We start from the raw sequence: 113,719 nt of genomic DNA, 5'->3' as shown, positions 1-113,719 counted from the left end.
CTAGCTAAGATGAACGTAAAACAAAGACAGCCCTCCAAATTGCTACATCTCGTAGGTTAAAATGGATAGTGATTAACCCAAACCATTTCAGAGCTACATAGCAAAGGAGAGCTGATACTATGCAGTCTACCACAAAATTCGTCGGTTTAGATGTATCCAAAGAAAAAATTTCGGTTGCGATTGCAGATGTGAGCGGGGAAGCTCCACGCTATTACGGAACCATTCCCCACACACCGGCAGCGTTACGCAAGCTTATCAAAGAGCTGGGAGCGGCCGAAACGCTATCGTTTTGCTACGAGGCAGGACCCACAGGTTACGAAACCTATCGCTGGATCACCTCCATGGGGGCCCACTGTGTCGTCATTGCTCCATCGCTCATTCCCAAACGCCCCGGCGACCAAGTGAAAACAGATCGACGGGATGCCGAGCAACTCGCGCGTTTGTATCGTGCAGGAGAGCTCGCTCCCGTTTACGTCCCCGAACGGGAAGATGAGGCTCTACGGGAATTGGTTCGCGCCCGTGAAGCTGCCAAGGAAGATGCCCACCGGGCTCGTCAGCGGGTCTTGAAGTTCTTGCTCCGTCACCAGATAGAGCCACCGGCCACAATCAAGCGTCGCTGGACGAAGAAGTATCGCGTCTGGCTGGGGCAACTGGTATTCCCGTACGAGCCCATGCAGGTGGCCTTCGATGAGATGCTTCATGCTTTGAATGAGATCGAGCAGCGCATGGGTCGCCTAGAAAAAGCACTGGTAGAGCAAGCGGCGACCGGCTCCAAGGCTTCGCTAATTCAAGTTCTTCAGTCCTTACGCGGGATTGGATTGCTCACAGCCATCACCCTTGCGGCTGAAATCGGAACCTTTGCGCGTTTTCGCTCCCCAGCCCAACTGATGGCGTACTTGGGACTGGTCCCTCGTGAGTATTCCACGGGCCTAAGTACTCGTCGAGGCAGCATGACCAAAGCCGGAAACGGCCGCTTGCGCCGGACTTTAGTGGAGTCCGCTTGGAGTTACCGTCATCGTCCTGCCGTGAAGGGCGATCTCGCCAAACGACTAGATGGCATGCCGGCCGACGTACAACTGTTGTCCTGGAAGGCCCAAGAAAGACTGCATTCCAAATACCGCCATCTTGTGTTTGGAAAGAACAAACACAAGAATGTGGCCGTCGGTGCGGTGGCCAGGGAACTGATTGGGTTTGTATGGGCTGTTGCCCGAACCGTGGAACAGCCCGCCGCATCCTAACAGCTTTTCGATGATGAAGGACGCAGGGGACCTTGCCCCCTGCACCCCCACACTCGCCGTGTGGCGTTCCTCATCTTCGATGAGGAATTGCAAAAGTGTTGATTTGTAACTACCCGCTTGTCAAGGAAGACGCTTGACAAGCTCACGCCTGAGCACGAGGCCCGGGAGCAAACGAAGGTTTGGGAGAGAAATTGCGTTGTCCGTTTGCACTAAGTTTCGGAAGGGACTGAACGTGCGTTTCTAGCTTGCAAAAGCTCTCCTTGACGAAGGCATAACATGTGGTAACCAACCCACGGATAGCAGCGTGCCGACCGTCGCTCGCATTTTTGCTCTCGCGCCACGTGCTCAGGCAAGGTTTAAACTGAGGGCTTGACAAAAACGTTCATAGCAACGGACTCCAGTGCCGTTATTCCAACGTTTACAAGAAGGTTGGCAAAGTAACGGACCTGAGCGACCTTATTTCATCGCATAGTGCCTGAAATCACCAGTTGGGTGCCAAATAACGGCCGTAGTGTCCGTTACATCGGGAAATATGCGGGAAATGGGCAAATAGCGTCGCTGAGGTCCGTTAGCGCTGGCATGCTTCGGGTAGGTCGGGACAAGTTTTAACGAACATTTTTGGAGGGTGGTGCATACACTTAGGAACACACGAATGACCAAGAATCGATCATGAAATGAATTCCGGCATCGTCAACGAGCGGGGTTATCTACGGTCGACGGTAACCATCATCAGCACCAGCCAACATCTGCAACACCAACTCTACATCGGCGCTAGCCAACGTCTGTACCAGTTTAACAGCAGCACCAGCCGAGTTTCGTTCCTGGAGTTACGAAGGCGACCACTAAATGGACACCACCCCGCAGTGTGACGACAACCCTATCGCGACAATTACCGGCAGCGGCGGTTGCGCCGGGATCAAGGGAGGAAGATACGATGACATACGAATTGGCGAAAGCGCAACTGCTGCGCCGTGGAGTGAAGCTGGAGGATATCGCTCAAATTGTGTATTCGCTGCAAACGGCGTATCATGCGGATCTGACGCTGGACCAATGCTTGGAAAGCGTTAAAGCCGTGCTGCAGAAGAGAGAGGTTCAATACACCCTGTTTACGGGAATTGCACTCGACGAACTGGCTGAACAGAAGCGGCTTCCCGAACCGCTGCAGGAGATCCTGGAGGCCGACGAACCGCTGTATGGGGTGGATGAAACGATGGCGCTGGGCATCACGAGTGTGTTTGGAATGATTGGCCTGACGAGCTTCGGCTATTTGGACAAGGTCAAACCGGAGATCATTGGGAAGCTGAACAATCGCGGCGAACGCATTCATGTGTTTCTTGACGATTTAGTCGCCGGACTTGCCGCAGCGGCATCTGCGCGGATCGCCCATAAACATGAACAGGCCACGATCTACCCGTCGAGCTCCTCTTGAAACGAACTAGAGCCGCTTGTCATTGGACGAGATTCCTTCTCAACCAATGCCCTAGTCCCAGTTCCGCTGATAACATCTTTCAGAGAAAGCCTGCTGTCCCTTTGAACCTAGCGCCGGGCTCTGCGGCAAAATCCGTTGCCATGACCCGCTTTCTGCGCGGGTTTCCTTTTGTTGCGGGATTTTTGAAAATTATGTTATCATTACTCTATTATACGGGCTCAAAGATTAGGTTAGGGGGCTTTGAAAAGGGCATGTGGACTGTTATGTATATTGCGCCTACCGCGAAAGTCGCGGATATGATCAAGACGAAACTCACCGAAGAAGGCTTCCTTGTCCAAACACGTCCTGTTAATTTATCCAAACAGCAATACGAGATTTTAGTTCCTTCCGGGGAACTAGAAGAAGTGCAAGAAGTGTTGAATTCGATTTTGCATCCTTAGCAAAGGGATTCGAGATTCCTAGTGCAGATGAGGCCTAGTAGTGCGGGTTCATATAGGGTCATCTGGGTTTTTATAGACTTTGTGGAACTGCTACGATAAATAAACGGCTGAAGAGGTGTAGTTGTGTTCAAAGATTTGTTTCAGAAGAAGAGGAAGTACGCGACCATTCCCTCAGGACGAACCGGCAATGAAGAGGGCACGCCGCAGGCAGATCGCCCTAAACGCGAAATTCCGGAAGGCCTGATGAATAAATGCGGCCGTTGCGGTGCGATTCAGTACAGCAAAGAACTGGAGAAGAATTTGATGGTGTGCCCTTCCTGCGGACACCATATGCGGCTGAACGCTCTGGATCGGATTCGCTATACCTTTGATGAAGGCAGCTTCACGGAGTACGATGCTGACCTGATCTCGGTCGATCCGCTGAAGTTCCCGGGGTATGCCAGCAAGCTGGAGCAGCAGGCTTTGAAATCGGGACTACGCGAAGCGGTCGTGACCGGCGAGGGGACCATCCATGGCTATCCTGCTGTGGCAGCCGTGATGAGCTTTGACTTCTTCACCGGGAGTATGGGATCGGTTGTAGGGGAGAAAATTACGCGTGCCATCGAGAAGGCCATCGAAAAACGTCTGCCGATGATCATTTTCTCCACATCGGGCGGAGCGCGGATGCAAGAGAGTATCCTCAGTTTGATGCAGATGGCTAAGACGAGCGCCGCGTTGGCCCGACTAAGCGAACATGGTGGTTTATATATCTCAGTCATTACAGACCCGACGACGGGTGGTGTATCGGCTAGTTTTGCCATGCTTGGCGACATTATTGTGGCCGAGCCCGGGGCCGTATTTGGTTTTGCCGGAAGAATTGTCATCGAGCAGACGATTCGCCAGAAGCTTCCGGACGATTTCCAGACGGCGGAATTTAACCTGCAGCATGGTCAGGTCGATCTTGTCGTGAACCGCAAGGATATGAAATCGACGCTGGCGAAATTGCTAGAATTGCACGGCGTGAAGGGAGGAGTATAAATGGCTGGTGAATTGCCTTTTGAGACGCCTCTTGTGAAGTTGCGTGAGAAGATTTCCGAACTGGAGCAATTTGGCAAAGAGAAGGGAATCGATTTTACCGAAGAAATCGCGCGCTTGGAAGAGCGTTACCGGCAGCTGGAGGAAGAGATCTACAGCAACATTTCTCCCTCCCAAAAGATGCATCTGGCCCGCCATCATCAGCGCCCGACATCGCTGGATATGATCGGCTTGATCTTTGAAGATTTTATTGAACTTCACGGGGACCGGTTGTTTGGGGATGATTTGGCTGTTGTTGGCGGTCTCGCGAAGCTGGGCGGCGTGCCGGTCACGGTGATCGGGCAGCAGCGGGGTAAGGATACGAAGGATAATATCGCCCGCTTCTTCGGCAGCGCGCATCCTGAGGGCTTCCGCAAGGCGCTGCGGTTGATGCAGCAGGCGGACAAGTTCCGTCGGCCGATCATTACGTTTATCGATACGAAGGGGGCCTATCCGGGAATTACGGCGGAGGAGCGCGGACAATCGGAAGCGATCGCACGGAATCTGCGTGAGATGTCGATGCTGCGGGTACCGGTCATCTGCGTGGTACTCGGAGAAGGCGGAAGCGGAGGTGCGCTTGCCCTTGGTGTAGGCAACCGCGTGTTGATGCTGGAAAATGCCATTTACTCCGTCATTTCGCCAAACGGGGCGGCCTCGATCCTTTGGAAGGATGCCTCCAAGGCCGATCAGGCGGCGGAAGCGATGAAGATCACCGCTCAAGATCTGCTTGAGATGGGCGTTATTGAAGAGATTGTTCCCGAACCGCGCGGCGGCGCACACCGGGATTATGATTCGACAGCTGCCTCGATCAAAGAGGCGTTGTTGCGTCATCTGGAAGAATTGTCCGACCTGAACTCGGATGAGCTGGTGGAGGACCGTTATCGGAAATTCCGCAAAATCGGCGAGTTTCAGGTAGCAGGCAAGGCAGGAGAGCCGAAGGCGCAAGGAACTGTGGCACCGGAAACGGTGGCTGAAGTCGCGGGCCTCCCTGAGGATGAGACGTCTTCCGAAGCGTCAAGCGAACCGGAAGCAGCTTCGCAGGTCCAAACTGCCAAGCCAAGTTAAAGTTTCACAGCGATAACCTTACGGGGGAACCTATGGGACCTCCGGTAAGGTTATTTTCGCTGTTCTCGGGAAATACTGGAGGTTTAGACGCCGAAAAACCCTATTGCTTAGCCAAGTCGCTAGGCGCATAATCATGGATAGTTCGTTACAATATGATAAACTTCCTATACAAATCGACAAAACTGTAGTAAATTTAGTTGTTGGAAAAGATTATATAGAGAGAACTATTTTAAACGGAGGAAACCCAAATGCGCAAAACAAAAATCGTATGTACTATCGGTCCTTCTAGTGAATCGTTAGAAAACATCAAGAAGCTGATCATGGCCGGAATGAACGTCGCTCGCTTGAACTTCTCCCACGGTGATTTCGAAGAGCATGGGAACCGGATCAAGAACATTCGTCAAGCGAGTGCGGAGCTGGGGAAATCGATCGCCATACTGTTGGACACCAAAGGTCCTGAAATCCGTACCGGTAAATTGAAAGAAGAGCCTATCGAGCTGGTACAGGATGAATTCATCACCTTGACGACCGAAGAAATTCTCGGCGACAAGAACCGAATCTCCATCACGTACAAAGATCTTCCTGGAGATGTGGAAGTCGGTTCGACGATTCTGATCGACGACGGTTTGATTGGTTTGACAGTCGTTGACATTCAAGGAACGGAAATCAAGTGCCGCATCGTCAATGGCGGAACGATCAAGAGCAAAAAAGGCGTTAACGTACCCGGCGTAAACATTTCCTTGCCAGGCATCACCGAGAAAGACGCTAACGACATTAAGTTCGGGATCGAGCAAGGCATCGATTTTATTGCTGCTTCCTTCGTTCGTAAAGCGAGCGACGTGCTTGAAATTCGTCAACTGCTGGAACAACACAACGCAACTCATATTCAAATCATCTCTAAAATCGAAAACCAACAAGGTGTTGACAACCTTGATGAAATCCTCGAAGTATCTGACGGCCTGATGGTTGCCCGCGGTGACCTCGGCGTAGAAATTCCTGCAGAAGATGTACCGCTTGTGCAAAAACGGATGATCGAGAAATGTAACCGTGTGGGCAAACCGGTTATCACGGCTACACAAATGCTCGACTCCATGCAACGCAACCCAAGACCTACGCGTGCAGAAGCCAGCGACGTAGCTAACGCAATTTTTGACGGTACGGACGCGATTATGCTCTCCGGCGAAACGGCTGCCGGGAAATATCCGGTGGAATCGGTACTGACGATGTCTCGCATCGCAGAGAAAGCCGAATCCGCTTTGGAATATCGTGAAATCTTCGTTAAACAAAGCAATGCCCAACAAACAACCGTTACCGAAGCGATCAGCCAAGCGGTTGCCAACTCGGCGCTGGAGTTGAATGCGAAAGCGATCATTACTTCGACGGAAACCGGTTATACAGCACGGATGGTCTCCAAATATCGTCCGAAGGCACCAATCATCGCTGTGACGACGGAAGATCAAACGCTGCGCCGCCTGGCTCTGAACTGGGGCGTAACGCCGGTGAAAGGTGATATCGCCAGCACGACGGACGAAATGTTCGACAAAGCGATGAAGGGCGGCCTGGATTCCGGACTGGTCAAAGAAGGCGACCTCGTTGTCATTACGGCTGGGGTACCGCTCGGACGTTCCGGATCCACGAATCTGGTGAAAATCGGGCAAATCCGCAAGTAGCTTAAGGTTCATATACATCGACTTCAAGTCACAAAGAAAGCAATGGGGCCCGCTGAGGGACCATTGCTTTTTTTGCCGCTGAACGGGAACGGAGCCTGCGGCAGCATCACGGAAATCAGGAAGGAGCGGAGAAGGGTGTACGTATGCGAATTGACCATTGAGCCGAAATATTCGGAGTTTGACATGATGGGGATCATTTACCATGCGCGTTATATCGAGTGGTTCGAGCAGGGAAGGCTGCAGCTGAGCCGGAATCTCGGCTTTGATTATTTCGACATGGAGCAGGCGGGGTATATCTCGCCCGTTCACGAAATGAACGTGGAATATAAACGCGGGATCCGGTACGGGGATACGGTCCTGCTTAAGACCCGGGTCATCGAGAACAACGGGGTCAAAACGGCCTACGGATATGAGGTGTATAACGGGGAAGGCACGTTGTGCGTCGAGGGTTCTTCTTCGCATTATGTCGTTCGCCGCGAGGATTTCAGACCGGTGCAGTTCAAGAAGGTGTTTCCGGAATGGTATGCGGCGTTGGAGGAAGCCCGAAAACCGTAAAATTTTGATTATGTGACGCGGAGGCGGTAAAATACAAGTACAGGAATGTGATAAAGGAGTCCTGATATGCGTAAATGGATAGCCGCTCTCATCGTGTTGATTCCGATTGTTGAGTTTTGGGGGTATATGTACGTCGGCGAGAAGCTGGGCGTTGGGAAGACGATATTTTTGACGCTGGCGACTTCGGTCATCGGCGGGTTGATGATGCAATTTGAAGGACGTAAGGTGCTCGCGGATGCCCAAGCTCAGATGAGCGGCGGCCAACTTCCGGGACGAATGGTCCTAGATGGCTTATGCGTATTTGCCGGCGGGATTCTGCTGCTGATCCCTGGCTTCATTACCGATATCATTGGGTTTACGATGGTGTTTCCGCTGACGCGTATTCTCTATCGGATCCCGCTGATGAAATGGGTCAGCAAGAAGATCAAGGACGGAACGATTACGTATTTCCGCCGTTAACTCTGGTGGCAGGCAGCCCCTAAACAAGTCAAGAAAGGCATCTCGTCTCGGAGGGACGGGATGCCTTTTTTTTTCAAGCGTGAAGCTAATTCTATCTCAATCGACCATGCAAAATATAGTTCCGCAAATCCCGGACAACACCTGCACGGACGGCAGCACCCAGGATGACCAGCGTCACCGGACCGATGATCAGTCCCAATGCGCCAAACAGCTTGAGCCCAACAAACATGGCGATCAGCGTGGGCAGGGGATCAAGTCCTACGCTGCTGGCCAGGACCTTTGGTTCAATGAGCTGACGGGCCAGCAGGATGACGCCGTACAAGACGGCCAGTCCAATCCCCAGCGTGTCGTGACCGGTGGCAAAGGCGTAGATGAGCCAAGGAATCATCACTGTACCGACACCGAGATAGGGCAACAGGTCGACAAGGCCGATCAGCAGGGCGTAGGTGAAGGCGGAATCAACGCCGAGAATAAGCAAGCCGATGAGAACGATCAGTGCGGTGATCGAAATCATGATAAATTGCGCGCGCAGATAACCCGATAACGCCCGCTGAAGGTCGCGCCAGATGGCGCCTACGGTTTTGCGGAACGGCGCAGGGACCGAGGCGGCCAGAAATCGCATATCCCGCTCCCAATGATTGCTGATAAAAAAAGTAGCCAGCAGGATCACTCCAAGAATCACCCCTAAATTCGGGAGAGAAGAGAGCAGGTTGACGATCGTTTCCAGCACGTGATTAATGAGATGGGAGACAAACGATCCGAACTTTTCGGCGGTATTGTCGATGTTTTTGTGGATCGTATTTTCATAGCCAGGGTTATCCGCAATAAACCGGTTGATTTCAGTAATGATCGACTGAATGCCTTCGCTTTGCGTCCATGAGATCAGCAGATTTCTCCACTCCGCGATTCGATGATCAAAGGATTCGGCGAAATGGATGAGCTCCTTGACCAGCCGTGTTAAGGCCGCGGACACAATGATTCCTGCACTGCCTACATAAATGAACAATGAGAGGGTCACAGCCAGCCATTTTGGCACTTGCAAGTGTCTTTGGAGCCACAGGACCAACGGATTCATCGCGTAGGCGATCAGCCAGGCGATCAAAAATGGATAAACGAGCGGGAGCAGCCAGTAGACCGCCAGGACAGAGACGATGAGGACAACGCATATCCAGCTGCCGCGCAGCACGCGCTTGACAATCACGTGATCCAAGTGGCATCTCCCCTTTTTCCCAAAAAACCTGTCCTAGTTCAACTCTATGATTTGTCCACCCCGGATATTCCGCTATGCACATTTTTTGGAATATGTGATATAATTCATTGCACAACTGCAATCGTTTACAAAATTTCTTTATTGTTGTGATAAAATCATTTAATGTACCCGGTGGTGTCGAAGCGGTTCCCATGTTTTCGGAAATCCAGTATGATGAAGAAGTAAGCGGTGGAGCTCTATTAATGCATTTATAAGCCCGTTATTGGTTAACTTCGAAAATTTAAAACTTTCAATTTTGAGAGTGTTTCATGGGCTTGTTTGCTCACAAAATGTTAACAAAGGAGAGATGAATCATGACAGCTACGAAAGGCCTGGAAGGCATTGTTGCGGCAACCTCTTCGATCAGCTCCATACATGATGGCGTTCTCGCTTATCGTGGTATCAATATCGACGAATTGGCGGAACGTGCGAGTTTTGAAGAAACAGCTTATTTGTTGTGGTACGGTAAATTGCCTAATCAAGCCGAATTGGACCGCCTGCGGCAGCAATTCAGCGATTATGCCGAAGTTCCTGAAGCGGTGCTAGAACAGATGAAGCTGTATCCGCAGACTGCTAACACGATGGCAGTGCTTCGTACTGCCGTATCGGCTCTTGCTTTGTATGATGAGAACGCCAATGACAACTCCCGCGAAAGCAACCAATTAAAGGCGATTAAGCTGCAAACTCAAATTCCAACTCTGATTGCCGCGTTTGCCCGGATTCGGGAAGGCAAGGAGCCTGTGGCTCCGCTCAAGAACGTATCGATCGCGCACAACTTCCTGTATATGCTGACGGGCGAAGAACCGGATCCGATTGCCGTTCGCGCCTTAGATCAAGCGTTGGTGCTGCATGCCGACCACGAGTTGAATGCTTCGACGTTCTCTGCACGGGTCACGATCGCAACGCTGTCTGATATTTACTCCGGAGTAACCTCCGCGATTGGCACCTTGAAGGGACCGTTGCACGGCGGTGCCAATGAAGCGGTAATGATTATGCTGGCCGAGATCGGGACGCTCGATCAAGCGGAGCCGTATATTCTGAAGAAGCTGGCCAATAAGGAGAAAATTATGGGCTTTGGCCACCGGGTATACAAAAACGGCGATCCGCGGGCAAAACACCTGCAAAATATGTCCCGCCAGTTGAGTATTCTGAAGGGCGATAGCACATTGTACGATATTTCTGTCAAAGTGGAACAGTTGGTTACTTCGCAAAAAGGGCTGAAGCCAAACGTTGACTTCTACTCTGCTTCCGTCTATACGATGTTGGGCATTCCGCGTGACCTGTTTACGCCGATTTTTGCCATCAGCCGCTTGTCCGGTTGGACAGCTCATATTCTGGAGCAGTTGGAAGATAACCGTCTGATCCGTCCTCGTGCGGAATATACCGGTGCGACCAATCAGAAATACATTCCTATCGAACTAAGATAAACCGCAATACGGGAGCTCCAAGGAACATTGTGGTAAAATGGAGACCGTGAGATGCAGCAAACAGACTTGAAGGAGGAAAACGTAAAAAATGTTGAAACTCGAAAAGTTTGATCTTCCTACTGAAGGCGAGAAAATTACAATTCAGAATGGGAAGCTCCAAGTGCCGAACAACCCGATCATTCCGTTTATTGAGGGCGACGGGACTGGCCGTGATATTTGGAAAGCTTCGAAACGTGTACTCGACGCCGCCGTGGAGAAAGCCTACGGCGGTGAGAAGAAAATCGCTTGGTATGAAGTGTTCGCCGGCGAGAAGGCCTTCAATACATACGGGGAGTGGCTGCCAGCAGATACGCTGACGGCGATCCGTGAGTATATCGTGGCCATTAAAGGACCGTTGACAACGCCGATCGGCGGCGGTATCCGCTCGCTGAACGTAGCGCTCCGTCAGGAGCTGGACCTGTACGTCTGCCTCCGTCCGGTCCGTTACTTCCAAGGCGTGCCGTCTCCGGTGAAGCATCCTGAGCTCGTGGACATGGTGATTTTCCGGGAGAACACCGAGGATATCTATGCCGGCATCGAGTATAAAGAAGGCTCCGAGGAAGTGAAGAAAGTACTGGCCTTCCTGCAAAACGAAATGGGCGTGAAGAAGATCCGCTTCCCGGAAACGTCCGGTATCGGGATCAAGCCGGTTTCGGAAGAAGGTTCGAAGCGTCTCGTCCGTGCAGCGGTTGAATATGCAATCAAGCACGGCCGTAAGAGCGTGACTCTGGTGCATAAAGGCAACATCATGAAGTTTACGGAAGGCGCGTTTAAGAATTGGGGTTATGAAGTAGCGGAAGCTGAATTCGGCGATAAAGTGTTTACTTGGGCTGAATACGACCGGATTAAGGAGCAGTCCGGTGTGGATGCAGCGAACCAAGCACAGAAGGCGGCAGAAGCCGAAGGCAAGATTATCGTGAAAGATGCCATTGCCGATATTGCGCTTCAACAAGTATTAACGCGGCCGACGGATTTTGACGTCATCGCTACGCTCAATCTGAACGGCGACTACTTGTCCGATGCCTTGGCTGCACAAGTTGGCGGTATCGGTATCGCGCCAGGCGCTAACATTAACTATGTCACCGGCCACGCGATCTTCGAAGCCACCCACGGTACAGCTCCGAAATATGCCGATCTCGACGTGGTAAACCCGGGCTCCGTCATTCTGTCCGGCGTCATGATGTTGGAGCATCTGGGCTGGCAAGAAGCTGCGGATTTGATCTATAAAGGCTTGGAAATTTCGATTAACAACAAAACGGTGACCTACGACTTTGCCCGCTTGATGGACGGAGCAACGGAAGTGAAATGCTCCGAGTTTGCTGATCATGTCATCAAAAACATGTAATCGTTCATTTTAAGCTACAGCAGGACAATCTCCGTTGAAGTAAGCCCTCCCTAGCGTTTGGCAGGGAGGGCTTTTTTACCTTGTAATTCAGCAATTTCTTTGGTTACCATTCTTTGTTTCCATCCATAAAGAAAATAGATTATAATAAATGTAATTGACACGAAAGGACGGTTACGTTCATGTACCAAGTTATGTTATTCCTACATATTGTCGGCGCATTGGCGCTTGGCTTCTATCTGGTTCTGCCGTTTGTACTCGGCCGGATCGGCAAATTATCGCTGGCAGCCCAGGAGGGTACGGTATCAGCAGTGATCTCTTTGAACCGATACGCTCAAATCGGGCTGATCATCCAATTGTTGACGGGCGGTTATTTGATTGGACAAGGCGATTATTCCGTCGCATGGATGATCGTGATCGTGATCTTGTATTTAGCGATCGGTGCATTTAGCGGAATTATGGGCAAGCCGCTGCGTTTAGCGCTGGATGGCATTCGCAAGAATCAAACGGTGACGGCAGAGGAAGGGAAGCTTCGTACATTAAGCGCTCTGCTCTCTGTGACGGTGTTGCTCATTTCGTTCTTTATGGTGTTCAGCACCATCATTTAATGGATCAAAAAAAGACCTGCCGGTATATTTACCGTCAGGTCTTTTTGTTGAACGCTGTTTAAACAGCGTTGGCGCTAAGTTCAGGAAGGACTTTGATTCGCCTTTTTCAACTCGTCCAAATGGGTGAACATTAATTTTAAAATATCGAGCGCCAGTTGCTTCTCTTTCGTAGAACGGTTCATGACGATCTGTTGGATCTGATCCAAGAAATGATCGTCACTAATCTCAATCGAATCGTGGAGCAAATAATCAACGGTAACACCCAATTGATTCGCCAATTTCACCAGCGTTTCCAGGGATAGACTACGTTCTCCCCGTTCGATTTGCCCTATGTATGCGTCCGAAACTTCAATGCGTTCGGCGAGTTTTTCCTGGGTCAAGTGCATTTTATGCCGTTCTTGACGCAGCCTTTTCCCCAATGCCTCGTAATCCATATTACCCCTCCTGTATTTACCTTAAGTTAGAACCTGTTGGAAAGATAATAAACTACAGGTTTTGTTTGTATTTACTGAAAGTACGAATTGGGTTATTATGGAATTACAGGATTTACTAAATTATATCCTATTATTTATTCTTACTAAATATAAGGAGATCATGTATGTCTTCCTCATCAACATCAGTATCAATTATTATCGCAGTCAAGAATAATGGAATCGATTTGTACACGACGATGGAATCTTTGAAAGTGTCGCAGACGACCTTGCCGTATGAAGTGATCATCGTTGATGAAGGTTCGATTGACGGGTGCTGTGATTTCTTGATGAACTATCGGTTTGATCAGCCGTTTCAACGGATCAAGGGGGAGCCCGGAACATCGGCGCGTAATCTCGGTGCAGCGCATGCTAGGGGGGATTATCTGATCTTCAGCGGCTCTCATTTATATTATGATGACGGATGGATGGAGCGGCTGTTGGAGCCGCTTATGCAGGGACAAGCCGATGCCGTATCCCCGGCTTTTGAGAAGAGTGAACGTTCCACCGTCCCGGCCAGCAAGGAGGTCGGAGGGATGATTGGCTTGTTGCGCCGCTACCCGATCCAGCGTGCAGATCAGAACCTGGACATCCCGTGGTTGTCTTGGGAATGCTTTGCCGTCGGGCGTGGTACGTTTCGCGAGATGGAGGGGCTGGTGGACGGCTTTTTCGGCAAGGATGTGGAGACGGCGGAATTTTCCTTGAGGCTCTGGTTGCAGGGGAGAACCTGCCAGATTGTCCCGGATGTGACGTTAATGCAAGTCTTCCGTCAGAATTTCCCCTATGACAATAGCCGGGAAATGTGGGGTGTGGATCTACTGACCCTTGCGAACTTACATTTTGGGGATGAACTGACTTCGGTTTGTAGGGAACAGGTGAATCAGGCGTTTGGCGAAGAGTTGTTGGAAGCAGCACAGCTCAGCCCACTGGCATTAGCTCGGAAGGAGAAATTTGCTTCCCTGCGGAAGCACGATGCAGCATGGTTGTTTGAACGATTCGGGGTCCATTGGAAATCATAGACGGATAAGCTGGGGATGTCAGGCTATCCTAAGAGGTGAGTGAGTGGACAGGTACGTTCGTACCGAGGTTCACCAATTACCGTAAAGGAGGATGCAGCAATGGCAGGTAATGGACAAGCGAAGCAAACCTTGCCGCCTCAGCATCAAAACCATCAGCCAGGTATCGAATCCGAGATGCACCCGCGTCCAGAATATGAAGGGAACTACAAGGCAGCAGGCAAGCTAAAGGGCAAAGTGGCGTTGATCACCGGAGGTGACAGCGGTATTGGCCGGGCGGTGGCGGTAGCTTACGCTAAAGAGGGTGCCGATGTGGCCATCGTTTACTTAAATGAACACGAGGATGCGAACGTGACTCGACAGGAAGTCGAACAAGAAGGACGCAAATGCCTGTTGATCGCCGGTGATATCGGCGACGAAGCATTTGCCGAGAAGGCGGTACAACAGACGGTACAGGAGCTCGGAAACTTGGACATCCTGGTGAACAATGCGGCTGAGCAGCATCCGCAGCCAGACATTACAGCCATTTCGGCGGCACAACTGGAGAAGACATTCCGGACGAACATCTTTTCCATGTTTTATTTGACGAAGGCAGCGATGCCGCATTTACGCAAGGGCAGCTCAATTATTAATACGGCATCGGTAACGGCTTATAAAGGCAACCCGCAGCTGATTGACTACTCCGCCACGAAAGGGGCAATTGTCAGCTTCACGCGGGCGTTATCGATGAACGTTGTTGGAAGCAAAGGCATCCGGGTGAATGCTGTTGCCCCGGGACCGATCTGGACGCCCCTCATCCCGTCTACCTTCGATGCGAAGCAAGTATCCGAATTTGGTGGAACAACGCCAATGCAACGGCCTGGTCAACCGGAGGAGTTGGCTCCGGCTTACGTCTTCTTGGCTTCGGATGATTCTTCGTATATGAGCGGCCAGGTGCTGCATATCAACGGCGGTGAGATTGTCAACGGCTAGCCTTCAGGCTAAGATTCTGAGATTGGATCAATTCATGTAATCGAACCCTCAGGAAATTCGGCACAGGACCGAACAGCTTGAGGGTTCTATCCGTTTTTTTCGCAGAATCAGCCCTTTATAGAAATTGTTCAGTGATAAATCTCACTGAATTCGGAGCTGATTTTGGACAGAAATCGTCAACCGAATCGAGTTCTTATGTTATTATGAATCTAAAGAATGCGATATGTTAACGACATCATGGGATGAATCATATTTTGCGCCAAAGGTACTAACAAGATGGCAGGGAGAGGGGATTCTTGGATCATGCACCAGTTTGAAGAAAGCGTATACGAATTGATTGTGGAAGCTTCAACGAAATTGCCGGGCGACGTTCGTCGTGCAGTGAATCGGGGCCGTGCCTTAGAAAACCGGGCGACACGGGCCGGGTTGGCCATGTCAACCATTGCGCAGAACATTCGGATGGCAGAGGAGCAAGTTTCACCGATCTGCCAAGATACCGGGATGCTCACGTTTATGATTCACACGCCGGTAGGGGCGAATCAAATTGAAATGAAGAAGGCGATTCACGCTGCGGTGAAGCGTGCCACGGAAGAAGGTAAGCTGCGTTCCAATTCGGTGGATTCACTCACCGGAGCGAACAGTGGAGACAATTTGGGTCCGGGGACGCCGGTCATTCATTTCGAGCAATGGGAACAGGATTCGATTGACATCCGGCTGATTTTAAAAGGCGGCGGGTGCGAAAATAAAAATATCCAGTACAGCCTTCCAACCGAGTTAGAGGGACTGGGCCGAGCCGGACGTGACCTTGACGGTATTCGTAAATGCATCCTGCATGCCGTGTACCAAGCGCAGGGGCAAGGATGCAGCGCAGGATTCCTTGGCGTGGGCATCGGCGGCGATCGGACGACAGGATACGAGCTCGCTAAACAGCAATTGTTCCGCCCGCTGGATGACGTGAATCCTAATCCGGATTTGGACCGACTTGAAAAATATATTATGGAAACCGCCAACCAGTTGGGGATTGGAACGATGGGCTTTGGCGGAGAGGTTACCCTGCTGGGCTGCAAAGTCGGGGCGATAAATCGGCTTCCGGCAAGTTTCTTTGTCTCCGTTGCTTATAACTGCTGGGCGTTCCGCCGTCAGGGCGTGGAGATTGATCCAGCAACCGGCGCAATTCGGGAATGGCTTTATGAACGTGGCAGCGAGGTGCCGGTTGAGGACGAATTTGAGTCGGTTGCAACTGAAGCCGCTGCGGAAGGGACACCTGCGCCAGCCAGCCGAGAAGTAGTGCTGCAAACCCCGGTAACGGAAGAGCAAATCCGCAGCCTGCGGGTGGGAGATGTAGTCATCATCAATGGGGAAATGCACACTGGTCGGGATGCGCTGCACAAATACTTAATGGATCATGACGCTCCGCTGGATTTGAACGGTGCGGTCATTTATCACTGTGGACCAGTTATGCTAAAAGACGAGGAAGGATGGCACGTGAAGGCGGCTGGACCAACGACCAGTATTCGCGAAGAACCGTATCAAGGGGATATCATGAAGAAGTTTGGCATTCGCGCCGTAATCGGTAAGGGCGGCATGGGGCCGAAGACGCTGGCTGCCTTGAAAGAGCATGGCGGCGTGTATTTGAACGCGATTGGCGGGGCAGCACAGTACTATGCGGAATGTATCAAGAAGGTCAACGGCGTTGATTTCTTGGAATTTGGTGTTCCGGAAGCGATGTGGCACCTGGAGGTCGAAGGTTTTGCAGCGATCGTGACGATGGATTCGCACGGGGACAGCTTGCATGAAGGCGTGGAAAAGGATTCGTTGGCGAAGCTCGCCGCATTTAAGGATCCGGTGTTTAAATAACCATGAAAACCTTTCGCTCGCGCCTAACCCTCATCCTGATGATTTTGCTGGGCATTTCCATGTTGGCCGCCGGACTAACGATGGCCCAGATGTTTAAGAATATGCACATTCGTGCGCTAGAAGAAAATATGGCCCGGGAAATTAATTTGCTGGAAGCTACTGTGGATTTCGTTCCCGCCCAAGGGAATCCCGAGGCTGAGGCTTACTACGAACGTCAAGCGAAGAAATTCGAAGAGCTGACCGGTTCCCGGGTCACGTTCATCACCCTGGACGGGAACGTTATTGGTGATTCGGAATCCGACCCGGAGCATATGGATAACCATGCCCATCGTCAGGAGATTGAATCTGCAGCAGGCGGGAACGTCGGGAGTGCAATTCGGTACAGCGATACGATTGGCCAAAATATGCTGTATGTCGCTCAACGCGTGACCGCCGGCGGATTTGACGGTTATATTCGGCTTTCGATGAGTTTGGCTGAGGTGGAGGAAGGGCTTGCCCAAGCTTGGATGTGGCTTTTTGGCGCGTTGCTTGTTTTATTCCTCATCGCGGGGCTGGTGAGCTATCGAGTGGCTTCGGGATTAACAAGGCCGCTGGTGCAAATTACTCGCGTAGCTCACCGGATTTCCCGTTTTGATTACGACGCTAGAGTGAAATTGGCTCGGAAGGACGAAATCGGTCAGCTGGGCATGGCGATTAACGGAATGGCGGACAGCCTTCAGCAGCAGCTTAAGCTGATCCGAGATAACGAGGATTTGATGCAAAGCGTCCTCGCCAATATGACCGGAGGTATTCTTATGGTCGATGCCACTGAGCATGTCGCCTTGATTAACCGGAAAGCAGAACGCATCCTCCATACGAAGGGCGAGATGGTATTGGGCAAACCGTATCAGGAGCTTAAGCGAAATTACGAATTCGTGAAATTTATGGAGGAAGGCATCGCCCGGAAGGAAGCGGTACAGGAAGAACGTAATGTCTATGATCCCGAAGAGAAAATTTTGCATTTCGACGGGGTGCCGATGTTTGAGGATAATGGCAACTATCGCGGCATGTTGTTCCTGGTGCAGGATGTTACCGAAATTCGTAAGCTGGAACGGATGCGCAGCGAATTCGTAGCCAACGTGTCCCACGAATTGAAGACACCTATTGCCGCGGTCAAGGGCTTTGCCGAGACGCTGCTTGCCGGCGGGGTGAAGGACGAGGAAACCACCCGTTCTTTTCTGCAGATCATCTATGACGAAGGCGACCGGCTGAACCGGCTGATTGGCGACCTGCTGGAACTGTCCAAAATCGAATCGAAGCGAGTACCGCTGGAGTACGCGCCTGTGCAGTTGAGCGAGCTGTTTGACAGCTTGTATGAGGTGCTTCTCCCGGCTGCGGAGAAGAAGTCGATCTCGATGTCGCATGACGTGCCCGAGCATTTGTTTATCGAAGCGGACGAAGACCGGCTGCGGCAAATCTTCATGAATTTGCTGTCCAATGCGATCAGCTATTCCCTGGAAGGCGGGAAAGTGCGAGTATCCGCTAGCATCATAGGCGAAGGCGGGGACGAGGAGAAGGTGCGTATTCTCGTCAGCGATACGGGGATTGGCATTCCGAAGAAGGATTTGCCGCGAATCTTTGAACGGTTCTACCGGGTGGACAAAGCTAGATCTCGCAGCTCCGGCGGGACAGGACTTGGTTTGTCCATCGTCAAGCACCTTGTCGATCTGCACCGCGGCAGCATCCGCGTGGAGAGCAAGGTAGGCGAAGGGACAACGTTTATTCTGGAGCTGCCTCTGATGCATTCTTTGGATGATTAAGAACGATCCGGGGACCATAAAATAAAGGAACTGACCCCATAGTGTGAGACAAATTAAAAACACCTTCAAGAGAATGCAACCATGTCGTATGATATGGGAGACAACCTTGGAGGTGTTTTTTCGTTGGCAACCCGAGTAAGCTACCCAAAAGAGATTAAGATGAAGGCTATTGAAATGAGAATGGCTGGTATCCCAGTGAAAGAAGTTATGGAGCAATTGAACATACGACATGATTCTCAAGTGAGAACATGGATGCGATGGTATCGTAACGGAGAAATACATCGGTTTGAGCAGCCTGTAGGTAAACAATATAGCTACGGCAAAGGACCGGAATATACGTCAGAATTAGAGAAAGTAAAGGCAGAGAATAGGTTTTTGAAACAGCAGCTAGATCTCCTAAAAAAGTACAACGAGATGGAAAGGGGGTATCCTCAAAGATTGTAGTGGAATGGATCAAATCGATCCAAGGAGAAGTTAGCGTGGCACAAGCCTGTGCCTGGGCGGGACTCTCTCGTGCTACCTACTATCGCTGGAAGGATAAGTATGGAAGCAGGGATGCCGATCCTGTGGTAGAGAAAATCCGCGAACTCTGTTTGCAGCATAAATTTCGTTATGGATACCGTAAAATCACCGCTCTACTTCGGAAAGAACAAGCGATTAACCATAAACGAGTGCAACGGATTATGCAGCGTGAAGAGCTGCAATGCCGTGTCAAAGTCAAGAAACGCAAACCTACAGGGCAGCCAGCCTATATAGCAGAACACTTGCTAAAACGCCAATTTGAGGCCGATCAACCTATGCAAAAACTCGTTACGGATATTACGTATTTACCGTTTGGAGGAAGAATGTTGTATCTATCAAGTATCCTAGACTTGTTTAACGGAGAAGTTGTGGCATACAGTATAGCTGACAAGCAGGACACTGCGTTCGTACTGGACACACTCCGTCAGCTGCCCAATCTACCAGGTACGATACTTCACAGCGATCAGGGGAGTGTCTACACTTCCCAGGCGTATCAGGAAGCTGTAAAGGAAAAGGGCATTACCATGAGCATGTCCCGCAAGGGAACGCCCGCTGATAATGCCCCCATCGAATCGTTTCATTCCACGCTAAAGTCTGAAACGTTCTATCTCGAAGGTTTAACGAGTACAACGACAGCAATCGTTGAACAGGTCGTTCGAGACTACATTACTTACTATAACTCAATTCGCATTCAAACAAAACTAAACAACCAGTCACCGATTGATTATCGACAACTGGCTGCTTAACTTGCAAGGTGTTTTTGATCCCTGTCTCACAAACGGGGGTCAGTTCCTAAAATGTAAACCGTTTTTTGTTGAACTTTACACTACGTTAACATTGCCGTGATATGCTGGGCTTGTCATTAAAGTGATATTGGTTCAGACATGAACTTGTACCGCTAACAAATGGAGGGTACTATGACTCAACGTCTATTGGTTATCGAAGATGAACCGACGTTATCCCGGCTTTTGTCTTACAACCTGACGAACGAAGGCTATGAAGTTATCGTAGAGGATCACGGGCAAACCGGTTACGAAACCGCACTTCGGCAGGATTTTGATCTGATCTTGCTTGATTTGATGTTGCCGGGCATGAACGGTTTCGAGATCATGACGAAGCTTCGCAGCGAGGGCGTGAAGACGCCAGTGATTATTCTGACCGCCAAAAATGCGGAGGAAGAGGTCGTCCAAGGCTTGAAATCCGGTGCTGACGATTATATCACGAAGCCCTTTGGCGTTGCGGAGCTGCTGGCTCGCGTTGCTGCTGTTCTCCGCCGTTCCACCGGCCAGGAAGAACGCGAGCAGCCAGCCAAGCAGGATACTTCCCATATCGTGCTGGGCCCCTTGGCGATCTACCCCGAGAAATACGAGGTGACGCTGAACGGGGAACCTATCACGCTGAGACCTAAGGAATTTGAGGTGCTGTTGTACTTGGCCCGCAAGCCCGGTGTGGTCATGACTCGAGACGATCTGATGAACGCCGTGTGGGGATTTGATTATATTGGAGGACAGCGGACGGTGGATGTGCACGTCAGCTCACTGCGCAAGAAGCTGGAGCTGGATCCGCAGTCTGTGCATATCGATTCCATTCGCGGTGTCGGCTATAAGCTGGTTGTCAATAAGAAGCAAGCGTCCATCATGTAACTTTGAGGGTGGACGTTCTTTTTTTTTTACATAGACCTAACATCCTAGGTGCAAAGACTTAATATTCTCCCTCTATGATTAGATTGAACGCAGTGTTTACATATGGGGGAGTGAAGCAGGTTGGTTAAACAGGCCATAGCAGTGCTGGAAAGCTCGACAGATAAAGAGACAAAGAGCGGGACAGCAAGCGGCGAAGCAGGCGAGATTCACCGTGCGGCATCGGTGAGGTATGAGGAACGCTCGAATGGAGGGCAGGCAGGAGCAGGCAGTAAAGTGATCACAACGGTGGAAGCCCGTTCTTTCTGTCGCAAAGTACCGGTTATTGGCCCGGAGGTTCCCTGTCGTCAGGTGATGGGGCAGTTTCAACGTCAGCCTGAGCTTCCGTGTATCGTGGTTTGTGATGATGATCACATACCTCTGGGGCTGTTGATGAGGGATCGGTTTTTTCGCCATATGGCGGGTCGGTTTGCTGCTGATCTCTTTTATGAAGTCGCAATATTTCAGTTTGCCGAGCAGCAACCTTTGATTTGCGAAGGTGATACGCCTGCTGGTGAACTGCTGGATCTGGCGTTGGGAAGGGAGGGAACCTCCTTCTACGATGGTCTGATCTTAACCGATCAAGGGAAATATTACGGAATCCTGACGATTCAGGATCTGATGCAGATGTCCCGGGAGCTGCAGCGGGAGGCGGATGAAGCGAGGCAGGCGGCGGTGCGTGACAGCCGGGACCGGATCGTAGAGATCGAATACTCGATGGGAGATGTGGCGGAATCGGCAAAACGAAGCTGGCAGGAATTAGAACAGATGAACGCATTATCGTTGGAGGGGCGGCAAGAGCTTGAAGCTGTCAAGGCGTCGTTTACCCGGGTGCTTGAGATGGCTCGTTTCCAAGAGAAGCAAATGGCCAAGCTGCTGGAGCAGATGCAGCAGATCTCATCAGTGGCGGATCATATCCGCCGCCTTGCGGACCAAAGCGGCATGCTTGCGATGAACGCCTCCATTGAAGCGGCACATGCCGGCGAGCACGGCCGCGGTTTTGCAGTCGTCGCCTCCGAGGTTCGTAAGCTAGCCTTGCAGACCAAGCGCTTCTCAGAGGAAATTAGCGAGACATTGGGGGCTGTAAATCACTTCATTCAGCAAACGGCTGCCACCGCCACTTCAACTGTGGAGGAGATGGCGGAGAGTCATGAGCGGGTTGTGAACGCGGACGGGACGTTCCAATCGCTGGTGGAGTCGGCTCGGGTGGCAGAGCAGCGCAGCCAGGAGATGTTTCGCTCATCCGAAATGGCGGCCGAGCGAACGCGAATTGTGCTCATGGAGCTGCAGCATTTAACATCACTTTCGTAAATTTTTACACTCCGTTTACAATGTAGCCCATGTCATTTTACATAAGTGCGATAGAATTCAATTGATTGACACAAGATAAATCGAGAATATGTGTACAGGAACTAAATCGATCAAGAACTAGCACGGGCTCGCGATTGGCGGGCACCGTGCTTCAAGTTTGCTGGCATTCCCCGGTCTGTAACCGCTTCTTCGAGACGTGGACCGGTGACATAGACGTATTTTTGGTGAAGGAGAGCTGCAATGAAACCGATCATCCGGATTCAAAAACTAAACCTATACTATGACCGATTCCATGCGTTAAAGGACGTTTCCCTGGATATTCCGGAAAAAGCCATCACCGCATTCATCGGCCCCTCCGGCTGCGGAAAATCGACGCTTCTCCGCACATTGAACCGGATGAATGATATGATTCCGGGCACGCGGATTGAAGGGGTTGTCCGAATTTCCGATACGGACATCTACAGTGATGATGTCGAGGTAGAGGCTTTACGCAAACAGGTAGGGATGGTGTTTCAGCAGCCCAATCCTTTTCCGAAATCGATTTATGACAATGTAGCTTACGGTCCAAGGTTACACGGCATCAAGAATAAAGCGGAGCTGGATGAAATCGTGGAACGCAGCCTTCGCCAGGCTGTACTGTGGGACGAGGTGAAGGATTTTCTGAAACGGTCGGCACTGAGTTTGTCTGGCGGGCAACAGCAGCGGCTTTGCATCGCTCGGGCGATCGCCGTGCAGCCGGATATTTTGCTTATGGATGAAGCCACTTCAGCGCTGGACCCGATCTCTACCCTCAAAATTGAGGAGCTGGTGCAGCAATTAAAAGATAACTATACGATTGTGATGGTCACTCATAACATGCACCAGGCGGCTCGCATCTCGGGGAAGACGGTCTTCTTCCTGAACGGAGAAATTGTGGAAGCGGATGATACGCAGAAGCTCTTCTCCACGCCGCAGGATCTACGCACTGAAGATTACATTTCCGGTCGTTTCGGATAACAAGGAGGCTGCAGCAAGATGATTCAAAGAAAGGAATTTGATCAGAATCTGGAGGATTTACGGCAGCTGCTGAGAAAGATGGGCGAGCATGTAGAAGCGGCGCTGACGGAGGCAATCCATGCCCTGCAGGCGCTGGACTCGGCCAAAGCGAAAACGATCATTGAACGCGATGTCGAGCTGAACAAAATGGAGGAGCAAGTGATGGACATCGGCTCGCGCCTGATCGTGACGCAGCAACCGGTGGCCAAGGACCTGCGGCGGATTATTGTAGCGTTTAAAATTTCCAGCGATTTGGAGCGGATGGGCGACTTGGCCATCGATGTCGCGAAGGTCACCCTGCGGCTGGAAGGCCAGAAATTAATCAAGCCGCTCATCGATATCCCGAAGATGTCCGAGCTGGTTGTTCTAATGGTACGAGAATCGCTGCAATCGTATTTGGATGAGAATACCGATCTGGCTTATAAGATGGCCAAGGATGATGACGAAGTGGATCACCTGTACAGCCAGATGATTCAAGAGTTGTACGGATATATGATCAATCACCCGGAATCCCTCCAGCAGGCGATGCTGCTGACGTTGGTAGGCCGATACATCGAGCGAATCGCCGACCATGCAACCAATATCGGGGAAAGTGCCGTTTACCTGGTGACCGGGCATCGTCCGGACCTGAATCAATAACTTTCAAGAGGAGTTTTACGTGCGTCCAACCGGTCGCAGCTTGCGAAATTACGCAGGCTGCGGCCGGTTTTTCTTTTCCAAGACCGGCTTTGGTGTTATCGAGATGGCCCCTGTGTTATCATAGGATAAGGTAGAATAATGTGGACGAGGTGTCGTATGGAAAAATTGATTCTTATAGATGGGAACAGCATCATTTACCGGGCATTTTTTGCGATGCCGCCGCTTACGAACTCCAACGGATTGCATACGAATGCCGTTTACGGTTTCACCAATATGCTGTTGCGTCTGATCCAGGAGGAACGCCCTACCCATATGTTGGTTGCCTTTGATGCGGGCAAGGTGACGTTCCGACATGAAGGGTATCAGGAGTATAAGGGTGGACGCGAGAAAACGCCGCCGGAGCTGTCCGAGCAATTTCCGCTGATGCGCGAGCTGCTGGAGAGCTTTGGCATCGCCTGGTTTGAACTGTCCGGTTACGAAGCGGACGACATTATCGGCACCTTGAGCAAACGAGCGGAAGAGGCTGGTCACGAAGTGCTGGTTGTGACCGGGGATAAGGATATGCTGCAAGTCGTCAGCGATCGGGTGAAAGTGGCGTTAACGCGCAAAGGTGTCAGTGAAGTTGAGCCTTACGGCCCGCAGCAAATCGAAGAGAAATATGGACTGAAGCCGCTGCAAATCATCGATTTGAAGGGGCTGATGGGAGATACGTCCGATAATATTCCGGGAGTACCGGGAATCGGCGAGAAGACGGCTTTGAAATTGCTGCATCAATACGGTTCCGTTGAGGAAGTGCTGGCCCATACCGACGAATTGAAGGGCAAGATGAAGGAAAATCTGGTGAATCACGCCGACGATGCCCGCATGAGCAAGCAGCTGGCAACCATTTTCCGCGAGGTTCCGATTGAACGCTCCTGGGAGGAAATGAAGTTTGACGGCATTCCGGAGGAATCCGCGGTGCCGATGCTGCGCAAGCTGGAGTTTAAGTCGCTGCTGGAGCGGATGAACTTTGCCGGCGGCGAGCATGCAAGCGGTGAAGGAGCTCGCGCGGAGCAGGTGGACATCCAGGTGACCACGGTGGACTTGGACAACCTTCAGGAGCTTACGGCCGATTTGCCAAACATCGAGGGAATCATCGTGGAGTCCCACGGGGAGAACCCGCATCAGGCCGAAATGATGGGGATGGTGCTGTCTACGGCCAGCCGTCATTATTACTTGCCTTTTGACGTGTTGCAAGCGGAGGAGGCGGCAGATGTACGTGCTTGGCTGGCGGACGATCAGGTGCCCAAGCGCGGGTATGATCTGCACCGGGCTGACTTGGTGCTGTTCTGGCATGGTGTAGCGTTTGCTGGAGCTGAGCACGACGTTCAGCTGGCGGCTTATTTGCTTGATCCGACGGAGAGTGATCAGACGATCAGCGGGCTGGCTGTGAAATACCAGCTGCCGCAGGTACCTGGAGACGACGAGGTGTATGGCAAAGGCGCGAAGTTCAAAGTGCCGGAGCAGGCAGTGTTAAGTCGTCATCTGGCCCGCAAGGCGGATGCATTGCTGCGGATCCTGCCTTTGCAACGTGAGGACTTGGCGAAATACGAGATGGAGAAATTATTTTATGAACTGGAAATGCCGCTGTCTCGGATTTTGGCCGATATGGAGAAGCAAGGGGTTGCCGTTAACAAGGAAGCCTTGAAAGAACTGGGTGTAGAATTTGAAGCCCAAATCCATAAATTGGTTGCGCGCATTTATGAAATCGCCGGCCAGGAGTTTAATATCAATTCCACGAAGCAATTAGGGGAAATTCTGTTCGATAAGCTGGGCCTGCCGGTCATCAAGAAGACGAAAACCGGCTACTCCACAGATGCGGAAGTGCTGGAGAAGCTGGCGCCTTATCATGAGATCGTGCAGTTTATTTTGGAATACCGCCAGTTGGCCAAGCTGCAATCGACCTATGTCGAGGGGCTGCTGAAGGAAATTTCACCGAAGACCGGCAAGGTGCATACGTATTTCCGGCAGACGATTGCCGCTACCGGCCGCTTGAGCAGCCAATATCCAAACCTGCAGAACATCCCGATTCGGTTGGAGGAAGGCCGCAAAATCCGTAAGGTATTTGTACCGTCTGAGGAAGGATGGTTTATTCTGTCCGCGGACTACTCGCAAATCGAGCTTCGGGTGTTAGCGCATATTTCCGGGGATCCGGGGCTGCAGGAAGCGTTCCTGCACGATATGGACATCCACACGAAGACGGCTATGGACGTGTTTGGCGTAGGCCCGGATCAGGTGGACGCCAATATGCGGCGCTCGGCGAAGGCAGTTAACTTTGGCATCGTCTATGGGATCAGCGACTACGGCCTGTCCCAGAACCTGAACATTACGCGGAAGGAAGCAGCTCGCTTTATTGAGCAATATTTTAATGCCTTCCAAGGGGTTCGACGTTACATGGATGAGATCGTGAAGACTGCGAAGCGTGATGGATATGTGAAAACGCTGCTTGAGCGTCGCCGTTATCTGCCGGAAATTAACGCCTCGAACTTCAATTTGCGTTCCTTCGCGGAACGGACGGCGATGAATACGCCAATTCAGGGGACAGCTGCGGATATCATCAAGTTGGCGATGGTACGCATGGACGAGGAACTGCATAAGCACGGATTAAAGAGCCGCATGCTCTTGCAGGTGCATGACGAATTGGTGTTCGAGGTGCCGCCGGAAGAGCTGGAACTTATGAGCAAGCTGGTTCCGGAAACGATGGGGAAAGCGTTAGAGCTCTCCGTACCATTAAAAGCGGAAGTATCGAGCGGATTAAATTGGTACGAAGCGAAGTAAGCTCCGCCACCCCCGACAACAACTTAGATTGAGGTGAGAGGATATGCCGGAATTGCCGGAGGTGGAAACGGTCCGACGGACCTTAACCCAATTGATCGTGGGCAAGACGATCCAAAGCGTGCAGGTGTTTCTGCCGCGCATCATCCAACGGCCGGATGATATCCGTCGGTTTGAAGCCGAGCTTGCCGGCCATACCATCTTAGAAATTGGACGCCGCGGCAAATTTTTGCGGATCATCATGGACGGCCTGGTGCTCGTCTCCCATTTGCGGATGGAAGGGCGTTACGGGGTGTATCAGACCGGTGAAGAGGTGGAGAAGCATACCCATGTCATCTTCCGGTTCACGGACGGGACGGAGCTCCGCTACAAGGATGTACGCCAGTTTGGGACGATGCATCTGTTCGCTCCTGGGGAGGAGTTTACGAACAAGCCGCTGGTGAAGCTGGGATTGGAGCCGCTGGAGGAGTCGTTTACCCTTCAAGCCTTCCAAGACAAAATCTCCCGGAGAACGACGAAAATTAAGTCGGCGTTGTTGAACCAGGAATACATCGTTGGTTTGGGGAATATATATGTAGATGAAGCATTGTTTCGGGCGGGCATCCATCCGGAATATCCGGCGGACAAGCTGAACCAGACACAGTTGGAGCGGCTCCATACCGCCATCATTGAGACGTTAACCGAAGCGGTAGAAGCAGGGGGTTCCTCCATCAAATCATATGTGAACGGACAAGGGGAAATGGGGATGTTCCAACATTCCTTGCGGATGTATGGTCGCCAAGGAGAGCCTTGTCTGAACTGCGGAGGGCCGGTGGTGAAGACTGTCGTAGGAGGGCGGGGCACTCATTTTTGCCCGAACTGTCAGCCGCCATATCGGACAAGCACACGCGCACGCACCAAGCAAGGTTAAATGAGAGAGATTTGTGAGGTGGATAGGGTATGAACATCGGACTGACTGGAGGCATCGCAACCGGGAAGAGTACGGTTTCCCGATTGTTGGCCGAGCGCGGAGCTGCCATCATCGATGCGGATGTGATCGCCAGAGAGATTATGGAACCGGGATACCCGGTATTGGCCGCCGTCAGCGAACGTTTTGGCCCGGGCGTGTTGAACGCCGATGGGACGCTAAATCGCAAGAAGCTTGGCGAGATCGTCTTCTCGAACCCGGAGGAGCGCAAGGCGCTGGAGGCCTTAACGCACCCGGCGATTCGTGCTGAAATGAAGCAGCGCATGGAAGAACTGGAAGCAGCGGATCCTCACAGATTGGTGGTAGCGGATATTCCGCTGCTTTATGAATCGGGGCTTGATCCGCTCTATGAACGGATTATGGTTGTTTATGTCCCTCGCGAGGTACAGTTAACCCGGTTGATGTTGAGGGACGGGCTGTCGAAGGAGGCAGCCGAGCAGCGGATCAACGCCCAAATGGATATCGAAATCAAGAAAGAGAGGGCGGATATTTTGATTGATAACAGCGGTGGACTTGAGGAAACGAAGCGACAGATAGATGACTTTTGGCGGGATCAGGGACTACGATGAGGTGGCTTCGCAAAAAAAGAGTCTTGCTTCTGTTGTTTATCGGTTTCATCACCCTTATCTTTTTTAATTCGGCATGGCTTTCGTTGTTTTATCCGATTCACTATAAAGAAGAAATTCGGCGGCATGCCAAGAACAACGGCCTGGATCCGTTTATGGTTGCGGCGATCATTAAGGTGGAGACGAACTACAAATCAGGAGTGGAGTCCCGGAAAGGCGCGCTCGGGATTATGCAGATCATGCCGGATACGGCGGAGTGGGTAATTTCCAAAGCGAAGTTGCCCGAAACGACGCTGGATGATATCCGTAACGAGACGGAAACGAATATCCAGATCGGCACCTGGTATCTGAGATCGCTGTCCCAGCAATTCGACGGCAACAACATCGCCATGATCGCTGCGTATAATGCCGGACCAACCAATGTGAAAAATTGGCTGAAGAGCGGGCGATGGGACGGACGATTGGAGACGGTGCAAAATATCCCGTTTGGCGAGACCCGACATTATGTCCAGCGGGTAACCCACTACTATAAACAATATCTGAAGATTTATGATGATTTCTAAGGGGGCCTAAGGTGATAACAAAAGAAAGCATTGACCGGCCTACGCCAGCCAATGCTCTCTTCAGTTGATCGGTTATTTGAATTGACCTGCCAGCTGTTGTTCAGCCAGAGTCACCAAACGTTTCGTGATGTAACCACCGATCGAACCGTTTTCGTAAGAAGTCAGGTTACCAGCATATCCGTCTTGTGGGAAAGAGATGCCAAGCTCCTGAGCGATTTCATATTTCATTTGATCCAAAGCTCCGGATGCTTGTCTAACCACCAGGTTGTTCGAAGAGTTATTATTTTGGGCCATGATTTGTTCACCTCCTTGTGGTTGGTAACAGTATTATGTGCCGGACTATGAATTTCAATCACATGATTTTGCAGTAATTTATTGCCATCCGGTGTGACAAGCCGTGATGACGTTATTTTAAGGGGAGGTGTTCTAGCTTGAAATGTCCTTATTGCGACTATTTAGGCACCAAAGTGCTGGATTCGAGACCGGCGAACGAGAACCGTTCGATCCGCCGCCGGCGGGAATGCGAGAAATGCAATCGACGGTTTACAACGTTTGAAATGGTGGAAGAAGTGCCGTTGATCGTGATCAAAAAGGATGGAAGCCGCGAGGAGTTCAGCCGAGAGAAAATGCTGCGCGGTTTGATTCGAGCTTGCGAGAAACGTCCGGTTTCCGTTGAACAGCTGGAATCTATCGTATCCGAAGTCGAACGGTCCCTGCGCCACTCGGCGAACGCTGAGGTTGAGAGCCGGCAAATCGGGGAATTGGTGATGGAGCAGCTCTACCCGGTGGACGAAGTTGCTTATGTGCGGTTTGCCTCGGTGTATCGACAATTTAAAGATATCAACATGTTTATGAAAGAACTCAAAGGACTGCTGTCCAAAAATACAGGGGTCAACGAATAGCTTCATTTCTCAAAACACTCTTCGCCGGTTGGCGCGAGTGTTTTTTTATTTTTTGCAAAGAATAAACCTAAAGGCTCAGGATTCCCTCGCATTTTACACAAAGTTTACAAAACGAGAACACTGGATTGATCTTCGCTTTCTATAATCAAACTGTAAATCAATTAAGGGGGAAACCTAAACAATGAAAAAGAGTATGTTATTGGTTTTGACTTTGATGCTGAGCTTCGCGCTGGCAGCTTGCGGTCAAAACAACGCGGCACCAAACAACACCGCCGGCACCAACGGAAGCACTACGGATGAAGCATCCGCGAGCAACGGGGGGAATGCAGCGACATCGGAACTCTCCGGGTCGATCTTGGCGGTAGGTTCCTCGGCTTTACAACCTTTAGTAGATCAAGCTTCGAAAAAATTCATGGATCAAAATCCGAATGTTTCTATACAAGTTCAAGGCGGCGGCAGCGGCACAGGGTTGACGCAAGTTTCCGGAGGCCAGGCAGATATCGGGAACTCCGACGTCTTCGCAGAAGAGAAATTAGATGCGGCTCAAGCCAGCGAACTGGTTGACCATCAAGTTGCCGTTGTAGCAATGGCAGCTGTCGTGAACCCAGACATCACGGTCGACAATTTGACGAAAGACCAACTGGTTCAAATTTTCACGGGTAAAATCACCAACTGGAAAGATCTTGGCGGTCCAGACCAAGCGATTCAAATCGTAAACCGTCCGTCGAGCTCCGGTACTCGGGCAACGTTTGAGAAATATGCGCTGGGTACAAAAACAGAGGACCTGCAAGGTTCGATCCAAGAAGCTTCCTCCGGTACGGTTAAGAAACTGGTTGGCGAAACGCCGGGGGCGATCGGATATCTGGCCTTGTCCTACCTTGACGATACGGTCAAAGCTGTGAAGTACGAAGGCGTGGACGCAACGGAAGAAAACGTAGCAAACGGAACTTATCCGGTATGGGCTTATGAGCACATGTATACGAAAGGCGAGCCAAACGATGTCGTGAAAGCCTTCTTGGACTACATGGTTTCCTCGGATGTTCAAGGCGACAACGGCGACGTAGTAGAGCTTGGCTATATTCCGATCAGCAAAATGCAAGTGGAACGCGATGTTGACGGCAACATCACGAAGAAATAACCAGCAGATTCGATAACATCATATCAGTGCGGCAAGAGGCGGACGGTTCTGCCTCTTTCTGTGCTGTTCTTAAAGGGAGAGGTTTCATGGCTCAGTCCGGCGGAAGAAAAAAAATACAACCGCATATCGTCGAGGAATGGACCGGCAAAATTTACGCTTCATTTTGTATCGTATTGCTGGTGGTTACGATCTTCTCGATGGTTTATTACGTAGCAACCAAGGGGTTAAGCACTTTTGTTCAAGACGGAATCTCACTAGGTGAAATTTTCGGCAGCACGAACTGGAAGCCGGATGGGGAGCCGCCGATGTTTGGCGCCCTGCCGTTTATCTTGGGCTCGTTCAGCACTTCGATTCTGGCGGCGCTGATCGCAGCACCGCTTGGCATTTGCGCAGCATTGTTTATGGTTGAAATTATGCCGAAGTTCGGCAAGAAGTATTTGCAGCCGGTCATCGAGCTGCTGGCCGGGATACCTTCGGTCGTGTATGGTTTTGTGGGGCTTAGTATCATCGTACCTTTTTACAGGGATATTTTTCCGGGACAAGGTCTGGGGATCTTGGCGGGAGCGACCGTACTGTCGATCATGATATTGCCGACGATCACGTCGATCGCCACCGACGCCCTGTCTGCCCTGCCTCCCGGCTTGAAAGAAGGTTCCTACGCCCTTGGCGCTACGCGCTGGCAAACCTTGTCGCGGACCGTATTGCCGACGACGATGCCGTCCTTGTTGACCGGGGTGGTCCTTGGCATGGCTCGGGCTTTCGGGGAAGCCCTGGCGGTGCAGATGGTGATCGGGAACGCGCCGCATATCCCGCGCTCGCTCTTTGAATCCACCTCGACCTTGACCAGCGTCATTACGCTGAGCATGGGGAATACGGTCATGGGCACGACGCAGAATAACGTCCTCTGGACGCTGGCACTAATCTTGATGCTGATGACGTTTGTATTCGTCTTTATCGTGCGTTGGCTGGAAAGGAGAGCAAAACGATGAGCGCCAAAACCGTCGACAAAATCGCAACAGTTGTTATTATCGCTTTAGCTGGCTTAATTGTCTTGATTATGGCGGGGTTACTCGGCTTTATTTTAGTCCGGGGGCTGGGTCATATCAGTTTCGATTTTCTCACGTCACCTCCTGAAACGATTAAGGCAGGTGGCGGGATCGGCCCGCAATTGTTCAATTCCCTGTTCCTCTTGGTCTTGACCATGATCATCACGATTCCGCTTGGGATCGGTGCGGGGATCTATATGAGCGAATACGCCAAGCCGGGAAAAATCACCGATTTTATCCGTTTGATTGTTGAGGTCTTATCCTCTTTTCCATCGATTGTGGTAGGTTTGTTTGGTCTGCTCGTTCTCGTGAACCTGTTTGGCTTTGGCTTCTCCCTGTTCTCAGGGGCGTTAGCTTTGACGATCTTTAACCTGCCGCTGATGGTGCGGATTACCGAGCAAGGGTTAGCCAGCGTGCCGCAGGCGCAAAAGGAAGCCAGCTTGGCGCTGGGCTTGTCCAAATGGAAAACGATCCAATCGGTGATGCTGCCGATCGCCATGCCGGTGATTCTGACCGGGACGATCTTGGCGGCGGGCCGCGTGTTCGGCGAAGCAGCTGCCCTGTTGTTTACGGCCGGGATGAGCAGTCCGCGGCTCGACTTTAGCAACTGGAATCCGTTGAGCCCTACGTCCCCGCTGAATCCGTTCCGTCCGGCGGAGACGCTGGCGGTTCATATCTGGAAGATCAATTCCGAAGGCTTGGCGCCGGATGCGCCTGAAATTGCCGCCGGTGCGTCGGCCGTCCTGATTTTGACCGTGCTGGTGTTTAACTTGCTGGCTCGCTGGCTCGGACGCGTGATGCTCAAGAAATTTACGGCGACGAAATAGGAGGGCGAAGCCAAGTGTCAAATATTGAACTATCTACGAAAAACTTAAGCGTCTATTACGGAGAGAAACAAGCCGTTAAAAATATATCGCTCGATTTCGCTTCCCGGCAGGTAACCGCCTTGATTGGCCCTTCGGGCTGCGGCAAGTCCACATTCCTGCGCAGCCTGAATCGGATGAACGATTTGATCCGCGGGGCGAAGATCACGGGGGAAATCTGGATCGGGGACGACAATATCAATGATCCGAAGACCGATGTCGTGCTGCTGCGCCAAAAGATCGGCATGGTATGGCAGCGGCCAAACCCGTTCCATAAGTCCATCTATGAAAATATCGCTTTTGGACCGCGTTACCACGGGATTCGGGACAAGAAGAAGCTGGATCAGATCGTTGAGGAATCGCTCACCAAAGCGGCCCTTTGGGACGAAACGAAGGACCGACTGCACAGCTCCGCCTTGGCCCTGTCCGGCGGCCAGCAGCAAAGACTGTGCATCGCCCGATCGATTGCGGTCAATCCAAGCATTATCCTGATGGATGAACCGGCGTCGGCGCTGGACCCGGTATCCAGTGCCAAAATTGAAGAGCTGATCGCCGAGCTGAAGCAGGAATACTGCATTATCATCGTCACGCACAATATGCATCAGGCGGCTCGGGTGTCGGAAAAAACGGCGTTCTTCCTCATGGGGGAACTGGTCGAGTACGGCGATACGACCAAAATCTTTACCAATCCATCCGAGAAACGGACAGACGATTATATCAGCGGCCGCTTCGGATAAAAATTCTTCTCTCCATCTCCCACTAAATCAGGACTGGACCCGGGGCGGGGAATCGCCCCGTCTGCGGACTCTTTTAGATTGGAAAATCTCCGTATATACTGATAACATAAAGAGTGGACTCAATTGGCGTGGGCAGCGCCTGGTATTGGTTAAAGGAGATTTGGATGATGAACGTTTTGGATTGGATTGAAAGGATGTTTGAGCATTACGGCTATTTTGTTCTGCTGCTCGGACTTCCCATTGATTTTATTGCGCTGCCGCTGCCTCCAGGTCAAACGACGCTGACCTATACAGGATATTTGGCTTATAAAGGCGTGCTGGATTTCTTGCCGGCTATCCTCGCCGGATATGCTGGAGCGGTGATCGGGGTGACGATTACCTATTTCGTCGGACATCGGGTCGGCGCGCCGTTGATCGAACGTTATGGCAAGTGGATTATGGTCAAGCCTTCCCATTTAGAGAAGACGAGGCGGGTCTATGAGAAGTACGGCAATCGAATGCTGTTAATCAGTTTCTTTGTGCCGGGTGTAAGGCAGTTTTTTGGTTATTTTGTAGGCATTATGCGCATTCCTTTTCGAACCTTTGCCCTATATGCTTACACAGGAGCCGCACTTTGGGTCACGGTTTTTGTAAGCATCGGCTTGGTGTTTGGTGAACAGTGGCAAGTTGCCATCGACCTGATTGAGAAATATTTAAAGTTTTTCTTTATTGGGCTGGGGGCGTTACTATTGGTACTCGTATATTTGAAATGGCGGAGATGGAGGCTAAAAGTGGCCAAGTTGTCACGTTAACCTTTTAAAGGCGCTGGAGAGCTCACTCCGGCGCCTTTATTTATTTCCGTTTTTTCTTTTTATTTTTGCTTTTGATTCTATTATTATCCTTATTTTCAGGGTTGCTTCGGTGCAATATGAAATCGTCAAGCAGTGTCTCCTCAAAGCCACCGCCATTCTGCGATTTTTCCTCTTTCAGTTTCATCAGGGAGAGCAAATCGAAAATATCTCCAAGCACGGTGAACCCGGCGCCGATAATGGCCAAGTCGTCCGAGGAAAGGTCATTTTCTTGGATTCTTTGGTATTGTCTCCTCTTTTTTCCTCCCAAGAGCACCACCTGCTTTTAAATCGACTTATTTCATCTTATGCAAATGGCGTTTGGCTTGATTAGGCGTGAACTGGGCTACAGCCGCCACCTCCTCTCCAGCAAAAGTACTGGGGGAACGGATACCCATTTTCGCCCCTCTCCGCGAATGTCCCGATCGTTCACAGGCGAACCGTAATATGATGTTCTATATTTAAAAAGGAGGGAAAACAATGTCGGGATATGAAAATGGCGTAGGTGGCGTAGGTTATGGTGGTTTCTGGACTTCCACAGGGACGATTCTGGTTCTCTTCATCCTGTTGGTTATTGTATCCAGAGCACTTATCGTATAATTGAATGTGTACCCCATGCAAAGGCCCTGCTTCAGCAGGGCCTTTGTTCTGTATAGCTACCCTTTCGTACCCCCTTGCAACCCAAACCCCTTGGACATAAACCGTTGGGACAAGATGTACAGTACGATGGACGGGATCGCATACATAATGGAGAAGGCTGCAAGATTGCCATACTCAATCATCCCGTACTGACCAAAGTATTGGTATAACTTCAGGGAAGCGGGGAAGTTCTCCGGATTTTGCAGCAAAATGTATGGAACAAAGAAATTCCCCCAGCTGCCCGAGAAGGTGAAGATGGCGACCGTGCAAATCCCCGGCACCATCAGCGGTGCTACAACTCTCCGAATCCCCGTAAATACCGAGGCCCCGTCGACCCATGCCGCTTCCTCCAGATCCAGAGGGACGGAATCCATAAAGTTCTTAAGCATCCAAATGCCGTAGGGCATCGATGAGGCTACGTAGAACAGGATCACGCCAAAGATTTGGTCATACAGCTTCAAACTGAGAAACAGCTGGTAGACCGGAACCATCACCGCCGTTATCGGTAAGGAAGTCATAAACAGGATGGTCAACATAAACGGCTTCTTGTATTTCATTTGATATCGGGACAACGGATAGGCGGCCAACAGTGCCAAGAGGACGACGAGCAGCGCCTGCCCCAGCGACATGATCAAGCCGATCAGGAATGCGCGTTGGTTCTGGCGGCTGGTGATCACGTTGATATAATTATCCGCCGTGATTCGCTGGGGCATTTTTAGCGTCTGCATGGCATTGGGATCGACCGAAGCAACTACCACCCAGAGCAAGGGTAAGACGAAGCATATGCCGATGATCGTGAGGATCGTATAGGGCAAGATCCGGTAGATGATTTTCCGTTGTTTTGCGTTCATAAGAGGTTCTCCTTGCACTTGGACTATTTCAACGATCGGGTATAGAACAAGCTAAGCACGATTCCGATGAGCAGTAGCAGCAAGGAGATCGCGGTTCCGTACCCCAGTTGATAGTTCACGAAGGCTTGGTTGTACATAAAGATGGGCAACGTGGTCGTAGACGTTCCCGGGCCTCCACCGGTCATGGCATAAATCAAACCAAACACGCCCAATGTCTGTAACGTGATCAGCATCATGTTGGTCATAAACGAATCTTTGATATAAGGGATGATAATCCGAATCAGTACCTGCCATTTTGAAGCGCCATCGACCACTGCCGCTTCTTCTACCTCGCTGGGCACGTCGTCAAGAGCCGCTTGAAAGACGAGCATCGAGAAGGCGGTACCGTGCCAAATGTTCGCGAGGATGATCGTCAGCATTGGAACAGTATACAGCCAGGTGACTGCCGGAAGCCCCAATGAAGTGATGATCGAGTTCAGCGTCCCTTCGTCACCGAAGAAGCTGTATAAGCATAGCGCACATACGATTTCCGGGGTGACCCAGCCGGCGAGGACGATCGTGCCAATCACCCGCCGGAACGTCCGGTTCTTGCGCTTCATCAGGAGGGCGATGAATAAGCCGAGCAGCTGCTGGCCAATCACCGCCGAGCCAAATAGGAAGACCAATGTGTTCCAAATGCTAATCTTGACCGTCGGGTCCTTGAACATGTGAATATAGTTGTCGAACCCAACGAATTTTAACTCTCTTGCCGATTCCCCCGTTAATGCCAGGTTCGTAAAGGAATAGAAGAACGTAAGGAAGACAGGGGTGATGAAAAACACCAGCATTATCACAATCGAAGGGAGCAAGAAGTAAAGCCACGTGTACGAGTTGCGATTTCTGGAATATCCTTCAGCCGTCATGCTGCTCATGGTTCGTTCTCCTTCCGGAAGGCAGTGCTTTGCCGCTTATTCGAATTCGTCATTTTCGGATGACAGCGTCCTCGCCTACGATGCGGGTGACGTCTTGGGCGTATTTTTGGGCGGCCTCTGCAGGGGAGGTGCCTGTGGCGACGGATTCCACCATCGTCTGAATTTGCGTCGATACTTCCGGGTATTTCTCTTGAGCAGGCCGGAATTCGGCGTTCTGCAGATATTCCGTAGCGATTTCGTTAAACGGCATCTGCGTGTATTCCGGATCTTTGGCGACGTCAGCTCGCACCGTAATATTGCCTGAGGAGGTGACGAGCTTCTTGCTGTTTTCTTTGTTTAACGCGTATTTGATAAACTCCCAGGCTTCGTCTTTATGCTTGGCGTTGCTTGGAATGGACAGCGCCCAACCACCAGCGAGCGTGATGGAACCTGGTGCCTGACCTTGACTCGTTGGCATCGGAGCAAAGCCTAGCACGTCCTTGTATTCCGGCCATGGAGAAGCGCCGGTTTCCAGATAGTTGCCGGTAATCCACGAGCCGTCGAGGGAGATGGCCAGCTTGCCTTGAGGCAAGTATTCTCGGGAAGCGGTGTTGCCGGCCTGCCCGTTCAGCACCTTGGAGAGCGGCGGGCCGAGTTTCTCTTTGTTTACGGTTTCAATAAATCCTAAAGCATCTAAGATCCCTTGGCTTTCGATAATCCATTTTCCGCTTGCATTCTCATAGAGTCGCTCACCGGTGCCGTAAAGGAGCATTTCGTACGTCTGCATGGAGGTGGCTTCCCCGGTCGCCTTGCCCATGTTCATCCAAATCGGGACGATGTCCGGCGCTTTTTCCTTAATGGTGCGAGCTGCATCCAGCACTTCCTCCCAGTTCTTCGGCGTCCACTCTTCCGGAAGGCCGACCTGCTTAAAGATCTCTTTGTTATACCAAAGACCGCGGGAATCCGTATTGTAAGGTACGCCGTACACTTTGCCGTCGCTGGCGGTAACGCCTTTCTTCATCGCCTCGATAAACGAGCCGTTCGACCAATCCTCCCAGTCCTTCAGCCGCTCATCCAGCGGTTCCAAATAACCGGCGCTGGCGTCGGAATTGAGAATAAACGTATCCTCGGTCACGATATCTGGAGCGGTATCTTTGGATTTCAAAGCTAAGGCTACCTTCGCAAAATAGTCCCCTTCCGAGGCTTGAATCGGGGATGGCTTGATTTCAACATCTTTGTTCGGGTAATCGGCAGCAATCTCGGTGAGCCAACGGTACAATGTGCCTTTTTCTCCGGCTCCGTCATCGCGATACGTCACCGTAATCGTTGTTTTGCCGGAGCTGCTAGTCTTGTCGCCCGACCCGGAACAACCGGCTAATAGCGCCCCGCCTAAAGCCGTACACAACAATACGGAAGCGATGGCCCAACCTCTTTTTTTCATCAATGCCATGTTTGATCCCTCCTTGGTTTGTAAATCTCATCGTGTTAAGCGCTTAACTCGATGGTTTAACTTATGAATCAATTCTGTGTACATCCCTTCCAGTAAAACATACTTGCCGAAGATTCAATTTATTCAAAAAAACGTCACGAATAATATTGATATCAAAAAACATTGATTAACTGCATCGCGACTGAGGGGGACATCCACGCAAAAGGCGCGGCTGGTTGGTTCCAGTCGCGCCTTTCACTTGGTGTTACTCTTGCCTTGCCCTTGTTTACATGCGATCCGGAGCTGGCAATCCGATGACCTCCAGCACCTCTGCGATGGTCTCCTTAAATTTTGCCGTAAGCCATAGGCGGTAGGTCTGCCGCTCGGGCTCGGCTTTTAGGATCGGACAGGCGGTATAAAAATGATTAAACAAGGTAGCGAGCTCATAAGCGTAATGACAGATCGGTGTTGGGGATAGTTCCTCACACGCAGTGCCCAGCGTATCCGGCCATGCCGCGATTTGTCTCAGCAGGACGTGTTCCGCACGATCCTGAGGGGCGATGTCCTCCGGAAGCTGAAGCGATTCCGCCCGAGGAATCCCGTCGGCGCCGTTTCGATCTGGTGGAACAGCCCTTCCATTCGGCCCGTTTGCTCCAGTTCATTCTTTAGGAGCGCGGCAATCTGTAGCGGCGGTTGGCGCAAGGTTTTGGCCAGCTGCATCGCGATGTTGGTCGAATAATCCCCATGTTCGGCACGGGAGGGGCGCTCAATTACAATGTCTGGCAGCTCCTCGACGCTGTGTCCAAGCCTTGAAAGGAATTGCTGTACGGTCGTTTTCAGATGCTTCTTCATCCATCTACTGATCATTCCATCCACTCCTCCTGGGCAAAAAAATAAGCCCTCATCTCATCAAAGAGACGAAGGCTTTACGCGCTCGCGGTACCACTCTTGTTGTTAAACTCTACGTTTAACCACTCTGAAGGATAACGGTCTTGGGCCGTGGTTGCTTACTTTAGTTTGCGTTCAGCAACCATTCTCATGGGTCCGCTTCACTGTCAGCCCTGTACCGGTTTCCACCTTCCCGGCTCGCTTGGACTAGAACGGACAGTTACTCTCCCAATCGTCGAATGTGGGATATTTTGTATTATTATATCCGGTTCGATTGGAATGTCAATTCGACTTTTCCTAAAAACAATCCTTGAATAGCTCTTTCGAGTAGAATTACTAAATTTTGGTCATACTCTTACTACTTCCATCAGAACAAAGGAGCTCGTAACATGCAACAACCGGACGAGTTTGTCGATAAACTGCAGCAAAACCTGGAAAGCCTTAGTGAACTTTTTGGGAACAGTTCGGACGTCGTGTTCCGTCAGCTGTTACCGGTGGACCAAACCCAGGTCACAATTGTTTATATTGAAGGACTTATTGATAGTCAAATCTTACAGCAGAATGTCATTCGCCCGATTCTATAGATCACCTCTGACGGGGAGATGACACCAACCCAGCTCAAAGACAAGGTTGTAAACGTAGGCGGTATCACCTTAGTGAGCAACCATGAGGATGCGAGTAATGGAATGTTGTCTGGCGGAGCATTGATTCTGATCGACGGGTATAAGGATGGTTTGCTTGTTTCGATTCCCGGGTTGGAGGAACGCGCTATTTCCGAATCGGATACCCACCCGATCATTCGGGGACCGAAGGACGCATTTACGGAGGCGATTCGCACGAATACCTCCTTGGTCCGCCATCGGGTGAAGGATACACGGGTTCGCGTCCAGACGATTCAGGCTGGCAATAAAACTAAAACAGAGCTCGCACTTATGTACATGGATGAAATAGCAGATCAACAGATCGTAAGTAAACTGAAAGACAAACTCAGCAACCTCCAAGTGGACCGCGTGCTGGAGGGCGAATATATTGAGGAAGTGATGAATCAGGATAACAAGCTTACGATTTTTCCCATGCTGTACAACACGGATCGTCCAGATACGATTGCGGCGGGTGTCATGGAGGGGCGAATTGCGATCTTTATTGACGGAACGCCGTTCGTTCTTCTTGCGCCCTCTTTATTCGTCGATTTTCTGCAATCTGCCGAGGACAATTATCAATCGTATCTCTACGGGAGTGTAACCCGGCTGCTTCGTTATTTCTGCATGCTGATATGCTTGTTAGCTCCTGCACTGTATATCGCATTAACCACCTATCATCAGGATTTAATTCCAACGGTGTTGTTATTGAGCTTAATGGCGCAACGCGAAGGGGTGCCTTTTCCGGCTTTTCTCGAGGCGTTAATCATGGAAGTCGTGTTTGAAATCCTGCGGGAAGCCGGTCTTCGGATGCCGAGAACGATCGGTCAAGCCTTATCCATCGTGGGGTCGATCGTTATTGGACAAGCCGCGGTCGAAGCGGGAATCGTTTCAACCGTCATGGTGGTCGTCGTAGCGATTACGGCCATAGCCAGTTTTGCGATTCCGTCATATTCCATGTCGATCCCGATTCGGATGCTACGTTTTGGGTTCATGATGATCGCCTCAACCCTCGGGGTCTACGGGTTGACTGTTGCTTTTATCATGCTGGTCGTTCATTTAAGCGGGCTGCACTCCTTCGGCGTCCCGTACTTATCGCCCGTCGCTCCCTACAAGCCGCGGAAGCAATCGGATGCCATCCTCCGTTTCCCTTACCAACCTGGAGCTAAAGGACCGTAGAACCCAAGGAGATGATCCCTGTGTACCGACAGGAGAAGCGTTTTTTTCTTGTTTCCATATCCCTCGCATTAATTCTGCTGCTGACAGGTTGTTGGAATCGCAATGAATTAAATGAACTTTCGATTGTGCTCGCTATGGGAATCGACAAGAAGGATGACCTTTATGAGGTCAGCCTTCAGGTCGTGAATCCCAATCAAATGTCGCGGAAGCAATCGTCTGAACGTACGCCGACGTTCGTACTTTCGATGCGTTCTGATTCCATTAGTGAAGCTATCCGCAAAATGGTGGGCATGTCGTCACGGAGATTGTATATGTCCCATTTGCAAATTTTATTTGTGGATGAAGCCACGGCCCGGGAAGGTATGCATGAACCGCTGGATTGGCTGTTGCGTAACAATGAGATTCGGCCCGTCTTCGATCTGATTATCGTTCGGGACCATTCAGCGAAGGAAGCATTAACCTTCGTGACATCCACGGAACTTTTTCCCGCCCTGGATATGCATAAGGCATTAAAGCTGTCTTACAAAAGCTGGGCTCCGAACGTATACAGCCGAGCCAAGGAATTTCTGGAGAGTTTAAACAAGGACGGGATCGAGCCGGTCATCACCGGATTAAAGCTGGGGGAACAGGCCGATAAAGCTCAGAAGATGGATAACGTGAAGCAGTCTCCGCAGCATGCGAACTATTTTTTCAGCGGTGTGGGTGTCTTCCAGGAGGATCGCCTGGTTGGTTGGATGAACCCGTCCGAAAGCCGGGCTTATAACTATTTGACGAATCATGTGGACAACAGTCTTTTCAAAGTAGATTGTCCGAATGCGAAAGAGCATTTTACGTTGGACGTCATCCGGCCCAAAACGAAGTATGATCCTAAGATCGTGAATGATCATCCGGTCCTCGATGCTACCGTGTACATTGAAGCCAACATTAATGAACTGAGATGTAAGAAGGTCGATCTCAATAAAGAGGAGGACCTGTTGAAGCTGCAGAAAATTGCTGCAGACCAGTATGTAGAGGCGATTAATCGAGGGATTCGGAAAGCTCAATCGTTGGGTACGGATATCTTTGGGTTCGGCGAAGCCTTTCATCGGGCATATCCGGCAAAATGGCATGTATGGAAGAACGACTGGGACAAGCGCTTCGAAGAGCTGGATGTGAACTTGCGTGTGACTCTGCAAATCAAGCGAAATGGGAAGATCGTCAGTCCCTACGGAATGCCACAGAATAAACAGGAGTGAGGAAGAACGTGCTATACGTTTTATTGTTTGTATCATTGGCGATATCGGCCTTGGAATACCAGAGGATGTTTCATAAAAAAGAGTTCAGGGATCTCGCCGTACATGCTTGTTTCCTAAGCGTTGGCATCGTTCTCCTCGTACTTCAATTGCTTCATATTCAAGTACCGTCACCGCTATTGGCGATTCAAACTTTATTTGAACCGGCTAGTATGTTGATCGCTAAATTGCTATCTTGAGGAGTATTGGAATGAACAAACGGAGTATATCGGTAAGGCAATTCGCATTATGGATTTCAATGTATCAAATCGGCAGCGCCTATCTCCTCATCCCATCGAGTCTTGCCGCCGTTGCCAGACATGATGCCTGGATCTGTACCGCAGTGGCCGTTGCCATTCATTTTCTGCTCATCCCGCTCTTAACGGCAATTGCCGGACAAATGCGCGGGATGTCCTTTGTTCAGCACCTTCGTCGTCTAATCGGCACTCCCACTGGTTCGGTGTTGTCGATCCTATTCATTTTGCTGTTTCCTTACTTAATCCTTATCTTAACGTTGCGAAATTTAAGCGACTTTATCACCATATCGATTATGCCTTTAACGCCTCCTTATGTCGTATTGATGCTCATGCTAGTCGTGGTTGTTTATTCGGTCTGGTCAGGGGTGCCGACGATTGGCCGCAGTGCGGAACTGTTATTCTTCTTGCTGCCAGTGATTTTCCTGCTAGTTGGCCTCTCGCTGCTGTATGGGACCCATTGGACGAATCTTGCTCCGATTTTGGAGTATGGCTGGAAACCGGTGTTGCGGGGTCTTTCTCGTTATTAGCCTTTCCTTACTTAGAAACGATTGGATTTCTATTTCTTGTTCCGGAGCTTCCGAAATCCAAAAATTGGAGTAAGGCGGTCTGGATTGGATCAGCCATTAGCGGGACCATGTATTTGCTGATGATGGTACTAACAATCGCGACGCTCAGTGAAGGGGTAATGGCCAATCTTACGTTTGCCAGTTATTTTGTGGCCCGAACGATCGAGATCGGTGATTTTTTTCAACGGTTTGAGGTTGTGATTACGGTGTTTTGGTACATCTCGATTTTCTTTCGGCTGGTGATGTTGTTGCATATCTCCGTACAGGGGCTCGGCGAAGCCTTTGGATTGAAAAATAAGAATACGCTGTTTCTCCCGCTGGTGTTGCTTGGCATCGTGGCCTCCGGCATCATCTGGCCCAATTTCGCCTATTTGATCGACTTTATGAAGGTTTGGCCGTTGTACGCCATGATCTTCGGAATCGCATTTCCAGTCTGCTTGTGGATCATGGGGAAAGTGAAGAAGCTGAAGACATGAAGTGAAGGTGCGTTTCAATCACCAATCCATCGGCCTGTGGGGTAATCAGGGAACGTTGCTCGAAACGATGTCTTGTGATACATTATTTTCCATAGTGGATATTTCGATATTTCGGTATGAAGCACATGCCGCTTCGATCTGGCTTGCTCTTGGAGCAGGGGGGATCGGGGCGGTTTTTTTATGGACTTTTGAAAGGGAGTGGCAAGGATGAGTGAGTTTGATGCGGTTTACTTGGAGTGGTTGGAACGCCAGATCAACGAGGAGACAAACTTAAGAAGAAAGGAGTTTCTCAAAAAGGGATTAAGCCGAGGGACAACGGACTTTCTGCGGTACATTTGGTATCCCGCCATCGGAAACCTTAACGATCTCTATCCGGAGTATGAGGTTCGCGACTTTAACAATGGCTTCCGCTATCTCGATTTAGCCTACATGCCGGGCAATGCCAAGGGGTGCATCGAGATTCAGGATTATCGAAGCCATGCTCGGGATATCGAGGCCGGGCGGTTTAAAGATCTTTGTATGAAGCAAGCGTTGTTAGCGCTAGACGATTGGCTGTTCTTGCCGATTGCCTATCTATCGATTCGGGAAGACCCGGGGGTTTGCAAGCAGCTGGTCTTATCCTTTGTGGGCAAGTTCCTGTCCAATGCCGTACCCTCCAACCTCCATTGGGCCGAAGCGGAAGCCTTGAGGTTTGCCAGACGACTGATGCGCCCCTTTACCCCGGGAGAGCTCGCGGACCATCTCAGGCTATCCAAGCAGCATACCCGCGCGATTCTACGTGCGATGCACAGCCGAAAGTTACTAGAGGTCGCAGGCGGTAGACAACGGTATCGAACGTTCCAACTTCCGAGCGCGCGGTAGGGGCAGAGGGACGCTGGTGGTGGCAATGTAATGGACTCGGTGAGTTCGTTGATGGTGGCAGGATGTAACTGAACTCGGGTAGATCGCGGGGGTGGCTGGATGTAATGGGTTCGGGTGGTTCCTTGGGGGTGGTAGGATGTGACTGGGCTCGGGTAGATCGCAGGGGTGGCAGGATGTGCTGCTAGACTAAAAAGTAGACATGGAGAACCGAGAATCGGGTAAAATGAATCTATCCAAATTCGAGGTGCTACCATGACGAAAAAATACGATAAAGAATTTAAACTGCAAACGATTCAGATGATCCAGGAAGAAGGGAAAGCGGTGGCGCAGGTCGCCCGCGAACTGGGGATCAGCGACAACACCCTGTATCGTTGGATGGCGGAATACAAGAAAGACGGCGCACAGGCCTTTCCAGGCAGTGGGCAACTGAAAGCCGACGATAAAGCAATGAGAGATCTTCAGAAACGCCTTCGTGATCTGGAAGAGGAGAACGACATCTTAAAAAAGGCGATGCACTACTTCGCCAAAGACCGGCGCTGATCTATGCCTTCATCCACGATCATCGCTTCAAGTGCCGAGTCTCGAAGATGTGCGAAGCCTTTGAAGTATCCCGAAGCGGCTATTACAAATGGACCCAGCGAAAAGCCAGCAAACGTGAAAAGCGACGTCGCAAGCTGGAGCGGCGGATCCGTCGTATCTTTCTAGAATCCCGTCGATTATATGGAAGCCCCAAAGTAGCAAAAGAACTGCACAAGCAGGGCATACGAGTGTCCGAGAAAACAGTCGCTCGGATCATGAAGGAGCTGGGTTTACGTTCTCGCACGGTGAAGAAATACAAGGCCACAACCAACTCGAAGCACAACCTGCCTGTCCAAGAGAACGTGTTGAACCGCGAGTTTAATCCGTCCGCTCCAAACAAGGCCTGGGTGGCTGATATTACGTATATCCCGACCGATGAGGGTTGGCTATACCTGGCAAGCATCATGGACCTGTACAGTCGTAAAATCGTTGGATTTCACATGGATGAGCGAATGACGAAAGAACTCGTGTTAACGGCGCTGGACCGCGCCCACAGCCAGCAGCGACCGTGCGAAGAGGTTCTGCATCATTCGGATCGCGGCAGCCAGTACGCTTCTCATGACTACCAGGCGCGGCTGCGCACCTACAAGATGAAAGGCAGTATGAGCCGCAAAGGGAACTGCTACGATAATGCGTGTATTGAATCGTTCCACAGTGTGCTTAAGAAAGAACTTGTCTACTTGGAGAAGTTCAAAACACGCAAGCAAGCCAAGAAACGCATTTTTGAATATATTACCTGCTTCTACAATGGAAAACGAATCCATTCCGCGATTGGGTATTCTACGCCCAATGAGTGCGAACGTATGTACCGATCTGCCGCATAATTTTCTCGATTCTTTGTGTCTACTCTATTGACAGAGGTACAATGTAACTGAACTCGGGTAGTTCGCTGAGGATGGGAAGTTGCTGTTGGTGCGTATGCTGTTGTTCGTGGGAACGCAAATTGCTGGTGAGAACGCTATATTGGCGTAAACACTATTTCGGTGCCAACACTATACTGGTGCCAACGTTATTGCTGGTGCGAATACACTTACTGTTGCGAATACACTTGCTGGTGCAAACGCTCTTACTACTACTAACTCTAACGCTTATAAGCAACGCTATTTGCACAAATTTGCTCTCGAGAAAATTCTAACGATGATGAGACACTTTATTGCTGTGAAAATTGCGAAAAATGGGGGCAATACCGGGGAATAAGCACTGTGGTAAGCGTTAGAATCGCAACATGGCCTTTTTGGAGCAAATAAGTTCTGTGGCAAGCGTTAGCGGTTGGAGGGTGGGGCAGATAGTCAGGGCGAGCAGGTCTAGTGGTTGTAAGGAGCAGGAGATGAATTGGCGAGTAACTCTAACGCTTATAAGCAACGCTATTTGGGCAAATTTGCTCTCGAGAAAATTCTAACGATGATGAGACACTCTATTGCTGTGAAAATTGCGAAAAATGGGGGCAAAACCGGGGGAATAAGCGCTGTGGTAAGCGTTAGAATCGCAACATGGCCTTTTTGGAGCAAATAAGATCTGTGGCAAGCGTTAGCGGTTGAAGGGTAGGGCAGATAGTCAGGGCGAGCAGGTCTAGTGGTTGTAAGGAGCAGGAGATGAACTGGCGAGTAACTCTAACGCTTATGAGCAACGCTATTTGGGCAAATTTGCTCTCCAAAAAATTCTAACGAAGATGAGACACTCTATTGCTGTGAAAATTGCGAAAAATGGGGCAAAACCGGGGAATAAGCGCTGTGGCAAGCGTTAGAATCGCAACATGGCTTTTTTGGGGCAAATAAGATCTGTGGCAAGCGTTAGCGGTATTTCGGGGGCTAATGGGGAGTTAATCAGCGGATAATCGCGAGTGAAGTAGCGGTAAATCAAGAGTTAGATAGCGCTTCATCGGAGTTAATCACTAATCACTGGTTAGTTGAGCTTACTTAACGGTATCGGAGTTCATTGGAGTTCATGGAGAGCATAATTAACGCTTCATTGGAATTCATCGAGGGTTACCCGTGAGCGTGCAACGGACCTACAGAGAGTGAATCACAGGCGTGGGGAATGCGCCCACAGGCCAACGGGAATCAAACATGGGTCACCAAATGTGGTAGTATGAAGAATAACCTGATTCATGTAAAGGAGGAAAAAAGTGAGTTCATCGATCAGCTTGCATCTGTGGTTCGAAAAAGAGGCGAAGGAGGCTGCAGAGTTCTATTGCTCCGTATTTCCAGAGTCCCGAATCACTGGGGTTACGACGCTAAACGATACTCCTTCGGGGGATTCCGAAATGGTTTCGTTTACCATTTGGGGGTTTCCGTTTGTGGCGATTTCGGCGGGTCCGTACTTCAAGTTGAATCCTTCGATTTCGTGCATCGTCAATTTCGACCCCTCTAGAGACACCAACGCCAGAGAAATGTTGAATGAAGTGTGGAACAAGCTGTCTGACGGCGGGACTCCACTTATGCCGCTAGGCCGGTACCCCTTCAGCGAGTGGTATGGTTGGATTCAGGACAAGTACGGGTTTACATGGCAGTTGATGTTAACCAATCCGGAAAGGGAACCGCGTCCAGCAATTGTTCCGTCCTTGATGTTCACCGGCGATAACTGCGGCAAGGCGGAAGAAGCGCGTGAGTTCTACCTTTCCGTATTCCGGAACGCGAAACCGGGCACGATCGTCAAGTATGGTCCCGGACAAGAGCCGGACCGGGAGGGGACGGTCATGTTCACCGATTTTATGCTGGAAGATACCTGGTTTACAGCGCTGGACAGTGCGCATGCTCATGGGTTCGGCTTCACCGAAGCGATTTCCTTTATGGTGAACTGCGACACACAGGAGGAAATCGATTATTATTGGGAAAGTCTCTCTGCCGTGCCTGAGGCCGAACAATGCGGTTGGCTGAAAGATCGTTATAGCCTCTCTTGGCAGATCACCCCGTCCGCCTTGGATAAGATGCTGACCCAGGGAACCTTAGAACAACGCCAACGAGTGACGCAGGCATTCCTAAAGATGAAGAAGTTTAACCTAGAGGAGTTGCAACGGGCTTTTGAGGGATAATAAAAAACGCCCCGGGAATCCCAGATGATAGATCAGGATCCGCGGGGCGTTTTGCGCCACAAAACTAAAAAAACAGCCCCGATGGACTGCTACATTCATAGATATGGTGGAGCCTAGGGGGATCGAACCCCTGACCTCATCGCTGCCAGCGATGCGCTCTCCCAGCTGAGCTAAGGCCCCGTGAGCGACTTCTTTATTGTATAAAAACGGAGTCAAGCTGTCAATATCCCTTCAGCGAAAAAAGTGCCCTTCCTCCCATCCGGCCATCTCGGTTGCCGAATGGGAGGATCCCCGCCAGTTTCACACGGTCTACAATTTGATGGTCGTGATTCTAGCGGCTGGGACGATCACCTGCCGTCCTGATTCATCGACCATCTCCAGAGCATCAGGATGCACAGCGATCAATGTGCCATGGATGACGGAGCCCGTCGTCTCAATGATGATACTGAGACCGATCGAGGCTTCAATTTGCTGCCGGGTCGCGGAATCCGGGAAGGAGGCGGCATCAAGTGCATGCTCCAGATGCTCCACTCGGCTGGCTAGCAGCTCAAGTTCTGCTTGCAGCAGGCGAATTCGCCTTCGCAACGGTTCGTTTAGCAGAAAGCGCAGGAGGGTCATTGCGATTCACCTCTTTTCCCTCTAAATCTCGTCTCTAGTAAATGAGACAATATATCATATGAAACTAGATTGATAGAGTTTCGGGAGTGCCTTACTTTCCGGCAGATACCCTTTATGTTATGCTGAAATGAGATACGGAATCGTTAAGAAGGAGAAGGGTGAATTATGATCAAGCATATCGTATTGTTTAAATTGAAGGATGCATCTCCGGAAAATGTGGCACGTACGGTTGAGATACTGCGCGGCATGCAGGGTAAAGTAGAGCAGCTCAGAAGCCTTGAGGTGGGCACCGACGTGATCCGTTCCCCTCGTTCCTATGACATTGCGCTCATTGCTACCTTTGATTCGCTTGCGGATTTGGAAGGATATCAAGTTCATCCGGAGCACAAGAAAGTAATCGAGCATATGAGCGAAGTACGCGAGAGTCAGGTCGCAGTCGATTTCGAATTTTAGACTGGACCAAAGGAGGGAATCCCCTTGTATTATGTAAACCGGGAACAAATCGAACGCAGGCTGGACATGCTGCCAGAATTGCTGCAGGCCCTTCGTGAAGCGGCGGAGGCCAACTCCTCCCTGCTGGGGCGTTATGCAGAGGAACGAGCATTGCATCTGGCGCTGGAAATCGTAACGGACGTCGGCAGCTATTTAATCGACGGGTTTATTATGCGTGACGCCAGCAGCTATGAGGACATTGTAGATATCCTCTTGGATGAAACGGTCATCGATGCGAAACTGCACGTTACGCTCATCGAACTGGTTCGACTGCGGAAACCGTTAGTTCAGGAATATTTTGCTTGGGATCGCCAGGAGGTCGAAGGGCTAAGGGGGCGGTTGCCCGAGGCTTTGCAGGATTTTTCGGCCAATGTGCTGAAGTACCTGGAACAGGAAGGCGTCTAATCTCAGACAGACAAGCCCAATTTTTTTCCTTACAAGTGTGACCGGACAGACCCTTGCTGCTTATAATACATTATCGATATGGGCATTCGCGGAGAAAGCCAAAAAGGAGAGATGAGTCGTGAGCAAAGGAAACAAAGGTTGGATATGGGGGGCCGCCATCGGCACGGTTGCCGGTGCGGTAACGGCGTTGTTATTTGCCCCCAAAGCCGGGAAAGAGCTGCGTAAGGATATTGCCAACGGGGCTCGTCAAGTCGGAGAGAAGACGCAAGAGGTTGCCGGAAAAGTATCGGAGCAAAGTACCGTTCTTGTCGGCAAGGTGAAGGAAGCCGCTGAAGTGTTGATCAGTGAAATCCAAAGCCGTCGTTCCGACAAGATCACCGATGAAGAAGAGGTCATTGCTCAAGTCTCCGAATTTGCAGATGAAGAAGAGGAGACGGTGACCGAAGAAGAGACAGTGGCCCTTGGCGTCGTAACGGAAGAAGAAACGACGGAAGCCGTTGAAGCGACTACTGCAGCTGTGGAAGCAGCGGCAACTTCCGACAAAGAGGAAGGCCAATAATTCGAACGGCTGTCCACAGTGATCGCCCGAAAAAGACCCGCTCCCGGGTCTTTTTCCCGTTTTCTCCGCCCTTGCGGGTTTTCTTGCACTACAAATTGAGTTAAGATTTAGGTACCCTCTGTGGTGCGAAGTCATAAAGTAATGAGAAGGATTTTACACTAAACATAAAGGAAGCGGTATGTTCGTGCAGCAAGCCATCGCCATATTAGACTCGGGAGTGGGAGGCCTCACCGTCTGCAAGGAAGTGATGAGGCAGCTTCCCAGAGAGAAAATCATTTACTTCGGCGATACGGCCCGGGCTCCTTATGGCCCAAGGTCGCCCGAGGAAGTCCGCTTGTTTACCGAGCAAATCGTCGATTATTTAATCCAGTTCCATCCGAAAATGATTGTGATTGCCTGCAACACCGCCACAGCGGCTGCACTCGATTTCATCAAGGCCAAGGTGGATATCCCTGTCATTGGCGTCATTCATCCGGGTGCCCGCGCAGCAATCAGCGCGACCAAGACCGGAAAGATTGGCGTCATCGGGACGGTAGGCACGATTCGTAGCGGGGCCTATACGGTAGCGCTACGTGAGTTAAATCCGCAAATCGAAATCGTTAGCGAAGCTTGTCCTGAATTTGTTCCGTTAGTAGAGCATGGGTTGTATGAAACGAAGGAAGCGCTGCATGTGGTGGAGCGATCTCTTCGGGAGATGAAGAAGCAGCCGATGGACTGCTTAATTCTAGGCTGTACTCATTATCCGTTCTTGAAAGACCCCATTCAACGTGTCATGGGGCCAAATGTGAAGTTAATTAGTTCTGCGGATGAAACTGCCCGCGAAATCAGCACGATTCTACATCAACGGGGATGTTTGGCTCGCGGTAACGGTACTCCCGTGCATCAGTTCTTCTGCAGCGGGGAAGCCGATATGTTCCGCAAGATCGCCAGACAGTGGTTGGGTGAGCAAGTCGAGCTGAGTCCCATCGTTTGGCAGGTATCCAGTCCTGTGGTGTAACAATCAAAAAAACCTTTGGGGGAGCTTAACAACCCGCCCAAAGGTTTTTTTGAACCACGTCATAGAAACTGTCGCGCAGCACATGTGTCTTTCGTTACGGACGAATGATTCGAATAGAGCCGGGTTCCAAGGTAGCGCGAAGCGGCGTAGTAGCCACGTGCTCTCCGTCACCTAAAGCAAGACGCGGCAGAGAGCTGGAAATCGTAATGTTTTGGCCCTTCAGCATCGTGACGAAGGAGAGCTTTGTATGACCTCCAAACAAGACGGTAGGAAACAACAGGAGCAGCTTCAGCTTGGAGCAATCGTGCACGACGCACAGGTCGAGCACCCCGTCGTCCGGCTTGGCGTCCGGACAGATGGTCATGCCTCCCCCATAACTGGAAACATTATTAATCGCCGTCAGCCAGGCGGACTCGAAATGGTAAGTGGTTCCGTCGCAGTCGAGCGTTAACGGTCCGGGACGATAGGTAAGAAGGGTATGAAAAATACCGATGATATAAGCTAACCTGCCTAGTCCCAACGCATTGCATATTTTTTTGTAGCGGCTGTCATTGACATTGCTGGCAACTTGAGCGTCAAAGCCGACCGCCAGTGCAGTCAGCGTGCGATCTCCATCGATGGAGATAAGATCAGCTGCCGTTGACCGGCCGCTCAGCAATACCTTCAGCGCGCCGCCAACCCGGCGCGGGATGCCGAATCCGCGGGCAGTGTCATTGCCTGATCCGGCGGAGAAGACCGCCAGCGGCACGCCGGACTGGTGCATCGCAGGCAGCAGGCTATGGATGGTGCCGTCGCCTCCGATCACGCCCACCGCGCGCCAAGACACTTCCCCGGTTAGCTTGCCCTGAAGGAATGTATGCGCTTGCTCGGCGCTGGTGGTGTAGACGTGCTCGTAAGGAATACCAAGCCGTTGCAGCTTTTTGCTGATTTTATTCCAAATCCGGCGACCTTCGCCGTTACCCGCATTTGGATTGACGATAAACAAGTACATGATGACTCCCCTATCTATGATGGCAACGCCAATTTGGCTTATTTTCAGTCTACTGAAGATTAGAAAAAATGAAAATCAAAATTTTTAAACCCCGTTGATCAACGAAAGGAGTGTAGGCCGTGCAATTGATCGCCATGATCACCATGCTGATCGACCATGTTGGGCTGCTGTTTTTTCCCGGAGATGTTCTCTGGCGGATAATCGGACGAATTGCTTTCCCGATCTATGCCTACGCACTGGTCCAGGGTTATCAGCACACCTCCAATTACCGGAAGTACGCATCACGGTTGCTACTGATCGCTGTGCTATCACAAATTCCTTACCAGTTGGCTTTCGATACGAACGGTTTAAACGTCGTGGCGACCTTATTCGTATCTTTACTGGTGCTACGCATGCTGGATTCGTCGAAGCCGGGGCCGCTGTCCGCGATCATTATCGCTGTTGTCTGCGTGATTATGGAGGTGCTTCCGTTTGATTATGGTGCTTACGGTCTGCTGCTGGTGTTGATCTTCAAATTTGCCAGCCAAGGAAAAGCGGTAGTGATGCACTTGCTCCTGAACATGGTCTATCTGTTCGCTTACGGCTGGGTGATTCAACTGGCCAGCATCCTGCCGACGCTGGTAATTGCCTACGGGCCGGAGCTGTGGCGAAAGCTGGAAGCCTGGCGCCTTCCCCGCTGGGTGTGGAGAGCTTTTTATCCTGCGCATTTAGTGGTGCTGGCGATCTTGGTGTACTTTTTGTAGAGAGAGTGGAACAAAGATGATGATGGAAAATCCGGGGAGGGTCCCGGATTTTTTGCTTGAGCCATGAACCGTGGTACAATAGGGTATCCTAAGTAGCAGCTGTACTTACAACGAAACGGGAGGGATAGAGATGAAATGGAAAAACTGGTGGTCGCTTCGTCGGTGGTCCCATATTTTTCGCCGAACTCTCCCGCTGCTCACTTCGGGCAACATCCCGCTCACGGATAAGCTGCTGTTGGTTGTACCGGCGCTTGCATATTGGGTTCTGCCGGATGTGCTGCCGTTGATTCCGATCGACGACATGGCGGTAACGATGCTGCTTATGGATTGGTTTGTGACCCGAGCGGAGCGGAAATATCCGGATGCTTCACCTTGAGCCTTGCTTGTTGCGCTCTGTTTCTTTACAATAGGAATGTTAAGGGAAGCCATTTTGTGCGATAGGAGAGATCATATGAGAGTCAAAATTACCCGCAATGCGGCGAAAGTGATACAGAAAGAACTGGCCAAGGAAGAAAATCAAGGGCTGACGCTGAAGGTATTCATTACCCATTCCCATGGCGACCATGCTCACTATGGCCTGGATTTGGTCAAGCCTAGCGAGAACGACCAAATCGTCAAAACTGACAAGGACATCGATGTCATTGTGGGTGGCGATGATCCGTTCCTGGATGGCGTGAAGATCGATTATTTGTATTTCCCAGAGGAAGGCTTCGTGATTACCAACCCTTCCAAAGGCAATCATGGGGATCACTAAGCTAAGTTTTAGCTAACGATAAAGAAGGGACTTGGCATGGCTAACGATATTCGGATTTGCGATAAATGCAATCATATCCGCATGAAGACGTTTGTACCGAAGCTGCAAAAGCTCGCGCCGGACGCCGAGATCAAAATCGGCTGCAAATCGTATTGCGGTCCGTGCGGCAAAAGAGCGTTCGTATATATCAACGGCAGATACGTCAGCGCACCGACGGAGGACGAGGTGCTGGCGAAGGCTGCGCCTTTTGTGAAGAAACCGAAGTGAGAGGATTAGAAATGAGAGACCGTCGGAGCTGGAACTCCGGCGGTTTTTTTAAATGTTATCAATTGTTTGGGATTCCGCCCTTTAAAGAAATCATGTCTTTCCTGCGATAGACACTGTAGATGAGGCCGATGGCGGCTAACTGAACCAACATCTGGTCCATACCGTAACTGAGAAAAGGAAACGGAACAGCGGAGAGGGGGAGGAACCCCAGCGACATTCCCATGCTCCAGAGGAATTGAATCACTAATAATGCTCCGATGCCGGAAATAAGCATCTTCCCATAAGGATCTTTGACCGATTTAAACATTCTGGTGAGCTGAAGGATAAAGAACAAGATGAGTAGAGTGATAATGATTCCGAAAGTCCAACCCATACTGTAGATAAGATAAGTAAAAATATGATCCGAGTGGATGTAGGGGAGAGTTTTCATCGGCGAGCCAAAGCCATGTCCATTCCACCCCGCCGACCGGACGGCTTCATCGATTTGTCGATAAAGGTAGCCAGCTCCATTGGGATCTCGTTGACGTAGTAAAAATCCGAGCAACCGATCTTGAACGCGTTCGCTTAGCAGCAGCGGCAAGAGGAAGGCCGCTGCGACAAATGCCAGGTATGCAGCCGCCCATGGACGTGCATATCTGGAGATGGTTAGCAAAAAAGCGAACGTGGCTGCATATAGCAAAAGGCTAACAGACGACGGGATGTAAGCAAACAGCAGTACGGGGAGGACGCCGAGGAGAAGGAGTTTCCCTAAGCTTTTCCCGTATCCCTCATTTTCTTCGGCCCTGGACAGCAGCCCGGCTGCCGCTACGATAAAGAGATAAGGGCAGAGTGCCGTCACACTGATTCCCCCGAAAATATAACTCCGAGCGCCATTGATCTGCGAGCCCCAAAACTGAGCAGCCAAAATAAGAGCGGTTGACAATCCGAAGATCATCCATGAATAGCGATATAACCGTTGATGATGAACTCGGCTGATGAAGAACATCACTACCAATCCGCTCGCCATGTAGATCGCTTGTCTGACAAACAAACCATCCTGGTATCCGAGTTGAACAGCATACATCGCTAGCAGAGCTAGGGTCAGCATGAGTCCCAAGAACCCTAACATCAACCGGCTCCGTCTCGGAAATCGCTGAATTTGTCGCCCGTAACCCGGGATCGTTGGAGCAAGTCCTAACGACATTGAGTTATTTTGACAATCTGAACTTGGCCGAGAAAATCAACATCCCGGTGTTATACTCTGCAGGTTTTAAAGATCTGATCTGCTGGCCGGAAACGATCGCAGCGGCTTCATCCGCCTAGCTCGATTTCGAATGCGTGCGCATGAACTGGCGAGGGGACATGCCTTCAACCTGCTTAAACGCTTTACTGAAGGAGTATATGTTGCTGTAGCCGACTTTCTCAGCGATGGTGGATAAGGACAAGCGTTGAAAGATCATCAGTTCTTTGGCTTTCTCCATCCGGTAGCGGATTTGAAACTGATGAGGGGTCAGGTCGAACGTTTGCTTGAAAATACGGGAGAAATGGAACACGCTGAGGCAAGCGAGCTTCGATAACGTCTTCAGCGGGACCGTTTCGTTGTAATGCTCCATGATGTAGGTGACCGCCAGCTCCATGGCACGTTGATGCATGACCAGATGCGCGTTGTTGTTCGCCCTCAGCCCTTTTTGCAGCAAATAAAGGATGCGGAGCACCAGCGCTTTCTGGATCAACGGGTAGTCGGCATCACGCCGCTCGTAGGCATGAATGATTTGCATCAGCGTCTTGTGTACCTCGGCATGGTTGCCGATCCGCAGGACGTTGGGAAACCCGAAAGCCTGCCCCAGTATGTCAGGCCGAAGCCAAGCCAGCTCTTCCTCCGTGCATTCGCTGCGATTTTTGAAATTGATTGGTACCTCCTCAAAATCCTCATGATACAGCACATCAAAATGAATGTGCGGCATCCAACATTCTCCCCGCGAGTCTATGAACTCATGTTCCACCCCCGGTTTGAACAGTAAAATATCTCCGGGCACCGCAACAAACGTATCGTTCTCCACACGAATGGTGAGTTCCCCTTTTTCCATATACAACAGTTCATAGTCAAAAATGATGCGAGGCGCCAGCTTCATCGTGTCCACCCGGTGGTTCCAGGCTCTTCGAACGTTGGGTGACAGGCGATGTATCAGGTTCGAGGGAGTCAAAGTCGGATTGTCCATCGGTACCTCCTGTGTAGACAATAGCAAGAATGGATAACAAATCACAAATCCCAACATGGAAACCGGGAGATAGGATCATGTAAAATTTGATATGAAATCGCTTACATCATAACATGATCTGATTCGAACCGAAAGGGGCTGCAGATGGTGGAAGCGAAGGAACAGCCTGAGGCCGGATAAGGCTAGGGACTGAGTCACGAAGCGTACGTAGAGATATGTTCCATCAATAATGAAGGGGAGGGACGACGATGAACCCATTTAACGGACTAGATCTAGGATTAGGCAACTTGTACCGGTTGTCGCCGGCGAAGACAAGATCAATCAGTGCGGAGAATTTTACCGGCGCTAAAGGGCAAGGCGGCATGGCGACAGAAGGAACCGGGGCGGAGTGCGCCCGTGATCTTGGGCAAGGCTGGAAGGTCTCCCCGTCGGTAAATATCGCGGCAGGCCAGACCTTTACGGTGGCGGAGATCGACGGGCCGGGTGCGATTCAGCATATTTGGCTGACCTGTTTTCCAGAAAGCTGGCGTCATATGATCTTGCGGATGTACTGGGACGATGAGGACACCCCAAGCGTGGAGACACCGCTGGGCGACTTCTTCTGCAACGGCTGGTGCGAGCGCAGCAACGTCAGTTCGCTGCCGATCGCGGTGAATCCGGCCGGCGGGATGAACAGTTACTGGGTGATGCCGTTCCGCAAGAAGGCCAAAATCACCATCGAAAACCGGATGGATTCGGCGGTTGTCTTGTATTACCAAATCGACTACACCTTAACCGAGGTACCGGACGATGCTGCGTATTTTCACGCCCAATGGAGAAGAAGCAACCCGGTTTGCTACAAGGACGTGCATGTGCTGTTAGACGGCGTATGCGGCAAAGGGCATTACGTCGGTACATATCTGGCGTGGCAGGTGAACAATAATGGCTGGTGGGGGGAAGGCGAGATCAAGTTCTACATGGATGGAGATCAGGATTTCCCGACCATTTGCGGCACTGGCACGGAGGACTATTTCGGCGGGGCATGGAACTTCGAGCAACCCAAAGGAGAATATGGCTCCTACTCCACGCCATACTTAGGGCTTCATCAGATCATTAAGCCCGACGGCCTGTACCGAAGCCAGCAGCGCTTTGGCATGTACCGCTGGCATGTCATGGACCCGATCCGCTTCGAAGCGGATTTGCGGGTGACGATTCAGGCGCTGGGCTGGCGCTCCGGCGGCCGCTATTTACCGCTGCAAGACGACATCGCCTCCGTCAGCTACTGGTATCAATCCGAGCCGCATGCCGCTTACCCGCAGCTGCCGGATAACGATGGGCTGGAAGTCATCTAACCAGCCAAAGGAGGGGATGACATGCAAAGCAGCATTTCGCCTGGCCCAGACTGACAGATGACGTGCGGGACTGACGGTTCAAGCCGATCGGATGCATCGGCCGCGAATCCAGTGTCTCCCCCCATCTTGCTCGTTAGTTCTCCTTGCGGAACTCCGCAATCAAATCGGAAGTGATGATTTCGTCTGAGAAGCGCAGGCGTTTCATCGCTTCTTCGTGCTTCGCGCGGCATGCCTCGATCTCGGTAATCTTCCGATTGGTCAAGTCGTGGCAGCTGCCGTTCGTAAACAAGTTATCGTCGGATGGAATATAGTAGCGCTCGCCGTCTGTATACGCGCCGGAGCGCAGCACGACCAACCGATCCCTTGCACGTTCACTTCCCAGATCGGCAAATAGATTATTCCCCATCATGTAGTAGGAATCTGAGGAAAAACCTAACAGATGCAGCAACGACGGCGTGAGGTCAAGCTGACCAGCAGGCTCCTCGTAGACACCGGCATGTTGACCATCCGGCAGATGGATAAGCAGCGGCACCTGATTCATGATCTGGTGCACATCAAGCTCGCTCAGCGATTTGCCGAAAAACTGCTCATACACCGCTTTGTCGGTGATCGAGTTGTCGTGATCCCCATAGAAGGCCAAAATCGTATGATCCCACAATCCTTCCTGCTTTAAGCCCTCCACGAACTCTCCAAGCGCGGCATCCACGTAATGCACGGCCTGCAAATAATCGCCGAATATCGTGCCCTTGAATTCGCCGGTATCCAGTTCCTGCAATCCAGCCGGCAGCGTATAAGGATGATGACTCGATAAGGTGATCATAAACGAATAAAAGGGCTGTTTCTCCTGAGCCATGATCGTGAGCGACTGCCGGAAGAAGGATTTATCTCCCAGCGACCAGCCCAGAGGCTCGTCCAGCTGGAAGTCTTTTTTGCTGTAAAACCGGTCGTAGCCCATCGCTTGATACATATTGTTCCTGTTCCAGAAGCTGCCCTCGTACGCGTGAAAAGCATCGGCAGTATAGCTGGCTTCTGTCTTCAGAATCTGCGGCAGCACGTCAAACGTATGGTTCGGATAACGGACAGCGACCGAGCCTGTGGGCAACGGATGCAAGGAACTGTTGGAGGAGAAGTCCGCATCCGAGGTGCGCCCTTGACCGGTTTGATGATAGAAGTTCGAGAAATAGAGACTCTCACCCATCAACTTGTTGAAATTCGGCGTGATTTCTTGGCCGCTTATGGTTTTGCCGATCATGAAATTCATAAAGGCTTCGGCCTGAATGACGATCACATTGCTGCCAGCATACTTCCCAAACAGGGCATTGTCCGCATGGCGGCGCTGGCTAGCTTCGATGAACCACTGGCGGATCTCTTTCTGCTCCTCGGCGCTGACCGTTTGGCCGCCTCCGAGATGCTCCTTGAGGTAACGGCTTGCATCATAGTAATGGAAGCCTAGCAAGCCGGTCACGTTGTATAAGGAGACGTTCCACCAGTTGTTTTCGAACAACCCGACTGCCCAGGTTTGGGTATAAAAGCGAATGGGCCCCAGCGTAAGCACAAAGCCAAGTACAAAGACGCCGATCCCCGTATATAGGCGGCGGAATCTGCGCCAGCCGAGCGTACGGCGGGAGGTGCCGCTAAAGGAAATGGGCGAGAAGGAGCCGCCCCCCATGTTGCTGTAGCTGCCGGTGCCGCGGAGCCAACCCGAAGGATGGCGGTTACCGCCTCCGTGTCTTATGCGGCGCACAGCCATAAACACCGCCCAAACCGCCCAATCGGCGATCAGCCACAGATCGGCAACGCGGATCAGCTCGCGGATGCTCCCGCCCAGATCCCCAACTTGTCCAGCTTGCAGCAGGACGGGCACAGTGAGAAAATCGCCAAAATAGCGGTAATAGACCAAATCGGCGAAGATGAGTACGGTGAGCAGCACGTTTAGCACTCCCAAGGCGATACTTCTTCCCTGTGGGGGCAGCCATAACGTCCAGAACGAAGCCAGCAGAATGGAACCGATGGCGATCAGATCGTCCAGCAGGTTCATGTCGATGTAACGGGCATGCAGATTATTATGCAAAATGACCAGTTTCATAAAAATCGCGGCCACAAAAAAGAAATAAACAAAATGGCGGTACTGCAGCCGAAGGCGGAATCGATTGCCGAAACCACCGCGATGAGATGTCAAACGCAGCATGACGACCTATTCGCTCCTTTCCTTGCTAAGGTGTAAAAGGGAGAGACCCTCCCTCTGCACCTAATGGCGCGGAGGAAGGGGCCCGAGATACTGCAAATATTGGCATTCGATACGCCCGTTGAACAGCTTGCGGCGCTTGTCCGCTTTGCGCTGGAAGTCGTGCTCGAACTGCTTGGTTGGTGTCAGTGCGAAAAAAGACCACGTCGGCAGTCCGGCCATCACTCTCCCGAGCTGGGCGATCAGCTTGCGCACTTCCTTCTCTTCCCCAATCCGCTCACCGTATGGCGGGTTGGTGATCATCACGCCGTAATCGCCCTGCGGCTGGACTTTGGCGGCAGGCATGCAGGCGAACCGGATTTCGTTCGCCAGCCCGGCGCTTTTGGCCGCGGCTTTAGCGATTTCGATCGCGGCCGGGTCAATGTCGCTGCCGGCAATGTTCAGCGGTACATCGTCTCGTACCGCGTCAATCGCCTCGTCGCGCGCTTGCTGCCACAGCTCTGGCGGCACAACCGGCCAACGCTCGGCGTTAAACGTGCGCCGCAAGCCCGGCGCAATGTTCCAGCCGATCATCGCTGCCTCGATCGGCAACGTTCCCGAACCGCAGCACGGATCGTAGAACGGACGCACCGGGTTTTGATTCCAGCGGCTGAGCAGAATCATCGCCGCGGCCATCGTCTCCTTGAGCGGTGCTTCGGTCGCGTGCTTGCGGTAGCCGCGCTTATGCAGCGCCGGACCGGTCGTGTCGAGTGTCAGCAGCGCTTTGTCGTTAAGCAGATTCACTTCAATCACGTATCGCGGTCCGGTTTCTTCGAACCACTCGGTGTGATAGGATTGCTTCAGCTTTTCGACAATCGCTTTTTTCACGATCCCCTGACACGCCGGCACACTGCTAAGCTGCGATTTGTGCGAGCGTCCCTCCACCGGAAACTCTCCATTAACCGGGATAAAATCTTGCCAAGGCAGTGCCTTGGTGCCTTCAAACAGCTCGTCAAAGGTGACGGCCGTAAATTCGCCCATTTTGATAAGGACGCGATCCGAGGTTCTTAGCCACAAATTACAGCGGCAAATATCGATGAAATCTCCGGTGAAATTCACCCTGCCGTTCTCCACCGCCGTATCTTCATAACCTAATTCTTTGAGTTCACGCGCCACCACGGCCTCCAGGCCCATCGGGGCGGTGGCGATCAGTTGCAAAGGTCCAGCCATATTTACGTCAATCACTCCAGCTTCGCATAGACTTGTGAGAATAGCGGAAAAACCATACAATTCAGTATAGGCCAATGTCTAACAAGTTACAAACGGTTCTTAAGTATGAACGGATGAAAGGAAGATTATTCGATGCTGACGCCGGAGGAATACGGTGATGAATTATACGCCAAGGATGAAGTGCTGGAACGGGTAACCCAATCCATCGCCAACCATGGGATGCGGGATGTGTCGATTGCGCCGGGATATGGGCGGCTGTTAACGCTGCTCGTCAAGCTGGCCGGAGCCAAATCCGTGTTGGAAATCGGCGCGCTGGGCGGATACAGCGGCATTTGCATGGCGCGGGGATTGCCTGCGGACGGGCGGCTCGTGTCCTTGGAGTTGAAGGAAGAGAACGCCGAACTGGCACGAACCAATTTGCATGAAGCCGGATACGGGCAGATGGTGGAATACATGGTAGGCCCCGCGCTGGACAGCTTGCATATTCTGGAGCAACGGGGGGAGCAGTTTGATTTCTTTTTGATCGATGCGGATAAGGAAAACTACCCGAACTATCTCGAATATGCGATCAAGCTGGCGAAACCGGGAGCGCTGATTGCCGGGGATAATATTCTGCTGCACGGCCGGACGTTAAATCCCGACAAAAATGGACCGTCGGTACAAGCGATGCGCAGATTCAACGAGATGATCGCCACGGACGAGCGTCTGATCAGCACATTGCTGCCGGCATATGACGGGTTGTCGCTGGCGATGGTGAAGTAAGGCTTCCGACAAAAAGAACTATAGGGTAAGACAAGAACCTGCTGTAATGGCGGGTTTTTTAACGCGGCAAGTTACCAAGGATGTACTATATTTTACAAAAAATAAATAATTCTTCACAAAAATGCATCGAATCATGTATAATTTGGACATCAGTAATTTTCCCCAGTATTAGCATCCTCCTCTATTTATGTTAATTCCCTTCATGATCTTATGTGTACGCAGTTATGGTATAAGCTCCTTTGGGAGTTTATATAGACTTCCTTCAGAAAGGGGGGCGTTTAGGGTTCCTGCAGAAGGTTGTAAAAGTTAGAATTTGAAATGCACAGCCAAGGATCAGACATAAGGCACATTTCCAATTTCAAAGGAGGGACAAGCATGACTTCAACACGGCTAGCACAATCGTTAGTTTTGAAGGCGCTTACTTCTTTGTTGGTCATGGTGATTGCTGGAATCGGAATGATCCTGTTATCGGAACAAGCTTCGGCTCACGGCTGGGTGGACGGGCCGGCAAGCCGGGCGATCTTGTGCAAAAATGGCCAGAATACGGACTGCGGTGCGATCGTGTACGAGCCTCAGAGCTTGGAAGCGCCCAAGGGCTTCCCGAATGCCGGACCAGCAGATGGGAAGATCGCGAGTGCTAATGGAGCCTTCCCTAAGCTGGATGAGCAATCGGCCAACCGATGGACCAAAGTGAACTTTTCGGCCGGAACGAACACCTTCACCTGGAAATTTACCGCCCCCCATGCCACGGCAAACTGGAAATATTACATCACGAAGCCGGGCTGGGACCCTAATGCCCCGTTAACGCGCAATTCCTTTGATCTGACACCGTTCTGCACGGTGAACTATGGCGGGGTGCAGCCTCCGTTTACGTACTCGCATACGTGCAACGTCCCGGAGCGGACAGGGTACCATGTGATCCTGGCTGTCTGGGAGATCGCAGATACGGCGAACGCCTTCTACAACGTGATTGACGTCGATTTTGGCGGCGGCAACTCAGGAGACACGACCGCTCCGACGGCACCAACCGGGCTGGCGGCAACGGCCGTTACCTCGAACTCGGTTACGCTTAGCTGGAACGCCTCCAGTGATAACGTTGGCGTCACCGGCTACCGGGTTTATAATGGCAGCAACTTGGTAGGTACGGTGTCGGGATCCACGCTGAGTCATACCGTGACTGGGCTGAATGCGAACACGTCCTATACGTTTACCGTCCGGGCGGTGGATGGAGCGGGCAACAGCTCTTCGCCGAGCAACTCGGTGACCGTGACGACAAGTCCGGCCGTGAACGATACCCAGGCCCCTTCGGCTCCCGGTAACCTGCATGTTATGGGGACACCAACGTCCTCCAGTGTGACGTTAATGTGGAGCCCATCGACTGATAACGTGGGGGTCACAGGCTACCGAATATATCGCGGATCCACCTTATCTGTAACCGTGTCTGGGACGGAGACCAGCTTTACGGTAACCGGACTCAGCGCAGCAACTTCCTATACGTTTACCGTTCGTGCAATTGACGCGGCCGGCAATGAATCAGCAGCCAGCAACACGGTGCAAGTGACGACAGCGTCGGCTCCTGCTGCGCAACCTTGGGCCCCAAATACCGCGTATGCGGTAGGGGAGCTGGTCAGCTACAACGGGGAGATCTACGAATGCCGTCAGGCTCATACTTCCCTGGTCGGTTGGGAGCCGCCGAACGTGCCGGCTTTGTGGCTGCTGAAATAATCTGAAACTCAAATCCCTCGGCTTTATTGCCGGGGGATTTTTTCGCCGAATATTAGTTATCGGGGTTTGAACAGCGTTGGAGGACGAAAACAGCGTTCAAGTCCTGTGATGGTGAATGAAAGGATTTGATTGAAATTGAATGATTATGATAGAATATGATTGTTTTATGCTGAGGATACGAACCGATGGTGGAGTTGGGAGGGGAATGATGTTAACGGAAGAAAGGCATCGCCGGATTATGCGACGGTTGCAGGAGGCAGGTACGCTTAAGCTTCAGGAGCTATGCGTCATGCTTGAAGCGTCCGAATCCACCGTAAGGCGCGATTTGGCGGATTTGGAAGAACAGGGACTGCTTCGCCGGGTACATGGCGGCGCGACGCTCCCGATGATGCCCGGAGGTTTGGAGCCCGGGATGGCGGAGAAGTCTGCCGTCCATCTCCCGCAAAAACAGCAAATTGCTGAAGTTGCGTCGGGCTTGGTTCGCAGCGGGGAGGCGATCTATCTGGACGCGGGTACGACGACCTTGGCCATGATCCCTTATCTGCGCGGGAAATCGATCACCGTCGTGACGAACGGCTTACCGCAAGTGGAGGCGCTGCTTGAGGCAGACATTCCAGTGTACCTGCTTGGAGGTCTGGGCAAAAAACGCACGAAAGCCCTGGTCGGCAACCTAGCGCTGGAGCAGTTAACGCATTTTCGGTTTGACCGGTGTTTCCTTGGGGCGAATGGGGTTCATCCCGAGGCGGGGTATACGACGCCGGATCCAGAGGAAGCCGCATTAAAACGCCGTGCGAATGAGCAGTCCTCGCTCACCTATGTACTTGCCGATTCCAGCAAAATCGGGAATGTTGCTTTTGCCAAGATGTTCGAGCTGGAGCGGGCGGCCCTCATTACAGAGCAGGTTCCGGAACACTGGCGTAAGCCCATCTCGGAAATGACAAACCTAATTGGAGGATAATCCATGATGATTTACACACTTACTTTAAATCCTTCCATTGACTATATCGTGGAGGTTGACCGCCTGCAGCTCGGCGGGCTCAATCGGATGAACCGAGACCTGAAGCTGCCCGGCGGGAAAGGGATTAACGTCTCGCGCATCCTCAAGCGGCTTGGGGCGGATACGACGGCTATGGGGTTCCTTGGCGGCTTCACTGGGGATTTTATTGAAGAAGCTTTGCACAATGAAGGGATTCCTGCTGATTTTGTACGCATTCGCGGCGGAGAGACCCGGATCAATATTAAGCTTAAGCATGGCGAGGAAACGGAAATCAACGGTTCAGGCCCAGTTATCGCGCCGGGAGAAGCCGATGCCTTGGTAGAGAAGCTGTCCATTTTGAAGGAAGGTGATTTGGTCATTTTAGCGGGCAGCTTGCCTTCCTCGCTTCCTGGCGATTATTATGAGCAGTTGATCCGGATGTGCCAGAAGCAGGGAGCCCAGTTCGTCATTGATACCACGGGTGAACCGCTGCGTCGGGCGCTGCCTTACCGCCCGCTGCTTGTGAAGCCCAACCATCATGAGCTGGCTGAGCTGTTTGGCGTCGAGATAGAGACGCGGGAGCAGTTGATCGCATACGGCCGCAAGCTGTTGGAGGAAGGGGCACAGCACGTACTGATTTCGATGGCCGCGGAAGGCGCACTGTTGATCCGCGATAACGAGGTCTACCATGCGAATGTTCCGCCCGGCAAAGTGCGTAACTCCGTGGGTGCTGGCGATTCAATGATCGCCGGATTTACGGGGACGCTCGCCTTAGGAGGAGACTTCATGGAGGCGTTCCGGGCCGGCGTAGCCTCCGGCAGCGCTACCGCTTTCTCCGACGATTTGGCCGAGCGTACGTTGATCGAGGAGCTGCGGGCGAAGGTGAGTATTGAGAAGATTGGATAAGGAAACAAATAGAAGACCCCCAACCGCAGATTGGGGGTCTTGCCATTTATCGAAGTAGATTCATGGTCCGTCGTGATACAAATGCGCCCAGCCGTTACCGATGACTTGCGGCCGGCGAGGATTGCCGTCGCTCTGTTGGTAAGGCCGCAGCCCGTAACCCTGGTTGTAAGGCGGATGATAAGTATGTGGCGTCGAAGTTTGCTGCGCTTGAGCTTGCGGGTTTGGTTGATGACAGCCCAACGGAGGACCGATGATTACCGATTGATTTAGAGGGGCGAACGCAGCTCTTACTTTTTCTACATCCAGACAATAAGTATGGGCGAACGCTTCAGGTGGAGTCAGCCGCAGCATATCGGAGGCGAGAATAAATTCTGGAATCGGTTGATCAAAAATCGCCAGAAACCGCGTCCCATCCATCGTCGCCGTGTCGTAATGCCACCACCCTTGCGGGATACTGGTCGCCCATCCGGGACGGGTGGGGTAATGCTTCAATTCTTTGGTGAATGGATTGATGATTGAGACCACCACTTCACCCGAAAGGCAATACACTAGCTCTGAAGCGTTTTGGTGAATGTGCATTTCGACGACGTTGCCTTTGTCGAGGTAGGTATCAAAAAAAGACATATTCCCCAGCGTGTTTATCTGATGAATGGAAAGCATGTTGATGAAGTTCCGTTGATCTTTGCGGAAGGTCGTGTTCTGGTTAACGTCGTACGTGAACTGTGCGTTGGGTGATGCGAAATCCATATAAGAAACCGCCATGTTGTTCCCTGCCTTTCCTATGTATAGGCACTATTTCTTCTACAGAATATCTATGTTTGAGATCGGGTTGATATGTATGTTTTGGGGAATCTTATAGGAGCCTTCGGGTTTGCTTTTTCGGCAGACGGTTTGTATGATGAGGTCAAAACAGCATTTACATAAAAAGGAGACGGGTTCATGAGTAACGTTCCGAAAATACTGATCGTTACCGGTGCGGTTCTTATCGTGATTGGTTTGCTGTGGATGTTCTTGGGAAAGTTCCTGCAACTGGGGCGGCTTCCGGGGGATATTGCGGTTGAACGGGGCAATTTTCGGTTCTACTTCCCGATCGTGACGTGTATCGTGCTCAGCGTTGTGTTCTCTTTAATCATGGCTGTAATTCGGTGGTTTATGAAGTGACGCCTAGGGTCTCGCTGGTCAAGAGCTGGCTGCTCGCCGCTCTGTCTGCCCCTACCGCCGTCAAAAGACTGCAAAAGTGTAGTTTTTTTCGGCCAAGTCGCCGAAGTAGAGGAAAAACCTGCAAAAGTGCAGGTTTTTTTGCTTGAAACAGTTGATTTGAGTTAAATCGCAAAAAATAACTGTATTTTCGCAGTTTTTCTTCGGCTGCAACGAATGAGGCGCGTTACTGGTAGCTGTTCTTCGTCTTAACGTCATTATACCTGGCAGAAGGGATCTTTGAACACTACTCAAGGGACAGTTCCATGAGCTAATGCGCACCGTCTCCATATTTGTTGACGTAATGCGATAAGGCCAAGAGCGGCCAGATATATCGATAGCTGTGATAATGCACGTAAAAATAACCCGGCAGCCCGGCTCCCGTTGGATACGTGGAGGGCCAATCCTCCTCATGCAACATCGCGATCAGCCGGGCAACGCCCCGTTCGATCTCGGGCGTTGGCTGATCATGGACGGCGATCAATGCATCAAGCGCCCAGGCGGTTTGGGACGGTGTGCTGGCCTGAAGCGGGACGTACCGCCTCACCTGATCGCTGCGGCATGATTCGCCCCAGCCGCCGTCCGGGTTTTGGATGCGCCTCAGCCAATCCGCCGCCTTCGCGATCCCCGGATGATCGGCGGGCATGCCCACGGCCATCAGCCCGGTGAGCGCCGCCCAGGTCCCATAGATGTAGCATATCCCCCAGCGGCCATACCAAGAGCCGTCTCCCTCCTGATGGCTCAGCAACCAATCCGCTCCGCGGGCCACCCAATCCTGCCGAACGCTCAGCTTGGCGAAGTTGCCCAAAAACTCCAGCGTCCTTCCGGTCAAATCCGCTTCAGAAGGATCGATGGCTGCGGACTTCGCTCCTTCAATCGCCAGCCAGGTGAGCATCTCTTTGTTAGTGTTCTTTTCAAAGGCTGGCCAGCCGCCGTCGTTATTTTGCATCGACCAGACCCAGTTAAGCCCGCGGTTCCATGATTCTAATACCTCACAATCGTCGGCATGAAAGGCGGACAAGGCGCGGAGGGCGGCGGTGGTGTCGTCGACGTCAGGGACGAACGTATTCGTCTCGGAGAACCCCCAGCCTCCGGGGACGATACCTGAATTATGAATCTGCCAATCGCCGGGGCGGTGATGCTGGCGCTCCCGCAGGTAATCGGCGGCTCGTTGTATGGCCGGATGTATAGGTGAAACCCCTGCTTCTTGCAAAGCATAGGAAATCAACGCGGTATCCCATACGGTGGAGGGAGAGTTCTGGATCGTGACATAGCGTGTTCCCCCTTGGCCACCGCGGTCCACCGCAAACTTCATCTGAGATAATCCTTCCACCGCACGCTGGATCACCGGATGCTGCGGCTCGTATCCCAGCGCCAGCAAAGCGAACACCATCAGCACCGTACAACTCGCGTACGTGTACAGCGTCCCATCGCTTTCAATTCGATCCAGCATATATTGCTCAGCCCGGTTAACGGCGGCATGTCGGATACGTTGCGGCGTACCTACCAAATGCGCCAAGGCCGATTGGATGAGCTTCAGCGGTTCCCGGCTTTCTGGAGTAAGCGTGAGCGGGTCTTGCTCTTCGCTGCGCGCGTCGATAAACAGCTCGCTTAAATCCGGCGTTCGCTTTGACCGGGCGCGAAAATTCCGATCGGCCATGATCAGAAGCGGTACGAGATGCACCCGCGAATATCCGGAGAAATCATAAAAGTTCAGAGGTAACGCTTCGGGTAGCAGCAGAAGTTCGATGGGGATGAGCGATAAGGAGGTCGGCCAATCTCTCTGTCCGGTGGCGGCCAGAATGGCTTTGGTGAGCAGGCTTCGGACGTGCCCAATGCCGCCCCGGTCCAGGATATAACGTTTCGCCCGTTGAATCGGTTCATCTTCCGGCTTGCTGTACCCGGAGTACAGCAAAGCGTAATAAGCCTCAGCCGTAGCGGACAAGTGGCCTTCCTTGTCGTCATGGTACCAACGCCAGCAGCCCTCTGGTTCCTGGGCCGCAAGGATGCGATCGTGCAGCTGTCGGATCAAATCTTCTTTGTCAATGTTTAACGTACGAAAAAGAATGATTGTGCAAGCGTCAATCGAGATGCCGTTTTCGAAGCAAAAGCGCCACGTGCCGTCCAACTCCTGCCGCTCTATCAGTTCCTCGGTTAATCGTTGGATTTCTCCCCGGATCTCGCCCATGTACTGTGCCATCCTTGCTCCCTCCCTCGACCTGTCACCTCATTATATGAGCGGGCAAGGGTGGGCATGATGCATTCATGAGCAGCCGTTCCTCGATGGACCCGGACGATCCGCGCCTCAATGGCGACAAGCGAGCTTGGTTCTTCGAACAGACAAGATCACGAAATGGTGTAAAGTCCGGCGATTATTCGGTATAGTAGATGGAAGAAGTTTGGTGATGAGGATCCTAAATTGAATGTTACCTAAAAAGAGAGGGAACCAAGCGATGACGACAAGACTATATTTCGACGATGCCTATTTGACCCATTGGACCACCCGCATCAAGGACAAGCTGGAGCGGGAGGATGGCATTTACGTTGTTCTGGAAGAGAGCGCCTTCTATCCCCATGGAGGAGGTCAGCCCAACGATACCGGACGGATTGGAGGGATTCCGGTTCTGGATGTGATCAGTGAGGGCGATGTCGTGCTGCATAAGGTGGAGCGTTTCCCAGAGGAGGCCGAAGTACGCTGTGAAATCGACTGGGATCGCCGGTTTGACCACATGCAGCAACATAGCGGGCAGCATTTGCTATCTGCGGTTTGTCGCGAGCTATATGAAGCGATGACCGTGAGCTTTCATCTGGGTGAAGATTATTGCACCATTGATGTAGAACGTCCCGAACTGTCTGCGGAACAACTGGAGGCGATTGAACGCGAAGCGAACCGTCATATTTATTTGAATCACAAGATCTCCAGCTACTTCGTTACCCAGGAGGAGGCGTCCCGACTGCCGCTGGTGAAGCCGCCGAAGGCGGTCGACCGCGTCCGCATCGTGGAGATGGAAGACGTGGAGTACAACGGTTGTGGAGGTACGCATGTGGCGGCGACCGGTGCGATCGGGATGATTAAACTGCTGAAGACCGAGAAGCAGAAGGGGAATGTCAGGATCTTTTTCAAATGTGGGTACCGGGCCCTCAGAGAGTTTCAGGAGCAGCAACACATTTTAGTGACCATTACCGCCAAATTGAAAACAGGCCGGGACAGCATTCTGGAGCGCCTCGACAAATGGGAAGATGAGCAGAAGCGGTTGCAACGGGAGTACGATACGTTAAAAGAAGCGATGGACGAAGTAACCGTACGTGAGCTGCTGGAGAAGCGCGCAGGCGGGATCATTGCGCAAATCTATGCGGACAAGTCCTTGAAGGATTTGCAAAGCCTTGCCCCAAAGCTGACGGCCCAAACTGATGCAGCGGTCCTGCTGGCCGCGGAAGCGGAACAGAAGGTGGTGCTGGCCCATAACGGCAGCCTCTCGCTGTCCTGCGGAGCCTTCTTCAAGGAGCATCTCTCTGCTTATGGAGGCAAAGGCGGCGGCAGCGACAAGCTGGCACAGGCCGGCTTCAGCAGTTGGGCGGATGCGCTGGCTTTTTATGAGTTTGTGAAGCAGACTTTATCGTGAAAAAAATACCGGGCGTCATCCATGCGGATGCTCACGGATCAAATCGACAAAACGTTGGACCGCTGGAGACAGCGGTTCGTTTTTTCGCGTATAGACCGAGATCGTATTCATCAGGTCTACGCCTTCCACGAAGACGCGGCTCAGTAGTCCGCGCTCCACGTATTCCCTAACCACCAGCGCCGAAACGAAGCTGGCCCCGTACCCGGCAATCACCGCCTGGACGGTTTCGTTTAACCCGTTAAATTGCAAGGCGATGCGCGGCGCCTGTGCATTGTAGGTCCGGCATAACGCCATAAACCGCTCCCGCGTGGAGCTGCCGATCTCCCGCATGACGAAAGGCTCCCTGACCATGTCGTGGAGGGAGACGCGCTGTCCCGCATACCGATGTTTCGGGGGGACGACAAACCACAATTCGTCCCGGAACATTTCCTCTGCATGAACCGATTCAGGGTAGGCTTCCGGCAATCCGCCGTAGATCGCCAAATCTACCTCCAAATTCAGCAGTTGCTTTAGCGCATCCGTCGAATTTGTCGTGTTGATGCTCATCTCCACATGCTCGTATTGCGATTTAAATTTCGCGATCCAAGTCGGGACGAGGAAATGCGCGGGCAAATAAGTGGCTGCCAGCCGGATATGCCCCAGCTCCCCCATTTTATAGTCTTGCAAAAAATGCTCGATCTGCTGCTCTACCGCAAAGAGGCGTCGGCTGTAGGTAAACAGCTTGTCCCCGACGTCGGTTAAGGCGATGCCGCGTCCTTGCGCTTTCAGCAGGGGCAGTCCCAGTTCCTTTTCCAGCTTACGGATCTGGGCGGAGATGGCCGGCTGGCTGATGTTTAACAGCTCCGACGCGCGCGTCACACTGCCTGTCTCCGCAATGACGTGGAACAACCGCAAGGCGTGTAAGTTCATTCCACTTAAGCCCCTTTCAATTCATAACTTATATCTATGATTTACTTATAAAGATATATTATATTTATGGGTCTAAATCAACTACAATGTCCTCAGCAGGAAATATAATCGTATGCCAAAAGGAGCTGAGGCAGGAATGAACCAGGAAAAACTCGTATATGATTACGATCGGCAGGGGACAAATTATGCCGGATATCGGCGGACAGATCCGCGTATTGCGCGGTATGTGTTCGAGGCGTTGGGGGATGCCCAAACGATCATCAACGTGGGCGCTGGAACCGGGTCCTATGAGCCGAAGGACCGGTATGTCGTCGCAGTAGAACCTTCCGCAACGATGCGCAATCAGCGGAGGGCGCGCGGAACGGTTCCGGCCGTCAACGCCTGGGCGGATGCGCTGCCTTTTGATGATCAGGCTTTTGATGCGGGGATGGCGATGGTCACTGTCCACCATTGGCCTGATTTTCGCCATGGCCTTCAGGAGCTGAGAAGGGTGACGCGGGGGAACGTCATCGTCTTGACCTTTGATCCGGATGCGCTCGATTCGTTCTGGACGGCTGAGTATTTTCCGGAGCTGATCGAAGTCGAGCGGCGGCGTTATCCGAAACCGCAGGACATTCTTGAAGCGCTGGGAGGGGGAGGGCAGATCATTCCGTTGCCCATTCCACTGGATTGTATTGATGGATTCCAGGAAGCTTTCTACGGCCGTCCGGAAGCGTTCCTGATCCCCGAGGTACGTCAGGCCCAGTCAGCATGGGGCTTCTTGGCGGAAGGCGTGGAGGAGCGCCTGGTTCAGCGCTTGGCCGATGCTTTGAAATCCGGGGAATGGGACCGCAAATACGGGCACTATCGGAACATGCCAACCATGACAGGGTCACTCCGGCTGATCGTCAGCGAATCCGAAGCATGAAGATAAAGTCCACATTCTTATAAGCTGTCTTCACCGCATACGCGTGGGAGGCGGCTTTTTTGCGTTTCCTTTACTGTGCGATGACGATTTTGACGCCCCCTTGATCCATGGCTAACGTTCCGCTGACATCCAAGCTATACACTAGCAGAGGAATTGAACAACCATCTCAACCTTCATAAGAAAAAGGAGGCTTCCCTCATGAGCGAGCTGGATCACCAGGTGAGTCTGCCATCAAGGGGCCAATCCGTAGCATCGGCTTCTGCAGCGACTCGTCGACCTGCCCGCGCCGCAACCTTAAGACAACAGAACATTCGAGAACATGCGCTGGCCTATACGTTTCTGGCTCCGTCGTTGCTCCTGTTTGTCGTGTTTTTGTTCTACCCGCTGCTAAAGTCGGTGTACTTGAGCTTACACAGCACGGACCCGACTGGTCGGATCGCCGCATTTGTGGGCTTCGACAATTTTACCGGCCTTTTTGCCTCCGGCTTATTTGTCAGCGGGATGAAGGTGACAGCACTCTTTGCCTTATTCACCGTGCCAACCGGCATGCTGATCGCGCTGGTGCTCGCAGCATTCACGCATCATCTTCGACGGGGGAGACGGTTTTTCCAATTCGCCTACTCGCTGCCGTTGGTACTCTCCGTTGGTTCAGCGGCGGTCATTTGGAAGTTTCTGTTTCACCCTACTTTAGGTATGCTTAACTACTTACTTGGCTTGGCCGGCGTGGGTCCGGTACCTTGGCTGATCAGCCCGGACTGGGCTTTGTGGTCCGTGTCGCTGATGACGGTCTGGATGAACTTGGGCTTTAATTACATCATCCTGTCCAGCGGGATGCAGGGAGTTCCCGACGAGCTGTACGAAAGTGCCAAGATCGATGGAGCTGGTCCGATGACAACGTTTCGCAAAATTACGCTGCCGCTTCTGTCGCCCACGTTATTTTTCCTGTTGGTGGTGTCCGTCATCAGTGCATTCCAATCGTTTGGGCAGATCAACATTCTGACATCGGGCGGGCCGATGAACCGGACGAACGTCTTCGTCTACACGATCTACCAAGAAGCCTTCGTCAACTTCCGGTTTGGTACGGGCAGTGCCCAAGCGCTTCTACTCTTCCTGGTCATTCTGCTATTGACCTTGATTCAGTTCAAATGGGTAGAAAGGAAAGTCCACTATCAATGAACAAGCTGACCTTTAACCATATCATTGTGTTGTTGTTCATGACCGTAGCTGCGGTTCTCATCCTTTATCCTATCGTTTACAGCCTGTTTATGTCCGTCATGACGCCGCAGGAAGCCAGCGCCTATCCACCGCATCTGGTGCCGCATTCGCTGCATTTGACCAACTTTGCCGAGGTGCTACAGATCGTTCCGATTGCCTTGTTTATCGGGAACACCTTTCTGGTCTCCGGGATTGTGATGCTTGGACAATTGATCACCGCCAGCTTGGCAGCCTATGCCTTCGCCAAGATGGAATTCAAGGGCAAAGGCTTGATGTTCAGCTTATTTGTCGCCACGATGATGGTTCCTTGGGAAGTAACGATGATCCCCAATTATTTAACCGTACGCAGCCTGAATTGGTTGGACAGTTACCAGGGGTTAATGGTGCCGTTTTTGGCCACTGCTTTTGGGACGTTTCTGCTTCGCCAGTTTTTCCTGCAGCTGCCGAAGGAGCTGTTCGAGGCCGCGAAAATCGATGGCTGCGGGCATGTCCGTTACTTTCTGTTCCATGTGCTTCCGCTTTCTAGACCGGCGCTTGGAACGCTGGCGGTGTACTCTTTTTTGAATATGTACAACAGTTACTTATGGCCGCTACTGATCACCAACAGCAAATCGATGCGCACGGTGCAAATTGGCATCTCCATGCTGGAATTTCAGGAGACAACCTCTTGGAATCTCGTATTCGCAGGGATTACGTTAGTCATTCTACCGTCCCTGCTGTTACTGGTGTTTGGACTTAAGCAACTCGTTCGCGGGATGGCGGCCGGGGCGCTGAAAGGCTAAGGAAATATCAAAATCATTTTACTTAAGGAGAGGTTCGAACAATGAAAAGGTTTTGCTTCAAAAGCATGCTGCTGGCCATGGCAGCGTTGATGATCGTTATTGCCGGGTGCGGCGGGAATGGGAATGACGCAGGAAGCAGTGCGGCAACCGGGGGAACCAATACCCGCAGCGACAATTCGGCAAGCGCCAGCTCGGGGAAGAAGCCGATTCACCTGACCTGGTGGCACTCGATGTCAGGGGCGAATGAGAAGGCTATTAACGAGCTCGTCTCGGATTTTAATGCGAGCCAATCCGATATTGAAGTGGAAGCTGTGTTCCAAGGAAGTTACGATGAGAGCTTAAATAAGCTGAAAGCTTCGATGGGCTCGAACAGCGGCCCACACTTGATCCAAGTGTACGAAATCGGCAGCAAATTTATGATCGACTCCAAGGCGATTACACCGGTGCAGAAGTTTATTGACGCAGACGGCTATGATCTCTCGCAGTTAGAACCTAACATTACTCGCTATTACACGATCGGCGGCCAGTTAAATGCTATGCCGTTTAATACGTCGAACCCGATACTTTACTACAACAAGGATGCCTTCAAAGCCGCAGGTCTGGATCCGGAAAATCCGCCGAAAACGTTTGAGGAGTTTGAAGCGGCAGCTACCGCGTTGAGCAAGAAAGGGCAGCCAGGCGCGGCGATTGCAGTTTATGCTTGGCTCATCGAGCAGTGGTTTGCCAGCCAAAATGCCGATTACGTGAACAACGGCAACGGACGTGAAGCGGATGCCACCGAGTCGCTGCTCGCATCGGAGGCGGGGGTGAACATTCTGGAGTGGTGGAAAAGAATGGTGGACAACGGAGTTGTCGCTAATTTGGGCCGCAATACCGATGACACGGACGCTGCCTTTGCTGCAGGCCAAGTGGCGATGACCTTAAATTCAACGGCGGCACTGCGTAACATCGTAGGAGCGGTTGGCGACAAATTCGAAGTAGGCACTGCCTTCCTGCCAAGACCCGCCAGCGCCAAAGAAGGCGGCGTGATCGTTGGGGGCGCAAGCTTGTATATCATGAACAACAAATCGGAAGAAGAGCAAAAAGCGGCATGGGAGTTTATTAAATACGTAACCTCTCCGGCTGCGCAGGCGAAATGGAGCGTAAACACCGGCTACTTCCCGATCACGAAAGCAGCTTACGACGAGCAGGTGCTGAAGGATAATATGGCGAAATATCCGCAGTTCCAGACCGCTGTTGATCAGCTGCATGCATCGACGGAATCTACGGCGACCTCCGGTGCGTTGATGGGCGTCTTCCCGGAAGCGCGTCAATTCGTGGAAGGGGCGATCGAGGAAGTGCTGAACGGACAAAAACCGCCGAAGCAAGCATTGGAAGACGCCGCCAAGCAAATTACCGAGAAGATCAAGCAGTATAATGCGACGGTGCAGAAGTAACTTTATATTTTTGAAGAAAAGTCGGGAGATTGTCCCGGCTTTTTTTACTTGGGATATTTAACTGTAAATCCTAACGTTAATTTCGAAGGTATTCCCCATCTGCGAAGAATAACAGTAAAACCTGCCGTTAATTTTGGGGAAAAGCGCACTATCGCGCAAATTTGTCCGAAATAACGTTACTTTTTGCTGTTAATGATGCTAAAACGGCGGATTGGCCTCGAAATAACAGTTGGTTTTCCCGTTAATTATCTTCGGTTCTCCGAGCAGTAAGACCGCTGGTCGACACTATTTACATAAGTCAACCTCTTACAGCCTACCTCGGCGCTGGCATTCGCGGCTTTGGATGCGAATACAGCTTCACGCGCACCCAGAGCATATTAATCAGCAGCAGGATGCCGGAGATTACAAACAAGCCCTCGATACCGATGTACCCGGCGAGAAAGCCGCCAATCAGCGAACCCATCATGTTGCCCAAGGCGAGGGTACTGCTGTTAAACCCAAATGCCCGGCTCTCCATGCCGTCCGGGGTGTAAAAGCGGATCAGCGCGTTGACGCTAGGCAGCAATCCCCCCATGAACACGCCCATCAGGAACCGAATGGCGATCAATTGCCACACCGTCTGTACGAACGCCTGCGGAATCAGCGTAGCCGCCGCTCCAATCAGGCAAAAGGTCAGAATACGGTGAGCGCCCAGCTTGTCGCTGATTCTGCCGAGTATCGGCGAAGTGATCATATTGGAAATGCCCGTCACGGCGCTGACAAATCCGGCCCAGAACGCCACGTCTGCGGTTTGTCCATGAAGCTTCTCCACATAGAGAGGCAGCAGCGACATCGGGCTCAGCATCGCAAACTGCAGCAAGAAGGTTACGGCGAATAACGCGGTGAGCTGCGGCGTTTTGTTCAGCTCCAGGAAGCCTTGCAATACAGAAGGCTGCGGCGTGTGCAGCGCCTCCTCCCGATCGAACTTCTCGCGTACGAAGAGGAGCGCCAGCATGGATGCGATAAACAACAGCACCCCTGTAATGTAAAAAATCGGACGAAATCCGATCCACTCTGCCATCAACCCGCCAATTAAGGGGCCGAGGATCGTGCCAGCCACGTTGCCTGACTGGATCGTGCCCATCGCGAAACCCATTCGCTCTTTCGGCGCTGTACCTGAGATCAGTGCGACAGAAGCGGGGTTAAAGCCGGAGATCGTTCCGTTTAGCAACCGCAGGCCAAGCAGGTGCCACGGCTGGGTGGCGAAGCCCATCAACGTAATGACGATGGCCATGCCGAAGCCGGAGCGGAGCAGCATAATCTTACGTCCGTATTTGTCGGCGAGCTTCCCCCAGATCGGTTGAAAAATAAACGAAGTCGCGAAGTTAGCAGCAAAAATCATTCCAGCCCACAGCCCAATCGCCCGCTCTCCATGCACGTGCAAATCCCGCGCCAGATACAGCGAGAGGAACGGTGTAATCATCGTCATCCCGGCGTTGACCAGAAACTGCCCGAACCACAGCACAATGAGATTTATCTTCCAAGTTTTCAATTGTGCTTTCACTTCCTTTCGCTGAGGTTCTAGGATGCGTGAAAAACTTAGAGTTATACCAGTATACACCATTGAAAACCGGGATCAGGGCATTCTTCATAGCATCTTCATCCGATTGTCATAGGTTCGCCACGTTGTGATAGTTGTTACTTACTTTTAAGTAGGGCATAATGTAGATTAGAATGTTTATAGTGTAGATTGAATGTTCAGTTATCAAAATTTGGTTTCTACGAGTATTGGAGGCGTGCGGTTTGGCTTATAATGATCGCTTGATCCGGGCCCTGCGGAAGCAGGAGGTGGATCGCCTTCCGGTTTGGTACATGCGCCAGGCGGGCAGGTATGATCCGGATTACCGGAAAATCAAAGAGAAATACAGCTTATTGGAAATTTGCCGGCAGCCGGAGCTGGCGGCGGAAGTGACCATGATGCCCGTTCGTAAGCTTGGCGTGGACGCGGCTATTTTGTATTCCGATATTATGAATCCGGTTGCTTCACTGGGCGTTAAATTCGATATCGTCAAAAATATCGGCCCGGTCATCGAAGAACCGATCCGTACGCTTGCGGATATTGAGCGGCTTCGACCGATCGACGTTCACAAGGATTTATCGCATGTCTTGGAAACGATTGCGATTTTGGACAAGGAGCTGGATGTGCCGCTGATCACATTTGCCGGTGCTCCGTTTACGATTGCCAGCTACTTGATCGAAGGGCGGCCGTCCAAGAGCTATATCCGCACGAAAGCGATGATGTACGGCGATCCAGAAGCTTGGTTCAAACTGATGGACAAGCTGGGTGATATGGTGATCACCTACCTTCGGGAGCATGTAGAAAGCGGAGGCAAGGCGTTCCAACTGTTTGACAGCTGGGTAGGCGCGCTCGCTCCGAAAGATTTTCAGCGGTATGTACTACCAACGATTACCCGTATTTTTGCCGAACTTCAGGATTTGGATGTACCTAAAATTTATTTTCCTGGTGTCAGCTCGGGAGAGTTGCTGCCGACATTAACGGATATCGCTGCCGATGCCGTTGGCCTCGATTGGCGGGTATCGATTACAGAAGGCCGGCGCCGGACGGGCGGTAAATTTGCGATGCAAGGCAATTTGGACCCGTATGTGCTCACTGCACCAATGGATGTGATTAAAGCGCAAGCAAAGGAAATTATCGATGACGGCCTGACCGCCCCTGGATATGTGTTTAACCTGGGCCATGGTCTGTTTCCGGAGGTTTCGCTGGAAAAACTGCGCGAGCTGACGGAATTCGTACACGAATATTCAGCAGAAGCCATCATGCATCAACCTGTACGGCGTGCGTAAGACTAAGCCGCATTGAATGTAGCCACACAACTTTTGTACTTGAGGTGAATTGATATCGTGAAGTCAAAAATCGGAGTTTTGGTGATGTCTTATGGCACGCCGCAAAGTATGGATCAGGTTGAGGCGTATTATACGCATATTCGGCGTGGACATCCTCCAACCGCAGAACAACTTCAGGAGCTGGTCAGCCGGTATGAGGCGATCGTAGGCGGGGTGTTCCCGCTGCGCGCCAATACCGATAAACAGGTTGCCGCTCTGCAGGAGAGTTTGAACCGGATGTCCGCGAACCTAGATGTTGAATTTGTCTGCTACCAAGGATTAAAACATGCTCATCCCTTTATTGAAGATGGCGTAGAGCAGATGGCGAAAGACGGCATCCGTGAGGCGATTGGCATCGTGCTTGCTCCGCATTATTCCGTAATGAGCATCGGCGGGTATATTAAGCGGGCACAAGCGAAAGCGGAGGAACTGGGAGTGTCGGCACGCTTCGTAGAGAGCTATCATATGCATCCGAAGCTGATTGAGGCGTTCGCCCAACGTGTATCCGCTAAGCTGGATCAGTTCGAGGAGGCTGGCGCTTTGCGTGATGAAGTGAAAGTGCTGTTCAGCGCTCACAGCCTGCCGGAGAAAATCTTGCAAATGGGCGATCCGTACCGGGATCAACTGCTGGAGACGTCCCAAGCGGTTGCCGAGAAAGCCGGTGTGAAGAACTGGCAGTTTACGTGGCAAAGTGCCGGACGTACCGCTGACCCTTGGCTTGGGCCGGATATTTTGGACACGTTGAAGGAATTAAGCGAGCAACAGGTAGAGGACGTCTTGGTGGCTCCGGTTGGTTTCGTGTCGGACCATCTGGAAGTGCTGTACGATTTGGACATCGAAGCTAAAACAGTCGCCAAAGAGCTGGATATGCGGCTGGAGCGGATCGAATCGCTGAACACCGAACCTTTGTATATGGAAGCGCTCAGCGACGTCATTATCAAATCTTGGGAAAAGAGATGAGAAGGCATGCGTGATTCTTCACGTCAAGTGGTCATTATCGGCGGGGGGCTGACCGGTCTGTCCGCGGCCTTTTACGTTCGGAAATTTTACAAGGAACGGGGTGTTACCCCGCAAATTACGCTGCTGGAGAAGGGGAGCTCCCTAGGCGGCAAAATTGAAACACTGGAGAAGGACGATTTTGTGATCGAGAAAGGTCCGGACTCTTTCCTGGCACGCAAGACGGCGATGATTGATCTGGCGAAGGAGCTGGGGTTGGAAGGCGAACTCGTCTCGATGAATCCGGAGGCCAAGAAGACCTACATCGTCAGCGAAGGGAAGCTGCATCCGATGCCTTCTGGGCTGGTGCTGGGCATCCCGACCGAGCTGGGGCCGTTCTTGCGCAGCGGTCTTGTCTCATGGAGTGGCAAAGCCCGGGCGATGCTGGACCTCGTGATGCCGCCTCGGCTCAGCGAAGAGGATGAGTCGCTTGGCGCATTTATCGAGCGCCGGCTGGGTGCCGAAGTGCTGCAAAACATCACCGAGCCGCTGCTCGCGGGCATTTATGCTGGCGATACTTACCATCTCAGCCTGCAATCGACCTTCCCGCAGTTTGGCGAGGTGGAACGAGCTTACGGCAGTCTGATCAAAGGCATGATGTCTGGGAAGAAGCCTACGGAGACGCACACCGGCACTAAACGCAGCGCCTTCCTCACGTTCCGTAAAGGATTGAAGACGTTAGTGAACGGCTTAGTCGAGTCGCTGTCGGATGTGGATTGCCGCTTGCACACTGAGGTGGTGGAACTTCGTCGCACCGGAACGGAAGTGTATGAAGTTGTCCTTGCCTCGGGCGAGGTGATCCCAGCGGATGAAGTGATCGTTACGGTGCCGGCGTTTGCCGCTGCTGAGCTGCTGCGGCCGCATGTGGATGTGACCGCGCTGGATGCGGTGAACTATGTGTCCGTGGCCAATGTGGTTATGGCCTTTGACCGCGAGGATGTCACCGGGCAATTTGACGGCTCCGGCTTCCTCGTGCCGCGCAAAGAAGGCATGAACATTACCGCCTGCACATGGACCGGCATCAAATGGCTGCACACGAGCCCGGACGACAAAATGCTGCTGCGCTGTTACGTCGGCCGCTCCGGCGACGAGGAGAAGACGTTCTTGCCTGACGAGGAGCTGCTGGAGCTGGTGCTCGGCGATTTGAAACAGCTGATGAACATTACGGCTCGGCCGTTGTTCACAGAAATTACCCGGCTGCCTAAATCGATGCCGCAGTATCCGGTGGGCCATCTGCAGCAGGTTGCGGAGCTGCGCAGCGAGCTCACGCAGAAGCTGCCCGGCGTATATGCAACAGGAGCGGCGTTTTACGGCGTTGGTCTGCCTGACTGCATCAAGCAAGCGAAGGAGCTGGCGGAGCAATTGGCCGACCAGCTGAAGGTCGCTCAAGCTTAAGGCGATGGCCGGCTAACCGCCCTGACATAGGACTTCCTGACCCCTTGCCCGTAAAATAGGCGAGGGGTTCTATTTATTTCCTCAGACCTGATATAATAAAATCAAACGGTCGGCTTTACAACGCGAAGGAAGGGGGACAGCGCCTTCCATCGTAACGATAGATCTATGCAAAAAGGAGTCCGTAATGTACCCACCAAGGTCGGAAAAATACAAGAAAAAACAGCAGGAAAAAAAGCGGCGTCAAAATCGGATTTGGCTGACGTTGAACTTGACTCTCATCACTTTAATTTTCGTGCTGGGAGCTTACTTTTATTTGGAGGAACGCACTGGTCAAGCGAGATTGGACTCGGGAACGGAGCAGCAGCTGCCAGGAGCTTGGGGCGACAACGGGTCAGTTGTTGGCGATACGACAAGCGAAGATGCTCCTAGCGTGCAGCCGGAGGACAACGATGCTGGGTCTGCAGGAACGGAAGACGAGAAGGGGCAGAAATCCACGAACCCAGGTGAGAACGCATCCGGTGAAAATAACGCCGCCGTTACCGGCGACGAGGATCAAGAGGGAGCAGCGGATTTGCCGTCCAATGGTGGAGACTTAAGCGAGGCAGACGGCAAAGGGGATCGGCTGTTGGTTCATTTTGCAGGGGACACCATGTTCTCCGGCAAAGTGGAGGAGCGGTTAGAGAAAGCGGGCTATGAGCTTCCGTATGAGTACGTGCGAGGATTATTCCAGAACGACGATTTAAGCGTTCTGAATTTGGAGACGCCGGTTACGACCGGCGGGGAGCCGGCGGAGGACAAAACCTATGTGTTTAAATCGCCGCCAAAGGCGATTGGACCGATGGCTCAAGCCGGCGTGGACGCTGTGAATTTGGCGAACAACCATGTGTTAGACCAAGGGGTTTCCGGCCTCCTGGATACGATGAAAGCTTTGCGGCAGCAAAACGTGATGTATGTCGGGGCTGGCAAGAACAGTAAGGAAGCGTACGCCCCAGTTTATGTGGAACGCAGAGGGATTAAGATTGCCCTGTTTGGCTTCAGCCGGGTCGTCCCGGAGCCGGGATGGGTGGCCGGAGCGAACAAACCGGGCGTAGCCTCGGTCTATGCGCCGGAAGCTGCGTTGAACGCCATTCGAGCGGCGCGCAAAAACGCAGATCTCGTATTCGTGATGGCCCATTGGGGCAAGGAGCGGACGACCAAGCTGGAGGAGCACCAGCAGAAGCTGGCGCACGCCTTCATTGACGCCGGTGCGGATCTGGTCATCGGCGGTCATGCGCATGTAATGCAAGGGCTGGAGCAATACAAAGGGAAATGGATTGCCTACAGTACGGGCAACTTTATTTTTACGAAATCCAAGGATCCGAAGACGTGGGAAACTGCGGTGTTCGCCGCTTCCTGCACACGTGACGGAGATTGCGATCTGAAGCTGATCCCGTTCCGTACGGAACTCGGGCAGCCTGTGCCGATGAACGCCGAGGACGGAAGCAAGCTGTTAAAAGAAATCGAGGGCTTCTCACCGGGGGTAAGAATCTCCGAGGACGGAGAAGTGAGCACCTCGAAGACCGGGTGGATTCAAGAATCTGGTACTTCGCTGTTGGGGGATGACCAGACCTAAGTGGAAGGATCGTTTCCGATCAGAAGGAGGCGAGAGCATGCGTAACCCATGTGTTGCTCATCGCGGTTTCTCAGGAATTGCTCCGGAGAACACGATGGCTGCGGTCCAGCTTGCCATGGAGCAGGAGGATGTCCACTGGATCGAAGTTGATGTACAATGTTCAAAGGACGGCGTGCCTTTGTTGATTCATGATTTTACGCTGAACCGCACGACAAACGGAAAGGGACCGGTCAAGGACAAGACTTGGGCGGAGCTGCAAACGTTGGATGCGGGGAGTTGGAAATCCAAGGCTTACCGCGGGGAGCGGCTGCCAAGCCTCGATGAATTTCTCGATGCCGTCGCCGGACGGCTGCGGGTCAATCTGGAAATCAAGACCGAAGGGAATATGTACCCCGGGCTGGAGGAAAAGGTGGTCGCTGCGGTCAAACGGCGGCATATGGAGCATGAGGTGGTGCTGACTTCGTTTGAACCGCGAATCCTGGCGAAGCTCAAGGAGATCGGACGAGGAATCCGCACAGGGCTGATCATCGATCGGCAGCCCAAAGATTTGCTGTTGCGGCTGAAGCTGTTGCACTGTTCGTTCTTATCGATTTATTATCGGGCATTAACCGCAGAGCTGGCTGCCAAAGCGTTCAAACACGGCATTGAAGTGATGGCTTGGACGATGGATGATGTGAAGTCGCTGCGGAAGGTGGCGGCGATGCATCCTGACATCCTGCTCTGCACGAACCGGCCGGATGTTTGGCGCCAAGCGATCGTAACGGGAAAGTGAAAATATCGATTGGGAAACCATAATCCCCTGGAGGAGAAGATGACGATGAACAAATTGATCGCTAATGTGTATTGCGTAGGCCGGAACTACCGGGCGCATGCTGAGGAGCTTGGCAATGAGGTGCCAACTGAGCCGATGATTTTCCTAAAACCGTCCCATGCGGTGACCGCCATGGACGGCAGGGGGCTGGAGCTTCCGGCAGACCGGGGTTCGGTGCATTATGAAGCGGAATTGGTGTTGCGGATCGCCCGCGATTATAAGCCGGGGATGACGGTTGACGAGTTAGTGGATGTGATCGCGTTTGGGATTGACTTCACGCTGCGTGACGTACAGAACATCGTCAAAGATAAGGGGAATCCTTGGATGCCGGCCAAGGGCTTCCTGCAATCGGCGCCAATCACGCCATACATCGCTTTTCCCGGGACGGTGGAAACGGCGAATGAAGATTTCGTGCTGCGGAAGAACGGGGAGATTGTGCAGCGCGGCAATATCAGCCGGATGATTTTCCCGCTGCAGCAAATTGTGGATTATATCGCTGAACATTACGGGCTGGGCGAAGGGGATTTGATTTTCACCGGAACACCTGAAGGGGTCGGCCCGGTTTATCAAGGGGACAAGCTGGAGCTGTCCTACGGCGACAAAGTGCTGGGCAGCTGCACAGTGGCGGTTGGTCCTTCGGCAAAATGATGATGGATTGGATTATTGGGGCGCTCTGCGCCCTAATCGTGTCTGCAGCCGCCTATAAGAAGCGATCGTTATCGCTCTCCGGCATGCTGGCGGCATTTATTATGGGAACGGTATACTACGGGGCCGGCAACTTGTTCTGGTTTGGGATCTTGCTGCTATTTTTCGTCAGCTCGTCGATCTTCTCGCATTTTCGCGGGGAACGTAAAGCGGAGCTGGAGAAATCGTATGCCAAGAGCGGCCGCCGGGACGCAGGGCAGGTGCTGGCGAACGGCGGGCTGGGGATGCTGGCTTGCCTCGGCAACCTGTTTTGGCCGGATCCGGCATGGGCCTACTTCTTCGTTGGCACCATGGCTGCGGTAACGGCGGACACGTGGGCAACGGAATGGGGCGGTCTTAGCAAAAGCGAGCCGCATTCGATTCTAAACGGCCGCCGGGTTCCTCCAGGAACATCGGGCGGAGTGACGCTGCTGGGCAGTACGGCGGCGCTGGCCGGTGCGGTATGCATTGGCGGGGCAGCTTGGCTGCTGCGGATGTGGACCGGAGATGACACTTATGCCGGAGTAGGTTCCGCGTTGCTTGCCCTGGTGAAATGGGGGCTGATCGGCGGAATCTCCGGATTGGCCGGGGCCTTTGCCGACTCCTGGCTGGGCGCGACGGTTCAATATATGCATCGCTGCGTCGTTTGCGGCAAAGAGGTAGAGGTAGCGACGCATTGCGGTCATAAGACCGTGGTGCTGCGAGGTTTTCGCTGGATGGATAATGATATGGTGAATTTACTCAGTTCCCTGGCAGCCGGCTTGTTGGCTTGGGGAATTGGGATGATAGGATAAAGTAGGGATTTGAGCATGAATATATTAACGGTGGAGCATCTGACCAAAACCTACGGGGAGAAAGTGCTGTTTCAGGACGCTTCCTTTGGGATGGGCGAAAACGATAAAATCGGCATCATCGGCGTCAACGGAACGGGTAAATCTACGTTTCTGAAGGTGATCGCCGGTCTGGAACAAGCCGACTCCGGCAAAGTCGCCATTAACCGGGACGTCCGCGTGACGTTTCTGGCGCAAAATCCCGAATATGACCCGGACATTTCTGTGTTGCGCGGCGTGTTCCAAGGCGGCGGGCCTGAGCTTCAGGTGGTGTCCGCTTATATGGAGGCCGAGGAAGCGCTGGAACGGGAGCCGGGGGATGCGGGGCGGCAAGCGGAACTGGCGCGGCTGTCCCAGGAGATGGATCGATTGCAGACATGGACTCTGGTCAGTGAGGCCAAAAGCGTCTTGTCCAAGCTGGGCATCACCGATTTTACTCAGAATATGGGCAGCTTGTCCGGAGGGCAGCGAAAGCGCGTTGCGCTTGCTTCGGCGTTAATCCTTCCATCGGAGCTTTTGATTATGGACGAGCCCACCAACCACATCGACAATGAATCTGTTGCTTGGCTGGAGTCGTATCTTCAGAAACGGCGTGGGGCGCTGCTCTTGATTACGCATGATCGCTATTTTTTGGACCGCGTCTGCAACGTAATGCTGGAGCTGGATCACGGCCGGTTGTTCCGCTACGAGGCGAATTACAGCCGTTTCCTGGAGCTTAAGAGCGAGCGTGAGGAGCGAGAAGCGGCCTCCGAACAGAAACGGCAAAATTTGCTGCGGGGTGAGCTCGCCTGGATCCGCCGCGGAGCCAAGGCACGCTCGACGAAGCAGAAAGCGCGGATTGAACGGTTTGAGAAGCTGCAAGCGGCCAAGACGGAATACAAAAGCGATAACCTCGAAATCTCAGTGGCTTCAACGCGGTTGGGACGCAAAATTTTGGAGATCGAAGGGCTTCGCAAATCCATCGAAGGCCGTCTGCTCATCGGCGATCTGACCTATACGGCGGTCCCGGGAGACCGTGTTGGGATTGTGGGTCCCAACGGCAGCGGGAAGTCGACGTTGCTGAACATGATCGCCGGGCGAATTGAGCCGGATGCCGGTCAAATTGTGCTGGGCCAGACGGTGAAGCTGGGTTATTTTACTCAGGAGCATCAGGAAATGGACAGCCGGCAACGGGTGATCGAATATATCAAGGAAGCGGCAGAGGTAGTGACGACGGCGGACGGCTCGCGGATTACCGCCTCGCAAATGCTAGAGCGCTTCTTGTTCCCGCCGGACATGCAATGGACGCCAATCGGCAAGCTGTCAGGCGGTGAGAAGCGGCGGCTGTATCTGCTGCGCGTGCTGATGGGAGCGCCTAACGTTTTGCTGTTAGACGAACCGACCAACGACCTCGATATTCAGACGTTAACTGTGCTGGAGGCGTATTTGGACGAGTTCCCCGGCGCCGTGTTTGTGGTCTCCCATGACCGGTATTTCCTTGACCGTACCGTGGATAAGATTATGGCATTTGAGGGTGGCGGAGTCATTGCTGTTCATGTGGGTGACTACAGCGATTACGAGGAACGGACACAGGGCAGCGATGCGCATGGTGCTGGAAAAGGGAGCGAAGGCAGTTCAGCGGGTTCAGGCTCGCGGAAAGCCGGCACTTCGGAAGCTGTGGCTTCCGGAGGTTCAGCAACCGATGCCAACACGGGCAACCGCAATGCGGGGCGCGGGGAGAAGCTGAAGTTCAGCTATAACGAGCAGCGGGAGTTCGAAACGATCGACGCGACCATCGAGGCCGCCGAGCAACGTCTTGCCGCTATTTCCGAGGAAATGGAAGCGGCGGCGAGCGATGCGGTTCGCCTGCAAGAGCTGATCCAACAACAGCAGGAAGCGGAGGCGGAGCTGGACCGCCTGATGGAGCGTTGGACGTATCTGAATGAGCTGGCGGAGAAGATCGAAGCCCAACGGAACGGGTGAGGGTGGTTGTGAGTGTTCATGCACTTGGGCGCTGCGCTGCAATTTCAGTCCAGCCTTGGATGTTGTACTTGCAACAGGTGCAGGAATGATAGCCACCCCAATTGTACTCGATTTTTCGCGTACATTTTCTCTATTATGCGGTAATCGCCCGTAATCTACTCGATTTTTCATATAGAATTGAGGGATTTGCGGTTCGGAAGCCGAAATGTATATGAAATTTCATATAGATTTCGGCGAAATCCCCAAAACGAGCGAAATCTAATCGATTTTTCATATATAATAGTTCGAGCGGGCGGAATATGGCGGCTTAAAGGTTTTTTTGATTGCCCATTAGTCCTTAAATTCACTTATAGTGAGGAATTAGAAGGATATTTTTACGCCAACTAGGATAACTTCATAGGGAAATCCTTGCAGTCTCTTAATCAGGGAGAGCAAGGATTTTTTTACTTCCTTGTAAAATACCAAAATTGACCATAGTATGAAAACAAGATATATTTATTTCATACATATAATTCCAACCTCATTTTATCTAAAGAATGTGTGGTGAGAAAGCCAATGAGTACAGCAACGATTCTGGCGGAAGTTCACTGCTTTATGAAAGAAAATGAGTTAAGTTTAAGTCAATTCTCTGCCAAATTAAATATTAATGCGGGGACGTTAAGTTATATTCTCAATGGTAACCGCACCTTAACCATCGATCATTTGGATCGGATTTCAGAGGTCATGGGCTTACCCATGGGGCATTATTATGATCATTATATTAGCGATTATCTGCAAGAGAGAAATCCCGATTGGCGGAGAGTGGCTCCGTTTCTTCGGAAATGCGCTGAGTTAAACAAGCTGGATTGCATTCGCAGAACGATATGTATGTTACTGGATAATTTGACGTATTCTACGTCCTTATTCGAATTGGCCGAGGAGTTTTATGAGAAGGAATTATATGGTGCTGCGGAAATTTTGTATGAGAATGTAGCCATGAGTGAAACGAGGCAGCATTCCGAGCGATTAGCTTTATGCCAGTATCGGTTGTTTAAAATTCGGATTGGATCAGATCAAGCTCACAACCTCAAAATTGCTTACCAATTTGAACCTTTCGTAGATCGTTTGGATGAAGTTACACAATTGGATGCGCTTAAGGATTTGGCTAACCTGTACCGTTCACTTCGGGAGTGGGACCGGCTTGAGGTTCTAGCTCTCGAGATGGAACGCAAAGCACGCCTGCTCTATTTCAGTAACAGACGCTCAGAAAAAGAATTTTACGAAATGCAACGTCGGCTTAACAGACCGATGTTTGTTTATATTGTTTACGCGAAACTATTGTGTGCAGAAGTGTATGATGGTAGAGAAGATTATGCTAAAGCGTTGGAATATACTTATCAGTATGCTGACTTGAGCTGGGTGCGTGAAACGGATGAAGATACTAAGCATTGGTTAAATTTATTTCGAAAATGGTCGAGGGCCAATATCTGTGTCAATCGACTCAAGAGTGGTGAAATTGATTATCTGCCGGAATACGTAGAGTTTATGGCAGAAAATCTTGATGAATTCATACAGTCCATTTCGAACGTTATGTATGCTGCGAACCGATACAGTATTGATGTAGATCATATTCTAGAAAAATTTAAGTCGGAAATCGAAGCACATATCAATCTCAAACAAACAAAAGATTTATATAAAGATCAGGTTCTACCTAATTGTTACAATCAATTTTTATATGACCTTACTAGTTATTACCTTCGAAAAAAAGATTACATAACGGGTTTTAATTATTTGATGCAAGGTCTAGAAAATTCAGTTATAATAAATAATAAGGAAGCGCTTCTAGATTTTATGGTATTATTTGAACATCATAGACATATGGCTTCTATAGAGATCTGTCAGAAATATAACAAGATCGTATGTGAGGTGAAACGGAGTTTATGAAATCTAAAGTTGTTGTTTTTCTAGCAGTGCTCATTTCTTTAGCTTTTACTGCTCCAAGTGCAAATCATGTTGATCATCCTATTACCATTGCGATTGGTCAAAATGGCGGCGCATAATAGACTTACATAATGACTACTAGAAAAAACGCCTGTTCGTTAATTTAACGAACAGGCGTTTTTCTCTTACCGAATCACAATTATCTGCCGCAATTCGCGAGAATCGCCGTATAGCTTAGTTTCGGCGGCGTTTAGCTGCGCGGAGCCGTCGCCGTCGAGGAAGATACCGTCGACGAGCCCGCCGTCGGCCAGGGTCGATTTGACGGCGGTGCGGAACGCTTCGGCGGTGCAGCGGGTGGGGGTGACGATCAGCCACAGCCGGCCGCTGGCATCATACGCGAGACCGGAGCGGAGCCGGTTCTCATCGGGATTCGGCAAGTGCTCGGCTTCTACCGCTGCGGCCCGCCATCCAGCGTCATCCGGCAGCTTCATGCTGACGCCGCCTTGGGCAAAATAGCGGGTGCGGTCCGTAACGGCCAGCTCGCTTGCGGCGGAGACCACCTGCACCGAGAAGCTGCCCGCAGCGCCGTCCCAGACGAGCGTGCCGCGGGCGTATTTAGCGTTGAACCAGCCGGAGCCGTAGCCACCGGCCGTACCTTGGACCGGCTGATCGTTGATTACTGCCAGCGACAACACAGCATCGTTATAAAAGAAACCGCCGTTCATCCCATACACGCGGTAACGTCCCAACGGCTGATCCGCCGCCCGCAGTTCAATTCGCTCCGGATCGGCGACTAAGGCATGCAGTTTGACACCGTTTGCTGCGGTAAGCTCATGATATTCATAATGGCGGGGGATCAGGTAGCGGCTGCCCCAGCTCATCATCAGCAGGATGATGAGAAAAATCGCCATGACCGAAGCCATGGCGATTCCCCAGCGTTGCTCCTTAATCGGCAACATAAGCTGCAAGCAGGCGAGTCGTATTGATGACCGCCAGTTTATGCGTCCGCTCCATAGCGTGCGAGGCATGCACGCCCGGTCCGATTAGCGCGGCGCGGATATTGTGGCCGCCCCGCAAGGAAGCCGAGGCATCAGAGCCGTAATACGGATAAATATCAACAGCATGTGGGATGCCAAGGCCTTTGGCCAGTTCAATCAGCCGAGTGGTCATCTCATAATCGTAAGGGCCGCTGGAGTCCTTCGCGCAAATGGAGACATCGGTCTCTTTGCAGCTTAGATCATCGCCCATGGCGCCCATATCAACGGCGATCATTTCGTTCACGCCATCCGGAATCCAGGAGGCGCCGTGCCCTACTTCCTCATAGTTAGAGATGAGGAACACCAGATCATGGCGCGGCGTCCAGCCTTCACGGCGGATCGATTCGATCAGCCCGAACAAGGCCGCCACGCTGGCTTTGTCGTCCAGATGACGGGATTTAATGAATCCGCTAGGCGTGATTACAGCGCGGGCATCAAACGAAATGAAGTCGCCAACTCCAATCCCCAGCTTCAGCACGTCCTCTTTATTTTCCACCACCTCATCGATCCGGACCTCCATGTTCTTCTCCTCGCGTTTGAAATCGCGGGCGTCACTGTAGACGTGAACGGAAGGATGGGTCGACAGGATCGTGCCGGTATATACCCGTCCGCTGCGGGTGTGGATTTGGCAGTATTCGTTCTCGATACTGTTCATCATGAACCCGCCAACCGAGGTAATCGCCAGCGTACCGTTCGAACGGATGGCGCGCACCATGGCACCTAACGTGTCCACATGGCCGCTGAGGGCGATGCGCCGCGACGAGTCGCGTCCAGGAATGGTCAGGATCGCGCCGCCTTTTTCATTAAAGCTGCAAGGCACGCCCAGTGCTTCGGCCTCTCGTCCGATAAGCGTCATGATATTGTGGGTAAAGCCGCTTGGGCTTGGGGTGTCCAGCAAAGTTTTGAGAAAATTTAAAATATAGGTTTCATTCGGTTGAATATTCATGGGAAACCTCCTTAAGATAGGTGGGATGCTTTAGTCCGCATTAAGACTGGATAGGGGAGTCCTCCTCCGCCGATTCAGCTTCTGTTTCAGCTTCATGGCTGGCAGCTTTCTTCTTTTTACCGCGCTCTGGTTTCTCCGGTTCCGGGAAAACATAGCCGGTAGCTTCCTGGATATGTACAAGCTTCGCATGCAGTCCCTTGACTTCGCGTTGCAGCCGATAACCGCGGTAAATGCCAAACGCCCCGACGATGATGCCGCCAAGCAGCGTACTGCCAAGGATCAGCAAAATTAACGGCAGGCTGACGGAGCCAAACAGCAAATTGACCTGCACCGGATCGACGTTGATCACTGCAAATACGGAGGTAATTAAGGCAAAGACCAAAGCCAGAATTAGGGACCATTGGATTTTCATGAGGGTACACCTCCTTCTAGGACAGTATAAAATCCCTTGTCCGCTTGGGGCAAGGGATTTTGTAGTCGATAGGGGCCAGGACAGATTAACTCGTCAACTGTTCCATTTGCTCGATCACGTTCTCGAACACGCTCATCGCTTCGCGGATCGGCTGCGGCGAGGACATGTCGACCCCGGCTTTTTTCAGAATGTTAATCGAATAGTCGCTGCCGCCGCTCTTCAGGAAGCCGAGGTAACGGTCAACCGCCGGTTTGCCTTCTTCAAGAATTTGCTTCGAGAAGCTGGTCGCTGCAGAGAAGCCGGTAGCGTATTTATAAACGTAGAAGCTCGTATAGAAATGAGGGATCCGTGCCCATTCCATTTCGATGTCCTGATCCACAACCATGTCTTTGCCATGGTATTTCACGTTCAAGTCGTAATAAATTTCCGACAACTCCTGCGGCGTGAGCGATTCACCGGCTTCCGCCCGCTCATGGATGAGCTTCTCGAATTCGGCGAACATCGTTTGCCGGAACAACGTGGTCCGGAACTGGTCAGCGTAGTAAGTCAGCAGGTACAGCTTCTGTTTCGGATCCGTGGATTTCTTAAGCAGATAATCCATCAGCAACGCTTCGTTGGTTGTCGAAGCGACCTCAGCCAGGAAGATGGTGTATTGGGCATCACGGTATTTCAGGGCTTCATCCGAAAAATACGAATGCAACGCGTGCCCCATCTCATGCGCCAAAGTGAACATGCTGTTCAGATTGTCCTTATGGTTGAGCAGCACGTAAGGATGGGTGCCGTAAGCGCCCCAGCTGTAAGCGCCGGTGCGTTTGCCTTCGTTCTCGTACACATCGATCCAGCGGTTTTCGAAGCCTTCGCGCAGCACCTTCAGGTACTCCTCGCCCAGCGGCTGGAGTCCTTCCGCGACAATTTTCTTCGCTTCTTCATAAGGGATTTCCCATTTGTATTCCTCAACGAGCGGAGCGAACAAGTCATACATATGCAGTTCGTCAACGCCCAGGAGCTTCTTGCGCAGCTTCATGTAACGTTGCAGGAGCGGCAAGCTTTCATGCACGGCGTCGATCAGGTTCGTATACACTTCCTTCGGAATGTTGTCCCCATAAAGAGACATTTCCAGCACGGAAGGATATTTGCGAACCCGCGAGTAGAACATGTTCTTATTTACGTTCGCGCTCAGCGTGGCAGCGATGGTATTTTTCTGCTTCCGATAGGTTTCGTAAACAGCTTTGAATGCCCGCTCGCGAACTTCGCGATTAGGATTCTCAAGGAACTGAATGTAGCTGCCGTGGGTTAAATCCACTTCGTTTCCGTTTTCGTCTTTGATTTTCGGGAATTTCATATCGGCATTGTTGATCATGCCAAAAATTTGCTGCGGCGCCTGCGACAAATTGCCCACTTGGGCAAGCAACGCTTCTTCCGTTTTGCTGAGAACATGCGCCTTTTCACGTTTGATTTCCTGCAAGGTGAACTTGTAATCCGCCAGCGCAGGATCGTTAATCAGCTTGTCGAGCTCCTGCTCCGGCAGGGCCAAAATTTCCGGCGTAATAAATGACAAGGCCTCGCTGACTTCAACGCTTAACTTTTTGGCTTTTTGCACTAGGGCCTGATATGTAGGGTTGGTGGTGTCCTCATCGTGATGAAGATGGGCGTATACGTAGAGCCGCTCAATTTGCAGTGAAAGCTCATCTTCCAGTTCAAACACGGCTTTGATATGTTGTGCATCCGTCAGTTTGCCTTCGAATTCGGCGGCTTTGTCTTTCAACGCCTTAAGGTCGTTATACGATTTGTCCCAAGCAGCTTGATCAGGGAACAAATCCTGGAGCTGCCATGTGTGCTCTTTGGGTACTTCAGAACGTTTCATTACGGTGCTCATCGGAATCCTCCTTTGGTCTGGGTAATATAAGGTCGGCTGGCCCATCGCAGCACTGCCCGGGAATGCGGCAGCGAGCAGGGAGCCGGTGAGCAACAGGGGAATCGCACGTGAAATGCGCTTCGATCGCATACCAAGAAAACCTCCCTTTAGAATATCGGGAGCCCAACGTGATCCGAACCTTAGGGTCCAGTTCGCTTTGGGCATTTTCTTAGTATGACCGCCTGCTGCAGGAAATATAGGGGATCAAACAAGGAAGCTGTAAATCATCAGCCCAAACGCCAGTGCAATCAGCACGACGGAGGCTAGGGCAAGACCACGCCTAAGACGCGGCTCCAGCCGATCCTTGTTCAGGATGACCACGATGCCCAGCGCAAAAGCGCAAATAATGAAGATCAAGAGATTGGAAGTGTCCATCATAATCCATGCTCCGTTTCGTACGAGATTGAACGGCGGGCTACACCTGTTTAAACGCGTTCATAATTTCATTCCATTCCGCCTCGTTGCCGGTATATTCCTCTTTCGGGAACCGGCGCTTCACCCAATCCATCATGGCTGGGCGACTGAGGAAGGTGTGCGATTCCTCGCCCCATTGGTCGGAAATTTCACGGAGAACGATGTATCTGCCCTGAACTTCTACCGTCATCATATTCCATTTGTCTTTTTTGTAGATTTCGTGTTTTTTGATCATCTCTGACGTTCTCCAATCTTTGGCTTTGCTCCGCAGGTATGAAACCCGCAGTATAGTGGGAATATTTTATGTAAAATGATAACTCACGCCCCCGAGGAAAGCAAATGAAACCATACGATTCTGGCGGCGTTTTTCGTGCGAAAAGTTGTGGGCAAACAGACACGTTGCATTGTCGGTGGGCATAGAGTATAATATGGGTATTCGTCAATGATGGCGATTATTTTTAGGAGGTTGTTCATTTGAAAGGTACAGTTAAATGGTTTAACGCAGAAAAAGGCTATGGCTTCATCCAAGTTGAAGGTGGCGAAGACGTATTCGTACACTTCTCCGCTATTCAAGGTGAAGGTTTCAAAACTCTAGAAGAAGGCCAAGCCGTTGAGTTCGAAATCACTGACGGCAACCGTGGTCCTCAAGCTGCTAACGTAATCAAATTATAAGATCAATTCCGTTTAACGGATCACTTATAAAGTTTGGTACTAAGCGCGATAATGAAAGACACAGCTCTTTATAGGGCTGTGTTTTTTTGTATACATAGCTAGAATAAAAATAAACGGTTGAATTGGTGACAATCTGTTGTCACCATTCGTTTGCTATAGTGATGATAACGGGAGGGGAACCCAAGCGCGATGAACCGAATGGACCGGATGATGGCGATTGTGATGGCACTGCAGCAACGTCCGGAGACCGCGCAATCCTTAGCGGACAAGCTGGAGGTGTCCAAGCGGACGGTGCTTCGCGATATGCAGGCCTTGGCGGAAATCGGCATTCCTTTGGTTGCGCTTCCAGGGCCGGGCGGCGGTTATCGCCTGATGGACGGCTTTCGGCTGCCGCCGCTGCAGCTGGACGCCGGGGAGGCGCTGACCGTCCTGCTGGCTTTGGACGGCATCGGCAAATACGCCGACAGCCCTTTTCGCGAGGCGAAACGGACCGTCGCCGACAAGATCCGCTCCGCTTTGCCCGAGCAAATGCTGGGGCAAATTGCTCCATTGCTCCGGCACGTGGAGATGGAGGTGCCGGAGCGCGGCATCCAGGCGCCGTTCCTCAGCGCCTTGATGGCGTATGCCGCCGGCGGGAAGTGGATCCGAGCGGAGTACCGCTCGCTGAATTATCGCCGGCAGCTGACGTTGAAGCCGCTGCGCGTATACGCCGCGCACGGCTTCTGGTACTGCGAAGCCGAGTCACTGGAGCACGGGGAGAAGCGAACGTTCCGCGTCGATCGCTTCGTTGAGGCGGCCGAGATCCCTCCCCCACCGGGCGCAGGTGGCGGCAGGGGAGAGGCCGCCAAAGGGGCGACCCCCCGGTCGTCAACCGGGAGAGAGGATTTCCGGCTGCGCGTGAAGCTGACGTATCGCGGTTCGCTGCTGGCGGAGCAGGATCCGCATTTTGGTCAGGAGGTGCAGCAGGTGGGCGAGGCCGAGTGGCGGCTCGAATGTACCCTGCCGGGTTCGGAATGGGATTGGGCGGTTTCCTATTTCTTTGGTTTTGGCCGGGATGCGGAAGTCCTTGAGCCCCAGACGATGCGCGAGGAGCTGCATCAGCGCGCAGCGGAGCTGGCCGAGCGGTACCGGATTTAACCCGATCTCGCCGGCTTGAACGTGTAGACGCGTTGATTGCGACGAAAAAAGGAGGGTGAATGCATGAAACCGAGATTGTCAGTATTAACGATAGGTGTGGAGGATTTGGATAGAGCGGTGCATTTTTATCGGGATGGTCTTGGCTGGGCGACGGAGGGGATCGTAGGCCAAGAGTTCGAGCACGGAGCGGTTGCCTTTTTCGATTTGCAGGCGGGACTGAAGCTGGCGCTGTGGAAGCGGGCGGATATCGCCCATGACACTGGTCTAACGCTTCATGCTCCAAGTCCAACGGAAGTTACGCTGGGCCACAATGTGGCGAGCAAAGCAGAAGTGGATGAGGTGTTGGAGCAAGCAAAAGCCGCAGGAGCGAAGATCGTGGTTCCGCCTCACGACACGTTCTGGGGAGGATATTCCGGATATTTTCAAGATCCCGACGGGCATTTGTGGGAGGTTGTTTTTAATCCCGATTGGGTATTCGAATCCGAAGTGATGAAGGAGACGAGGATGTAGATGAAAGAACGGAATGTGTTGGAACGTGCAGGTTCGTTTATTTATTCGCATGCCCGGCTGCTCGATCGCAAGCGGTTTGCTTACCACTTTGAAGGAGGTAGCGCGGAGGAGGTGCTTCGTGCACTTCGCCCGTACCAGAACGCAGATGGCGGCTTTGGCCATGCGCTGGAGCCGGATATGCGCGGTCCGCATAGTCAGCCGGTGGCCACGGAAACGGCGTTGTTGGTGATTCGCGAGGTGAGCGGATTTGGGGCGGAGTTGATGGACGGTGTGCTTCGTTACTTGCGCATTATGACACTGCCGGGCGGCGGCTTGCCGCGGGCAACTACGGAAGTGAACCGATATCCGCATGCACCGTGGTGGACGACCGAGCAGGACGGGGTTCCCTCGATCAACCCGACGGGAAGCATCATCGGCATGTTGCTGGGGCAACAGGAACGCACCGACTTTTTTCATGAAGATTGGTTCCAAAAAAATATCGCCTTTCTCTGGGAATGTATAGAGCAAGGCCTTCCCGGGGATTACCATGACGCTGTCCAGTGGATTTCCTTCCTGCAGCACGTACCGGATCAGGAGCGGGCGGCGAAAGCCCGATCTCGGTTGGATGCTTGGCTGACGGGGCCAAACGGAATCGAGATGGATCCGCTTGCTGAAGGGTACGTTCACAAAGTGTTGGACTATGCACCAACGCCGGAAAGCTATGCAGCGAAGCTCATCTCGGAGGAAGACACCATGAAGCACCTCGATTGGTTGATCAACACCCAGCAGGAGGATGGCGGATGGGCGCTGACGTTCCCGGCGGTCAGCCCGGCGGGCGAGCAGGAATGGCGTGGTTGGCTTACCGTCGAGATTTTGAAAACGTTGAAGGCTTACGGCCGGTTGTCCTAAGCCAGATTAGAAAGAGGCTCATTTCCAACAGGTTGCTGGAAAGAGCCTCTTCATGTTCTTTACTCTACGATCCGCAAAATCTCGGATACGTCCTTCCGCGGCACCGGCTTGGGTGAGATCGCCGGATGACCCAGCGCGATGACCATATTCACTCCGCGATCGGCAGGAATGTCGAGGAATTCGCGCAGTTTATCTTCAGCGAGCAGCACTGGTCCGGTCATCGGACAAGTGGCCAGGCCTTTGGCATGTGCGGCCAGCATCAGGTTTTGTGCGGCCAGACAGCTGCTCTTCAGTCCTTCTTCTTCCCAAATTTCAGGCGTGACGAAGGAGATCGGGTCAAAAATTCGTTCACGGAACTTCGATGTGTACGGCGTAGACAGAACTACGATTAACGCTGGAGCGCCGGAAAAAGCGGTAGCATAAGGACCAAATGATTTTACAAGCAGCTTGGCTTCCCGATCCTTCCCCTGTTCGGTGGCACGTGCTGCGATTTCATGCAGGCTGGCCCAGGTAAAATCCTCAATCTGCTTGATTTTATCTGCGTTCATCACGACGATGAATTCCCAGGTTTGCGAATTCGTGTCGCTGGGCGCATAGCGAGCGCAGTCGATAAGATCCTCGATATCGGAAATGCTGACAGGCTCTTGAGTAAATTCCCGGATACTGCGGCGGGTTTGAAGGATATCCCGAAACAAAGCGAAATCCATGCGTTTTCACCTGCTTTATCAAATTTAACACCAGGTACTATCATCTGATAATAACTATTATATAGGAAGAGTTGTCCTTTGAACAGAGACAAACAAGAGGCGAAGCGCCGTGATGGCACTTCGCCTTGATTTTTTAGGCTTTATGCTCGAATTTTGAGGGGGTGCTCTCTCCCGGTCCCTTCTGAAAATAACGGCTGGCAAACCCAATGCAGGCAACCAGTGCCGCGCCCATCGCCGTCAGGTAGAACGGTTGGCGCCCGAGCTGTTCAAACATCACGCCGCCGAAGGTTCCGCTGAGCAGTCCGGCGAGGCTTGACCAGACGATGGTGTACAAGGCCATACCCGTGGCTCGGAATTCGTCGGGGATTAGCCGGGTGAGCATGCGGATGGCTGTGACATAGAAAATGCCAAACGTCACACCGTGCATCGCCTGGATCGCCAGGATGCCGTAAGGCGACCCGGTCAACCCCATCAGCAGGAACCGGACGGCGAACATCAGGCTGGCGATCAGCAGGAGCGGCAGCTCTTTATATTTTTCCCCATGGAAGCTGAGGTAGATAAAAACAGGGATTTCTGACAACGACGAGGCAAGCATTGCCCAACCGATGAGATTCTCGCCCGCTCCCAGTTCCTTCAGGCTGATCGAGATAAACGCTTCGTTCATTCGCATGCCAATCGCCAGGCAGAAGACGCAGCCAAAGAACCAGAGCAGCTCTTTCTGCCGCAAAATCCCCCAAATGCCTGATAGGTCCATCTTCGCCACAGTGGTTGGCTGGTCCTTGACGAACAGGATGAATCCTAACGCAAGGCCGGCGATGGCAATCGACACCCACATCGTATTGGAGGAGCCGATTCGGGCAAGTACGTAACCGATAAGCAAAGCAAAGAAAGCATATCCGAACGATCCAAACAGACGGATGGAGATGAAATGGATGCCATGCTGCTTGGCGGTTGTAATCGAGATCGTATCCGACAATGGAAAGACCGGATAGAAGAAAAAGTAAAACAACGTAATAACCGCCATGATGATCGAAAATGAGGTCGATGCCGATAAAAGAAATGTCAGCGCAATTTGCCCGATCAATAGGATGAGCAGAACTTTCTTAATCGTTTGGTAACGGTCGCTGGCCAGACTCCACAGCAAGTTGGAGATGACGGAGATCATCGGACCCAGCGCGTACAGCAAGCCGATCTGGCTGGTCGAAAATCCCAGCTGGGCGTAAAAGAGCGGGAAGTAGGAGGAAACAAGGACACTTGTTCCATATATGGTAAAGGTAAAGGCGCGCAGCCATGCGATATCCGTGCGGGCCGTGGTTTTCCGATTCATGGGGTTTACGTACTCCGTTTCTGCAGTCACATCTTTTTTTGCGTTACGCTAGCAGTATACCAGAAATCTAGAGATTCGGCGGCAATAAAATTTCCGTTTTGTTGACGAAAATCCTTTATACTAATCTTAAGAAGGAGGCGAGACACCATGATCGAAGGATTTGTATACGATGAGCGGCTGGATATCCATGTTCCGATGCTGGAGCGCCCTTTTGACGAATATGAGCTGGATAAACGGCTGGCGATGATCGCCTATTGGGAGGAAGTCCGCGGTAGAATTCCTACGAAAGTGATGATGCTGGAGCAATCTATTGAGCACAAGCTGAACGAAATGAGCGAAGAGACCGACTTTGAGCGCAGCTGTCGTCTGAACGGGGAGATCGCCGAGCTGGCCAGCCAGATTAATGATTTGCTGATTTGGTACCGGACGGTCCAGGAAGAGCCCTCGGTCAAAAGACATATGTGATTTTGTTTATTTGTGCTAAAAGTTGGATCATATTATAATATAGATTGGTTTTCAGACAGGCCGTATTAACAACGCAGTGGAGGCAAGCCATTGATTGAACTTGAGCAAAGCCGAAACCAATTCCCGAAGGAGCCGATCCGGCTGATGAGTCGGGTTTATAAATTTATTTTGCCGGATGTCCATGAGGAGTTGGAGCGTTGGCGGAAGGATGCCGATGCGATTCCCAATCCTGAGCTAAGGCGACAAGCTTTGGCCAGCATCGCGACGAAGAAGTTCCATTGCCAGGGCGGTGCCGTATATGCGGCTGCCAATTTGCCGATGCGTCACGTCTTGATTCCGCTTATCGTTGCGTTTCAAACGATCAGTGATTATTTGGACAATTTATGTGACCGAAGCACTTCCAAGGATCCTGAGGATTTCCGGCTGTTGCACCAGAGCATGCTCGACGCGGTGAACCCGGAGGCACAACTGCGAAATTACTATGCCCTTCGCGAGGAGCAGAATGATGGCGGTTATTTGCACCGACTGGTGAAGACTTGTCAGACCCAAATTGCTGAATTGCAGGGTTACTCGGCAGCTATGCCGTACATCGTTGATCTTGTAGGACTTTATACCGATTTGCAGGTTTACAAGCACATCGACCCGCAGGAACGCGAGGCGAAGCTGCTCAGCTGGTGGGCCGAACATGAGCACCGTGCGCCGCATTTGCGATGGAATGAATTCGCGGCAGCGACAGGCTCCACCCTTGGGGTGTTTATGTTGTTCCTGGCGTCCAGTCACAAAGGGCTGGATGAACAAAGTGCCAAGACGATCCACGCGGCTTATTTTCCGCATGTCTGCGGGCTGCATATCCTGCTGGACTACTTGATTGACCAAGCGGAGGATGAGCTTGGCGGGGATTTGAACTTTTGCAGTTACTACGATAGCAAGGAAACGATGTTGAGCCGAATCACGTTGATCGTCGAGGGAGCGCGGCAGGATATCCGGAAGCTGCCGGCTTCCTCGTTTCATAAAATGATCATTGAAGGCCTGCTGGCCTTGTATTTATCGGATCCGAAGGTCAGCCAGCAGGACGAAATCCGCGAGGTATCCAAACGGTTGATGCGCCGGAGCCCGTTGATGCGGTTGTTCTTTTTCGCTAACAGCCTGTGGATTCGCAAGCATCTTTAAGATTTCGTGCATTTGTTAACTTACTTACAACTGAATTAGGAGGAATTATCATGTCAGCAGTTAAAAAAATCGCAGTGCTTACCAGCGGAGGAGACTCCCAGGGGATGAATGCAGCTGTACGCGCCGTTGTCCGCAGCGGATTGTACTACGGTCTGGAAGTTTACGGGATTCAACGCGGCTATCAAGGCTTGCTGAATAAAGACATTTTCCAAATGGACATTCGCAGTGTTGGCGATATCATTCAGCGCGGGGGTACGATTCTTCAATCCGCACGCTGCCTGGAGTTCAAGACGCCGGAAGGCCAACAGAAAGGCGCGGATATTTTGCGTGAGCACGGCATCGACGGCCTTGTGGTCATCGGCGGCGACGGCTCCTATCAAGGGGCAGAGAAGCTGAGCAAGCTGGGCATTAAGACGATGGGCTTGCCGGGGACGATCGACAATGACATCTCCTTTACGGATTACACCATCGGTTTTGATACCGCAGTTAGCATCGTTGTGGACGCGGTCAACAAGCTGCGGGACACGATGTCCTCTCACGAACGGGCTTCTGTTGTTGAAGTGATGGGCCGTCATTGCGGCGATATCGCGCTGCATGCCGGTTTGGCTGCAGGTGCAGAGACGATCCTTGTACCGGAAGTACCGTTTGACCTGAACGAAGTTGCAGACCGCATGAAGCAGAACTTTGAAAAAGGGAAACGCCACAGCATCGTGATCGTAGCCGAAGGCGTTGGCAGCGGCGAGGACGTTGTACAAGCGATCAAGCAACGTCAACCATCCGTTGAACCACGTGCAACGGTGCTGGGTCACATTCAACGCGGCGGATCACCTACGCCGTTTGACCGTAACCTGGCCAGCCGTCTCGGCGACTTTGCCGTGCGCAGCCTCATTGCCGGTGAATCGAACAAAGCCTGCGGCGTGATTGGCGGCGAAATGGTATTGACCGACATCGAGAAGGTCGTCAGCACGAAGAAGCCGTTTAACATGGAGCTGTACGAGCTGGCATCGCGGTTGTCGCAGTAATGATATTTAATGCTAGGCCTTATTAACTAAGGGAGTCAGGTTTATGACCTGGCTCCTTTTTTATAAATTCAAATCCATAGAGGGGTTGACAAAGAAATCCAAGATGTTAATATAATCACATCGAAATAGTTGGAATTTAAAATATCGCTGACCGGGTCACCGGAGGCTCAGCAGACAGAGACGCTTGCGTCTTGTCTACTGGGCCTTTTTTGTTCCATTGAAACAATGGGGAGGTAGATAGGATGTCAGAACACGCAAAAATCAAGTTCGAGAATGTGACGAAAACGTTCACCGTCCGTGACCCTAAAAAAAGCGGGGCAGCTCAACTGTTTACAGCGGTCAAAGATTTGAACTTTACCGTCAGGGAAGGAGAGTTTCTAACGCTGGTTGGGCCAAGCGGCTGCGGTAAATCAACGCTGCTGGATATGATCAGCGGCTTGTCCGCTCCGACCCGCGGGAGAATTCTGATGGATGGCGAGGAAATTAACGGTCCGGGTTTAGATCGTGGCATTGTGTTTCAGCAATACGCCTTATTTCCTTGGAAGACGGCCCGGGGCAATATTGAGTTTGGTCTGGAGGCCAAAGGGGTGCCCAAGCAGGAAAGGAAGGAACAAGCGGATCATTTTCTTTCCCTTGTTGGGCTGGCATCCTTCGGCGACCGATATCCGCATGAGCTGTCCGGCGGGATGAAGCAACGCGTCGCGATCGCTCGCAGCCTTGCGTTTAACCCGGATGTGCTGCTGATGGATGAACCGTTTGCGGCATTGGATGCACAGACGCGGGAATCTTTGCAGGGGGAACTGCTAAGGATTTGGGAGCAAACGAAAAAGACGATTATTTTTATCACCCATGGGATTGATGAAGCTGTTTATCTGGGTGAACGGGTTGTCGTTCTCACACCAGGCCCAGGTACGGTTAGGCATATCGTCGATGTCCCGCTCAAGTCGAGACTCGACGATGCGGATGTTCGCTCCCATCCCGATTTCGTCAAGATCCGTCATGAAGTCTGGAATTTGCTTCACGAGCCGGTGTATCAAGGAGCTTATATCTAAACGAAAAAGGAGTGGATACGAATGGAAACCGCAAAGTCCGTACCAGCAAGCCTGCCGGCAAGAAAATTAAAAGTAGCTCTGGTTGCAGGTCTGCGCAAATTGGTACGGCAATCGATTGTTCTGATTGGCCTGTTTCTGCTATGGGAAGCCGCTCCCCGATTGGGGCTGGTCGATCCGGCATTTTTGCCGCCGTTCACTGAGGTGGTTAGGTCCTTGGTTCACTTGATCACTTCGGGTGAATTGCTCCAACACTTTTCGGCAAGTATTGTCCGATCGCTGACCGGATTTCTGTTGGCCTTGATTGTGGCCATTCCGTTAGGACTCATCATTGGCTGGTACCCTACAGCGCGGGAGCTGCTAAATCCGATCCTTGAACTGTTCCGGAATACCGCAGCGCTGGCCTTGCTTCCGGTGTTTATGCTGCTGCTTGGTATTGGGGAGACCTCCAAAATTGCGATTGTCCTCTTTGCTTGCGCCTGGCCGATCCTTCTGAATACGATCGCGGCCGTTGGCAACGTCGACCCCTTGCTCATCAAGTCCGCCAAGTCGATGAAGTTATCCTCCTCCAAGCTGTTCTTGAAGGTGATTTTGCCGGCCTCCGTGCCAACGATTTTTACCGGAATCCGCATGGCTGGGACAGGGGCGATTCTCGTATTGATTGCCGCTGAGATGGTCGGGGCGAAGGAAGGGCTCGGGTATTTGATCACGTATTCGCAGTACAACTTCGAAATTCCGAAGATGTATGCGGGGATTCTTGCCATCTCCTTGCTGGGTCTGATCATTAACTACGGTTTAGTAAGTTTAGAACGCAAATTATCGAAATGGAATACGCAGACGAACGGCTAATTGAAGAGATTAAGGTTGGGAATAACGTCAATCGACGTTTTTCTTATAGTCAAAATATGACTAAACAAATTGGAAAACTAGGAGTGGTGAACGATGTCAAACAAGCAAATGAAATTGGGAGCTTTCTTTAATTTGCCGGGGCATCACGTGGCGAGCTGGCGGCATCCGCGAACTGAGGCTCATCGTACGTTCGACCTCGAGTACTTGCAGGACTTGGCACGGTTAGCTGAGCAAGGAAAGTTTGATATGATCTTCTTCGCCGACGTCCTTGGCCTGCGCCCTTCCGGTAACCAGGCAGCATCGGCCCTTAAGCTGGATCCGCTGATTATTCTCGCTGCGCTTGCGTCCGTCACTAAACATATCGGCCTCACCGCGACGTTGACGACGACCTATAACGAACCTTATCAAGTGGCACGAAAATTCGCGGCGATCGATCACTTATCGAAGGGGCGTGCGGCTTGGAATGTCGTCACCTCAGCCAATGAGCGGGAATCGCTGCTGTTCGGCAAGCCCAAGCATCTCGAGCATGCCCGCAGATATGAACGGGCGGATGAGTTTGTGGAAGTTGTGAAGAAGCTCTGGCTTTCCATTGAGCGGGAGGCGATTGTGCTAGACAAGGAAGGCGGCCGGATTCTGGACGTTGAGAAGCTCCACCCGTTGGATTTTGAAGGCGAGTGGTTTAAAGTTCAGGGGCTGCTGGACGCACCTTCCACGCCGCAGGGGCACCCGGTCATCGTACAAGCGGGTTCGTCGGAGGCAGGCAAAGAGCTGGCAGCCAAAACCGCAGAGGTCATCTTCACCGCTTGGCAGACGCTGGAGGAAGCCCAAACGTTCTATCGGGATGTGAAGGGCCGACTGGCGAAGTATGGACGTAAGCCGGATGATCTAAAAATCATGCCGGGGGTGTTCATCACGGTGGCGAAGACGGAGGCAGAAGCGATTGCCAAGCGGAAGGAGCTGAACAGCTACATTTTGCCGGAAGTTGGCTTGGAGTATTTGTCTAACTTCATCGGGACCGATCTGACGGGCTATGACGTGGATGCCCCGCTGCCGGAATTTGCAGCGTCCGAGGACAAGACGAATCCACAGATTCGCTCCAATCTGATCCGTGCGCTGGCCGAACGTGAAGGATTAACCACAATCCGCGAGGTGTATGAGCATATTGCCGGAGCACGGGGGCACCGGGAAATCGTAGGTACGCCGGGGCAGATCGCCGACCAACTGGAGGAATGGTTCCTGAATGAAGGGGCGGACGGCTTCAACATCATGCCGCCTACGTTCCCGGAAGGATTTCGCGATATCGTCGAGCTTGTCATTCCGGAGCTGCAGCGGCGGGGTTTGTTCCGTACGGAATATGAGAGCACCACATTACGAGGCAATTTAGGGTTATCGGTTCCCGCTTATCCTTCACGCCAAGAAGCGCCATCCGCTTTGATCTAATTCCAAACGAACATAAAGGTCGGTGTAAGCAAATGCATAAATCAAGGAGACAATCCATAACACTGCTGGCAGTGGTGCTGGTTGCCGGGGCCTTGCTGGCGGGTTGCGCCGGAGGCAAAGCTGGGGCAAACGGGGGCGAAGATAAGGTGCTCCAATACAATTCATCTCCGGGTGCGGTGTCATTTCCGGAGCTGGCTGAGGATCTTGGGTTTCTGGGGGATGTGAAGCTGGAGTCTATCGGCAGTACGACAGGGGGGCCGGAGAGCATTCAATTAACGGCTACGAGGCAGACTGATTTTGGGTCGGCGTTTAACGGGGCGATTATTAAATCGGTGGCCCAGAACGTCAAGATCAAATCGGTGGTCGGCTCGTACGGCAGCGATAAAGATACGTATATCGGCGCTTATGTGTTGGAGGATAGCGCAATTCGGACAGCTAAAGATTTTATCGGCAAAAAGGTCGGTGTTAATACGTTAGGCGCGCATTTGGAATTTATGACCAAGGATTACTTGCGATTAGGCGGATTAACCGATAAAGAAATCAGCCAAGTTACCCTGGTTACCGTGCCTTCGGGAAATGCGGAGCAAATTTTGCGCAGCGGGCAGATCGATGTTGTTCTCTTAAGCGGCGTAGCGAGAGACCGGGCTTTGGAAAAAGGCGGTCTCGTGGAATTATTCAAGGATATCGACGTTTATCAGACGGAGTTTACGGCAGGGGATTATTTTTTTACTGAGGAGTATATCAAGAAAAACCCGAATACGGTAAGGCAATTTGTTGAAGGTGTCGCAAAAGCCATCGAGTGGGAGCGTACTACGCCGCGAGAAGAAGTGATCAAGCGAATGGAGAGCATCGTTGAGAAGAGAGATGGCAAAGACGCAACCCTAAATCTGAAATACTGGAGGAGCCCGGGGATTGCTACGGAAGGAGGGGTGATCACTCCGGATGAATACCAGCGCTGGATCGATTGGTTGGTTAACGAGGGTGAACTGAAGGAGGGGCAGTTGAAACCGGAGGATCTGTATACCAACGAATTTAATCCCTATGCTAAGTAACCGTTAGAGATGACGGGGGCCGTTCCGTTGATGGGGCGGCTTCTTCTTTCTGCCTGTTGATGAACCTCCACGATATGGGTAAGTCTGCTATCATGCTATAATAAGTTGAGCTTAAGGATCAGAGGGGGATCACACATGTACCTGTATCGATTGGAGGCCGACACCTCCGCCGGTCCGTTTACGATTATTATTGCCGCCGATGGGGAGGAGAAGGCGTTTGCCGCGGCGGAAGAGCATTTGCAGCGGCAAGTGCTGCCCGCTCCTACAATCACGGAGCTGACGATTGTGGAGAAGAAGCGGCTGGTGCCTGGGGCAGGGTACGTCGTGGCCATCAGCGAACCGCGCTAAGGACAGAAGCCCGTGACCGAAGGAAGGTCACGGGCTTCTCTTATTGCGCTTCCGCCGGATGAATCAGGCGGCTGGCTATACGGCGTTGGATCATGATCAGGCGATATAGCAGCAAGACAGCGGCCACAGCCAGCCCGGTAATGAGGCCAATCCAGTATCCGTAAGGGCCTTGCGACGTGTAGTTGGCCAGGAAGTATCCCAGCGGGAGGCCGATGATCCAGTAGGCGAGCAACGAGATCCAGAAGCCGGGACTGACGTCCTTATACCCGCGCAGCACGCCTTGGGTGGGCGTCGCAATGGCATCGGACATCTGGAAGAAGATCGCGTACACCAGGAAGTGCTTGATTAGCGATACAACTTCGGGTTCGCTGGAGTAGAACTGGGCGACGCCTGTACGGAACAGCATCAGCAGGACAGCGGTGGCCAATGCCATAGCGGCAGCGGTGCCGATGCCAAGCGCTGCGTATTGCCGGGCGTCCTTGAGCCGGGCAGCACCGGTCTCGAAGCCGACGAGGATCGTCAGCGCCAGACAGATGCTGAGCGGGATCATGTACAGCGTTGAGGCGAAGTTGTTCGCCGCTTGGTGAGCCGCGATCGTGACGGTATCGAACCGGCTCATCAGCAGCGTCACCGCGGCAAAGACCGCCGTCTCGAAGAAGATCGCGAAGCCGATCGGGACGCCGATACGCATCAGCTCCCACCATTTGGTCAGCGATACGCGATGCAGCTTGCTGAACACGCCGTACGCCGCGAACGGTTCCTTCCGATGCACGATCCACAAGGCAATCAGGAAAATGCACCAATACGTAAAAGCCGTAGCGATTCCGGAGCCGATGCCGCCAAGCCGGGGGAAGCCGCCGCGGCCAAAAATAAGCAAGTATCCGGCGCCCACGTTTAACGGAAGCGAGATCAGCGTAATCATCATCGATATGCGCGTTTGCCCGAGCGCATCGATAAACGAACGCAGCACGATATAGCCAAACAATGGGACGATTCCTGTGGAAATTGCCACTAGAAAATAGAAAGCCACATGATGGACCTTGGGCTCAAGGCCCATCGAATTCAGCACAGGGGAGACCGACAACGCACCGGCCAGCAGGACAACCAGGCTCACGGCTACCGATAACCAGATTGCCTGAATAACATGATAACCTACTTTATTCTTCTCTCCGGCCCCTACGAGCTGAGACACGATGGGCGTGATGCCCATCAGGATCCCGCTGAGACCGGTTTGCACCGGAATCCACAGGCTTGATCCGATCGCTGTTCCCGCCAGGTCTGCCGGACTTGCATGGCCGGACATCATCGTATCGAAGAAGGTCATTAGCGACATCGTGACCTGGGTGATCAGAATCGGAACTAAAATGCGTAAAAATTGAGCGTATTTCTGCTTCAGGGTATACGTTTGTTTCATAAAACCACTTAACTCCGATCATAGTAGTTACTTGAGTACAAGCCCAACCAAACCCAAACCCGGGCAACAGGCCCGGGTTCGACGGCGGTGCAGCTTTATTATTCATAATCGACGCCGGAAGTATAACGGTTGGAGGCGTTCCAGAGCAGGAACTCATCCACCTTCATTTCCTTCAGCGCCCGAATTTGTTCTTCCACTTCATGCTTGCCGTATTTGATATAATGACCGCTTCCCAGCCAGCTGGCCGTAAAGTCTTGAATCCACGGACGGATGATCGGCTGCTTCTCGCCAAGTTCCGCGAGTTTGGTCTGAGTATCCTTCACCGCACCCTTAATGGTCTGGTAAGGAGCTTTGTCAGGGTCCTTGGCATTAAACCATCCGGTTGTATAATGGCTTGGATAAATCATCGGAGAAATGACGTCCACGTTGTCGGAGATCTTCACAAAATCCTGGCCGATGCCTTCTGCCGCAGGCACAGATGCGGCGTACCCGAAAATATCAACGGACACCCGAACTCCTAACGGTTCCAACTGCTCCTTGGCGTATTTAACGAATGAGGAGACGGCATCAACGCGGCTCATCTCATTTTTCGTATAGATCAGACTGTCTGCTCGCTTCTCGAAGCCTTCCGGGAAACGCACGTAGTCGAACTGAATTTCCTTAAAGCCTAATTTTGCTGCTTCCTTTGCAATCTCAATATTATAATCCCAGACCTCTTTGTTATAAGGATTTACGAAGCTGTCTCCCTTGCCGTTGCTCCATACCGATCCGTCCTTATGGCGGAAGGAGAGCTCCGGATGCTTCTTGGCTAAAATCGTATCCTTAAACACGACGATCCGGGCGATTGGATAAATATCATGCTTCTGCAAACGGGCCATTAACGCATCGATGTCGCGGATGAACGGCTGCGGTTTCCCCCATTTGATGAGATCGGAATTATCCGTCTTGTATGTGATATACCCTAAATCGTCCTTAATGTCGATGACCATCGCATTCAGCTCGGTCTGATCGACGAGATCAACAAGCTGATCCATGCGGGATCCCCCGGCACTGTAAGCTGTAACGTAAATCCCCTTCACTTTCGGAGCATCTACCTGCGGGTCTACCTTCAAATCCGATGGTTTGATAGGATTGTCCAGGCGGCCTTCTGCTAGATTTACCTTAAATGTGTGTGCGACCGATGTCCACATCGTGTTCGCCTGCACGGCTTCGTTCCCCGCAGCCTGCTCTTGAGGCGCTGCTCCGCTGCCTGTTCCCAAGGCCAGAAGTAGTAATGTCCAGATGATGTTCACATGATATCTCTCCCTTGTATGCACTCGCTGTTTATTATATCGGAAGAGGAGCCCCTAGAGGGAACAGGAATGTCATAATTGGTAAAAAGTTTCAGAGTTTCATAGACGAGAAAAGCGCAAAAAGCCGTTTCTCCTGCATAAGCAGAAGAAACGACTCATCCTGCATGGAAGCGTTACATATTTTAATGAAGCAACGCCGGGTTTTGATGTTCGCAGATGCTGAATTGAATAATCTCCAGCGCATCCTGCGGTTCCAAGATGGTTAGGCCATCTCGGAGGAGAATCGTAGAGTTCAGTTCCTTTTGATTCAGAAAAGGCAGCATATCCGGAAACCACTTCTTTACGATTTGTTCCAGTCTTACCGTTTCCATTTCCACATCCATCACCCTTTCCTTTCAGAATCATTCGCCGCGGAATCAATCCTAAATCGGAAAAGCAAAAAGCCTGTGAAATACGGGGTAAAGCTGAACCCTTTAAAATTGTGAAGGAACCGCTGTGATTATTATAACAAAGAAGCAGCCGTTTGAAAACGGCTGCTTCTTTCAAGAAAATGCTTAACGACGTCGAAACGCGCCCATCACCCCGACCGTTTCCACGATATTCACGAAAGCGGCGGGATCGGTTTGCTTGATGATTTCCCGCAGTTCAGCCAATTCATAGCGGGTCGTGACGGTCATCAGCATATCTTTTTCTTTGTGGGAAAAAGCGCCCTGAGTCTTCATCAACGTAACCCCGCGCGGCAGCGTCAGCAGTCGTTCCAGCAGTGCTTCCGTTTTGTCAGTGATAATAAACAACGTGACTTTGATATGACTGATATGAATCAGGTCAACGACTTTGCCGGTAATATAGATCGAGACCATGGATGCCAGAGCAAGATCCCAGTTGCCTTCGAGATACCCCATCGCAAGGATGACAATGCCGTTTAGTCCGACGATCACATTGCCAACGGGGAAATCTCGGAAGCGGGTCACGATCGAACCTACGATATCGAAGCCGCCAGACGAGCCGCCGACGCGGAACGAGATCCCGCAGCCGATGCCGACGAGCACACCGCCGAAGACCGCAGAGAGCAGGGTATCCGACGACAGCAGCTTGTCCGGTGTCGGAATCAAGGTAATGAACCAGGTTGTAGCGGCAACCGACAGGATGCTCAGTCCGATAAATCGTTTTCCCAGCAGAAACAACCCGGCGATCAGGAGCGGTACGTTATAAGCCAGATACATCGTGCTAATATCGAGGGGAGTGAAGTAGGCGGTCAGCATCGCTAGCCCAGACACGCCGCCGCTAAGCAAATGAAGGGGCACGAGGAACAGGTTAAAACCCGCAGCGATCAAAGCCGCCCCGAGTACAATAACAGTCGCATTTCTAATTTCTTTAAACACTATCGTTCACCTCACGAAAATAAAGGAAGTATCCCAACCTGCTTGCTGGTATTCCATTTATGTTTTGTGCTATAATGTTTGAGATATTCTTGAGTAGGTACTCTTTTCCATTTTTCAAGCTAGTACCAAGCTAGTTCTATGTAAAATTTACAGGCGGATTGGACAGCCTATAAACGTTTGAAGGTCCCCCAAGGTCAGGTATTGAGCGTGGGCAAAGCAGGACTAAACGCTACTTAAGAATACCGTTAAGCTGGTGGAATGTCCACTATATAGAAGGAGTATGATACATTGAACACATTCGCAGATTTCGGCCTAGAGCCTAAAGTATTGCAAGCTATTACGGAACTTGGATTTGAAGAAGCAACCCCGATCCAGGCAAAATCGATCCCGATCGCATTGACCGGTCGTGATTTGATCGGACAAGCACAGACGGGGACAGGGAAAACCGCGGCTTTCGGTCTGCCGCTCATCAACAAGATTCCGAAGGAAGAAGACCGTATTGTTGCGCTGGTTATGACCCCAACTCGGGAGCTGGCCATTCAGGTCGCTGAAGAAATCGGCAAGCTGTCCCGCTTTAAAGGCACCCGCTCTCTTCCCATCTACGGCGGACAAGACATCGTACGCCAAATTCGCGCATTAAAGAAGAAGCCCCAAATTATTATCGGTACGCCGGGCCGTTTGCTTGACCACATTAACCGGAAAACGATCAAACTTGACGATGTTAAAACCGTCGTTCTGGACGAAGCCGACGAAATGCTCGACATGGGCTTTATGGACGATATTCAATCGATCCTGAAGCTGGTTCCAGAAGATCGCCAAACGATGCTATTCTCCGCAACCATGCCGGCCAATATCCAGAAGCTGGCTCAGCAGTTCCTGAAAGATCCGGAGCATGTGTCCGTTATTCCGAAACAGGTCAGCGCGCCGCTCATCGATCAAGCCTACATTGAGGTGCATGAACGTCAGAAATTCGATGCTTTGACCCGGTTGCTGGACATGGAGTCGCCGGAGCTGGCGATCGTATTCGGTCGGACGAAGCGCCGCGTGGATGAATTGTCCGAAGCGCTGCAGAAGCAAGGCTATTCCGCCGACGGCCTTCACGGGGACCTGTCGCAGAATCAACGTGACAACGTCATGCGTAAATTCCGTGATGGCAGCATCGACGTTCTCGTGGCAACCGACGTGGCAGCCCGCGGTTTGGACGTTTCCGGGGTAACCCATGTCGTGAACTTTGACCTGCCGCAGGATCCGGAAAGTTACGTTCACCGGATCGGCCGTACCGGCCGCGCCGGGAAAGAAGGGGTCGCATGGTCCTTCGTGACGCCGCGCGAAATGGATCACCTTCGCTTTATCGAACGGATTACCCGTCATAAAATTGCTCGTAAGCCGCTGCCAAGTATTGCTGAAGCGATCGAAGGCAAGCAACGGATTATTGCAGAACGCTTGATCGAGCTCGTGGAGAACGGTGAACTGAACGAGAACAAGGGCATCGCAATCCAGCTCCTGGAGCAATACGATTCGGTGAACCTGTTGGCGGCTGCGTTTAAGCTGATTACGGGCGACAAGAACGAAAAAGTCAACATCGAGCTGACACCAGAAGAACCGATCCGTGTGAAACGCCGCAATCCGGACATTCGTTCCAGCGGACGCAAGCCTTCGGGTTACGGTAATCGCGGCGGGGGATACCGTCGTGATTCGCAAGGCGGTCGCGGAGGTTACGGCAAAGGCGGTTACAATCGCGACGGCCGTGACTATCGTTCCTCTGATCGCAAGCCGCGGACTGGTTCGAGCGCCGGGGACCGCAGACCTTCGAAATACGATGGTAACTCCTCGTTCGATAATTAATCGAACGAGAAGCTTATCCCATATCTTAAAATGAAAGAAGACGGAGGATTCTCCGTCTTCTTTGTGTTTGTGTTCATTACAGGAAGATCGTGCGGCTCACGATTACGAGCAGAATGAACAGAACCAGAATCGTACCCGTGGAAGTCCAGAATCCACCGCCATATCCTACACCGGACATGTGATAACCTCCTTTGATGATGTTGATGGTTTGAAGTTACGGTATATACTATGGCACAGCGGCCCGATGAGATTAGACACTTACCCAAAGCCGCACAAATTAGGCGCTGGAACGAGCTGGACGAATCATGTATAGTTATTATAGGCAGAGCGATTCCACTATACAAAGCTTGAGAGGGGAACTTTACTTGGAATACAAAGGTTTGATGGGCGGATTTTATAAAATTACCGAATGGATTATGCGTATTGCCGGCAGTAACCTGCTATGGCTGCTGTGCTCCTCGCCGTTTATGATCGTGCTTGCTATGAAGCTGCTCTTGTTACTGCAATCACCGACGCCTCAGCCGGAGACACTCACGATTTGGATCATGGGTGTTTTGGCACCGTTTACACTGTTTCCAGCAACGGCCGCTTTATTTTCCGTGACCCGGAAATGGGTGATGGGGGAAAGTGACTTGAGTATCATCAAAGTCTACTTCAAAGGGTACAAAGAAAATTACAAGCAAAGCATGATCGGCGGTATTTTCTATACGATCCTGTTCGCGATTATGTATGTGGACTATGAAGTGTACATGAATCAGATGAACAACCTGCAGATGATCGGCATGGTGATGCTGTTCTTCCTGTTGATCTTATCTCTATCGTTGTTTAACTTCTTCTCGCTGGTGGCCCACTACCATCTGGGTGCACTTCAGTTGATCAAGAATGCGATCCTGTTTACGATTCTTCGGCCGTTCCGGACCCTGTCTACCCTGATCTGCGCGGGTGTGCTCGGGTTTCTGACTTTGCGCTTCGGCTGGTTGATCTTCTTCGGGTTCGGCAGCTTAACTGCCTTCGTGGCGTTCTATAACTTCTACATCGCTTATAACAAGATCCAGGAAAAGGTAGAACGGATGCGCCAAAACGAAAATGCCTCCAGCAGCACCCAGCAAGACGATGAGGACTTGGGACTTGAACTTCCGTCGAGTGACGAAAAAGAGAAGGATTGAAAAATGTCAGAAATTGCCATCCCCATCCTTGTCAGATGAGTTTACATTTGCTTAACGAAGCCGTATAATAGGTTTACGTCCTGCGATGTGCGTTTCGATTTCCGTTATTTTGAACCAATGACAGTTATCTCGGGAGACCTACATTGCGCCGCCGCTGAAAGGCCCTATCCATCGGATGAGGGGACTTCATAAGCGTCGTTGCGGTCACCCACCTGCGGGTGCAGGTTCGAGATAATGTAATCGGACGGCATAGGCGGGTCTATTAATGAAGCATGAGAATGGTACCTTGTACTCTTTTTGCCAATGAAAGGGGACAAGGTGCTTTTTTGTTTGTGCCAAAATGTTCAACCTCGCTTTTGTTTGTCTGCCAAGAATGTTAAACTAGAGATTAAGAAAACGCATACCCAAGTTACATAGGGCAGGATCGTGAAGGAGGAAGAACAGTTGTCATTTAAACGTACGTTAATCGGCATTTTCCGCAGCCAAGAAGGAACCAGCGACCGTGCGAAGATGCCCGAACTCAAAACGAGATATTATCAATTATCCAAAGAGAAATGTTGGGAGGAAGTTTCCTCAACGTTAAAGAAAATTCCGGGCTATAAAGTACTGCATGAAGTGCCGTCCGTAGGCGAGATCACGTTGGAGAAACGGACCAGCCTAGGTCGTGTCATGGACATTACTGTATCGATCGTGGGCACCGGGCCGGTACGGAGCGCGATTGATATTTATTCGGCGACACGTGGATCGATGGGGGACCTCGGCGCAAATTACCGGAACATCCTTCAACTTTTCTCTGTGCTGGATAAGAAGCTGGCGGCTTATAAAGTATCTTCGAACCAGTAAACCCGTATGGTTACGACAAAAAAAGCGAGCAGGGAGATGCCTCTCCTACTCGCTTTTCGTTTGTACCGAAGTCCTCGGCTTAAGAAAGCAGCGCTTTTACGGCAGCTACCGGTTTTTCGTAATCCGGATGCTCGGTCATTTCCTTCAAATATTCGACGTATTGGATCTTATTGTCTTTATCAACGACAAACACGGCACGCATGTCGAGCGCGAACTCTTTGATCAGTACGCCGTAGGCTTTGCCAAAGGAGTTGTCTTTATAATCCGAGAGCGTGATGACGCGGT

116 protein-coding genes, 1 tRNA gene, 1 other RNA gene and 1 other annotated feature (1 of these 119 only partly in view) are annotated in these 113,719 nt (G+C 51.8%); of the genes, 84 read left to right on the top strand and 34 right to left on the bottom strand.

The window, feature by feature from the left end; translation table 11 throughout:
• Positions 1 to 119 precede the first annotated feature (119 nt).
• The 8 genes from C812_RS11610 to C812_RS11575 all read left to right on the top strand — a co-directional run bounded on the left by C812_RS11610 (position 120) and on the right by C812_RS11575 (position 7,909).
• Positions 120 to 1,238, top strand: coding sequence for an IS110 family RNA-guided transposase (locus C812_RS11610; protein WP_016310904.1), 1,119 nt, complete (start codon positions 120 to 122; stop codon positions 1,236 to 1,238).
• A gap of 934 nt (positions 1,239 to 2,172) precedes the next feature.
• On the top strand, positions 2,173 to 2,667 hold the full coding sequence (locus C812_RS11605) for a phosphatidylglycerophosphatase A family protein (protein WP_016312847.1): 495 nt from the start codon (positions 2,173 to 2,175) through the stop codon (positions 2,665 to 2,667).
• Positions 2,668 to 2,918: 251 nt separating this feature from the next.
• Positions 2,919 to 3,107 carry a hypothetical protein gene (locus tag C812_RS11600; RefSeq protein ID WP_009226742.1) on the top strand — a complete coding sequence of 63 codons (189 nt, stop codon included), beginning with the start codon at positions 2,919 to 2,921 and terminating at the stop codon, positions 3,105 to 3,107.
• Between the two features lie 123 nt (positions 3,108 to 3,230).
• Positions 3,231 to 4,124, top strand: a complete 894-nt coding sequence (gene accD / locus C812_RS11595; protein ID WP_016312845.1) for an acetyl-CoA carboxylase, carboxyltransferase subunit beta — start codon at positions 3,231 to 3,233, stop codon at positions 4,122 to 4,124.
• Positions 4,125 to 5,225: an acetyl-CoA carboxylase carboxyltransferase subunit alpha gene (locus tag C812_RS11590; RefSeq protein WP_016312844.1), complete on the top strand. Its 1,101-nt coding sequence runs from the start codon at positions 4,125 to 4,127 to the stop codon at positions 5,223 to 5,225.
• Positions 5,226 to 5,473: 248 nt separating this feature from the next.
• On the top strand, positions 5,474 to 6,895 hold the full coding sequence (gene pyk, locus C812_RS11585) for a pyruvate kinase (protein WP_016312843.1): 1,422 nt from the start codon (positions 5,474 to 5,476) through the stop codon (positions 6,893 to 6,895).
• 135 nt (positions 6,896 to 7,030) lie between these two features.
• Complete coding sequence (locus tag C812_RS11580; protein ID WP_036625113.1) at positions 7,031 to 7,450, top strand: acyl-CoA thioesterase; 420 nt, start codon at positions 7,031 to 7,033, stop codon at positions 7,448 to 7,450.
• Positions 7,451 to 7,516: 66 nt separating this feature from the next.
• The gene (locus C812_RS11575) at positions 7,517 to 7,909 is read left to right on the top strand and encodes an FxsA family protein (protein ID WP_016312841.1); all 393 of its coding nucleotides are present in this window, start codon (positions 7,517 to 7,519) and stop codon (positions 7,907 to 7,909) included.
• Positions 7,910 to 8,000: 91 nt separating this feature from the next.
• Here C812_RS11575 and ytvI read toward each other — a convergent pair whose 3' ends face one another.
• Positions 8,001 to 9,119, bottom strand: coding sequence for a sporulation integral membrane protein YtvI (ytvI, locus tag C812_RS11570; RefSeq protein ID WP_016312840.1), 1,119 nt, complete (start codon positions 9,117 to 9,119; stop codon positions 8,001 to 8,003).
• Positions 9,120 to 9,472: 353 nt separating this feature from the next.
• On the opposite strand from ytvI, the gene citZ reads away from it, so the two are divergent.
• The 3 genes from citZ (at position 9,473) to C812_RS11555 (ending at position 12,574) form a co-directional block, all read left to right on the top strand.
• Positions 9,473 to 10,585: a citrate synthase gene (gene citZ, locus C812_RS11565; RefSeq protein ID WP_016312839.1), complete on the top strand. Its 1,113-nt coding sequence runs from the start codon at positions 9,473 to 9,475 to the stop codon at positions 10,583 to 10,585.
• 88 nt (positions 10,586 to 10,673) lie between these two features.
• Positions 10,674 to 11,969 carry an NADP-dependent isocitrate dehydrogenase gene (gene icd, locus C812_RS11560; protein WP_016312838.1) on the top strand — a complete coding sequence of 432 codons (1,296 nt, stop codon included), beginning with the start codon at positions 10,674 to 10,676 and terminating at the stop codon, positions 11,967 to 11,969.
• A 179-nt stretch (positions 11,970 to 12,148) separates the two neighbouring features.
• Complete coding sequence (locus C812_RS11555; protein WP_016312837.1) at positions 12,149 to 12,574, top strand: hypothetical protein; 426 nt, start codon at positions 12,149 to 12,151, stop codon at positions 12,572 to 12,574.
• Between the two features lie 80 nt (positions 12,575 to 12,654).
• Here C812_RS11555 and C812_RS11550 read toward each other — a convergent pair whose 3' ends face one another.
• Positions 12,655 to 13,008, bottom strand: coding sequence for a helix-turn-helix domain-containing protein (locus tag C812_RS11550; protein ID WP_009226752.1), 354 nt, complete (start codon positions 13,006 to 13,008; stop codon positions 12,655 to 12,657).
• Between the two features lie 164 nt (positions 13,009 to 13,172).
• Here C812_RS11550 and C812_RS11545 point away from each other — a divergent pair, with 164 nt between their 5' ends.
• The 13 genes from C812_RS11545 to C812_RS11480 all read left to right on the top strand — a co-directional run bounded on the left by C812_RS11545 (position 13,173) and on the right by C812_RS11480 (position 28,784).
• Positions 13,173 to 14,063, top strand: a complete 891-nt coding sequence (locus C812_RS11545; protein WP_016312836.1) for a glycosyltransferase family 2 protein — start codon at positions 13,173 to 13,175, stop codon at positions 14,061 to 14,063.
• A gap of 99 nt (positions 14,064 to 14,162) precedes the next feature.
• A complete protein-coding gene (locus C812_RS11540) occupies positions 14,163 to 15,032 on the top strand; it encodes an SDR family oxidoreductase (RefSeq protein ID WP_016312835.1) in 870 nt (289 codons plus the stop codon).
• A 303-nt stretch (positions 15,033 to 15,335) separates the two neighbouring features.
• On the top strand, positions 15,336 to 16,889 hold the full coding sequence (locus tag C812_RS11535; protein WP_016312834.1) for a fumarate hydratase: 1,554 nt from the start codon (positions 15,336 to 15,338) through the stop codon (positions 16,887 to 16,889).
• A 2-nt stretch (positions 16,890 to 16,891) separates the two neighbouring features.
• Complete coding sequence (gene pnpS / locus C812_RS11530; protein WP_016312833.1) at positions 16,892 to 18,688, top strand: two-component system histidine kinase PnpS; 1,797 nt, start codon at positions 16,892 to 16,894, stop codon at positions 18,686 to 18,688.
• A 123-nt stretch (positions 18,689 to 18,811) separates the two neighbouring features.
• A protein-coding gene (locus C812_RS11520; RefSeq protein WP_157274712.1) for an IS3 family transposase occupies positions 18,812 to 19,956 on the top strand; the annotation gives its coding sequence in 2 pieces (ribosomal slippage) (positions 18,812 to 19,085 and positions 19,085 to 19,956; 1,146 coding nt in all).
• A 171-nt stretch (positions 19,957 to 20,127) separates the two neighbouring features.
• Complete coding sequence (locus tag C812_RS11515) at positions 20,128 to 20,853, top strand: response regulator transcription factor (protein ID WP_016312832.1); 726 nt, start codon at positions 20,128 to 20,130, stop codon at positions 20,851 to 20,853.
• Between the two features lie 120 nt (positions 20,854 to 20,973).
• Positions 20,974 to 22,200: a methyl-accepting chemotaxis protein gene (locus tag C812_RS11510; RefSeq protein ID WP_016312831.1), complete on the top strand. Its 1,227-nt coding sequence runs from the start codon at positions 20,974 to 20,976 to the stop codon at positions 22,198 to 22,200.
• A 240-nt stretch (positions 22,201 to 22,440) separates the two neighbouring features.
• On the top strand, positions 22,441 to 23,196 hold the full coding sequence (gene pstB / locus C812_RS11505; protein ID WP_016312830.1) for a phosphate ABC transporter ATP-binding protein PstB: 756 nt from the start codon (positions 22,441 to 22,443) through the stop codon (positions 23,194 to 23,196).
• A gap of 18 nt (positions 23,197 to 23,214) precedes the next feature.
• Positions 23,215 to 23,874, top strand: a complete 660-nt coding sequence (gene phoU, locus C812_RS11500; RefSeq protein ID WP_016312829.1) for a phosphate signaling complex protein PhoU — start codon at positions 23,215 to 23,217, stop codon at positions 23,872 to 23,874.
• A gap of 156 nt (positions 23,875 to 24,030) precedes the next feature.
• Positions 24,031 to 26,691, top strand: a complete 2,661-nt coding sequence (gene polA / locus C812_RS11495; protein ID WP_016312828.1) for a DNA polymerase I — start codon at positions 24,031 to 24,033, stop codon at positions 26,689 to 26,691.
• 43 nt (positions 26,692 to 26,734) lie between these two features.
• Complete coding sequence (gene mutM, locus C812_RS11490; protein ID WP_016312827.1) at positions 26,735 to 27,598, top strand: DNA-formamidopyrimidine glycosylase; 864 nt, start codon at positions 26,735 to 26,737, stop codon at positions 27,596 to 27,598.
• 29 nt (positions 27,599 to 27,627) lie between these two features.
• On the top strand, positions 27,628 to 28,224 hold the full coding sequence (gene coaE / locus C812_RS11485) for a dephospho-CoA kinase (protein WP_016312826.1): 597 nt from the start codon (positions 27,628 to 27,630) through the stop codon (positions 28,222 to 28,224).
• Positions 28,221 to 28,784 carry a lytic transglycosylase domain-containing protein gene (locus tag C812_RS11480; protein WP_016312825.1) on the top strand — a complete coding sequence of 188 codons (564 nt, stop codon included), beginning with the start codon at positions 28,221 to 28,223 and terminating at the stop codon, positions 28,782 to 28,784. The genes coaE and C812_RS11480 overlap by 4 nt, the downstream gene beginning before the upstream one ends.
• A 72-nt stretch (positions 28,785 to 28,856) precedes the next feature.
• On the opposite strand, the gene C812_RS11475 is transcribed toward C812_RS11480, so the two are convergent.
• Positions 28,857 to 29,078, bottom strand: coding sequence for an alpha/beta-type small acid-soluble spore protein (locus C812_RS11475; protein WP_016312824.1), 222 nt, complete (start codon positions 29,076 to 29,078; stop codon positions 28,857 to 28,859).
• A gap of 137 nt (positions 29,079 to 29,215) precedes the next feature.
• Between C812_RS11475 and nrdR the strand changes: the two genes are divergently transcribed.
• The 6 genes from nrdR (at position 29,216) to C812_RS11445 (ending at position 34,261) form a co-directional block, all read left to right on the top strand.
• The gene (gene nrdR / locus C812_RS11470) at positions 29,216 to 29,686 is read left to right on the top strand and encodes a transcriptional regulator NrdR (protein WP_016312823.1); all 471 of its coding nucleotides are present in this window, start codon (positions 29,216 to 29,218) and stop codon (positions 29,684 to 29,686) included.
• Positions 29,687 to 29,867: 181 nt separating this feature from the next.
• A complete protein-coding gene (locus C812_RS11465) occupies positions 29,868 to 30,824 on the top strand; it encodes a phosphate ABC transporter substrate-binding protein (protein ID WP_016312822.1) in 957 nt (318 codons plus the stop codon).
• An 86-nt stretch (positions 30,825 to 30,910) separates the two neighbouring features.
• Positions 30,911 to 31,813, top strand: coding sequence for a phosphate ABC transporter permease subunit PstC (pstC, locus tag C812_RS11460; RefSeq protein ID WP_016312821.1), 903 nt, complete (start codon positions 30,911 to 30,913; stop codon positions 31,811 to 31,813).
• Positions 31,810 to 32,697, top strand: coding sequence for a phosphate ABC transporter permease PstA (gene pstA / locus C812_RS11455; protein ID WP_016312820.1), 888 nt, complete (start codon positions 31,810 to 31,812; stop codon positions 32,695 to 32,697). Before pstC ends, pstA begins: the two co-directional genes overlap by 4 nt.
• Positions 32,698 to 32,711: 14 nt before the next feature.
• Positions 32,712 to 33,470 carry a phosphate ABC transporter ATP-binding protein PstB gene (pstB, locus tag C812_RS11450; RefSeq protein ID WP_016312819.1) on the top strand — a complete coding sequence of 253 codons (759 nt, stop codon included), beginning with the start codon at positions 32,712 to 32,714 and terminating at the stop codon, positions 33,468 to 33,470.
• Between the two features lie 167 nt (positions 33,471 to 33,637).
• Complete coding sequence (locus C812_RS11445; RefSeq protein ID WP_016312818.1) at positions 33,638 to 34,261, top strand: DedA family protein; 624 nt, start codon at positions 33,638 to 33,640, stop codon at positions 34,259 to 34,261.
• Positions 34,262 to 34,301: 40 nt separating this feature from the next.
• Here C812_RS11445 and C812_RS11440 read toward each other — a convergent pair whose 3' ends face one another.
• The gene (locus C812_RS11440; protein ID WP_244268331.1) at positions 34,302 to 34,574 is read right to left on the bottom strand and encodes a hypothetical protein; all 273 of its coding nucleotides are present in this window, start codon (positions 34,572 to 34,574) and stop codon (positions 34,302 to 34,304) included.
• Between the two features lie 203 nt (positions 34,575 to 34,777).
• Here C812_RS11440 and C812_RS22700 point away from each other — a divergent pair, with 203 nt between their 5' ends.
• Positions 34,778 to 34,897: a hypothetical protein gene (locus C812_RS22700; protein ID WP_016312816.1), complete on the top strand. Its 120-nt coding sequence runs from the start codon at positions 34,778 to 34,780 to the stop codon at positions 34,895 to 34,897.
• A 56-nt stretch (positions 34,898 to 34,953) separates the two neighbouring features.
• Here C812_RS22700 and C812_RS11435 read toward each other — a convergent pair whose 3' ends face one another.
• The 5 genes from C812_RS11435 to C812_RS11420 form a co-directional block, all read right to left on the bottom strand.
• The gene (locus C812_RS11435) at positions 34,954 to 35,787 is read right to left on the bottom strand and encodes a carbohydrate ABC transporter permease (protein ID WP_016312815.1); all 834 of its coding nucleotides are present in this window, start codon (positions 35,785 to 35,787) and stop codon (positions 34,954 to 34,956) included.
• A 23-nt stretch (positions 35,788 to 35,810) separates the two neighbouring features.
• Positions 35,811 to 36,698 (bottom strand): carbohydrate ABC transporter permease, encoded by an 888-nt coding sequence (locus C812_RS11430; protein ID WP_016312814.1) that lies wholly within the window; start codon positions 36,696 to 36,698, stop codon positions 35,811 to 35,813.
• Positions 36,699 to 36,747: 49 nt separating this feature from the next.
• Positions 36,748 to 38,118 carry an ABC transporter substrate-binding protein gene (locus C812_RS11425; protein WP_208855757.1) on the bottom strand — a complete coding sequence of 457 codons (1,371 nt, stop codon included), beginning with the start codon at positions 38,116 to 38,118 and terminating at the stop codon, positions 36,748 to 36,750.
• Between the two features lie 274 nt (positions 38,119 to 38,392).
• Positions 38,393 to 38,605 (bottom strand): DALR anticodon-binding domain-containing protein, encoded by a 213-nt coding sequence (locus tag C812_RS21895; protein WP_244268330.1) that lies wholly within the window; start codon positions 38,603 to 38,605, stop codon positions 38,393 to 38,395.
• A gap of 26 nt (positions 38,606 to 38,631) precedes the next feature.
• Positions 38,632 to 38,973, bottom strand: a complete 342-nt coding sequence (locus C812_RS11420; protein WP_016312812.1) for a hypothetical protein — start codon at positions 38,971 to 38,973, stop codon at positions 38,632 to 38,634.
• Between the two features lie 43 nt (positions 38,974 to 39,016).
• Positions 39,017 to 39,239: a binding site (T-box leader), on the bottom strand.
• 144 nt (positions 39,240 to 39,383) lie between these two features.
• Here C812_RS11420 and C812_RS23000 point away from each other — a divergent pair.
• From C812_RS23000 to C812_RS11370, 8 genes are all read left to right on the top strand, one after another.
• Complete coding sequence (locus C812_RS23000) at positions 39,384 to 39,578, top strand: spore germination protein (protein ID WP_016312811.1); 195 nt, start codon at positions 39,384 to 39,386, stop codon at positions 39,576 to 39,578.
• An 18-nt stretch (positions 39,579 to 39,596) separates the two neighbouring features.
• The gene (locus C812_RS11415) at positions 39,597 to 40,811 is read left to right on the top strand and encodes a spore germination protein (RefSeq protein WP_341860319.1); all 1,215 of its coding nucleotides are present in this window, start codon (positions 39,597 to 39,599) and stop codon (positions 40,809 to 40,811) included.
• A gap of 20 nt (positions 40,812 to 40,831) precedes the next feature.
• Positions 40,832 to 42,046 carry a Ger(x)C family spore germination protein gene (locus tag C812_RS11410; RefSeq protein WP_016312809.1) on the top strand — a complete coding sequence of 405 codons (1,215 nt, stop codon included), beginning with the start codon at positions 40,832 to 40,834 and terminating at the stop codon, positions 42,044 to 42,046.
• Between the two features lie 247 nt (positions 42,047 to 42,293).
• Positions 42,294 to 42,866 carry a GerAB/ArcD/ProY family transporter gene (locus C812_RS22855; protein WP_016312807.1) on the top strand — a complete coding sequence of 191 codons (573 nt, stop codon included), beginning with the start codon at positions 42,294 to 42,296 and terminating at the stop codon, positions 42,864 to 42,866.
• A complete protein-coding gene (locus C812_RS22850) occupies positions 42,797 to 43,381 on the top strand; it encodes a GerAB/ArcD/ProY family transporter (protein WP_244268307.1) in 585 nt (194 codons plus the stop codon). Before C812_RS22855 ends, C812_RS22850 begins: the two co-directional genes overlap by 70 nt.
• Before the next feature lie 207 nt (positions 43,382 to 43,588).
• A complete protein-coding gene (locus C812_RS11390) occupies positions 43,589 to 44,242 on the top strand; it encodes a hypothetical protein (RefSeq protein ID WP_016312805.1) in 654 nt (217 codons plus the stop codon).
• A gap of 252 nt (positions 44,243 to 44,494) precedes the next feature.
• Positions 44,495 to 45,645 (top strand): IS3 family transposase gene (locus tag C812_RS11380; RefSeq protein WP_248931314.1). Its coding sequence is split into 2 segments (ribosomal slippage): positions 44,495 to 44,750 and positions 44,750 to 45,645, totalling 1,152 coding nucleotides; the frame shifts between segments, so codons are not numbered across the junction.
• Between the two features lie 1,301 nt (positions 45,646 to 46,946).
• Positions 46,947 to 47,852, top strand: a complete 906-nt coding sequence (locus C812_RS11370) for a VOC family protein (protein WP_016312803.1) — start codon at positions 46,947 to 46,949, stop codon at positions 47,850 to 47,852.
• A 104-nt stretch (positions 47,853 to 47,956) separates the two neighbouring features.
• Here the strand turns inward: C812_RS11370 and C812_RS11365 are convergent.
• Both C812_RS11365 and C812_RS11360 read right to left on the bottom strand, forming a co-directional pair.
• Positions 47,957 to 48,032: transfer RNA gene (locus C812_RS11365), tRNA-Ala, on the bottom strand.
• A gap of 129 nt (positions 48,033 to 48,161) precedes the next feature.
• On the bottom strand, positions 48,162 to 48,470 hold the full coding sequence (locus tag C812_RS11360) for a hypothetical protein (protein ID WP_016312802.1): 309 nt from the start codon (positions 48,468 to 48,470) through the stop codon (positions 48,162 to 48,164).
• 165 nt (positions 48,471 to 48,635) lie between these two features.
• Between C812_RS11360 and C812_RS11355 the strand changes: the two genes are divergently transcribed.
• The 4 genes from C812_RS11355 (at position 48,636) to racE (ending at position 50,923) form a co-directional block, all read left to right on the top strand.
• Entirely contained in the window at positions 48,636 to 48,923 is a 288-nt protein-coding gene (locus C812_RS11355; protein WP_016312801.1) for a Dabb family protein, read from the top strand.
• Between the two features lie 24 nt (positions 48,924 to 48,947).
• Positions 48,948 to 49,367, top strand: coding sequence for a DUF86 domain-containing protein (locus C812_RS11350; protein ID WP_016312800.1), 420 nt, complete (start codon positions 48,948 to 48,950; stop codon positions 49,365 to 49,367).
• A gap of 118 nt (positions 49,368 to 49,485) precedes the next feature.
• Complete coding sequence (locus C812_RS11345; RefSeq protein WP_016312799.1) at positions 49,486 to 49,926, top strand: YtxH domain-containing protein; 441 nt, start codon at positions 49,486 to 49,488, stop codon at positions 49,924 to 49,926.
• 178 nt (positions 49,927 to 50,104) lie between these two features.
• Positions 50,105 to 50,923, top strand: coding sequence for a glutamate racemase (gene racE / locus C812_RS11340; protein WP_016312798.1), 819 nt, complete (start codon positions 50,105 to 50,107; stop codon positions 50,921 to 50,923).
• A 94-nt stretch (positions 50,924 to 51,017) separates the two neighbouring features.
• On the opposite strand, the gene C812_RS11335 is transcribed toward racE, so the two are convergent.
• On the bottom strand, positions 51,018 to 51,914 hold the full coding sequence (locus C812_RS11335) for a diacylglycerol/lipid kinase family protein (protein WP_016312797.1): 897 nt from the start codon (positions 51,912 to 51,914) through the stop codon (positions 51,018 to 51,020).
• A gap of 119 nt (positions 51,915 to 52,033) precedes the next feature.
• Between C812_RS11335 and C812_RS11330 the strand changes: the two genes are divergently transcribed.
• The 4 genes from C812_RS11330 to C812_RS11315 all read left to right on the top strand — a co-directional run bounded on the left by C812_RS11330 (position 52,034) and on the right by C812_RS11315 (position 53,678).
• Positions 52,034 to 52,657 carry a TraX family protein gene (locus C812_RS11330; protein WP_016312796.1) on the top strand — a complete coding sequence of 208 codons (624 nt, stop codon included), beginning with the start codon at positions 52,034 to 52,036 and terminating at the stop codon, positions 52,655 to 52,657.
• 130 nt (positions 52,658 to 52,787) lie between these two features.
• Entirely contained in the window at positions 52,788 to 53,033 is a 246-nt protein-coding gene (locus C812_RS11325) for a hypothetical protein (RefSeq protein WP_016312795.1), read from the top strand.
• A 75-nt stretch (positions 53,034 to 53,108) separates the two neighbouring features.
• Positions 53,109 to 53,411: a hypothetical protein gene (locus tag C812_RS11320; RefSeq protein WP_016312794.1), complete on the top strand. Its 303-nt coding sequence runs from the start codon at positions 53,109 to 53,111 to the stop codon at positions 53,409 to 53,411.
• Positions 53,412 to 53,447: 36 nt separating this feature from the next.
• Entirely contained in the window at positions 53,448 to 53,678 is a 231-nt protein-coding gene (locus tag C812_RS11315; RefSeq protein WP_009222730.1) for a YuzB family protein, read from the top strand.
• 58 nt (positions 53,679 to 53,736) lie between these two features.
• Here C812_RS11315 and C812_RS11310 read toward each other — a convergent pair whose 3' ends face one another.
• Positions 53,737 to 54,786: an FtsW/RodA/SpoVE family cell cycle protein gene (locus C812_RS11310; protein WP_016312792.1), complete on the bottom strand. Its 1,050-nt coding sequence runs from the start codon at positions 54,784 to 54,786 to the stop codon at positions 53,737 to 53,739.
• A 20-nt stretch (positions 54,787 to 54,806) separates the two neighbouring features.
• On the opposite strand from C812_RS11310, the gene C812_RS21890 reads away from it, so the two are divergent.
• Positions 54,807 to 54,980, top strand: coding sequence for an acetylxylan esterase (locus C812_RS21890; RefSeq protein ID WP_084770703.1), 174 nt, complete (start codon positions 54,807 to 54,809; stop codon positions 54,978 to 54,980).
• On the opposite strand, the gene C812_RS11305 is transcribed toward C812_RS21890, so the two are convergent.
• Positions 54,977 to 55,876 (bottom strand): AraC family transcriptional regulator, encoded by a 900-nt coding sequence (locus C812_RS11305; RefSeq protein WP_016312791.1) that lies wholly within the window; start codon positions 55,874 to 55,876, stop codon positions 54,977 to 54,979. The genes C812_RS21890 and C812_RS11305 overlap by 4 nt on opposite strands.
• Positions 55,877 to 56,124: 248 nt before the next feature.
• On the opposite strand from C812_RS11305, the gene C812_RS11300 reads away from it, so the two are divergent.
• Positions 56,125 to 57,207, top strand: a complete 1,083-nt coding sequence (locus C812_RS11300) for a glycoside hydrolase family 172 protein (protein ID WP_016312790.1) — start codon at positions 56,125 to 56,127, stop codon at positions 57,205 to 57,207.
• A 133-nt stretch (positions 57,208 to 57,340) separates the two neighbouring features.
• Here C812_RS11300 and C812_RS11295 read toward each other — a convergent pair whose 3' ends face one another.
• A complete protein-coding gene (locus tag C812_RS11295) occupies positions 57,341 to 59,395 on the bottom strand; it encodes an LTA synthase family protein (protein ID WP_016312789.1) in 2,055 nt (684 codons plus the stop codon).
• Between the two features lie 60 nt (positions 59,396 to 59,455).
• Positions 59,456 to 60,601, bottom strand: coding sequence for a THUMP domain-containing class I SAM-dependent RNA methyltransferase (locus C812_RS11290; RefSeq protein ID WP_016312788.1), 1,146 nt, complete (start codon positions 60,599 to 60,601; stop codon positions 59,456 to 59,458).
• Positions 60,602 to 60,733: 132 nt separating this feature from the next.
• Between C812_RS11290 and C812_RS11285 the strand changes: the two genes are divergently transcribed.
• The 4 genes from C812_RS11285 to pfkB all read left to right on the top strand — a co-directional run bounded on the left by C812_RS11285 (position 60,734) and on the right by pfkB (position 64,970).
• Entirely contained in the window at positions 60,734 to 61,363 is a 630-nt protein-coding gene (locus C812_RS11285; RefSeq protein WP_016312787.1) for an O-methyltransferase, read from the top strand.
• 375 nt (positions 61,364 to 61,738) lie between these two features.
• Positions 61,739 to 63,088, top strand: coding sequence for a lytic polysaccharide monooxygenase (locus tag C812_RS11280; RefSeq protein WP_016312786.1), 1,350 nt, complete (start codon positions 61,739 to 61,741; stop codon positions 63,086 to 63,088).
• A gap of 208 nt (positions 63,089 to 63,296) precedes the next feature.
• Positions 63,297 to 64,046 (top strand): DeoR/GlpR family DNA-binding transcription regulator, encoded by a 750-nt coding sequence (locus tag C812_RS11275; RefSeq protein ID WP_016312785.1) that lies wholly within the window; start codon positions 63,297 to 63,299, stop codon positions 64,044 to 64,046.
• Positions 64,047 to 64,052: 6 nt separating this feature from the next.
• Positions 64,053 to 64,970: a 1-phosphofructokinase gene (pfkB, locus tag C812_RS11270; protein WP_036625352.1), complete on the top strand. Its 918-nt coding sequence runs from the start codon at positions 64,053 to 64,055 to the stop codon at positions 64,968 to 64,970.
• A gap of 60 nt (positions 64,971 to 65,030) precedes the next feature.
• Here pfkB and C812_RS11265 read toward each other — a convergent pair whose 3' ends face one another.
• The gene (locus C812_RS11265) at positions 65,031 to 65,732 is read right to left on the bottom strand and encodes a cupin domain-containing protein (protein ID WP_036625108.1); all 702 of its coding nucleotides are present in this window, start codon (positions 65,730 to 65,732) and stop codon (positions 65,031 to 65,033) included.
• Between the two features lie 177 nt (positions 65,733 to 65,909).
• Between C812_RS11265 and C812_RS11260 the strand changes: the two genes are divergently transcribed.
• Positions 65,910 to 66,131 (top strand): DUF2905 domain-containing protein, encoded by a 222-nt coding sequence (locus tag C812_RS11260; RefSeq protein ID WP_016312782.1) that lies wholly within the window; start codon positions 65,910 to 65,912, stop codon positions 66,129 to 66,131.
• Positions 66,132 to 66,438: 307 nt separating this feature from the next.
• On the opposite strand, the gene shc is transcribed toward C812_RS11260, so the two are convergent.
• Complete coding sequence (shc, locus tag C812_RS11255) at positions 66,439 to 68,367, bottom strand: squalene--hopene cyclase (RefSeq protein WP_016312781.1); 1,929 nt, start codon at positions 68,365 to 68,367, stop codon at positions 66,439 to 66,441.
• Between the two features lie 253 nt (positions 68,368 to 68,620).
• Here shc and C812_RS11250 point away from each other — a divergent pair, with 253 nt between their 5' ends.
• On the top strand, positions 68,621 to 69,790 hold the full coding sequence (locus C812_RS11250; RefSeq protein WP_016312780.1) for an alanyl-tRNA editing protein: 1,170 nt from the start codon (positions 68,621 to 68,623) through the stop codon (positions 69,788 to 69,790).
• Positions 69,791 to 69,805: 15 nt separating this feature from the next.
• Here C812_RS11250 and C812_RS11245 read toward each other — a convergent pair whose 3' ends face one another.
• Positions 69,806 to 70,699 carry a LysR family transcriptional regulator gene (locus C812_RS11245; RefSeq protein WP_016312779.1) on the bottom strand — a complete coding sequence of 298 codons (894 nt, stop codon included), beginning with the start codon at positions 70,697 to 70,699 and terminating at the stop codon, positions 69,806 to 69,808.
• A gap of 136 nt (positions 70,700 to 70,835) precedes the next feature.
• Between C812_RS11245 and C812_RS11240 the strand changes: the two genes are divergently transcribed.
• The 4 genes from C812_RS11240 (at position 70,836) to C812_RS11225 (ending at position 75,039) form a co-directional block, all read left to right on the top strand.
• Positions 70,836 to 71,606 (top strand): class I SAM-dependent methyltransferase, encoded by a 771-nt coding sequence (locus tag C812_RS11240; RefSeq protein ID WP_016312778.1) that lies wholly within the window; start codon positions 70,836 to 70,838, stop codon positions 71,604 to 71,606.
• A gap of 198 nt (positions 71,607 to 71,804) precedes the next feature.
• Positions 71,805 to 72,782 carry a carbohydrate ABC transporter permease gene (locus C812_RS11235; protein ID WP_016312777.1) on the top strand — a complete coding sequence of 326 codons (978 nt, stop codon included), beginning with the start codon at positions 71,805 to 71,807 and terminating at the stop codon, positions 72,780 to 72,782.
• Positions 72,779 to 73,603 (top strand): carbohydrate ABC transporter permease, encoded by an 825-nt coding sequence (locus C812_RS11230; RefSeq protein WP_016312776.1) that lies wholly within the window; start codon positions 72,779 to 72,781, stop codon positions 73,601 to 73,603. The genes C812_RS11235 and C812_RS11230 overlap by 4 nt, the downstream gene beginning before the upstream one ends.
• Before the next feature lie 41 nt (positions 73,604 to 73,644).
• Positions 73,645 to 75,039, top strand: a complete 1,395-nt coding sequence (locus tag C812_RS11225; protein WP_016312775.1) for an ABC transporter substrate-binding protein — start codon at positions 73,645 to 73,647, stop codon at positions 75,037 to 75,039.
• 313 nt (positions 75,040 to 75,352) lie between these two features.
• Here the strand turns inward: C812_RS11225 and C812_RS11220 are convergent, their stop codons facing one another.
• Positions 75,353 to 76,570: an MFS transporter gene (locus tag C812_RS11220; RefSeq protein ID WP_016312774.1), complete on the bottom strand. Its 1,218-nt coding sequence runs from the start codon at positions 76,568 to 76,570 to the stop codon at positions 75,353 to 75,355.
• Between the two features lie 251 nt (positions 76,571 to 76,821).
• Here C812_RS11220 and hemE point away from each other — a divergent pair, with 251 nt between their 5' ends.
• The 9 genes from hemE to C812_RS11175 all read left to right on the top strand — a co-directional run bounded on the left by hemE (position 76,822) and on the right by C812_RS11175 (position 88,135).
• A complete protein-coding gene (hemE, locus tag C812_RS11215; RefSeq protein WP_016312773.1) occupies positions 76,822 to 77,883 on the top strand; it encodes a uroporphyrinogen decarboxylase in 1,062 nt (353 codons plus the stop codon).
• Positions 77,884 to 77,940: 57 nt separating this feature from the next.
• Positions 77,941 to 78,882, top strand: coding sequence for a ferrochelatase (gene hemH, locus C812_RS11210; protein ID WP_036625105.1), 942 nt, complete (start codon positions 77,941 to 77,943; stop codon positions 78,880 to 78,882).
• 6 nt (positions 78,883 to 78,888) lie between these two features.
• Entirely contained in the window at positions 78,889 to 80,313 is a 1,425-nt protein-coding gene (gene hemG, locus C812_RS11205) for a protoporphyrinogen oxidase (protein WP_016312771.1), read from the top strand.
• 184 nt (positions 80,314 to 80,497) lie between these two features.
• A complete protein-coding gene (locus tag C812_RS11200; protein WP_016312770.1) occupies positions 80,498 to 81,925 on the top strand; it encodes a CapA family protein in 1,428 nt (475 codons plus the stop codon).
• Positions 81,926 to 81,962: 37 nt separating this feature from the next.
• Complete coding sequence (locus tag C812_RS11195; protein WP_009222756.1) at positions 81,963 to 82,697, top strand: glycerophosphodiester phosphodiesterase; 735 nt, start codon at positions 81,963 to 81,965, stop codon at positions 82,695 to 82,697.
• Positions 82,698 to 82,742: 45 nt separating this feature from the next.
• The gene (locus C812_RS11190) at positions 82,743 to 83,384 is read left to right on the top strand and encodes a fumarylacetoacetate hydrolase family protein (RefSeq protein ID WP_036625102.1); all 642 of its coding nucleotides are present in this window, start codon (positions 82,743 to 82,745) and stop codon (positions 83,382 to 83,384) included.
• Positions 83,385 to 83,386: 2 nt separating this feature from the next.
• The gene (locus C812_RS11185; protein WP_036625349.1) at positions 83,387 to 84,214 is read left to right on the top strand and encodes a DUF92 domain-containing protein; all 828 of its coding nucleotides are present in this window, start codon (positions 83,387 to 83,389) and stop codon (positions 84,212 to 84,214) included.
• A 15-nt stretch (positions 84,215 to 84,229) separates the two neighbouring features.
• Positions 84,230 to 86,212, top strand: coding sequence for an ABC-F family ATP-binding cassette domain-containing protein (locus C812_RS11180; RefSeq protein ID WP_016312767.1), 1,983 nt, complete (start codon positions 84,230 to 84,232; stop codon positions 86,210 to 86,212).
• A 555-nt stretch (positions 86,213 to 86,767) separates the two neighbouring features.
• Positions 86,768 to 88,135: a helix-turn-helix domain-containing protein gene (locus tag C812_RS11175; RefSeq protein ID WP_016312766.1), complete on the top strand. Its 1,368-nt coding sequence runs from the start codon at positions 86,768 to 86,770 to the stop codon at positions 88,133 to 88,135.
• A 182-nt stretch (positions 88,136 to 88,317) separates the two neighbouring features.
• Here C812_RS11175 and C812_RS11170 read toward each other — a convergent pair whose 3' ends face one another.
• The 6 genes from C812_RS11170 to C812_RS11145 all read right to left on the bottom strand — a co-directional run bounded on the left by C812_RS11170 (position 88,318) and on the right by C812_RS11145 (position 93,091).
• Entirely contained in the window at positions 88,318 to 89,091 is a 774-nt protein-coding gene (locus C812_RS11170) for a hypothetical protein (protein ID WP_036625096.1), read from the bottom strand.
• Positions 89,078 to 90,115, bottom strand: coding sequence for a M42 family metallopeptidase (locus C812_RS11165; protein ID WP_016312764.1), 1,038 nt, complete (start codon positions 90,113 to 90,115; stop codon positions 89,078 to 89,080). Before C812_RS11165 ends, C812_RS11170 begins: the two co-directional genes overlap by 14 nt.
• 40 nt (positions 90,116 to 90,155) lie before the next feature.
• A complete protein-coding gene (locus tag C812_RS11160; protein ID WP_016312763.1) occupies positions 90,156 to 90,527 on the bottom strand; it encodes a LapA family protein in 372 nt (123 codons plus the stop codon).
• An 85-nt stretch (positions 90,528 to 90,612) separates the two neighbouring features.
• Positions 90,613 to 92,403 carry an oligoendopeptidase F gene (pepF, locus tag C812_RS11155; protein WP_036625346.1) on the bottom strand — a complete coding sequence of 597 codons (1,791 nt, stop codon included), beginning with the start codon at positions 92,401 to 92,403 and terminating at the stop codon, positions 90,613 to 90,615.
• 243 nt (positions 92,404 to 92,646) lie between these two features.
• Positions 92,647 to 92,817 (bottom strand): hypothetical protein, encoded by a 171-nt coding sequence (locus C812_RS22270; protein WP_036625343.1) that lies wholly within the window; start codon positions 92,815 to 92,817, stop codon positions 92,647 to 92,649.
• A gap of 40 nt (positions 92,818 to 92,857) precedes the next feature.
• A complete protein-coding gene (locus C812_RS11145; protein ID WP_016312760.1) occupies positions 92,858 to 93,091 on the bottom strand; it encodes a hypothetical protein in 234 nt (77 codons plus the stop codon).
• A 239-nt stretch (positions 93,092 to 93,330) separates the two neighbouring features.
• Here C812_RS11145 and C812_RS11140 point away from each other — a divergent pair, with 239 nt between their 5' ends.
• The 4 genes from C812_RS11140 (at position 93,331) to C812_RS11125 (ending at position 96,063) form a co-directional block, all read left to right on the top strand.
• On the top strand, positions 93,331 to 93,528 hold the full coding sequence (locus C812_RS11140; RefSeq protein ID WP_009222768.1) for a cold shock domain-containing protein: 198 nt from the start codon (positions 93,331 to 93,333) through the stop codon (positions 93,526 to 93,528).
• A gap of 189 nt (positions 93,529 to 93,717) precedes the next feature.
• Positions 93,718 to 94,665 (top strand): helix-turn-helix transcriptional regulator, encoded by a 948-nt coding sequence (locus C812_RS11135; RefSeq protein WP_016312759.1) that lies wholly within the window; start codon positions 93,718 to 93,720, stop codon positions 94,663 to 94,665.
• A gap of 63 nt (positions 94,666 to 94,728) precedes the next feature.
• Positions 94,729 to 95,175: a VOC family protein gene (locus C812_RS11130; protein ID WP_016312758.1), complete on the top strand. Its 447-nt coding sequence runs from the start codon at positions 94,729 to 94,731 to the stop codon at positions 95,173 to 95,175.
• On the top strand, positions 95,176 to 96,063 hold the full coding sequence (locus C812_RS11125; RefSeq protein ID WP_016312757.1) for a prenyltransferase/squalene oxidase repeat-containing protein: 888 nt from the start codon (positions 95,176 to 95,178) through the stop codon (positions 96,061 to 96,063).
• 59 nt (positions 96,064 to 96,122) lie between these two features.
• On the opposite strand, the gene C812_RS11120 is transcribed toward C812_RS11125, so the two are convergent.
• Together C812_RS11120 and C812_RS11115 are read right to left on the bottom strand one after the other, a co-directional pair.
• Positions 96,123 to 96,770, bottom strand: coding sequence for a nitroreductase family protein (locus tag C812_RS11120; protein WP_016312756.1), 648 nt, complete (start codon positions 96,768 to 96,770; stop codon positions 96,123 to 96,125).
• 133 nt (positions 96,771 to 96,903) lie between these two features.
• Positions 96,904 to 98,097 (bottom strand): MFS transporter, encoded by a 1,194-nt coding sequence (locus C812_RS11115; RefSeq protein WP_016312755.1) that lies wholly within the window; start codon positions 98,095 to 98,097, stop codon positions 96,904 to 96,906.
• A gap of 147 nt (positions 98,098 to 98,244) precedes the next feature.
• Between C812_RS11115 and C812_RS11110 the strand changes: the two genes are divergently transcribed.
• The 8 genes from C812_RS11110 (at position 98,245) to C812_RS11075 (ending at position 105,492) form a co-directional block, all read left to right on the top strand.
• On the top strand, positions 98,245 to 98,562 hold the full coding sequence (locus C812_RS11110) for a hypothetical protein (RefSeq protein ID WP_016312754.1): 318 nt from the start codon (positions 98,245 to 98,247) through the stop codon (positions 98,560 to 98,562).
• 90 nt (positions 98,563 to 98,652) lie between these two features.
• A complete protein-coding gene (locus tag C812_RS11105) occupies positions 98,653 to 99,732 on the top strand; it encodes a tetraprenyl-beta-curcumene synthase family protein (protein ID WP_016312753.1) in 1,080 nt (359 codons plus the stop codon).
• A 50-nt stretch (positions 99,733 to 99,782) separates the two neighbouring features.
• On the top strand, positions 99,783 to 100,754 hold the full coding sequence (gene pfkA, locus C812_RS11100) for a 6-phosphofructokinase (RefSeq protein WP_016312752.1): 972 nt from the start codon (positions 99,783 to 99,785) through the stop codon (positions 100,752 to 100,754).
• Positions 100,755 to 100,996: 242 nt separating this feature from the next.
• On the top strand, positions 100,997 to 101,806 hold the full coding sequence (locus C812_RS11095) for an ABC transporter ATP-binding protein (protein WP_016312751.1): 810 nt from the start codon (positions 100,997 to 100,999) through the stop codon (positions 101,804 to 101,806).
• A gap of 21 nt (positions 101,807 to 101,827) precedes the next feature.
• Positions 101,828 to 102,652: an ABC transporter permease gene (locus C812_RS11090; RefSeq protein ID WP_016312750.1), complete on the top strand. Its 825-nt coding sequence runs from the start codon at positions 101,828 to 101,830 to the stop codon at positions 102,650 to 102,652.
• A gap of 93 nt (positions 102,653 to 102,745) precedes the next feature.
• On the top strand, positions 102,746 to 104,092 hold the full coding sequence (locus C812_RS11085) for an LLM class flavin-dependent oxidoreductase (protein WP_016312749.1): 1,347 nt from the start codon (positions 102,746 to 102,748) through the stop codon (positions 104,090 to 104,092).
• A 32-nt stretch (positions 104,093 to 104,124) separates the two neighbouring features.
• A complete protein-coding gene (locus tag C812_RS11080) occupies positions 104,125 to 105,144 on the top strand; it encodes an ABC transporter substrate-binding protein (protein WP_016312748.1) in 1,020 nt (339 codons plus the stop codon).
• A 135-nt stretch (positions 105,145 to 105,279) separates the two neighbouring features.
• Positions 105,280 to 105,492: a DUF3906 family protein gene (locus C812_RS11075; protein ID WP_016312747.1), complete on the top strand. Its 213-nt coding sequence runs from the start codon at positions 105,280 to 105,282 to the stop codon at positions 105,490 to 105,492.
• 40 nt (positions 105,493 to 105,532) lie between these two features.
• On the opposite strand, the gene C812_RS11070 is transcribed toward C812_RS11075, so the two are convergent.
• The 4 genes from C812_RS11070 to C812_RS11055 all read right to left on the bottom strand — a co-directional run bounded on the left by C812_RS11070 (position 105,533) and on the right by C812_RS11055 (position 109,580).
• A complete protein-coding gene (locus C812_RS11070; protein WP_016312746.1) occupies positions 105,533 to 106,906 on the bottom strand; it encodes an MATE family efflux transporter in 1,374 nt (457 codons plus the stop codon).
• A gap of 98 nt (positions 106,907 to 107,004) precedes the next feature.
• Complete coding sequence (locus C812_RS11065; RefSeq protein ID WP_016312745.1) at positions 107,005 to 108,198, bottom strand: putative glycoside hydrolase; 1,194 nt, start codon at positions 108,196 to 108,198, stop codon at positions 107,005 to 107,007.
• Between the two features lie 182 nt (positions 108,199 to 108,380).
• Positions 108,381 to 108,581, bottom strand: a complete 201-nt coding sequence (locus C812_RS11060; protein WP_009222784.1) for a hypothetical protein — start codon at positions 108,579 to 108,581, stop codon at positions 108,381 to 108,383.
• A gap of 171 nt (positions 108,582 to 108,752) precedes the next feature.
• Entirely contained in the window at positions 108,753 to 109,580 is an 828-nt protein-coding gene (locus tag C812_RS11055; RefSeq protein ID WP_016312744.1) for a YitT family protein, read from the bottom strand.
• A 288-nt stretch (positions 109,581 to 109,868) separates the two neighbouring features.
• On the opposite strand from C812_RS11055, the gene cshA reads away from it, so the two are divergent.
• Complete coding sequence (gene cshA / locus C812_RS11050) at positions 109,869 to 111,425, top strand: degradosome RNA helicase CshA (RefSeq protein ID WP_016312743.1); 1,557 nt, start codon at positions 109,869 to 109,871, stop codon at positions 111,423 to 111,425.
• A gap of 76 nt (positions 111,426 to 111,501) precedes the next feature.
• Here cshA and C812_RS21885 read toward each other — a convergent pair whose 3' ends face one another.
• The gene (locus C812_RS21885) at positions 111,502 to 111,603 is read right to left on the bottom strand and encodes a hypothetical protein (protein ID WP_016312742.1); all 102 of its coding nucleotides are present in this window, start codon (positions 111,601 to 111,603) and stop codon (positions 111,502 to 111,504) included.
• 187 nt (positions 111,604 to 111,790) lie between these two features.
• On the opposite strand from C812_RS21885, the gene C812_RS11045 reads away from it, so the two are divergent.
• From C812_RS11045 to C812_RS11040, 3 genes are all read left to right on the top strand, one after another.
• The gene (locus C812_RS11045) at positions 111,791 to 112,591 is read left to right on the top strand and encodes a YesL family protein (protein ID WP_016312741.1); all 801 of its coding nucleotides are present in this window, start codon (positions 111,791 to 111,793) and stop codon (positions 112,589 to 112,591) included.
• 74 nt (positions 112,592 to 112,665) lie between these two features.
• Positions 112,666 to 112,855, top strand: a non-coding RNA gene (ssrS, locus tag C812_RS21880) — 6S RNA.
• A gap of 180 nt (positions 112,856 to 113,035) precedes the next feature.
• Positions 113,036 to 113,434, top strand: a complete 399-nt coding sequence (locus C812_RS11040) for a DUF1499 domain-containing protein (RefSeq protein ID WP_016312740.1) — start codon at positions 113,036 to 113,038, stop codon at positions 113,432 to 113,434.
• A 79-nt stretch (positions 113,435 to 113,513) separates the two neighbouring features.
• On the opposite strand, the gene tpx is transcribed toward C812_RS11040, so the two are convergent.
• Positions 113,514 to 113,719: the end of a thiol peroxidase gene (gene tpx, locus C812_RS11035; protein ID WP_016312739.1), read on the bottom strand. 316 nt of this gene lie beyond the right edge of the window; 206 of the gene's 522 nt are visible here — the last part of the coding sequence; its start codon lies beyond the right edge, outside the window — the gene reads right to left on this strand; it ends in the stop codon at positions 113,514 to 113,516.

The organism is Paenibacillus barengoltzii G22, assembly GCF_000403375.2.
Lineage (GTDB): Bacteria > Bacillota > Bacilli > Paenibacillales > Paenibacillaceae > Fontibacillus > Fontibacillus barengoltzii.
The sequence above is the reverse complement of the archived record's forward strand: the minus strand, read 5'-3'. Positions and strand labels throughout refer to the sequence as shown.

Excerpts from the sequence above, each read along its gene's own strand:
- C812_RS11600 (WP_009226742.1), top strand. The coding sequence starts at position 2,919 with ATGTGGACTGTTATGTATATTGCGCCTACCGCGAAAGTCGCGGATATG.
- C812_RS11575 (WP_016312841.1), top strand. The coding sequence starts at position 7,517 with ATGCGTAAATGGATAGCCGCTCTCATCGTGTTGATTCCGATTGTTGAG.
- C812_RS11235 (WP_016312777.1), top strand. The coding sequence starts at position 71,805 with ATGAGCGAGCTGGATCACCAGGTGAGTCTGCCATCAAGGGGCCAATCC.
- C812_RS11605 (WP_016312847.1), top strand. The coding sequence starts at position 2,173 with ATGACATACGAATTGGCGAAAGCGCAACTGCTGCGCCGTGGAGTGAAG.
- C812_RS11275 (WP_016312785.1), top strand. The coding sequence starts at position 63,297 with ATGTTAACGGAAGAAAGGCATCGCCGGATTATGCGACGGTTGCAGGAG.
- coaE (WP_016312826.1), top strand. The coding sequence starts at position 27,628 with ATGAACATCGGACTGACTGGAGGCATCGCAACCGGGAAGAGTACGGTT.
- citZ (WP_016312839.1), top strand. The coding sequence starts at position 9,473 with ATGACAGCTACGAAAGGCCTGGAAGGCATTGTTGCGGCAACCTCTTCG.
- pyk (WP_016312843.1), top strand. The coding sequence starts at position 5,474 with ATGCGCAAAACAAAAATCGTATGTACTATCGGTCCTTCTAGTGAATCG.
- C812_RS11295 (WP_016312789.1), bottom strand. The coding sequence starts at position 59,395 with ATGCTGCGTTTGACATCTCATCGCGGTGGTTTCGGCAATCGATTCCGC.
- polA (WP_016312828.1), top strand. The coding sequence starts at position 24,031 with ATGGAAAAATTGATTCTTATAGATGGGAACAGCATCATTTACCGGGCA.
- C812_RS11180 (WP_016312767.1), top strand. The coding sequence starts at position 84,230 with ATGAATATATTAACGGTGGAGCATCTGACCAAAACCTACGGGGAGAAA.
- C812_RS23000 (WP_016312811.1), top strand. The coding sequence starts at position 39,384 with ATGCAACAACCGGACGAGTTTGTCGATAAACTGCAGCAAAACCTGGAA.
- C812_RS11165 (WP_016312764.1), bottom strand. The coding sequence starts at position 90,115 with ATGAATATTCAACCGAATGAAACCTATATTTTAAATTTTCTCAAAACT.
- C812_RS11185 (WP_036625349.1), top strand. The coding sequence starts at position 83,387 with ATGGATTGGATTATTGGGGCGCTCTGCGCCCTAATCGTGTCTGCAGCC.
- C812_RS11170 (WP_036625096.1), bottom strand. The coding sequence starts at position 89,091 with ATGTTGCCGATTAAGGAGCAACGCTGGGGAATCGCCATGGCTTCGGTC.
- C812_RS11445 (WP_016312818.1), top strand. The coding sequence starts at position 33,638 with ATGAACGTTTTGGATTGGATTGAAAGGATGTTTGAGCATTACGGCTAT.
- shc (WP_016312781.1), bottom strand. The coding sequence starts at position 68,367 with ATGGCACAGTACATGGGCGAGATCCGGGGAGAAATCCAACGATTAACC.
- racE (WP_016312798.1), top strand. The coding sequence starts at position 50,105 with ATGTTCGTGCAGCAAGCCATCGCCATATTAGACTCGGGAGTGGGAGGC.
- C812_RS11555 (WP_016312837.1), top strand. The coding sequence starts at position 12,149 with ATGTACCAAGTTATGTTATTCCTACATATTGTCGGCGCATTGGCGCTT.
- C812_RS11290 (WP_016312788.1), bottom strand. The coding sequence starts at position 60,601 with ATGGCTGGACCTTTGCAACTGATCGCCACCGCCCCGATGGGCCTGGAG.
- C812_RS11145 (WP_016312760.1), bottom strand. The coding sequence starts at position 93,091 with ATGATCAAAAAACACGAAATCTACAAAAAAGACAAATGGAATATGATG.
- C812_RS11515 (WP_016312832.1), top strand. The coding sequence starts at position 20,128 with ATGACTCAACGTCTATTGGTTATCGAAGATGAACCGACGTTATCCCGG.
- C812_RS11265 (WP_036625108.1), bottom strand. The coding sequence starts at position 65,732 with ATGGCGGTTTCTTATATGGATTTCGCATCACCCAACGCACAGTTCACG.
- C812_RS11280 (WP_016312786.1), top strand. The coding sequence starts at position 61,739 with ATGACTTCAACACGGCTAGCACAATCGTTAGTTTTGAAGGCGCTTACT.
- C812_RS11135 (WP_016312759.1), top strand. The coding sequence starts at position 93,718 with ATGAACCGAATGGACCGGATGATGGCGATTGTGATGGCACTGCAGCAA.
- C812_RS11060 (WP_009222784.1), bottom strand. The coding sequence starts at position 108,581 with ATGGATGTGGAAATGGAAACGGTAAGACTGGAACAAATCGTAAAGAAG.
- pstA (WP_016312820.1), top strand. The coding sequence starts at position 31,810 with ATGAGCGCCAAAACCGTCGACAAAATCGCAACAGTTGTTATTATCGCT.
- C812_RS11230 (WP_016312776.1), top strand. The coding sequence starts at position 72,779 with ATGAACAAGCTGACCTTTAACCATATCATTGTGTTGTTGTTCATGACC.
- hemG (WP_016312771.1), top strand. The coding sequence starts at position 78,889 with ATGCGTGATTCTTCACGTCAAGTGGTCATTATCGGCGGGGGGCTGACC.
- C812_RS11285 (WP_016312787.1), top strand. The coding sequence starts at position 60,734 with ATGCTGACGCCGGAGGAATACGGTGATGAATTATACGCCAAGGATGAA.
- mutM (WP_016312827.1), top strand. The coding sequence starts at position 26,735 with ATGCCGGAATTGCCGGAGGTGGAAACGGTCCGACGGACCTTAACCCAA.
- phoU (WP_016312829.1), top strand. The coding sequence starts at position 23,215 with ATGATTCAAAGAAAGGAATTTGATCAGAATCTGGAGGATTTACGGCAG.
- C812_RS11315 (WP_009222730.1), top strand. The coding sequence starts at position 53,448 with ATGGCTAACGATATTCGGATTTGCGATAAATGCAATCATATCCGCATG.
- C812_RS11480 (WP_016312825.1), top strand. The coding sequence starts at position 28,221 with ATGAGGTGGCTTCGCAAAAAAAGAGTCTTGCTTCTGTTGTTTATCGGT.
- pstB (WP_016312830.1), top strand. The coding sequence starts at position 22,441 with ATGAAACCGATCATCCGGATTCAAAAACTAAACCTATACTATGACCGA.
- C812_RS11120 (WP_016312756.1), bottom strand. The coding sequence starts at position 96,770 with ATGGATTTCGCTTTGTTTCGGGATATCCTTCAAACCCGCCGCAGTATC.
- C812_RS11080 (WP_016312748.1), top strand. The coding sequence starts at position 104,125 with ATGCATAAATCAAGGAGACAATCCATAACACTGCTGGCAGTGGTGCTG.
- C812_RS11415 (WP_341860319.1), top strand. The coding sequence starts at position 39,597 with ATGACACCAACCCAGCTCAAAGACAAGGTTGTAAACGTAGGCGGTATC.
- C812_RS11110 (WP_016312754.1), top strand. The coding sequence starts at position 98,245 with ATGATCGAAGGATTTGTATACGATGAGCGGCTGGATATCCATGTTCCG.
- C812_RS11075 (WP_016312747.1), top strand. The coding sequence starts at position 105,280 with ATGTACCTGTATCGATTGGAGGCCGACACCTCCGCCGGTCCGTTTACG.
- C812_RS11305 (WP_016312791.1), bottom strand. The coding sequence starts at position 55,876 with ATGGACAATCCGACTTTGACTCCCTCGAACCTGATACATCGCCTGTCA.
- C812_RS11540 (WP_016312835.1), top strand. The coding sequence starts at position 14,163 with ATGGCAGGTAATGGACAAGCGAAGCAAACCTTGCCGCCTCAGCATCAA.
- C812_RS11335 (WP_016312797.1), bottom strand. The coding sequence starts at position 51,914 with ATGTACTTGTTTATCGTCAATCCAAATGCGGGTAACGGCGAAGGTCGC.
- C812_RS11320 (WP_016312794.1), top strand. The coding sequence starts at position 53,109 with ATGAGAGTCAAAATTACCCGCAATGCGGCGAAAGTGATACAGAAAGAA.
- pstC (WP_016312821.1), top strand. The coding sequence starts at position 30,911 with ATGGCTCAGTCCGGCGGAAGAAAAAAAATACAACCGCATATCGTCGAG.
- C812_RS11175 (WP_016312766.1), top strand. The coding sequence starts at position 86,768 with ATGAGTACAGCAACGATTCTGGCGGAAGTTCACTGCTTTATGAAAGAA.
- C812_RS11420 (WP_016312812.1), bottom strand. The coding sequence starts at position 38,973 with ATGATCAGTAGATGGATGAAGAAGCATCTGAAAACGACCGTACAGCAA.
- C812_RS11070 (WP_016312746.1), bottom strand. The coding sequence starts at position 106,906 with ATGAAACAAACGTATACCCTGAAGCAGAAATACGCTCAATTTTTACGC.
- C812_RS11425 (WP_208855757.1), bottom strand. The coding sequence starts at position 38,118 with ATGAAAAAAAGAGGTTGGGCCATCGCTTCCGTATTGTTGTGTACGGCT.
- C812_RS11190 (WP_036625102.1), top strand. The coding sequence starts at position 82,743 with ATGAACAAATTGATCGCTAATGTGTATTGCGTAGGCCGGAACTACCGG.
- pnpS (WP_016312833.1), top strand. The coding sequence starts at position 16,892 with ATGAAAACCTTTCGCTCGCGCCTAACCCTCATCCTGATGATTTTGCTG.
- C812_RS11435 (WP_016312815.1), bottom strand. The coding sequence starts at position 35,787 with ATGAACGCAAAACAACGGAAAATCATCTACCGGATCTTGCCCTATACG.
- C812_RS11325 (WP_016312795.1), top strand. The coding sequence starts at position 52,788 with ATGAAATGGAAAAACTGGTGGTCGCTTCGTCGGTGGTCCCATATTTTT.
- C812_RS11260 (WP_016312782.1), top strand. The coding sequence starts at position 65,910 with ATGAGTAACGTTCCGAAAATACTGATCGTTACCGGTGCGGTTCTTATC.
- C812_RS22700 (WP_016312816.1), top strand. The coding sequence starts at position 34,778 with ATGTCGGGATATGAAAATGGCGTAGGTGGCGTAGGTTATGGTGGTTTC.
- C812_RS11130 (WP_016312758.1), top strand. The coding sequence starts at position 94,729 with ATGAAACCGAGATTGTCAGTATTAACGATAGGTGTGGAGGATTTGGAT.
- pepF (WP_036625346.1), bottom strand. The coding sequence starts at position 92,403 with ATGAGCACCGTAATGAAACGTTCTGAAGTACCCAAAGAGCACACATGG.
- C812_RS11390 (WP_016312805.1), top strand. The coding sequence starts at position 43,589 with ATGAGTGAGTTTGATGCGGTTTACTTGGAGTGGTTGGAACGCCAGATC.
- pfkA (WP_016312752.1), top strand. The coding sequence starts at position 99,783 with ATGTCAGCAGTTAAAAAAATCGCAGTGCTTACCAGCGGAGGAGACTCC.
- C812_RS11160 (WP_016312763.1), bottom strand. The coding sequence starts at position 90,527 with ATGAAAATCCAATGGTCCCTAATTCTGGCTTTGGTCTTTGCCTTAATT.
- C812_RS11545 (WP_016312836.1), top strand. The coding sequence starts at position 13,173 with ATGTCTTCCTCATCAACATCAGTATCAATTATTATCGCAGTCAAGAAT.
- pfkB (WP_036625352.1), top strand. The coding sequence starts at position 64,053 with ATGATTTACACACTTACTTTAAATCCTTCCATTGACTATATCGTGGAG.
- C812_RS11245 (WP_016312779.1), bottom strand. The coding sequence starts at position 70,699 with ATGAACTTACACGCCTTGCGGTTGTTCCACGTCATTGCGGAGACAGGC.
- C812_RS11550 (WP_009226752.1), bottom strand. The coding sequence starts at position 13,008 with ATGGATTACGAGGCATTGGGGAAAAGGCTGCGTCAAGAACGGCATAAA.
- C812_RS22270 (WP_036625343.1), bottom strand. The coding sequence starts at position 92,817 with ATGGACACTTCCAATCTCTTGATCTTCATTATTTGCGCTTTTGCGCTG.
- C812_RS22855 (WP_016312807.1), top strand. The coding sequence starts at position 42,294 with ATGAACAAACGGAGTATATCGGTAAGGCAATTCGCATTATGGATTTCA.
- C812_RS11465 (WP_016312822.1), top strand. The coding sequence starts at position 29,868 with ATGAAAAAGAGTATGTTATTGGTTTTGACTTTGATGCTGAGCTTCGCG.
- C812_RS11430 (WP_016312814.1), bottom strand. The coding sequence starts at position 36,698 with ATGAGCAGCATGACGGCTGAAGGATATTCCAGAAATCGCAACTCGTAC.
- C812_RS11085 (WP_016312749.1), top strand. The coding sequence starts at position 102,746 with ATGTCAAACAAGCAAATGAAATTGGGAGCTTTCTTTAATTTGCCGGGG.
- C812_RS11475 (WP_016312824.1), bottom strand. The coding sequence starts at position 29,078 with ATGGCCCAAAATAATAACTCTTCGAACAACCTGGTGGTTAGACAAGCA.
- C812_RS11225 (WP_016312775.1), top strand. The coding sequence starts at position 73,645 with ATGAAAAGGTTTTGCTTCAAAAGCATGCTGCTGGCCATGGCAGCGTTG.
- icd (WP_016312838.1), top strand. The coding sequence starts at position 10,674 with ATGTTGAAACTCGAAAAGTTTGATCTTCCTACTGAAGGCGAGAAAATT.
- C812_RS11125 (WP_016312757.1), top strand. The coding sequence starts at position 95,176 with ATGAAAGAACGGAATGTGTTGGAACGTGCAGGTTCGTTTATTTATTCG.
- C812_RS11310 (WP_016312792.1), bottom strand. The coding sequence starts at position 54,786 with ATGTTAGGGTTCTTGGGACTCATGCTGACCCTAGCTCTGCTAGCGATG.
- C812_RS11360 (WP_016312802.1), bottom strand. The coding sequence starts at position 48,470 with ATGACCCTCCTGCGCTTTCTGCTAAACGAACCGTTGCGAAGGCGAATT.
- C812_RS11535 (WP_016312834.1), top strand. The coding sequence starts at position 15,336 with ATGCACCAGTTTGAAGAAAGCGTATACGAATTGATTGTGGAAGCTTCA.
- C812_RS21885 (WP_016312742.1), bottom strand. The coding sequence starts at position 111,603 with ATGTCCGGTGTAGGATATGGCGGTGGATTCTGGACTTCCACGGGTACG.
- C812_RS11240 (WP_016312778.1), top strand. The coding sequence starts at position 70,836 with ATGAACCAGGAAAAACTCGTATATGATTACGATCGGCAGGGGACAAAT.
- C812_RS11590 (WP_016312844.1), top strand. The coding sequence starts at position 4,125 with ATGGCTGGTGAATTGCCTTTTGAGACGCCTCTTGTGAAGTTGCGTGAG.
- C812_RS11090 (WP_016312750.1), top strand. The coding sequence starts at position 101,828 with ATGGAAACCGCAAAGTCCGTACCAGCAAGCCTGCCGGCAAGAAAATTA.
- C812_RS11250 (WP_016312780.1), top strand. The coding sequence starts at position 68,621 with ATGACGACAAGACTATATTTCGACGATGCCTATTTGACCCATTGGACC.
- C812_RS11200 (WP_016312770.1), top strand. The coding sequence starts at position 80,498 with ATGTACCCACCAAGGTCGGAAAAATACAAGAAAAAACAGCAGGAAAAA.
- C812_RS11195 (WP_009222756.1), top strand. The coding sequence starts at position 81,963 with ATGCGTAACCCATGTGTTGCTCATCGCGGTTTCTCAGGAATTGCTCCG.
- C812_RS11115 (WP_016312755.1), bottom strand. The coding sequence starts at position 98,097 with ATGAATCGGAAAACCACGGCCCGCACGGATATCGCATGGCTGCGCGCC.
- C812_RS11300 (WP_016312790.1), top strand. The coding sequence starts at position 56,125 with ATGAACCCATTTAACGGACTAGATCTAGGATTAGGCAACTTGTACCGG.
- C812_RS11355 (WP_016312801.1), top strand. The coding sequence starts at position 48,636 with ATGATCAAGCATATCGTATTGTTTAAATTGAAGGATGCATCTCCGGAA.
- C812_RS11610 (WP_016310904.1), top strand. The coding sequence starts at position 120 with ATGCAGTCTACCACAAAATTCGTCGGTTTAGATGTATCCAAAGAAAAA.
- C812_RS11095 (WP_016312751.1), top strand. The coding sequence starts at position 100,997 with ATGTCAGAACACGCAAAAATCAAGTTCGAGAATGTGACGAAAACGTTC.